The sequence below is a fragment of the Streptomyces sp. NPDC037301 genome, from assembly GCF_055602785.1.
In genome coordinates this window covers 142,135-226,881 of record NZ_JBVJWD010000010.1, presented here as the reverse complement: position 1 = coordinate 226,881, position 84,747 = coordinate 142,135, and the positions used below count along the sequence as shown (strand labels likewise).

75 protein-coding genes and 3 pseudogenes (1 of these 78 only partly in view) are annotated in these 84,747 nt (G+C 69.7%); 46 read left to right on the top strand and 32 right to left on the bottom strand.

Annotated features, from left to right (window positions below; translation table 11 throughout):
* Positions 1-147: 147 nt before the first annotated feature.
* The 3 genes from ACZ7IB_RS19005 to ACZ7IB_RS18995 form a co-directional block, all read right to left on the bottom strand.
* The gene (locus ACZ7IB_RS19005; RefSeq protein WP_470913753.1) at positions 148-1,356 is read right to left on the bottom strand and encodes a branched-chain amino acid ABC transporter substrate-binding protein; all 1,209 of its coding nucleotides are present in this window, start codon (positions 1,354-1,356) and stop codon (positions 148-150) included.
* A gap of 670 nt (positions 1,357-2,026) precedes the next feature.
* Entirely contained in the window at positions 2,027-2,497 is a 471-nt protein-coding gene (locus ACZ7IB_RS19000) for a PaaI family thioesterase (RefSeq protein ID WP_470913719.1), read from the bottom strand.
* A gap of 100 nt (positions 2,498-2,597) precedes the next feature.
* Positions 2,598-4,889 (bottom strand): FdhF/YdeP family oxidoreductase, encoded by a 2,292-nt coding sequence (locus tag ACZ7IB_RS18995; RefSeq protein WP_470913717.1) that lies wholly within the window; start codon positions 4,887-4,889, stop codon positions 2,598-2,600.
* Between the two features lie 158 nt (positions 4,890-5,047).
* Here ACZ7IB_RS18995 and polA point away from each other — a divergent pair, with 158 nt between their 5' ends.
* Positions 5,048-7,759, top strand: a complete 2,712-nt coding sequence (gene polA, locus ACZ7IB_RS18990) for a DNA polymerase I (protein WP_470913715.1) — start codon at positions 5,048-5,050, stop codon at positions 7,757-7,759.
* A 52-nt stretch (positions 7,760-7,811) separates the two neighbouring features.
* On the opposite strand, the gene ACZ7IB_RS18985 is transcribed toward polA, so the two are convergent.
* Complete coding sequence (locus ACZ7IB_RS18985; protein ID WP_470913713.1) at positions 7,812-8,651, bottom strand: DUF4184 family protein; 840 nt, start codon at positions 8,649-8,651, stop codon at positions 7,812-7,814.
* 186 nt (positions 8,652-8,837) lie between these two features.
* On the opposite strand from ACZ7IB_RS18985, the gene ACZ7IB_RS18980 reads away from it, so the two are divergent.
* The 3 genes from ACZ7IB_RS18980 (at position 8,838) to pgfA (ending at position 11,837) form a co-directional block, all read left to right on the top strand.
* Positions 8,838-10,502, top strand: coding sequence for a lytic transglycosylase domain-containing protein (locus ACZ7IB_RS18980; protein WP_470913711.1), 1,665 nt, complete (start codon positions 8,838-8,840; stop codon positions 10,500-10,502).
* 146 nt (positions 10,503-10,648) lie between these two features.
* Positions 10,649-10,786, top strand: a complete 138-nt coding sequence (locus ACZ7IB_RS18975; protein ID WP_107451335.1) for an SPW_0924 family protein — start codon at positions 10,649-10,651, stop codon at positions 10,784-10,786.
* A 40-nt stretch (positions 10,787-10,826) separates the two neighbouring features.
* A complete protein-coding gene (gene pgfA / locus ACZ7IB_RS18970) occupies positions 10,827-11,837 on the top strand; it encodes a cell envelope lipid trafficking protein PgfA (RefSeq protein WP_470913709.1) in 1,011 nt (336 codons plus the stop codon).
* On the opposite strand, the gene hrpB is transcribed toward pgfA, so the two are convergent.
* Together hrpB and ACZ7IB_RS18960 are read right to left on the bottom strand one after the other, a co-directional pair.
* Positions 11,824-14,322, bottom strand: a complete 2,499-nt coding sequence (gene hrpB, locus ACZ7IB_RS18965; protein WP_470913705.1) for an ATP-dependent helicase HrpB — start codon at positions 14,320-14,322, stop codon at positions 11,824-11,826. The two genes, pgfA and hrpB, sit on opposite strands and share 14 nt — an antisense overlap.
* Before the next feature lie 64 nt (positions 14,323-14,386).
* The gene (locus ACZ7IB_RS18960) at positions 14,387-15,199 is read right to left on the bottom strand and encodes a class I SAM-dependent methyltransferase (protein ID WP_470913703.1); all 813 of its coding nucleotides are present in this window, start codon (positions 15,197-15,199) and stop codon (positions 14,387-14,389) included.
* 397 nt (positions 15,200-15,596) lie between these two features.
* Here ACZ7IB_RS18960 and rpsA point away from each other — a divergent pair, with 397 nt between their 5' ends.
* Complete coding sequence (gene rpsA, locus ACZ7IB_RS18955; protein WP_114243973.1) at positions 15,597-17,108, top strand: 30S ribosomal protein S1; 1,512 nt, start codon at positions 15,597-15,599, stop codon at positions 17,106-17,108.
* A gap of 93 nt (positions 17,109-17,201) precedes the next feature.
* On the opposite strand, the gene ACZ7IB_RS18950 is transcribed toward rpsA, so the two are convergent.
* Positions 17,202-18,170 (bottom strand): right-handed parallel beta-helix repeat-containing protein, encoded by a 969-nt coding sequence (locus ACZ7IB_RS18950; RefSeq protein ID WP_470913701.1) that lies wholly within the window; start codon positions 18,168-18,170, stop codon positions 17,202-17,204.
* Positions 18,171-18,414: 244 nt separating this feature from the next.
* Between ACZ7IB_RS18950 and ACZ7IB_RS18945 the strand changes: the two genes are divergently transcribed.
* The 5 genes from ACZ7IB_RS18945 to ACZ7IB_RS18925 all read left to right on the top strand — a co-directional run bounded on the left by ACZ7IB_RS18945 (position 18,415) and on the right by ACZ7IB_RS18925 (position 22,004).
* Positions 18,415-19,179 (top strand): FAD-dependent oxidoreductase, encoded by a 765-nt coding sequence (locus tag ACZ7IB_RS18945; RefSeq protein ID WP_470913699.1) that lies wholly within the window; start codon positions 18,415-18,417, stop codon positions 19,177-19,179.
* Positions 19,180-19,192: 13 nt separating this feature from the next.
* Positions 19,193-19,984 (top strand): flavin monoamine oxidase family protein, encoded by a 792-nt coding sequence (locus ACZ7IB_RS18940; RefSeq protein WP_470913697.1) that lies wholly within the window; start codon positions 19,193-19,195, stop codon positions 19,982-19,984.
* Positions 19,985-19,986: 2 nt separating this feature from the next.
* Positions 19,987-20,925, top strand: a complete 939-nt coding sequence (locus ACZ7IB_RS18935) for a PAC2 family protein (RefSeq protein ID WP_177327992.1) — start codon at positions 19,987-19,989, stop codon at positions 20,923-20,925.
* Positions 20,926-20,964: 39 nt separating this feature from the next.
* Positions 20,965-21,567, top strand: a complete 603-nt coding sequence (coaE, locus tag ACZ7IB_RS18930; RefSeq protein WP_470913693.1) for a dephospho-CoA kinase — start codon at positions 20,965-20,967, stop codon at positions 21,565-21,567.
* A gap of 68 nt (positions 21,568-21,635) precedes the next feature.
* Positions 21,636-22,004 (top strand): tetratricopeptide repeat protein, encoded by a 369-nt coding sequence (locus tag ACZ7IB_RS18925; protein ID WP_470913691.1) that lies wholly within the window; start codon positions 21,636-21,638, stop codon positions 22,002-22,004.
* A gap of 100 nt (positions 22,005-22,104) precedes the next feature.
* On the opposite strand, the gene ACZ7IB_RS18920 is transcribed toward ACZ7IB_RS18925, so the two are convergent.
* Positions 22,105-22,383, bottom strand: coding sequence for a DUF6343 family protein (locus ACZ7IB_RS18920; protein ID WP_470913689.1), 279 nt, complete (start codon positions 22,381-22,383; stop codon positions 22,105-22,107).
* Between the two features lie 82 nt (positions 22,384-22,465).
* On the opposite strand from ACZ7IB_RS18920, the gene ACZ7IB_RS18915 reads away from it, so the two are divergent.
* The 4 genes from ACZ7IB_RS18915 (at position 22,466) to ACZ7IB_RS18900 (ending at position 25,568) form a co-directional block, all read left to right on the top strand.
* Positions 22,466-23,584, top strand: a complete 1,119-nt coding sequence (locus tag ACZ7IB_RS18915) for an ADP-ribosylglycohydrolase family protein (protein ID WP_470913687.1) — start codon at positions 22,466-22,468, stop codon at positions 23,582-23,584.
* 129 nt (positions 23,585-23,713) lie between these two features.
* Positions 23,714-24,409, top strand: coding sequence for a class I SAM-dependent methyltransferase (locus tag ACZ7IB_RS18910; RefSeq protein WP_470913685.1), 696 nt, complete (start codon positions 23,714-23,716; stop codon positions 24,407-24,409).
* Between the two features lie 110 nt (positions 24,410-24,519).
* On the top strand, positions 24,520-24,975 hold the full coding sequence (locus ACZ7IB_RS18905; protein ID WP_470913683.1) for a DoxX family protein: 456 nt from the start codon (positions 24,520-24,522) through the stop codon (positions 24,973-24,975).
* Positions 24,976-25,130: 155 nt separating this feature from the next.
* The gene (locus ACZ7IB_RS18900; protein ID WP_470913681.1) at positions 25,131-25,568 is read left to right on the top strand and encodes a hypothetical protein; all 438 of its coding nucleotides are present in this window, start codon (positions 25,131-25,133) and stop codon (positions 25,566-25,568) included.
* Here ACZ7IB_RS18900 and ACZ7IB_RS18895 read toward each other — a convergent pair.
* Positions 25,552-25,899: a hypothetical protein gene (locus tag ACZ7IB_RS18895; protein WP_470913679.1), complete on the bottom strand. Its 348-nt coding sequence runs from the start codon at positions 25,897-25,899 to the stop codon at positions 25,552-25,554. The two genes, ACZ7IB_RS18900 and ACZ7IB_RS18895, sit on opposite strands and share 17 nt — an antisense overlap.
* 258 nt (positions 25,900-26,157) lie before the next feature.
* On the opposite strand from ACZ7IB_RS18895, the gene ACZ7IB_RS18890 reads away from it, so the two are divergent.
* From ACZ7IB_RS18890 to ACZ7IB_RS18880, 3 genes are all read left to right on the top strand, one after another.
* Positions 26,158-27,084 (top strand): slipin family protein, encoded by a 927-nt coding sequence (locus ACZ7IB_RS18890; RefSeq protein WP_470913677.1) that lies wholly within the window; start codon positions 26,158-26,160, stop codon positions 27,082-27,084.
* Positions 27,085-27,274: 190 nt separating this feature from the next.
* Positions 27,275-30,223 carry a DEAD/DEAH box helicase gene (locus ACZ7IB_RS18885; protein WP_470913675.1) on the top strand — a complete coding sequence of 983 codons (2,949 nt, stop codon included), beginning with the start codon at positions 27,275-27,277 and terminating at the stop codon, positions 30,221-30,223.
* Positions 30,220-31,536 carry an SWIM zinc finger family protein gene (locus ACZ7IB_RS18880; RefSeq protein ID WP_470913673.1) on the top strand — a complete coding sequence of 439 codons (1,317 nt, stop codon included), beginning with the start codon at positions 30,220-30,222 and terminating at the stop codon, positions 31,534-31,536. The genes ACZ7IB_RS18885 and ACZ7IB_RS18880 overlap by 4 nt, the downstream gene beginning before the upstream one ends.
* A gap of 57 nt (positions 31,537-31,593) precedes the next feature.
* Here the strand turns inward: ACZ7IB_RS18880 and ACZ7IB_RS18875 are convergent, their stop codons facing one another.
* Positions 31,594-31,902 (bottom strand): hypothetical protein, encoded by a 309-nt coding sequence (locus ACZ7IB_RS18875; RefSeq protein WP_470913672.1) that lies wholly within the window; start codon positions 31,900-31,902, stop codon positions 31,594-31,596.
* Positions 31,903-31,983: 81 nt separating this feature from the next.
* Positions 31,984-32,562 carry a TetR/AcrR family transcriptional regulator gene (locus ACZ7IB_RS18870; protein ID WP_470913670.1) on the bottom strand — a complete coding sequence of 193 codons (579 nt, stop codon included), beginning with the start codon at positions 32,560-32,562 and terminating at the stop codon, positions 31,984-31,986.
* Between the two features lie 81 nt (positions 32,563-32,643).
* Between ACZ7IB_RS18870 and ACZ7IB_RS18865 the strand changes: the two genes are divergently transcribed.
* Both ACZ7IB_RS18865 and ACZ7IB_RS18860 read left to right on the top strand, forming a co-directional pair.
* Positions 32,644-33,156 carry an HXXEE domain-containing protein gene (locus ACZ7IB_RS18865; RefSeq protein WP_470913668.1) on the top strand — a complete coding sequence of 171 codons (513 nt, stop codon included), beginning with the start codon at positions 32,644-32,646 and terminating at the stop codon, positions 33,154-33,156.
* 10 nt (positions 33,157-33,166) lie between these two features.
* A complete protein-coding gene (locus tag ACZ7IB_RS18860; RefSeq protein WP_470913665.1) occupies positions 33,167-33,898 on the top strand; it encodes a DUF7873 family protein in 732 nt (243 codons plus the stop codon).
* 436 nt (positions 33,899-34,334) lie between these two features.
* Here ACZ7IB_RS18860 and ACZ7IB_RS18855 read toward each other — a convergent pair whose 3' ends face one another.
* The gene (locus ACZ7IB_RS18855) at positions 34,335-34,952 is read right to left on the bottom strand and encodes a cysteine peptidase family C39 domain-containing protein (protein WP_470913662.1); all 618 of its coding nucleotides are present in this window, start codon (positions 34,950-34,952) and stop codon (positions 34,335-34,337) included.
* A 13-nt stretch (positions 34,953-34,965) separates the two neighbouring features.
* Positions 34,966-36,177 (bottom strand): pyridoxal phosphate-dependent aminotransferase, encoded by a 1,212-nt coding sequence (locus ACZ7IB_RS18850; RefSeq protein WP_470913661.1) that lies wholly within the window; start codon positions 36,175-36,177, stop codon positions 34,966-34,968.
* Positions 36,178-36,263: 86 nt separating this feature from the next.
* On the opposite strand from ACZ7IB_RS18850, the gene ACZ7IB_RS18845 reads away from it, so the two are divergent.
* Positions 36,264-36,932, top strand: coding sequence for a winged helix-turn-helix transcriptional regulator (locus tag ACZ7IB_RS18845; protein WP_470913658.1), 669 nt, complete (start codon positions 36,264-36,266; stop codon positions 36,930-36,932).
* Positions 36,933-37,045: 113 nt separating this feature from the next.
* Positions 37,046-37,552 (top strand): cupin domain-containing protein, encoded by a 507-nt coding sequence (locus ACZ7IB_RS18840; protein WP_470913656.1) that lies wholly within the window; start codon positions 37,046-37,048, stop codon positions 37,550-37,552.
* A gap of 115 nt (positions 37,553-37,667) precedes the next feature.
* Here the strand turns inward: ACZ7IB_RS18840 and ACZ7IB_RS18835 are convergent, their stop codons facing one another.
* Complete coding sequence (locus tag ACZ7IB_RS18835; protein WP_470913655.1) at positions 37,668-38,033, bottom strand: nuclear transport factor 2 family protein; 366 nt, start codon at positions 38,031-38,033, stop codon at positions 37,668-37,670.
* A gap of 65 nt (positions 38,034-38,098) precedes the next feature.
* On the opposite strand from ACZ7IB_RS18835, the gene ACZ7IB_RS18830 reads away from it, so the two are divergent.
* Together ACZ7IB_RS18830 and ACZ7IB_RS18825 are read left to right on the top strand one after the other, a co-directional pair.
* Positions 38,099-38,833 carry a nucleotidyltransferase domain-containing protein gene (locus tag ACZ7IB_RS18830; protein WP_470913653.1) on the top strand — a complete coding sequence of 245 codons (735 nt, stop codon included), beginning with the start codon at positions 38,099-38,101 and terminating at the stop codon, positions 38,831-38,833.
* 7 nt (positions 38,834-38,840) lie between these two features.
* A complete protein-coding gene (locus tag ACZ7IB_RS18825) occupies positions 38,841-39,488 on the top strand; it encodes a nucleoside/nucleotide kinase family protein (protein ID WP_470913652.1) in 648 nt (215 codons plus the stop codon).
* 27 nt (positions 39,489-39,515) lie between these two features.
* Here ACZ7IB_RS18825 and ACZ7IB_RS18820 read toward each other — a convergent pair whose 3' ends face one another.
* Positions 39,516-40,412: a carbohydrate kinase family protein gene (locus ACZ7IB_RS18820; protein WP_470913650.1), complete on the bottom strand. Its 897-nt coding sequence runs from the start codon at positions 40,410-40,412 to the stop codon at positions 39,516-39,518.
* The gene (locus ACZ7IB_RS18815; protein WP_470913648.1) at positions 40,409-41,446 is read right to left on the bottom strand and encodes a pseudouridine-5'-phosphate glycosidase; all 1,038 of its coding nucleotides are present in this window, start codon (positions 41,444-41,446) and stop codon (positions 40,409-40,411) included. Before ACZ7IB_RS18815 ends, ACZ7IB_RS18820 begins: the two co-directional genes overlap by 4 nt.
* A 142-nt stretch (positions 41,447-41,588) precedes the next feature.
* Here ACZ7IB_RS18815 and ACZ7IB_RS18810 point away from each other — a divergent pair, with 142 nt between their 5' ends.
* Positions 41,589-41,966 (top strand): cupin domain-containing protein, encoded by a 378-nt coding sequence (locus ACZ7IB_RS18810; protein WP_470913646.1) that lies wholly within the window; start codon positions 41,589-41,591, stop codon positions 41,964-41,966.
* A gap of 61 nt (positions 41,967-42,027) precedes the next feature.
* On the opposite strand, the gene ACZ7IB_RS18805 is transcribed toward ACZ7IB_RS18810, so the two are convergent.
* The 5 genes and pseudogenes from ACZ7IB_RS18805 to ACZ7IB_RS18785 all read right to left on the bottom strand — a co-directional run bounded on the left by ACZ7IB_RS18805 (position 42,028) and on the right by ACZ7IB_RS18785 (position 46,517).
* The gene (locus ACZ7IB_RS18805) at positions 42,028-42,339 is read right to left on the bottom strand and encodes a zinc ribbon domain-containing protein (RefSeq protein WP_470913644.1); all 312 of its coding nucleotides are present in this window, start codon (positions 42,337-42,339) and stop codon (positions 42,028-42,030) included.
* A gap of 148 nt (positions 42,340-42,487) precedes the next feature.
* Positions 42,488-42,799 (bottom strand): annotated as a pseudogene (locus ACZ7IB_RS18800) (transposase); the annotation flags it as partial.
* 687 nt (positions 42,800-43,486) lie between these two features.
* The gene (locus ACZ7IB_RS18795; RefSeq protein WP_470913642.1) at positions 43,487-44,854 is read right to left on the bottom strand and encodes an MFS transporter; all 1,368 of its coding nucleotides are present in this window, start codon (positions 44,852-44,854) and stop codon (positions 43,487-43,489) included.
* 110 nt (positions 44,855-44,964) lie between these two features.
* Positions 44,965-45,507 carry a methylated-DNA--[protein]-cysteine S-methyltransferase gene (locus ACZ7IB_RS18790; RefSeq protein WP_470913640.1) on the bottom strand — a complete coding sequence of 181 codons (543 nt, stop codon included), beginning with the start codon at positions 45,505-45,507 and terminating at the stop codon, positions 44,965-44,967.
* Positions 45,508-45,566: 59 nt separating this feature from the next.
* Positions 45,567-46,517, bottom strand: a complete 951-nt coding sequence (locus tag ACZ7IB_RS18785; protein ID WP_470913637.1) for a glycerophosphodiester phosphodiesterase — start codon at positions 46,515-46,517, stop codon at positions 45,567-45,569.
* 215 nt (positions 46,518-46,732) lie between these two features.
* Between ACZ7IB_RS18785 and ACZ7IB_RS18780 the strand changes: the two genes are divergently transcribed.
* The 5 genes from ACZ7IB_RS18780 to ACZ7IB_RS18760 all read left to right on the top strand — a co-directional run bounded on the left by ACZ7IB_RS18780 (position 46,733) and on the right by ACZ7IB_RS18760 (position 53,870).
* Complete coding sequence (locus tag ACZ7IB_RS18780; protein ID WP_470913635.1) at positions 46,733-47,620, top strand: MHYT domain-containing protein; 888 nt, start codon at positions 46,733-46,735, stop codon at positions 47,618-47,620.
* A gap of 62 nt (positions 47,621-47,682) precedes the next feature.
* On the top strand, positions 47,683-49,803 hold the full coding sequence (gene uvrB / locus ACZ7IB_RS18775; protein WP_470913634.1) for an excinuclease ABC subunit UvrB: 2,121 nt from the start codon (positions 47,683-47,685) through the stop codon (positions 49,801-49,803).
* Between the two features lie 133 nt (positions 49,804-49,936).
* Positions 49,937-50,515, top strand: a complete 579-nt coding sequence (locus ACZ7IB_RS18770; RefSeq protein ID WP_470913631.1) for a TerD family protein — start codon at positions 49,937-49,939, stop codon at positions 50,513-50,515.
* 133 nt (positions 50,516-50,648) lie between these two features.
* Positions 50,649-52,601 (top strand): TerD family protein, encoded by a 1,953-nt coding sequence (locus ACZ7IB_RS18765; protein ID WP_470913628.1) that lies wholly within the window; start codon positions 50,649-50,651, stop codon positions 52,599-52,601.
* A 264-nt stretch (positions 52,602-52,865) separates the two neighbouring features.
* Positions 52,866-53,870 (top strand): TerC family protein, encoded by a 1,005-nt coding sequence (locus ACZ7IB_RS18760; RefSeq protein ID WP_470913626.1) that lies wholly within the window; start codon positions 52,866-52,868, stop codon positions 53,868-53,870.
* Positions 53,871-53,993: 123 nt separating this feature from the next.
* On the opposite strand, the gene ACZ7IB_RS18755 is transcribed toward ACZ7IB_RS18760, so the two are convergent.
* Both ACZ7IB_RS18755 and ACZ7IB_RS18750 read right to left on the bottom strand, forming a co-directional pair.
* A complete protein-coding gene (locus ACZ7IB_RS18755; protein ID WP_382898691.1) occupies positions 53,994-54,650 on the bottom strand; it encodes an MBL fold metallo-hydrolase in 657 nt (218 codons plus the stop codon).
* A 10-nt stretch (positions 54,651-54,660) separates the two neighbouring features.
* Positions 54,661-55,350 carry a maleylpyruvate isomerase family mycothiol-dependent enzyme gene (locus ACZ7IB_RS18750; protein WP_470913623.1) on the bottom strand — a complete coding sequence of 230 codons (690 nt, stop codon included), beginning with the start codon at positions 55,348-55,350 and terminating at the stop codon, positions 54,661-54,663.
* Positions 55,351-55,525: 175 nt separating this feature from the next.
* Between ACZ7IB_RS18750 and uvrA the strand changes: the two genes are divergently transcribed.
* From uvrA to ACZ7IB_RS18675, 15 genes and pseudogenes are all read left to right on the top strand, one after another.
* The gene (gene uvrA / locus ACZ7IB_RS18745; protein WP_470913622.1) at positions 55,526-58,588 is read left to right on the top strand and encodes an excinuclease ABC subunit UvrA; all 3,063 of its coding nucleotides are present in this window, start codon (positions 55,526-55,528) and stop codon (positions 58,586-58,588) included.
* A 432-nt stretch (positions 58,589-59,020) separates the two neighbouring features.
* Positions 59,021-59,449, top strand: a complete 429-nt coding sequence (locus ACZ7IB_RS18740) for a Rieske (2Fe-2S) protein (protein WP_327275843.1) — start codon at positions 59,021-59,023, stop codon at positions 59,447-59,449.
* A gap of 83 nt (positions 59,450-59,532) precedes the next feature.
* Positions 59,533-60,146 (top strand): annotated as a pseudogene (locus tag ACZ7IB_RS18735) (hypothetical protein); the annotation flags it as partial.
* Between the two features lie 118 nt (positions 60,147-60,264).
* A complete protein-coding gene (gene uvrC, locus ACZ7IB_RS18730; protein ID WP_470913620.1) occupies positions 60,265-62,391 on the top strand; it encodes an excinuclease ABC subunit UvrC in 2,127 nt (708 codons plus the stop codon).
* The gene (rapZ, locus tag ACZ7IB_RS18725; RefSeq protein WP_093899529.1) at positions 62,388-63,359 is read left to right on the top strand and encodes an RNase adapter RapZ; all 972 of its coding nucleotides are present in this window, start codon (positions 62,388-62,390) and stop codon (positions 63,357-63,359) included. Before uvrC ends, rapZ begins: the two co-directional genes overlap by 4 nt.
* Positions 63,356-64,390 carry a gluconeogenesis factor YvcK family protein gene (locus tag ACZ7IB_RS18720; protein WP_470913617.1) on the top strand — a complete coding sequence of 345 codons (1,035 nt, stop codon included), beginning with the start codon at positions 63,356-63,358 and terminating at the stop codon, positions 64,388-64,390. The genes rapZ and ACZ7IB_RS18720 overlap by 4 nt, the downstream gene beginning before the upstream one ends.
* Positions 64,381-65,370, top strand: coding sequence for a DNA-binding protein WhiA (gene whiA / locus ACZ7IB_RS18715; RefSeq protein ID WP_030919772.1), 990 nt, complete (start codon positions 64,381-64,383; stop codon positions 65,368-65,370). Before ACZ7IB_RS18720 ends, whiA begins: the two co-directional genes overlap by 10 nt.
* A gap of 258 nt (positions 65,371-65,628) precedes the next feature.
* Positions 65,629-66,636: a type I glyceraldehyde-3-phosphate dehydrogenase gene (gene gap, locus ACZ7IB_RS18710; protein ID WP_114243932.1), complete on the top strand. Its 1,008-nt coding sequence runs from the start codon at positions 65,629-65,631 to the stop codon at positions 66,634-66,636.
* A gap of 108 nt (positions 66,637-66,744) precedes the next feature.
* Positions 66,745-67,956, top strand: a complete 1,212-nt coding sequence (locus ACZ7IB_RS18705) for a phosphoglycerate kinase (protein ID WP_470913614.1) — start codon at positions 66,745-66,747, stop codon at positions 67,954-67,956.
* A gap of 6 nt (positions 67,957-67,962) precedes the next feature.
* Positions 67,963-68,739 (top strand): triose-phosphate isomerase, encoded by a 777-nt coding sequence (tpiA, locus tag ACZ7IB_RS18700; RefSeq protein ID WP_470913611.1) that lies wholly within the window; start codon positions 67,963-67,965, stop codon positions 68,737-68,739.
* Positions 68,740-68,853: 114 nt separating this feature from the next.
* The gene (secG, locus tag ACZ7IB_RS18695; protein WP_114243929.1) at positions 68,854-69,090 is read left to right on the top strand and encodes a preprotein translocase subunit SecG; all 237 of its coding nucleotides are present in this window, start codon (positions 68,854-68,856) and stop codon (positions 69,088-69,090) included.
* A gap of 109 nt (positions 69,091-69,199) precedes the next feature.
* Complete coding sequence (locus tag ACZ7IB_RS18690; protein WP_072483070.1) at positions 69,200-69,535, top strand: RNA polymerase-binding protein RbpA; 336 nt, start codon at positions 69,200-69,202, stop codon at positions 69,533-69,535.
* A 155-nt stretch (positions 69,536-69,690) separates the two neighbouring features.
* The gene (gene pgi / locus ACZ7IB_RS18685; RefSeq protein WP_470913607.1) at positions 69,691-71,367 is read left to right on the top strand and encodes a glucose-6-phosphate isomerase; all 1,677 of its coding nucleotides are present in this window, start codon (positions 69,691-69,693) and stop codon (positions 71,365-71,367) included.
* Between the two features lie 4 nt (positions 71,368-71,371).
* Entirely contained in the window at positions 71,372-71,875 is a 504-nt protein-coding gene (locus ACZ7IB_RS18680) for a PH domain-containing protein (RefSeq protein WP_470913605.1), read from the top strand.
* Positions 71,872-73,443, top strand: coding sequence for a PH domain-containing protein (locus ACZ7IB_RS18675; RefSeq protein ID WP_470913603.1), 1,572 nt, complete (start codon positions 71,872-71,874; stop codon positions 73,441-73,443). Before ACZ7IB_RS18680 ends, ACZ7IB_RS18675 begins: the two co-directional genes overlap by 4 nt.
* Before the next feature lie 9 nt (positions 73,444-73,452).
* Here the strand turns inward: ACZ7IB_RS18675 and ACZ7IB_RS18670 are convergent, their stop codons facing one another.
* The 6 genes from ACZ7IB_RS18670 to tkt all read right to left on the bottom strand — a co-directional run bounded on the left by ACZ7IB_RS18670 (position 73,453) and on the right by tkt (position 80,533).
* Positions 73,453-73,812: a VOC family protein gene (locus tag ACZ7IB_RS18670; protein WP_470913601.1), complete on the bottom strand. Its 360-nt coding sequence runs from the start codon at positions 73,810-73,812 to the stop codon at positions 73,453-73,455.
* A 78-nt stretch (positions 73,813-73,890) separates the two neighbouring features.
* The gene (pgl, locus tag ACZ7IB_RS18665; RefSeq protein ID WP_470913599.1) at positions 73,891-74,673 is read right to left on the bottom strand and encodes a 6-phosphogluconolactonase; all 783 of its coding nucleotides are present in this window, start codon (positions 74,671-74,673) and stop codon (positions 73,891-73,893) included.
* Positions 74,670-75,683 (bottom strand): glucose-6-phosphate dehydrogenase assembly protein OpcA, encoded by a 1,014-nt coding sequence (gene opcA / locus ACZ7IB_RS18660; RefSeq protein WP_470913597.1) that lies wholly within the window; start codon positions 75,681-75,683, stop codon positions 74,670-74,672. Before opcA ends, pgl begins: the two co-directional genes overlap by 4 nt.
* Positions 75,680-77,212: a glucose-6-phosphate dehydrogenase gene (gene zwf, locus ACZ7IB_RS18655; protein ID WP_470913594.1), complete on the bottom strand. Its 1,533-nt coding sequence runs from the start codon at positions 77,210-77,212 to the stop codon at positions 75,680-75,682. Before zwf ends, opcA begins: the two co-directional genes overlap by 4 nt.
* Before the next feature lie 5 nt (positions 77,213-77,217).
* On the bottom strand, positions 77,218-78,396 hold the full coding sequence (gene tal, locus ACZ7IB_RS18650) for a transaldolase (RefSeq protein WP_470913592.1): 1,179 nt from the start codon (positions 78,394-78,396) through the stop codon (positions 77,218-77,220).
* A gap of 34 nt (positions 78,397-78,430) precedes the next feature.
* A complete protein-coding gene (gene tkt / locus ACZ7IB_RS18645; RefSeq protein WP_470913591.1) occupies positions 78,431-80,533 on the bottom strand; it encodes a transketolase in 2,103 nt (700 codons plus the stop codon).
* Between the two features lie 444 nt (positions 80,534-80,977).
* Here tkt and ACZ7IB_RS18640 point away from each other — a divergent pair, with 444 nt between their 5' ends.
* Both ACZ7IB_RS18640 and ACZ7IB_RS18635 read left to right on the top strand, forming a co-directional pair.
* Complete coding sequence (locus tag ACZ7IB_RS18640; protein WP_470913589.1) at positions 80,978-81,931, top strand: heme o synthase; 954 nt, start codon at positions 80,978-80,980, stop codon at positions 81,929-81,931.
* A gap of 98 nt (positions 81,932-82,029) precedes the next feature.
* Positions 82,030-82,380: pseudogene (locus tag ACZ7IB_RS18635) on the top strand (hypothetical protein); the annotation flags it as partial.
* A gap of 112 nt (positions 82,381-82,492) precedes the next feature.
* Here ACZ7IB_RS18635 and ACZ7IB_RS18630 read toward each other — a convergent pair.
* The 3 genes from ACZ7IB_RS18630 to ACZ7IB_RS18620 form a co-directional block, all read right to left on the bottom strand.
* Entirely contained in the window at positions 82,493-83,506 is a 1,014-nt protein-coding gene (locus tag ACZ7IB_RS18630) for a COX15/CtaA family protein (RefSeq protein ID WP_470913586.1), read from the bottom strand.
* 76 nt (positions 83,507-83,582) lie between these two features.
* Entirely contained in the window at positions 83,583-84,350 is a 768-nt protein-coding gene (locus tag ACZ7IB_RS18625; RefSeq protein WP_470913583.1) for an ABC transporter permease, read from the bottom strand.
* Positions 84,347-84,747 carry the 3' end of an ABC transporter ATP-binding protein gene (locus ACZ7IB_RS18620; protein WP_470913581.1) on the bottom strand. Its footprint extends 526 nt past the window's final position, so 401 of the gene's 927 nt are visible here — the last part of the coding sequence; its start codon lies off the right edge, out of view; it ends in the stop codon at positions 84,347-84,349. Before ACZ7IB_RS18620 ends, ACZ7IB_RS18625 begins: the two co-directional genes overlap by 4 nt.

The window sequence follows — 84,747 nt, the reverse complement described above, 5'->3', positions numbered from 1 at the left end:
GAGGATGGGTCCGTTGGCCAGTTGTTGCGGCACTTCTTTCACCACAGGTCCTCCGGGGGTGGGTTCGGGCATGGCACCGCGCGGGAGCGCTGGTAGCCCCCCCCCGCGGTCTGGTGTCAGTCAGTGCGTTGCCCGGGAGGGCGCGGGTCAGGGCTTGTAGACCTCGCTGATCTTGGAGGTCCACTTGCCGCCGTCGACCTGGTAGGCGGTCATCATGGTGTTGGTGGTGTCGCCGTACTCGTCGAAGGAGACGGGGCCGGTGACGCCGTCGAACTTGACCTTGCTCATGGCGTCGAGGACCTTGGCGCGGGCGTCGTCGGGGAGCTTGCCGTCGTTGTCGGCGACGGCGAGTTTGACGGCCTCGATGATTGCCCAGGTGGCGTCGTAGGTGCCGCCGCCGTACGCCTCGTAGGCGTCCTTGTATCCGGCCGTCTTGTAGTCCGCGATGAACTTCTTGGCGGAGTCGAGCTCCTCGACGGGCTTGCCGACGGAGGTGGCGATGTCGCCCTGGGCCTTCTTGTTGAGCTTGATGAAGTCGGCGCTGTACATGCCGTCGCCGCCCATGAGGGGGATCTGGACGCTGTCCTTGAGCTGCTGGCTCAGGGGGGCGCCGGCGGGGTATTCGCCGCCGTAGTAGACGGCCTTGGCGCCGGACTTCTTGACCTTGGTGACGACGGCGTTGAAGTCGCGGTCGTCGGGGTTGACGTGGTCGGAGCCGACGATCTTGCCGCCGAGGGTGGTGAAGGTCGCCTTGAAGGAGGCGGCGAGACCGGCGCCGTACGGCTTCTGGTCGTCGATGAGGTAGACCTGCTTGATCTTCGCGTTGTTGAAGAGGTACTTCGCCGCGAAGGCGCCCTGGATCTGGTCCGTGGTGGCGGTGCGGAAGTAGGTCTTGAAGGGGCGCTTCTTGTCGCCGGTCTTCCAGTTTTCGCCCTGGGTGAGCTCGGTGCCCGTGTTGGCGGGGGAGACCTGGGTGAGGCTGGCGTCGTTGAGCGGTTTCTGCATCGACTGGGAGACGCCGGAGTTCAGCGGGCCGACGACGCCGACGACGGTGTCGTCGTCGATGAACTTCTGGGCGTTCTGCTGGCCGACGGAGGGCTGTGCCTGGTCGTCGAGCGGCTTGACCTCGAACTTGATGCCGGGGACGGTCTTGTCCTTGTTCGCCGTCTTGACGGCGAGGTCAGCGGAGTTCTTGATGCCGAGGCCGAGGGCGGACAGGTCGCCGGTGATGGGTGCGTCGACGCCGATGACGACGGTCTGGGTGTCGCCGCTGCTGTTCTTCTTGCCGTCGTCGCGCGACCCGCAGGCGGTGAGTGTCAGTGCTCCTGTGGTGAGCACTGTGGTGAGGATGAGCAAAGAACGGTGTCGCACGAAAGGTCCTTTCCCTGGCGCGGCCTCCTCTGCTTGAGGTGCCGTGTCGTTCGCCGGGCCGTACTGGTTGGTACAGGGCCGTGCTGCAGACGCGCCCGGCGGCGCGGTGACTGGCGGTGACTCTAGGCGCAGGTGTGGGGGTCCGGGATGGGTCCGCCGCAGGATGTGACTGTCTTGTTATGCCCTTGAGCAAGGCTTGAGGTGGCTGTGCGGACATGTACGGCTTTTTGCCGGTCGGTGAAATGACCGCATCGTGAGAACGCGCAGCTCTGCTAAGGGGCTTGAGCCGATCTTGCTGCTGTCACGCTTCGAGGGGCGAAGAGGGCGATATGAGGGCACGGCGAGCCGCCCGGCGCCTGCGGGGCCGGGTTCGGAGTGCTGTGCGCAGACGTTTGTTCATTGCGCACTTGTTACGCAGTGTTACATCTGGGCCGATGTGGTCGACGCGGTGTTGTGTGCGCGGGGTGTGCGCCGGGTGTGGCCGGGGTGCCGAGTTGGCCATACAACCAGCCGTAAGGTCAAGGGTGTTGGCCGGTTCGGTTGCTCAACAATGTCTTGCGTATGGGTTGTTGTGAGCGGGAACGGCGCTGCCCGGCCGGAATGCGGTCCGGCCGGGCAGTGGTGTCAGGGGTGTCGCGCAATGTGTTTCGGTCGGTCAGGCGGCGTCGTTCTGCGGTGCGTTGCGGAGCATGCAGGTGAGGCGGGCGGTGCAGACCCGCTTGTCGCGCTCATCGGTGATGACGATCTCGTAGGTGGCGGTGGAGCGGCCGCGGTGTACGGGGGTGGCGACGCCCGTGACGAGTCCGCTCCGTACCCCTCGGTGATGGGTGCAGTTCAGGTCGACACCGACAGCGAGCTTGGTGACGCCGCCGTGGAGCATGGAGCCGACCGAGCCGAGGGTCTCGGCGAGGACGGCGGAGGCGCCGCCGTGGAGCAGTCCGTACGGCTGGGTGTTGCCTTCGACGGGCATGGTGCCGACGACGCGGTCCGCGGAGGCTTCGACGATCGTGACGCCCATCCGCTCGCCGAGGTGGCCGGCGGAGAAGAGTGCGGGCAGATCGATGCCGAGTGCGGCGTACTCGTCGATGATCTCCTGGGGGAACTTGGGTGCGGTGTGCTCGCCCATGGGGTCCGGCTCCGATCGTCTGCGTGGTTCATAGCTTTATTGCTGTGTGCATCGTTCTTATCAGACGCCTGAGCGAACGCTTAGTGGGTTGTGGTGCGGATTACCTCTGGGTGGTCTGCCCCTGGATGTTCTCGAAGCGCACGACGACGGACTTGCTGGCGGGGGTGTTGCTGGTGTCGGCGGTGGAGCCGAGGGGGACCAGCACATTGGTCTCCGGGTAGTAGGCGGCGGCGCAGCCCCGGGCGGTCGGGTAGTGGACGATGCGGAAGCCGGGGGCGCGGCGCTCCACCCCGTCCTTCCATTCGCTGACGAGGTCGGTGTAGGCGCCGTCGGCCAGGCCGAGGGTGCGGGCGTCGTCAGGGTTGACCAGGACGACGCGGCGGCCGCCCTTGATACCGCGGTAGCGGTCGTCGAGGCCGTAGATCGTGGTGTTGTACTGGTCGTGCGAGCGCAGGGTCTGCAGCAGCAGCCTGCCTTCGGGGAGTTCGGGGTACTCGACGGGTGCGGCGGTGAAGTTGGCCCTGCCGGTCGCGGTGGGGAAGCGGCGCTCGTCGCGCGGGGCGTGCGGGAGGGTGAAACCGCCGGGGTGTGCGACGCGGGCGTTGAAGTTCTCGAAGCCGGGGACGACGCGGGAGATGCGGTCGCGGATCGTCGCGTAGTCCTTCTCGAACTCCTCCCAGGGGGTGGCCGATCCGGGGCCGAGGACGGCGCGGGCGAGGCGGGCGACGATGGCGGGCTCGGAGAGCAGATGCGGGCTCGCCGGGGTGAGGTTGCCGCGCGAGGCGTGGACCATGCTCATGGAGTCCTCCACCGTGACGAACTGCTTGCCGCTCGCCTGGACGTCCTTGTCGGTACGGCCCAGCGTCGGCAGGATCAGCGCGCGGGTGCCGGTCACGGCGTGCGAGCGGTTGAGCTTGGTGGAGACATGGACGGTGAGGCGGGCGCGGCGCATCGCGGCCTCGGTGACCTCCGTGTCGGGAGTGGCCGCGACGAAGTTGCCGCCCATGGCGAAGAAGACCTTGGCATCGCCGTCGCGCAGGGCCTGGATGGAGCGGACGACGTCGTAGCCGTGGTGGCGCGGTGAGGTGATCGAGAATTCCTTGTCGAGCGCGTCGAGGAATTCGGTTGCGGGCCGTTCGAAGATGCCCATGGTGCGGTCGCCCTGGACGTTGGAGTGGCCGCGGACGGGGCAGACTCCGGCGCCGGGGCGGCCGATGTTGCCGCGCAGCAGAAGGAAGTTGACGACTTCGCGGATGGTCGGCACGGAGTGCTTGTGCTGGGTGAGGCCCATCGCCCAGCACACGATGGTGCGCTTCGAGGCGAGGACCATCGCGAGGGCCTCTTCGATGGCGCGGCGGTCGAGGCCGGTGGCGGCGAGGGTCTGCTCCCAGCCGGCTTCGCGGGCCGCGGCCACGAACTCCTCGTAACCATGGGTGTGGTCCCGTACGAAGGCTTCGTCGACGGCGCCCTCGGTCTGAAGGATCATCTTGTTGAGGAGCCGGAAGAGGGCCTGGTCGCCGCCGATACGGATCTGCAGGAAGAGCTCGTTGAGCGCGGCGCCCTTGATCATGCCCAGCGGGGTCTGCGGGTTCTTGAACCGCTTCAGGCCGGCCTCGGGCAGCGGATTCACCGAAATGATCTTCGCGCCCGCGGACTTGGCCTTCTCCAGGGCGGAGAGCATCCGGGGATGGTTCGTGCCGGGATTCTGCCCGGCGACGATGATCAGATCCGCCTGGTGGAGGTCCTCCAGCGAGACGCTGCCCTTGCCGATGCCGATGGTCTCCGTCAGCGCCGAGCCGGAGGATTCGTGGCACATGTTGGAGCAGTCGGGGAGGTTGTTCGTGCCGAACTCGCGGGCGAACAGCTGGAGCAGGAACGCCGCCTCGTTGCTGGTGCGCCCCGAGGTGTAGAAGAGGGCCTCATCGGGGGAGGCGAGCGCGCCCAGCTCCTCGGCGATGATGCCGAAGGCGCGCTCCCAGGTCACCGCCTCGTACCGCTCGGCGCCCTCGGGGAGGTACATCGGCTGGGTGATCCGCCCCTGCTGGCCCAGCCAGTACCCGCTGCGCGAGGCGAGATCGGCGACCGGGTGCGCGGCGAAGAAGTCGGGGGTGACACGGCGCAGCGTCGCCTCCTCGGCGACGGCCTTGGCGCCGTTCTCGCAGAACTCCGCCGTGTGCCGCTTGTCGCCCTCGGGCCAGGCGCAGCCGGGGCAGTCGAAGCCGTTCTTCTGGTTGACCTTGAGGAGGGTCTGCGCGGTGCGCCGCACGCCCATCTGCTGCTGGGCGATGAGCAGGCTGTGCGCGACGGCCGGCAGTCCGGCGGCGGCGTGCTGCGCCGGCTCGACCCGCGGCGCATCCTGGACCGGGTCACCTGCGGGCGGCTTCGTGGCCATTTCGTGCTCCCCTTTGAGCAACTGCGGACCTGCGCGGTGCGCTGTACGCAGTGATGCGGTACGTGTTCCTCCCTCGATCCTGTCACGAGGCACCGACAGAGCGTCCGGCGAGCCATGCCCGGTCGGGATTGTCAGTGGTCCGTGGCAGGATCGGGGGCGTGGCTGAGACGGCATCGAAGAAGACGGCAGACAACCGACCGCGCCTGCTCCTGATGGACGGGCACTCCCTGGCGTACCGGGCGTTCTTTGCGCTGCCTGCGGAGAATTTCACGACAGGGTCGGGGCAGCCGACGAACGCGGTGTACGGCTTCGCGTCGATGCTGGCGAACACGCTGCGTGACGAGGCGCCGACGCATTTCGCGGTGGCGTTCGACGTCTCCCGCAAGACCTGGCGCTCGGAGGAGTTCCCCGAGTACAAGGCGAACCGCTCGAAGACCCCGGACGAGTTCAGGGGCCAGGTCGAGCTGATCGGCGAGCTGCTCGACGCGATGCACGCCGACCGTTTCGCGGTCGACGGCTTCGAGGCGGACGACGTCATCGCCACACTGGCCACGCAGGCCGAGGCGGCCGGCTTCGAGGTGCTGATCGTCACCGGTGACCGGGATTCGTTCCAGCTGATCACGGACAACGTCACGGTGCTGTACCCGACGAAGGGCGTCTCGGAGCTGACGCGCTTCACCCCGGCCAAGGTCGAGGAGAAGTACGGGCTCACGCCGCAGCAGTACCCGGACTTCGCGGCGCTGCGCGGTGACCCGTCGGACAACCTTCCGGGCATCCCCGGTGTGGGTGAGAAGACCGCCGCGAAGTGGATCAACCAGTTCGGTTCGTTCGACGAGCTGGTGGAGCGCGCCGAGGAGGTCAAGGGCAAGGCCGGGCAGAATTTCCGGGACCACCTGGACGCGGTGCGGCTCAATCGCAGGCTGACCGAGATGGTCCGCGACGTGGAGCTGACGAAGACCCCGCAGGAGCTGGAGCGCGCACCATACGACCGCACCGCGGTGACGGGCGTGCTGGACGTCCTGGAGATCCGTAACCCGAGCCTGCGCGAGCGGCTGCTGGCCGTCGACCCGGGCGCGGCCGAGGACGAGACCCCGGCGCCCGCCGCGGGCATCGAGCTGGACGGCGCGGTGCTGGGCGCGGGCGAACTGGCGCCCTGGCTCGCCGAGCACGGCGGGCAGCCGCTCGGCGTCGCCACCGTCGACACCTGGGCGGTGGGCAGCGGCACGGTCACCGAGATCGCGCTCGCCGCGGCCGACGGGGCGGCGGCCTGGTTCGATCCCGCAGAGCTCGACGAGGGCGACGAGCAGGCGTTCGCCGCCTGGATCGCCGACGCGCGGCGGCCGAAGGTCATGCACAACGCGAAGAGCGCCATGCGGGTCTTCCCCGAGCACGGCTGGCAGGTCGACGGCGTCGCGATGGACACCGCGCTGGCCGCCTATCTGGTCAAGCCCGGCCGCCGCTCCTTCGCGCTGGACGCGCTGGCGGTGGAGTATCTGGGCCGGGAGCTGGCCCCCGAGGCGGCGTCCGACGGCCAGCTGGCCTTCGGCGCGGACGACCGGGCCGAGGCCGACGCCCTGATGGCGCAGGCCCGCGCGGTCCTGGATCTGGGCGATGCGTTCACCACCCGGCTGGCAGAGGTCGGTGCGACCGATCTGCTGCACGGCATGGAGCTGCCGACGTCCGCTCTGCTGGCCCGTCTGGAGCGGCACGGCATCGCCGCCGACCGGGCCCATCTGGAAGGCATGGAGCAGCAGTTCGCCGGTGCGGTGCAGCAGGCGGTGAAGGAGGCGCACGCCGCGGTCGGCCGCGAGTTCAACCTCGGTTCGCCCAAGCAGCTCCAGGAAGTCCTCTTCGGCGAGCTGGGCCTGCCCAAGACGAAGAAGACGAAGACCGGGTACACGACGGACGCCGACGCCCTGGCCTGGCTCGCCGCACAGACCGAGCACGAGCTGCCGGTCATCATGCTGCGCCACCGCGAGCAGGCGAAGCTGCGGGTCACCGTCGAGGGCCTGATCAAGACGATCGCGGCGGACGGCCGTATCCACACCACGTTCAACCAGACGGTGGCGGCGACCGGCCGGCTTTCCTCCACCGACCCGAACCTGCAGAACATCCCGGTCCGTACGGACGAGGGCCGGGCCATCCGCCGGGGCTTCGTCGTCGGCGGGGGCTTCGAAACGCTGATGACGGCCGACTACAGCCAGATCGAACTGCGCGTGATGGCCCACCTCTCCGAGGACGCGGGCCTGATCGAGGCGTTCACCTCCGGCGAGGATCTGCACACGACGGTCGCCTCGCAGGTCTTCGGCGTCGGCAAGTCGGCCGTCGACCCGGAGATGCGCCGCAAGATCAAGGCCATGAGTTACGGACTCGCGTACGGGCTCTCCGCGTTCGGCCTCTCCCAGCAGCTGAACATCGAGGCGGGCGAGGCGCGCGGCCTGATGGACACCTACTTCGAGCGGTTCGGCGGAGTGCGTGACTATCTGCACCGTGTGGTGGAGGAGGCCAGGGCCACCGGCTACACGGAGACGGTCTTCGGCCGTCGCCGCTATCTCCCCGACCTCAACAGCGACAACCGCCAGCGCCGTGAGATGGCCGAGCGCATGGCGCTCAACGCGCCGATTCAGGGCACCGCCGCGGACATCGTCAAGGTCGCCATGCTCCAGGTCGACCGGGCGCTGACCGAAGCGAAGCTGAAGTCCCGGATGCTGCTCCAGGTCCACGACGAAATCGTCCTGGAGATCGCCGAGGGCGAGCGGGCACAGGTGGAGGAGATCCTCCGCCACGAGATGTCCACGGCCGTGCAGTTGCGCGCCCCGCTGGATGTATCGGTGGGTGTCGGTACGGACTGGGAGTCCGCAGCGCACTGACGCGGCGGCGCCGGACGGGCCCCGGGGGTTTGTTCAGACACCCCCGGAGGGATCAGGCCCGTCCGGCGCCCGAGGGTACGGAAGCGTGCGACCGCCGCAGCCGCATCCACGCCCCGTACAGCACCAGGCCCACCGCCAGTCCCGCCCCGGCGCCGAAGCAGGCGGTCGGGATGATGTCCAGCGGGGTGTCGATGTGCCCGAAGTACGCATACCAGCGTGCGCACCGGTGCACGACGCCGAGCAGGACGCAGACGCTCAGCAGCGCCCCCGCCGACCATCGCCCCCGACGGCCCAGCACCGGTACGGACGGCGGGACCGGGCGCGCCCCGGTCCGCCGCAGCCCCGAAGCCGTGAACCGGGCGAGCACGGCCAGTGCCACCGCCGAACTGCCGTACTGCACCATCTGGAACACGGGAAACCCGCCGACGCTCCGGTCGAGCACCGGCACCAACCGCACACCCCACCGGTCGTGATGGGTGAAGGCGTCCCAGACGACATGAGTGGCGGCCCCGATGACCGCCGACAGTACGAACCACGCACCGTCCCGGACACCCCACGCCCCCTGGTCGGATCCGCGCCGCTGCCCTCGCACGAACGCATGCACCCGTCCCTGCCAGGTCCTCGGCAGCAGCGCCACCGATGGTTCGCGCAGCAGTAGCCACAGCGCCACCACGGCCGCGGTGATCAGCACATCGACCGTGAACACGCCCCACACCGAGTGGGTGACCCGCCCGAATTCCATGGCGCCCGGGATTGTGGTGTCCGCGTAGTACGTCATGTCGGGGGCGAACGAACCCGCGACGAGGGCAGAGGCGAGGAGCGGCCCGCGCGCCGTTCCGTCCCGCCGCATCCCCGGCAGCACGGCCGCGGCATGACTGAGTGTGAACGGCATGGCGGCAAGTATGCGTGAGCCGCCGTCACCTGCCCGACGACCGCCGTACAACTTGCTGTCCGGAACGTGAAAAACAGGTAAGAACCGGTCGGTGCACGGTGTTCCGGCGGCACAAGTTGCCGTAGGGTCGCCTGAGTCCTGGCGCTGGGGAGCGCGGACAGTCGTCGAAGGGGAGGGGCCAGAGGTATGGCAGCGCAATTCGGTCGCCGACTTCGCAAGGGGGCGACCACGACCGCTGTGGCCGCAGTCGCCGTGGCGGCGCTCTCGGCCTCAGGGGCCCCTGGCGCAACGCTGGCCACCGGGAGTGGCGATCAGCAGTCCGCCGGGACGACACCTTCGCCCGACGACGCCGCGGCCACCGGCAACTCGCCGTACTACACGGACCTGCCGCCGCTGAACACGCCCAACAAGCCGGGAACCGCCACCGATCTGCCCATCACCGGCAGTGCGGAATCCGGCATACCGGCTTCGATCCTGGCCGCGTACAAGAAGGCCGAACAGACCGTCGCCGGCAGCGACGCCGCCTGTCGGCTGCCGTGGCAACTGCTCGCCGCGATCGGCAAGGTCGAGTCCGGCCAGGCCCGCGGCGGCAGGGTCGACGCGAACGGCACCACGTTCTCCCCGATCCTCGGCCCGGTCCTCGACGGCCGGGGCTTCGCCATGATCAAGGACACCGACAACGGGGCGTACGACGGGGACGCGACGCACGACCGTGCCGTCGGCCCGATGCAGTTCATCCCGTCCACCTGGGCGACCTGGGGCCAGGACGGCAACGGAGACGGCCGCAAGGACCCCAACAACATCTACGACGCGGCGCTCGCCGCCGGACGCTATCTCTGCGCCGGCTCCCGCGATCTGTCCATGGCCACGGATCTCGACCGGGCGGTCCTGAGCTACAACCACTCGGACGCCTACCTCCGTACGGTCCGCTCCTGGTTCGACTACTACAAGCGCGGCACCCGCGAGATCCCCGACGGCACCGGTGCGGTCCCGCCCGGCCTCGGCGGTGGTACGGACCCGAGCCCGCACCCCAGCACCCCCGGCGGCTCGCCGTCCCCGACCCCGCCTCCGAGCTCGAAGCCGAAGCCGCCGAAGCCGGGCGGCTCCACTCCGACCAGTCCGAAGCCCATCCCGCCAACGCCCCCGCCGTCCCAGACCATTGCACGTGTGGAGAACGCCGGCACCGGCACGCTCACCGCGACTGCGGGCGACGCGTTCGCCGAGCGGATCAAGGTACGGGCCACGAACAAGCTCGGCGGTTCGCTCGCCAAGGCGTCCGTGACCTTCACCATCGCCGGTGACACGGACGCCACCTTCGCCGGCGGGAAGAACACGGTCACTCTCCTCACCGGAGCCGACGGCACGGTCACCGCCCCGGTGCTGCAGGCGGGCGAGAAGACGGGGCAGTTCAGGGTGCGGGCCGTTGCCACCGGCCGCTCGCTGCCTGCCGTCACCTACACCGCGACCGTCACCGCCCGGCAGGCCGACGCGATCGCCAGGACCGATGAGAAGGCACTGACCGCCGCGCCCGGCGCCGAGTTCGCCGACACCGTCGAGGTCAAGGCCACCTACAAGGGCGCGGTCGCCGCCGGTGTCGCCGTCACCGCAACCATGATCACCGACGCCGCGGAGCCGGTGGAGAACGACAAGGGCCCGTACTTCAAGGACGCGGACGGCAAGACGGTCCGTACCCTCACGGACCTCAGGACCGACGCCGACGGCATCCTGAAGCTCCCGAAGATCTACGCCGACGACACCACGGGCACGTACAAGCTGCGTCTCACCACCGAGGGCGGCGCCACGGTCGTCATCGAGCTCGAGGTCGAGGCCCCGCAGACCCCCGCAGCCTGACCCGCCCGGCCGCACGTCACTCACGACAGCCCCTCCGCCACCACCCGGCAGAGGGGCTGTTCTACGTGTTCTCATCTCGCGCCCGCATTGCTACGGTGCCCCAGACCTGACGAACCATCAGATCCGTGTTCTCCGGGAGGACCGGCATGCGTGCCCTTGTCGCCGCCGCCATCGGGCTGGCCGCAGCCCTCGCGCTCGTCTTCACCATCACCACGATCGGCGCCCCGCCCGGAGAGACCTCGCCCAAACCCCTGCTGACCACCGTCCCGGGCCCCAAGAACTAGCCACCGGAAGAAGCAACAGAAGCTGAGGGAGGGCACCACCATGCGCCGCAGAGCCAGCCTCGTACTCCTGGCCTTCGCCGTCTTCTTCGCCGCCATGTCGCCACTGCTGCGCTGGTACGCCTTCCCCAGGCTCGCGAAGATCCCGCCCAGCCAGTACCAGGAGACGGTGCTGGAGGCGAAGCCTGCCACCCTCCTCGACTACAACGACAACATGAAGGTCAAGCAGGTCCCCAAGGTCACCATCGTGCAGACCCTCAAAGGCAACGTGGAGGAGTCCGAGAAGATCGAGCGCAGCGCCGGCCGCGACGTCGTCGTCTGGGACGCCCTCAGCTACGTGGCCGGCCCGGACGGCAAGATGGTCTCCGAGATCCCCGAGCGCTACATCTTCGACGCCCACAGCCAGGCCCCCGTCCACGCCACCGGGGAATCCGTCGACGGCGACCCGGTCAGGCGCGAGGGCATCGAGTTCAAGTGGCCCTTCCTCACCGAGAAGCGCGACTACGAGTACTTCGACGCGCAGGCCCGCACCAGCTCGCCCATCCACTACAAGGGCACCCGCACCTTCCACGGCATGGACGTCTACTACTTCGAGCAGACCATCCCGTGGACCAAGGTCCCGATGCCGAAGAAGATGCCCATCAAGGGCGTCACCCCGGAACAGATCGCCAAGACGGGCATGACCCGCTGGTACACCACCAAGCGGATGTTCTGGGTGGATCCGGTCACGGGAGCGCCCGTCAACGGCGAGGAGATCCACAAGGAGGAGCTGCGCAACGCCAAGGCGATGGGCCTTCCCCAGGACACCCTCACCGTGTTCGCCGGGCACGTGAAGATGCGCGCGGACTACGTCGATTCGATCGTCGCCCTGGTCAAGTCCCAGCGCCTGCTGGTCCTGCTGCTCACCTCGTACCTGCCCTGGGGCTTCCTCGCCCTCGGCACGGTCCTGCTCGCGCTCGCCCTGTGGCTGGAGGCGCGCTCCCGGCGCCCGGACGGCGAACTGCCCGACGGGGCACCGGCACCCGCCCCGGACCCGGAACCTACTCCCGCCTGAGCCGCGCCTTCGTGAACCGGGTCGCCTCCACCGTCGTGGGGTCCTGTGGCCACGGATGCTTCGGATAGCGGCCGCGCAGCTCCGCCCGCACGGCCCGGTAGCCGTCCCGCCAGAACGACGCCAGATCCGCGGTGACGGCCGCGGGACGGCCGGCGGGGGAGAGCAGATGGACCAGCACCGGCACCCCGGCCACCCTCGGGGTGTCCTGCAGGCCGAACAGTTCCTGGAGCTTCACCGCGAGTACGGGCTGCGCCCCGCCGTACTCCACCCTGATACGGGAGCCGCTCGGCACCTCGATCCGCTCCGGCGCCAGCTCGTCCAGCCGGGCCGCCTCACCGGTCGCCCACGGCAGCAGCCGCCGCAACGCCTGCCCCGCGTCGATCCGCGCGAGACCGGAGCGCCGCCGGGCCCGTGACAATTCGGGCTCCAGCCACTGATCGGTACGGTCCAGCAGCGCACTGTCCGACACGTCCGGCCAGGGCGCGCCCAACGTCCGCTGCAGAAAGGCGAGCCGCTCCCGCAGCTGCTCGGTCTCACGCGTCCAGCGCAGCAGCCCGAAGCCTTCGCGCCGCAGACCCTCGATCAGCGCCTCGCGCACCAGCTCGGGCGCCGGCTCCTTCAGCGGGCGCACCGACAGCTCGACGGCACCCAGCCGCTCCACCCTGCGGGCCACCACATCGCCGCCGGCCCAGCGGACCTCCTCGCCCGCGAACCGCAGATGCCCGGCGGCCGTCCGGGCCGTGTCCTCGTCGATGACGGCGGCGAGCCGCACCCGCGCGGACATCGCGTGCGCGGGCCGGTCGGCGACCGCGACCGCCAGCCACGGCGCGCTGCGCAGCCCCGACCCGTCCCGCAGCTGCGCACCCGTACCCGACACCATCAGGAACGCCCCCTCGCCCCGGGCCCGCGCCACCCGCTCCGGGAACGCCAGCGCGGCCACCAGACCGACGGCTCCGTCGTCAGGACCGGAACCCCCACCCGCGTCCTTGACCGACGAGGACAGCCGCCGGACCTCCTGCCGCCAACGCGCCGCATAGCCGTCCCCGCCCCGCCGGGCGGTACGCAGCGCGGCCGCCAGATCATCCCCGTATTCGCGCGGCGGCTCCTCGCTCAGCAGCGCCACCACCTCGGCCGCCCGGCGGCCGCCCACCTCGGCGGCGCCGTCCAGCAGGGCCCGCGCCAGCCGCGGATGCAGGCCGAGCCGGGACATCCGTACGCCCCGGTCGGTCACCCGCCCGTCAGCGTCCACCGCACCGACGGCCGTCAGCACCTCGCGTGCCGCGCCCATCGCACCCGCGGGCGGCGGATCGAGCAGCGCCAGCCCCGACGCGTCCGGATCGCCCCAGCACGCCGCCTGCAACGCGAACGCCGCCAGATCGGCGACCTTGATCTCCGGGGACGGGAAGCGGGCGAGCCGCGCGTCCTCCGCCTGCGCCCAGCACCGGTACACCGCCCCGGGCGCCTCTCGCCCGGCCCGGCCCGCCCGCTGCCTCCCCGCCGCCTGCGAGGCCCGCACCGTCGTCAGCGCGCTCAGCCCCCGTGCGTGATCGGTACGCGGCTCCCTGGCCAGCCCCGAGTCCACCACGACCCGCACACCGGGCACCGTGAGGGACGACTCCGCCACCGAGGTCGCCAGCACCACCCGTCGGCCCTCCGACGAGCCGGCCAGCACCGCGTCCTGAACCGCTGCCGGAGCCCGCCCGTGCACCTGGAGCACCTCGGCGGCCACCCCGGCCAGCTGCCCCGCCACCCGGCCGATCTCACCGACACCCGGCAGAAAACACAGCACGTCGCCGTCCCGCTCGGCGAGCGCCCGGCGCACCGTCGCGGCGACATGCGTCAGCAGCGCCGGATCGACCCTCATCCCGTGCGGCGGCCGCACCGGAGCGGCCGGCGGCGCCCAGACCACCTCCACCGGATGCGAGACGCCCTGCGCCTCTACCACCGGGGCATCGCCCAGCAGCCGTGCCCAGCCCTGCGCGTCCGTCGTCGCGGACGCGGCGACCAGCCGCAGATCGGGCCGGATCGCCTCCCGCACATCGAGCAGGAACGCGGCGACCGTGTCGGCGTCCAAGTGCCGCTCATGGCACTCGTCGATGATCACCGCATCGACCCCGGCCAGTTCCTGGTCGCGCTGGAGCCGCTGGAGCAGCACCCCGGTGGTCACGACCTCCACCACCGTGTCGCGCCCCGCCGCCCGCTCCCCGCGGACCGTGAAACCCACCCGGCCGCCGGCCTGCTCCCCGATGAGCCACGCCATCCGCCGCGCCGCCGCCCGCGCGGCGATCCGCCGCGGCTCGGCCACCACCACCCTGCGCACCGGGCCGCCCCCGGCCAGACCGGCCAGGACCAGCGGTACGAGTGTCGTCTTGCCGGTGCCGGGCGGCGCGCACAGCACCGCCACACCGCGGTCGTCGAGCGCCCGCTCCAGGGCGGGCACAGCGGTGCGTACGGGCAACTGGTCCAGGGCGTCGGTACGGATCACGCCCCCAGTCTCGTACGAGGCACCGGGGCTCCCGTACCCCGAGACCGGTCCCAGGACCTCCGTATCAGTCCCGTACGCAGACGAAGATCGCCGTCCCCGGGATCAGGCTGCCGCGCAACGGGGACCAGCCGCCCCACTCCTGGTTGTTCCAGGCGGGCCACTCCGGTTCGACGAGATCGGTCAGCCGGAATCCGCCGGCCACCACGTCCCGCACCCGGTCGCCCAGCGTCCGGTGGTGCTCGACGTACACGGCATTGCCCTGCTCGTCCTGCTCGACATAGGGAGTGCGGTCGAAGTACGAGGACGCGACGGAGAGCCCCTCTGGACCCGGCTCGTCCGGGAACGCCCAGCGGACCGGATGCGTCACAGAGAAGACCCAGCGGCCCCCGGGGCGCAGCACCCGGTGCACCTCGCGGAACACCTGCACGGGATCGGCGACGAACGGCACCGCGCCGTAGGCGGAGCACACCAGGTCGAAGGAGCCGTCCCGGAACGGCAGCGCCCCGGCGTCCGCCTCCACCAGGGGAACCTCGTCGCCGATCCGCAGCGCGTGCTGCAGCTGCCGGTGCGAGAGGTCCAGGGCCACCGGGCGGGCGCCCTTGGAGGCCAGCCAGCGCGAGCACTGCGCCGCGCCCGCACCGATCTCCAGGGTGTCGAGGCCCTTCAGCGACTCGGCGGGGCCGAGCAGACCGGCCTCGGCCTCGTCGAGCCCCTCCGGACCCCAGACGAAACGGTCGTCGCCGAGGAAGGCGCCGTGGTCGCTCTGGTACTCGTCGGCGTTCCGGTCCCACCAGCCGCGACTTGCCCGGCTGCTCTCGGCCTCCGACGCGCTGCGGCGAGTCGCTTCGGGTTCGGCCGCGTAGATCTCTTGGCTCATCGTGTCCGTCGTTGTAGTTTGCCTTCACCCCGCCGCACGCGGTAGGCCCCCAGGGGCACCCGTGAGTACGGCTCCGTACCCACGATTATCTCCCCGGGCCGATGTGGCCTCGGAGAACACAAATTGTGCCGGATATGGGGCGTTGTGCCCCCGGTGTGCGCCTTCGCGCATTGACCGTGCCCGGCTGCCCCCGTATGCTACAAGTTGCGCTGCGAGCCTGCGCGCCTCAGACCTAGCAGGCCGCGCTCGCATCTGTTGCATGTCCCCTCGGTTCACGAGGCGCTTCCCGTTCGGCGGGTCCGGTGCTTCCCGAGCTGTCCGGCTTCTGCAGAGGTGATACGGGCTCCCGGCGTAGCAGTACCTACGACTCACTGTCCGTACCGGAGCCCTTTCCCACATGACGAGCAGCACCGAGACCACCGCCACCACTCCGCAGGTTGCGGTCAACGACATCGGCGACGCGGACGCGTTCCTCGCGGCGATCGACGAGACGATCAAGTACTTCAACGACGGCGACATCGTTGACGGTGTCATCGTCAAGGTTGACCGGGACGAGGTTCTCCTCGACATCGGTTACAAGACCGAAGGCGTCATCCCGAGCCGCGAGCTCTCGATCAAGCACGACGTCGACCCGAACGAGGTCGTCAAGGTCGGTGACGAGATCGAGGCCCTGGTTCTCCAGAAGGAGGACAAGGAAGGCCGCCTGATCCTCTCGAAGAAGCGCGCTCAGTACGAGCGTGCCTGGGGCACCATCGAGAAGATCAAGGAAGAAGACGGCATCGTCACCGGTACCGTCATCGAGGTCGTCAAGGGTGGTCTCATCCTCGACATCGGCCTCCGCGGCTTCCTGCCGGCGTCGCTCGTCGAGATGCGTCGTGTCCGCGACCTTCAGCCCTACGTGGGCAAGGAGCTCGAGGCGAAGATCATCGAGCTGGACAAGAACCGCAACAACGTGGTCCTGTCCCGCCGTGCCTGGCTGGAGCAGACCCAGAGCGAGGTCCGTCAGACCTTCCTCACGACCCTGCAGAAGGGCCAGGTCCGCTCCGGCGTCGTCTCCTCGATCGTCAACTTCGGTGCGTTCGTGGACCTCGGTGGCGTCGACGGTCTCGTGCACGTCTCCGAGCTCTCCTGGAAGCACATCGACCACCCCTCCGAGGTTGTCGAGGTCGGCCAGGAAGTCACCGTCGAGGTCCTCGACGTCGACATGGACCGCGAGCGCGTCTCGCTGTCGCTCAAGGCGACGCAGGAAGACCCGTGGCAGCAGTTCGCCCGTACACACCAGATCGGGCAGGTCGTTCCCGGTAAGGTCACCAAGCTCGTTCCGTTCGGTGCGTTCGTGCGTGTCGACGAGGGCATCGAGGGTCTGGTCCACATCTCCGAGCTGGCCGAGCGCCACGTGGAGATCCCGGAGCAGGTCGTCCAGGTCAACGACGAGATCTTCGTCAAGGTCATCGACATCGACCTCGAGCGTCGTCGCATCAGCCTCTCGCTGAAGCAGGCCAACGAGGCCTTCGGCGCCGACCCGGCTTCGGTCGAGTTCGACCCGACCCTGTACGGCATGGCCGCGTCCTACGACGACCAGGGCAACTACATCTACCCCGAGGGCTTCGACCCCGAGACCAACGACTGGCTCGAGGGCTTCGAGGCTCAGCGCGAGGTGTGGGAGACGCAGTACGCCGAGGCGCAGGCGCGCTTCGAGCAGCACCAGGCCCAGGTCATCAAGTCCCGCGAGGCCGACGAGGCCGCTGCTGCCGAGGGCGCTGCTGCCCCGGCCGGTGGCGCCCCGGCTGCCTCCGGCGGCAGCGGTGGCGGCTCGTACTCCTCGGAGTCCGCGGACAACTCCGGCGCCCTGGCGTCGGACGAGGCCCTGGCTGCCCTGCGCGAGAAGCTGGCGGGCGGCCAGAGCTGACGCTCTGCCCCTCCGGCCGGTGATCGGCTGCAGTAGCTGAAAGTGAGGCCCGCTCCCTTCGGGGAGCGGGCCTCACTCGTATCCGCGGCGCGGTTATGGAGTAACGGTGATGTTGGTCAGGCCCTTGCCGCCGGTCACCGTGTTGCTGCTGTAGACGGTGGTCGGGCAGCTCGCGCTGTAGTTGGTCACGTTGAACGCGATCTGTTTGTCGCCCGTGGAGCCGGTCAGGTCCGAGGTGTTGTTGCGGAAAACGGTGCCGCAGCCCCAGCCGCTCTGCTGGGTGTGGGTCTCGTAGCCGTTGTTGGTCGTACGGGAGCCCTTGTTGCCCTCGACCAGGACGTCGTTGCCCTTCACGTCGACCCAGGAGTCGTCGTAGTTGGCGCCGGTCAGCCCGCTGCCGTCGAAGGTGTTGCCGATGATCTGCGCCCCGGTGGTGCCCTCCTTGATGTCGACGTTCTCGCCGCCGACCCCCGGTCCGATCGTGTTGTTCAGGATCCGGACCTGGTCGCTCCTGTCGGAGAGATCGCCCGCCGTGCCGACGTAGACGCCCTCGCCCATGCCGCTGCCGTCGTGCCCGGTGTCGTAGATCCGCGAGTTCTTGATGACGCCGTTCTTGCTGGACCTGCGGAAGTGGACGCCCTCCATGTCCAGATCGTGCACGGTCACCGAATCGATCACGACCCCGGTGGCGGTGTCGGCCATGATGCCCTTCTGGCCGCCGGTGACGGTGACGCCCCGGACGGTCCAGTAGGAGGCGCCGTTGAGGTGGAGTCCGTAGCCGCCGCCGGCCGTGAGGGCTGCCTTGACGGAGCCGGTGAGGGTGATCCGGGCGGAGGCGGTGCCGGGGACGGTCGCCTTGAAGTTGCCGGTGTAGGTGCCGTCGGCAAGGTGGATCGTGTCGCCGGGGGCTGCGGCGGTGAGGGCGGACTTGAGCTGGGCGGCGGTGCTCACATCGATGACCGTCGCCGCGTCCGCGTCCGCGGCTGTGGCGGAGGTGAGGGCGAGGCCGCCGGTGGCGAGCGCGGTGGCCAGCAGGGCGGGGAGCAGCGTGCGGGTACGCATGGGGGTGCCTTCCCGTCGAAGGAGTTCGAGAGTTCTCGTACATGAACGTGGGGCGAGTCTCTGAACGTGCTGCCCAGTGACGGTAAGGGTGAGGTGTGGCCATGTCAAGGTCTGGACCATTGTTCGTGGCGGCGTCGAGCGGGGTGAACGGAGAGAAACGTGCGGGATTCACGAGTAACTGACGGCCCGTAACGGACCCTTGCCGGGATCCCGGCAACCTCAAGATCCGAAGGGGAGCCGGGATATGACACACACTTCGCACAACTCGCCGGTGGTGCCGGGCGCGAGCCGCCGCGCGTTTCTGCGCAGCGTAGGGATCACGGGGGCGCGGGCGCGATGTTCGCGACCAGGGGCCCTCGGCCTCGCCCCGGCAGTCCAGGCGGCAAGCCGCGAACCCGCCTTTCACGCACCCAGCAGAGGTGACTTCACGCTGAAGGGGAAAGCTGCGGCCGAGGTCGTGATCGGCGGCGGCGGAATCGCCGGACTCACCACCGCGTACGAACCGGGCAAGGCGGGCTACGACTGTACGGTCCTGGAGGCCCGGAGCCGTACGGGCAGCCGCAACTTCACCGTGCGCGGTGGTGATTCCACCATCGACACCTACGGCAACCAGCAGACCGCGCACTTCGGTGACGGGCAGTACATGAACGCGGGACCTGCCCGGATCCCGCAGTGGATGGTCACCCTCGACTACTGTCGCGAACTCGACGTCCCCATCGAGGTGTTCACCAACGTGAACGCCCATGCCTATGTCTTCAACGAGAAGGCCGGCATGAAGGCCCCGGTGCGCTACCGCACCGCCAAGGCCGACGTGTACGGCTATGTTGCCGAACTCCTCTCCAGGGCCAATGACATGGGGGCGCTCGACCGTCAGATCACCGCGGAGGACCAGGGACGACTCCTGGAGTTCCTCCAGGACTTCGGTGACACCGGTGACTCCCTCGCTTGCACGGGCAGTCCCCGGCGCGGCTACCGCATCGACCCCGCGGCCGCCGGCACCCCCCGGTGAGGAGCTCGGCTCCGTGCCCTCCGCTTCCGAGGTGTTCGCGAGCGGCGTCGGCCGGTACTTCGCCTTCGAGTTCGAGTACGACCAGGCGATGCTGATGTTCCAGCCGGTCGGCGGCATGGACCGGATACCCGCCGCGCTCACCCGGGCGACAGGCGAGCGCAGGATCCACACCGGCGCGGCCGTCACCGAGATCACCGACACGGCCCACGGCGTCACCGTCACCTACACCCAGTCGGGCCGCACCCGCAGCATCGAAGCGGACCACTGCATCGCCGCACTGCCGCCCAACATTCTGGCCAAGACCGCCCACAACCTCGGCCCGGCCGTCCACGCCCTGGAGGCCGGCAAGCCGTCCTCGGCCGGCAAGATCGGGCTGGAGTGCAAGAGCCGCTGGTGGGAGGGCGACCACCGGATCTACGGCGGCATCACGGAGACGGACATGGACCTGTCCCACATCCGGTACCCGTCCTACGGCCATCAAGGCAAGCGCGGCACCATCATCGGGTACTGCAACACCGGCTCCAACGCCGACGCGTACGCCGCTCTCACCCGGCGCGACAGGGAGGCACGGGCCATCGCCCAGGGCGTGAAGTTCCACGGTGACAAGTACCGTACGGAGCTCGCCACGTCGTTCTCCCACCACTGGCGGCAGACCCCGTACCTGGAGGCCTCCTGGCACTCCCTGTCGGGACCCCGACGCGCCGGCCTTCGCACCTGGCATGAAACGCCGGGTGAAGGGGCACGGTCCGGGAATGCCCGTGCCCCGCCGGGCGTTCTTCTCCAAGAACACGAGGAGGAGCGGTAACCGTGCCTGATCCGCAGAGTTTGTACGAATGGGAGCCGAAGGGACTGGCCGTCGTCGACATGGCGCTCGCCCAGGAGTCGGCAGGCCTGGTCATGCTCTACCACTTCGACGGATACATCGACGCGGGTGAGACCGGTGAGCAGATCGTCGACGGCCTGCTCGAAACGCTGCCGCACCAGGTCGTTGCCAGCTTCGACCACGACCGGCTCGTCGACTACCGCGCACGGCGCCCGCTGCTGACCTTCCGGCGAGACCGCTGGGCGGCCTACGAGACCCCGACGCTTGACGTACGGGTCGTCCAGGACGCCACCGGAGCACCCTTCCTGCTGCTTTCCGGGCCCGAGCCGGACGTGGAGTGGGAGCGCTTCGCCGCCGCCGTCGAGCAGATCGTCGAACGCCTCGGTGTCCGCCTCGCGGTGAACTTCCACGGCATCCCGATGGGCGTACCGCACACCCGCCCCGTCGGCATCACCCCGCACGGCAACCGCACGGACCTCATGCCCGGCCATCGCAGCCCGTTCGACGAGGCGCAGGTGCCCGGCTCCGCCGAGGCGCTGGTGGAGTACCGGTTGATGGAGGCCGGACACGACGTCCTCGGCGTCGCCGCCCATGTGCCGCACTACGTCGCCCGCTCCGCCTACCCGGATGCGGCGCTCACCGCCCTGGAGTCGATCACGGCCGCGACCGGCCTGGTCCTGCCGACCGTCGCCCATGCACTGCGCACGGAGGCTCACCGCACCCAGACGGAGATCGACCGGCAGATCGACCAGGGCGACGAAGAGCTCGTCTCGCTCGTGGAGGGCCTTGAGCACCAGTACGACGCGGTCGCGGGCTCCGAGACCCGGGGCAACCTGGTCGCCGAGCCGGTCGATCTGCCGTCCGCCGACGAGATCGGTCTCGAATTCGAGCGATTCCTCGCCGAGCGCGAGGGGGACGCCTGACCGGCCGCGCCCGTCACTCCTCGTACTAGGCTGCCCGGCATGCTGAAAGTGGGCCTGACCGGTGGGATCGGCGCCGGCAAGAGTGAAGTGTCACGGCTGCTCGTCGGATACGGAGCCGTGCTGATCGACGCGGACCGGATCGCCCGGGAGGTCGTAGAGCCGGGGACCCCCGGTCTCGCGGCCGTCGTCGACGCGTTCGGTGCCGGCATCCTCACCGCCGAAGGCACCCTGGACCGGCCGAAGCTCGGCTCGATCGTCTTCTCCGACGCCGACCGGCTCGCCACCCTCAACGCGATTGTCCACCCGCTGGTAGGCGCCCGCTCCGCCGAGCTGGAGCAGGCAGCGGGCCCCGACTCGGTCGTCGTCCATGACGTCCCCCTCCTCACGGAGAACGGCCTCGCCCCGCTCTACGACCTGGTCGTCGTCGTGGACGCCAGTCCCGAGACCCAGCTCGACCGGCTCGTACGGCTGCGCGGCATGACCGAGTCCGAGGCCCGCGCCCGCATGGCCGCTCAGGCCACCCGGGACCAGCGGCGTGCCGTGGCCGATCTGATCGTCGACAACGACGGACCGCTGGAGGAACTGGAACCGCAGGTCCGCAAGGTCTGGTCGGAGCTGACCCAGCGGGCCGCGGCCGGCTGATTTCCGTATCGGAATACCGGACAGCGGCCGGACGTTGAGAACCCGGTAGCGAAGGGAAGGATGCGATCGTGCCCGAGAGGACTCCGGAAACCAACGTCATCGACTTCCGCGCGGCCGAACACCTGTTGGCGGCGCGCGACCCCCAGGGCGCGGTCAAGCTCCTGGACTCGGTGATCGCGTCCCATCCGGAGAACACCGCCGCCCGGCTGCTGCGGGCCCGCGCCTTCTTCGCCGCCGCCCAACTCCGCCCTGCCGAGCTCGAATTCGAACTCGTTCTGGAGCGCGAACCGGACAATGCCTTCGCGCACTTCGCGCTCGCCCGCACCTTCGAGCGCTCCGGCCGCTCCGACCGGGCCGCCCGCCACTTCCGGCTGGCCGCCGCACTCGACCCGAACCCGGAGTATCTGAAGGCGGCCCGCTTCCGTACGGAGCGCTGACCGCTCCGCATCGAGGGCTGACCGATCCGTACGGAGGGCTGACGCCCTCCGCCGGGCCCGGGCGTGCACCGCAGCTTGTCCCGGCCCCGGCGCGTCCGCGTCAGTGCCCGTACCTGCCGCGTCCGCCGTGGTCGGGTTCGTACGGCGGGATATTGCGGCCCGGCTGGTAGTGCGGGCCCTGGTGGATGTGGTGGATGATCACCGCGATGTCCACGAGGACCAGCACGAGCAGCACACCACAGGCCGCGGCCCAGCCCGGGCGGTCGGTCAGCGTGAACGCAGCCAGGCCGAAGACGGCCCAGGCCAGCCCCCATAGACTCAGGCAGAGCCGCAGCCGCAGAGGGCTGCGTGCAGTCGTCGGTTCATTACCGGTACGCATGGCGATCGCCTCTCCTACCAGGATGGACCCACGACGGTGTTTTGGGACATGCCGACGTCGGATCGGATTGAGGGGATCGTGCGTGAACGGCACATCGTGGGGGGACCGTACCGGCCGCAGGGCGAGGGTCCGGGGCTGTCTGCTGGGCGGGGCGATCGGGGACGCCCTGGGGAATCCGGTGGAGTTCCTTTCGCTCGCCGGTATCCGCCGCGCGCACGGTGAACACGGTGTGCAAGGACTTCTCGCGGACGAGGAGGGGGTTGTCGGACGTGTCACGGACGATACGCAGATGACCCTGTTCACAGCAGAAGGGCTGATCAGGGCCCATTCCCGGGCGAGGCCGAAGGGCATCGGCGGCGCCGAGATCGGGATCGTGCGGAACGCCTATCTGCGCTGGCTGGACACCCAGAACCACCCCGCTCCGCCGGCCCGCGGTGGCGACAACCCGGTACGGACCGGCTGGCTCAGGCAGCAGCCCTGGCTGTACGCGCGCCGGGCCCCCGGGAACGCCTGTCTGACGGGGCTCGCGACCGGCCATGTCCCCGAACCGACGGGGCGGCTCGGTGAGCCCGGTCCCGTCAACACCGGGTCCAAGGGATGCGGCACGGTGATGCGGTCCGCCCCCTTCGGACTGGTGGGGGAGGACGCCCAGGTGGGCTTCCGGCTCGCCTACTGGTGTGCGCAGATCACCCACGGCCACCCGACCGGTGCGTACGCGGCCGGGGCATTCGCCGCGATCGTCGCCCATCTTCTGGAGGGCGACTCGATGGCGGGTGCGGTGCTGCGGGCCATGGAACTGCTGGGCCGCCACCCGGGGCACGAGGAGACGACGGCGGCGCTGCGCGCGGCCGTCGACCTGGCAGCCGAGGGCGAGCCGAGCGCCGAGAAGGTGGAGAAGCTCGGCGCGGGCTGGGTCGCCGAGGAGGCCCTTGCCATCGCCGTGTACTGCGCCCTCGTGCTGCCGGGCGCCGATCAGGTGGCCCAGTCGCTGCTGCTCTCGGTCAACCACTCGGGCGACAGCGACTCCACCGGTGCGGTCTGCGGCAATCTGCTCGGCGCGCGCCACGGGGACGTACACCTTCCGCCGTCCTGGCTGGTGGCGACCGAAGGGCGAGCGGCGATCACCGAGGTGGCCGACGATCTGTGCGTGGAGTTCGAGCACGCGGTCGTGTGGCCGGCCGACCGCTACCCGGTGTACTGACGGCCGGCCCGTACATCGCGCGCCGACGACCTGTCAGCGCGTCACCGCCGCCCCGGTCGCCTGTCGCTCGGTGTGACGGGAGGACTGCGTGCCAGGAACGACCATCAGCGGCCGTTCGTTCGGCTGTGCATGAGCGGACGACTGGTGCGTGAGGGATATTCAGGAACGGGCCCCGGCGCGATCACGCCGGACGGCTGTGCGGTCGAACTGTACAGACGGCTGTCCGTCGGCGATGAGCCGGAGGTGATCGCGGCGGCCGTACCCGCCGGGGCAAGCATTCTGGAACTGGGCTGCGGAGCGGGCCGGGTGACCCATCCGCTGATCGAGCGAGGCTTCGACGTCACCGCTGTGGACGAGTCGGCACAGATGCTGGAGCGCATCCGCGGCGCCCGTACCGTACAGAGCCCCATCGAGGCGCTGGACCTCGGTGACCAGACGTTCGACGTGGTGATGCTGGCGTCGTTCCTGGTGCACACGAGCGAGCACCGGGTGCGTGACGGGATGCTGCGTGCCTGCCGGAGCCACGTCAAGGACGGTGGGGTCGTACTCATCCAGCGCGAGGGCGCCGACTACCACACCAACCTGCCGCGGGAACGGGTCGATCCGGGCGGCTACACCGTACGGATCGTCTCGGCCGAGCCCGTGGGGGACGGGGTGGACTCGGTGCATGCCGAGTACCTCTTCGACGACGCGCGATGGACCCAGACATTCCTGTCGCGGGAGCTGTCGAAGGAGCAGTTCGAGGGGTACCTGGAGGCGGCGGGTCTGACCGTCGACCGGTATCTCACGGATGACGGGATCTGGGTGCGGGCCCTGCCGAAGTAGCTCCTCGGAGCGAAGGAGATCCGTGGTCCGGGAAGCGATGAGTTCCGGACCGCGGACCGGTCTACCTCTTCGTAGGCAACACCGTGCGAAGCTTTCCCGAGGAGACCCAGATGTCCGAGTGCACACCGGTCCGGAGCACCCCCGCTGCCGCCCTTGCCACCTCTTCCGACACCCGGGCCGGGGGCCGCAGCCGCGGGGTCGTCGCACTGACCGCCGCCCGCGTCGTTCTTGCCCTGTTCTTCGGGTTCAGTGCGTTCGCCAAGCTGATCGCCCATGAGACGGCGATCGAGTCCTTCGACCGGATGGGCTGGAGCCAGGCCGCGATGTACATCATCGGAGGGCTGGAGATGGCGGGGGCCATTGCCCTGTTGATCCCGGTCCTGGCAGGAGTGGCGGCCATGGCCTTCTGCGGACTGATGGCCGGCGCCTCCATCGTCCAACTGACGCTGCTCGACCGGGTGAACGCGATCATGCCGGCGCTGCTCATCGTGCTGCTCGTCCTGATTGCCCGGGAGCGGCGGGGCCGTACGGCGGATCTGGTCGCGCTCGTCCGCAGGCGTGCATAGCGGCCATGGAGCGGTTCTCGTCCACGTCGGTGCCGGGCCGCCGACCGACGTGGACGGTGGTAGCCGATGGCGTGTACGCAACAGTCGAAAGAGGTTCGGTGGAAGCCGGGTTGGTGGCATTGGCGGCATCGGGGGCAACGGCGCTCGTGCAGCACATGGTGGCCGATTCCTGGGGCCAGGTACGCGAACGGCTGGTGGCCTTCTTCGCGTGGGACGGAGCGACGCCCGAGGAGGAGACGGTACTGACCGGCGAGTTGGAGGCCTCGCGCGGTGAGCTGACCGCCGCGCGGGACGAGGGCGACGACGCGCTGGCCGGGGACGTCGAGGCCGAATGGCGCGCACGGCTGCGCCGCAGGCTCGCCGCGGATCCGCAGGGGGCGGACGAACTCCGCGCCATCCTCGCCGAGCCGGCGCCCGCGGGCGATGGCGGGCGCGCGGGCGACGTGCACAACACGATCAGCAAGACGCCCAGCATCGGCGGCCCGGTGATCCAGGCCGCCGAGATCGGCTCCATCGACTTCGGCACCGAGCGCCGGCGGACACCCTTCAGCGGCTTTCCGCTCTGTGTACGGCCGGTCAGTGGACCGTGCTGAAACTGCGCCAGGGCAGGGCGCCGGTCCCGTTGACGTCGCTGAGCGTGGTCGCGAGGTACGTCGTACCCGGACCGGTGCAGTTGGGTGTGCGGTACAGAATGATGTCGATCAGGGTGCCATTGCTCACTTCCTTGGCACCAGCGGGAGAAAGCGGGTGGCAGCCTTTCACCGAAGGGCTGTTCACCATGATCACGGCGTCCCGCTCGGTCGTGTAGATGATCGGTCCGGCCGCGGTCCGGCCGAGGCCGGAGCAGCCTGCGACGGTGAGGGTCAGGAGCGCGGTGCCGGCTGCGATGCCGAGACGGCGGCGCCGGTGATCGATCACGGGCATGGGCGGGTCCTCGTCTGTCTCGTCCGGCTCATCCGTCAGCACGGCGTACGCCACAGCACCGCATGCGCCACGGAGAACGTGCTGACGCTGGTCACCTTGCCTGCTCCCCGGTGGCCCGGCATCCGGTGCGCGGCCGGCCGGGCGACAGTCGTACCGGGTGGGCATCGACCAATGTTCATATCGGTTGATATTGGGCATACCGTTGTAGCAGCGATTAATTTCCGTGTTTCAGTTGTTTCCGGCGTTCAGGGGGCCGTCATGGTCCAGGAGCTCGTAATCGCAATAGTGGGGGCGGCCTCGGCGGGCGCGCTGTACTTGGCGGCGGCGGCCAAGGTCGTCAAGCAGTACGAGCGGGGCGTCGTACTGAGGCTCGGCAGGCTCCGTAACGATGTGCGAGGGCCCGGATTCACCATGGTGATCCCCGGCGTCGAGCGGCTGCGCAAGGTCAATATGCAGATCGTGACGATGCCGGTGCCCGCGCAGGACGGAATCACCCGGGACAACGTGACGGTGCGGGTGGACGCGGTGATCTACTTCAAGGTGGTCGATGCGGCGAGTGCCGTGATCCAGGTGGAGGACTACCGGTTCGCGGTGTCGCAGATGGCACAGACCTCACTGCGGTCGATCATCGGCAAGAGCGATCTGGATGATCTGCTGTCCAACCGCGAGAAGCTGAATCAGGGCCTTGAGCTGATGATCGACAGCCCAGCGGTCGGGTGGGGTGTGCAGATCGACCGCGTGGAGATCAAGGACGTTTCGCTGCCGGAGACGATGAAACGCTCCATGGCCCGTCAGGCCGAGGCCGACCGTGAGCGGCGAGCCCGCGTCATCAACGCGGACGCCGAGCTTCAGGCCTCGAAGAAACTCGCCGAGGCGGCGAAGGAGATGTCCTCCCAGCCGGCCGCGCTCCAGCTGCGCCTGCTGCAGACGGTGGTTGCGGTCGCGGCCGAGAAGAACTCCACGCTGGTGCTCCCGTTCCCGGTGGAACTGCTCCGCTTCCTGGAGCGGGCGCAGCAGCCGGCGCAGCAGCAGGGGATGCAGTCGCAGCAGCCCGCCCCGGCACAGCCGCAGCCGCAGCCGTCCGTGGCGCCCGCGCCTCCTCCCGCTCCCGCTTCCGCGCCCGCTGTTTCCGCGGCCACGGCGCCCGCGCGGCCCCCTCGTCCGAAGCCGCTCGCCAGGCACTGAGCCGAACCGTGCCGTTCCCTGCCCCGGGCGGTTCGCTTCGGCCTGCCGGCCGGGCCGTATCAAGGCCTGTATCGCATCTGACCTGCTGGAATGCGGGTGCGCGACCGGTTGTCAGACCCCCCGCCTAGACTCGCAGGAGTCATAAGGATCCAGACGATCAAGAGGATCAGGGCGGGACGGGAGGGGACCGATGACCACGGCACAACATCAGCTGGACGCGTCCGCTGCCCGCCTCCTGAGCTGTGCCGCTGTCTTCCTGCCCGCGTCGTTGCCGAGGGACGGGCGCGTCGCCTTCTGGGATCCCGATGGCGGCCCCCTCCCGGAGCCGCGTGGCTCCGCGGACTCCGAAGACCGGACACCCGGTCCTATCGCCGCAGAGCTCACCGTCGTCCGTCGGCATGGACAACAGGACGGCGTCCGTCGGCGTACGGTGCCCGCCGTCCTGATGCCCGTGACCGACGCCCTGCCGCTGCTGGCCCGCGCCCGGCACCAGCAGTCCGCCCACCCCGCCACCCGCTGCTGGGGTGCCGCCGCACTCCAGGCGCTCAACCTGGTGGCGCGCGGCAGACTGCTCCCCGGCCTGACGGGCGACGACCACGACGCCTGGCGGGCCGGACCGCGCGACGCCGAGGACATCGCCCATCTCCGGGCGATCGCAGCCGCCATGCCGGTCGAGGGGCACGCGGTGCCGCTCCCGGACCGCACACCGCTTCAAGTCCCCGACCCGGAGTGGCTGCTCGGGGCGTTCCTCGACGCGGTCGCCGATGCCCTGCCCCGTACACCCGCCGCGGCGTACGCGATGGGCGCGGCCTTTGCAGCCCGTGAGGCCCAGCATCTGCCAGGAGCCCGTGACTGGGCCGTCGAGGTCGCGGCCGGTCTCGACGCGGGTGTACGGGTGTCGCTGCGTCTCGACCTGTCGGCGTACGAACTCTTCGACACGGCCGATGCGTACGACAGCCCCGACGACAGCGACGCCTCCGACGACAACAGGGCCTCCGGTACGGCTGCGGACGCCCGTCCCGGCGCCGCGCGGCACGCCGCCGCGGCCATCACCCAGGTGCACAGCCTGGCCGACCCGACCTATGTGGTCGACGCCGCCGCACTGTGGCACGGCGGGGTGGGCGAGCCGTTCGGCCCGCGGGCCAGGATCGACGCCGTGCTCGCACTGCGCCGCGCCGCCCGCGTCTGGGCGCCGCTGGAGCGGTTGCTGGACCAGCCGGTGCCCGATGTGCTCGCACTCGAAGAGGACGAGCTGTACGAGCTGCTGAGCGACGCCGGAGCCCGGCTGGCGGCGGCCGGGGTGAGCGTCCACTGGCCCAGGGAGCTCGTCCGTTCCCTCACCGCCGCCGCCGTCGTACGACCCGCCCCCGGCTCGGCCACCGACGGCACCTCGTTCTTCGACGCCGAGCAGCTCTTCGCCTTCAACTGGCAGTTGTCGCTGGGCGATGAGCAGCTCACCGAGGCGGAGATGGACGTTCTCGCAGAAGCCCACCGGCCGGTGGTGCGCCTGCGGGACCAGTGGGTCGTCGTCGACCCGGCGCTCGTACGCAAGGCGCGCAAGCGGGAGCTCGGCCTGCTCGATCCGGTCGACGCCCTTGCCGTCGCCCTGACCGGTAGCGCCGAGGTCGACGGCGAACAGGTCGAAGCGGTGCCCGTCGGAGCGCTGGCCGCACTCCGTACCCGCATCACCGCCGACGACACCACCGTCGCCCCGCCGCCCGGCCTGGACGCCACGCTCCGCGACTACCAACTGCGCGGCCTCGCCTGGCTGGACCGGATGACCTCACTCGGCCTCGGCGGCTGCCTCGCCGACGACATGGGCCTGGGCAAGACGATCACCCTCATCGCCCTCCATCTGCACCGCGCCCACCCCGCGCCCACCCTGGTGATCTGCCCCGCCTCCCTCCTGGGCAACTGGCACCGGGAGATCAACCGCTTCGCCCCCGGCGTGCCCGTGCGCCGCTTCCACGGCACCGACCGCACACTCGCCGAACCCGACGGCGGCTTCGTCCTGACCACATACGGCACGATGCGTTCGAGCGCGGCGCAACTCGCCGGCCACAGCTGGGGACTGATCGTCGCCGACGAGGCCCAGCACGTGAAGAACCCGCACTCCTCCACGGCGAAGGCGCTGCGCACCATCCCGGCCCCGGCCAGAGTCGCCCTCACCGGCACCCCCGTGGAGAACAACCTCTCCGAGCTGTGGGCCCTGCTCGACTGGACCACCCCCGGACTGCTGGGCCCCCTCAAGGCGTTCCGGGCCCGGCACGCCCGTATCGTCGAGAACACCGGGACGGCTGCCGGGCTCGCCAACGACGAAGCGGTCGAGCGGCTTTCCCGGCTGGTCCGGCCCTTTCTCCTGCGCCGGAAGAAGTCGGACCCGGGCATCGCCCCCGAGCTGCCGCCCAAGACGGAGACCGACCACCCCGTCTTCCTCACCCGCGAGCAGGCCACGCTCTACGAGGCGACGGTCCGCGAGACGATGGCGTTCATCGAAGCCTCGGAAGGCATCGCCCGCCGCGGTCTGATCATGAAGCTGCTGGCCTCGCTCAAGCAGATCTGCAACCACCCCGCGCAGTATCTGAAGGAAGAACCGACCCGTCTCGTCGGCCGTTCGGGAAAGCTCGCCCTGCTCGACGAGCTCCTCGACACGATCCTCGCCGAGGACGGCTCCGTCCTCATCTTCACCCAGTACGTGACGATGGCCCGGCTCCTCTCCGCCCACCTCGCCTCGCGCGCCATCCCCTCTCAACTCCTGCACGGCGGTACGCCGGTGGCCGAGCGGGAACGGATGGTGGACCGCTTCCAGTCCGGCGAGGTCCCGGTCTTCCTGCTCTCCCTCAAGGCAGCGGGCACCGGACTGAATCTCACCAGGGCCGCCCACGTCATCCACTACGACCGCTGGTGGAACCCGGCCGTCGAGGAACAGGCCACGGACCGGGCGTACCGCATCGGCCAGACGCAACCCGTGCAGGTCCACCGGCTGATCGCGGAAGGCACGGTCGAGGACCGGATCGCCGAGCTGCTGCGGGCCAAGCGGGTCCTGGCCGACGCGGTCCTCGGCGCCGGTGAGACCGCGCTGACCGAGCTCAGCGATCGTGACCTGGCCGATCTCGTCTCGCTCCGGAGGCCGTCATGAGCCCCCGTCCCCGGCCCCATGCGTACGCCCGCCCCGAGCCCCGTCCCGTCGCACGCTCGCGCCCCGGCCCCGACGATCTGCGGCGCACCTTCGAGGCCGTGCCGCCCCGCCCGTCCGACGGCGACGAACCCTTCGCGGACAGCTGGTGGGGCCGCGCCTGGGTGGCCGCCCTGGAGTCCCTGTCGATGGACGAGGGACGGCTCTCCCGCGGCCGTACGTACGCCGACAGCGGCAAGGTCGCAGCTATCACCGTCACCCCCGGACGGGTCGTCGCCTACGTTCACGGCAGCCGCCCCCGCCCCTACCGCGCCGAGCTGCGTCTGCGGTCGCTCACCGACGCCGACTGGGACCTGTTCCTGGACGCGGTCGCCGCCCGCCCCGGTCACCTTGCCGCGCTGCTCACCAAGGAGATGCCGCACTCGCTGGTCGACACGGCGACCGAGGCCGGTGTCGGACTGCTGCCCGCCGCGGGCGATCTCGACCCCGGCTGCTCCTGTCCCGACCACGGCTGGCCGTGCAAACATGTGGCCGCCCTCTGCTACCAGATGGCCCGTCTCCTGGACGCCGACCCGTTCGTCCTTCTGCTGCTGCGCGGCAGGGGCGAGCGCGAACTCCTCGAAGAACTGGGCCGTCGCAACGCCGCACACTCCGCCCGGGAACGCCCCACAGCCCCTGCCACCCCGTCCGTACCGGCCCGAGAAGCCCTCGCCGACCGCTACCTCCCGCCGCTCCCTGCCCCGCTCCCGGTCCTGCCGCATCCCGGGCAGCCACCCTCGTACCCGAGCCTGCCCGGCGCCCGCGACCCGCTCGCCCTCGACCACCTCGCCACGGATGCGGCGGCCCGTGCACACACGCTCCTCACCACCGGCCTCGACCCGCTCGCCGGCCTCACCTCCTGGCAGGACGCGGTACGGCTGGCCGCGTCCCGCCCCACCGCCGGCCTCACCGCAACCACCCGCGCCCTCTACCGCGAACTGGCGTACGCCACCGGCCGCACCCCCACCGACCTGGCCCGAGCCGTCGCGGCCTGGCGCCAGGGCGGCGCCGAAGGACTGGCCGTCCTCGAAACGCCCTGGGATCCTCCGGCCGGCCCCTTCGACCGCGCCCGCCCCGCGCTCGCAGCCGCCGACTTCCCCCGCTTCCACCCCTGGCGCAACCACCTCACGCACCCCAGTGGGACACTCCAGCTCCGCTTCGGCCACGACGGCCGTTGGTACGGCTACGAATCCGAGCCGGGCGAGGACGACTGGTGGCCCCGCGCCACCCCGGACTCCGACCCGGTGGGCGCGCTCATGGAACTCAGCGGAGGCTGACACCCCGGCCGGTCCGGGTCCGGCCCTCAGCCTCTCAACTCCGCAGATATCAGTCTCTCAACTCCGCAGATAGACGAAGAGCCCGATCAGCAGCACGACGACGATCGGCAGCACGATCAGCCGCGCTTTTCGGAACGACTCGTTCTCCTGCTGGGACAGCCCCCGGTCGGCGCCGTGCGCCGACGCCAGATGTTCCCCGGCCATGTCGATGATCTTCTCCATGGTCAGGAGCGACGGCGACCAGCCGCAGTGCGCACAGACCAGGAAGTCACGGTACGGGTCGTACCGGAAGGCCCTCTCGATATTGACCGTGAACACCTCACCGTCCGGCGTCATGGCTGTGTAGTGGCGTATCGGCGCACCCATGTGGATCGCTCCCTGTTCCGCGCATGTGACTGGTCTCGATACCCGGCCGCGGCACAGTACCCGACCGTCCCGGGGCCACCCTCAGCGAGGCAACACGGCATCGACGACATCGCGGGCGAAGTCCGGCGGTACCGGTTCGCGGCGGAGTAGTACCCGCATCCAGACCGCTCCCGCGATCAGGTCCAGCAGCAGCATCGGGTCGGCGCTCTCGGGAAGTTCACCACGGGCGGTGGCGCGAGCGAAGACCGGCTGCTCGCGGGAGAACCGATCGGCGAAGAAGTCGCGGGTGAGGGCGGCGAGTTCGTCGTCCGGCAGGCCGGTACCCGAGGTCATGGCGCGGGCGACCGGTTCCGTACGCCCGTCGGTGAGCAGGCCGGTGATCTGTTCGGTGAGGGCGATCAGATCACCGCGGAGGTTACCCGTATCGGGGATGTCGATGTCGAGGACCCGGGCATGGAGCATGGCCGCGCGCAACAGCGCCGGTTTCGAGGGCCACCAGCGGTAGATCGTCGTCTTGTTGACCCCGGAGTCCTGGGCGACGGCCTCGATGGTGAGACGGGTGTAGCCGCGTTCCGCGAGATGGCGCAGCGTGGTGTCGAAGATCGCTTCGGCGGCACGAGGGCCCTTGCCCGGGCGGCGGTTCACGGTCGGATCGGGCATGAGTGCTCCAGAGAAGAGCAACGCAACGTTGCGTTGTGTTGTATGGTGCGGTCATCGTACTGCGACGTATGGGGGCCAGGTATGGCGGAGGCAACGGTCTCCAAGGCAGTGACCTGGGGGCTGCTCGCCGCCTGGGTGGCCAACGACCTGGAGGAGCTGGCCACCATGGCCGGCTGGGCGCGGTCCGCCCGACCGCGGCTCCAGGAGCGATTCCCGAAAGTGCCCGAGCGGGTCTGGGCGCGGATGGAACTCTCGCAGCGGGATGTCAATGTCGCCATCGGCCTCATGGGCGGGGTCATGGCGGCAGCATCGGCGGACGGGGCGCGCACGGGTGGCCGCAGCCCGTTCTTCCGGACCGTACTGGTCGGATTCGGGCTGCACGGCGCCGTCCACATGGCGCAGTCGCTGGCGTACCGCGGCTACACACCGGGGGTCGCCACGGCGCCGGCCGTTGTCATCCCGTACTCGCTCTGGGCTGTGCGCCGGCTGAAGGCGGCCGGCATCGAGAGCGGCGGCGTCGGCACAGCGGCAGCGACGCTGGCGCTCCTCCCGGTGGCCGTCGCGGTCTGGTTCCGCGCGGCTCGGCGCTGCTAACTTCCTCGACGTGGCGAAACTCAATCAGATCATCGCAGTGGAGAAGGGCGTCAAGTCCAAGGCTCACCAGGACCTGACGGCGGCGCATCACGGCCTTCAGAAGACCGGTCTGCTGGCCGGGATCTCCCGGACGTATCAGCCGAAGGACGAGGAGGGCGAGCAGCTGCCGCCCGAGTCGACCCTGGTGCAGATCAAGGCCGAGGACGTGCTGCGGGAGACCGCGACGACCCTGACCCGGCTCTTCGATGTGACAGCCACGAAGGACTGGGCGAACTGTTCGGCCCGCGCGGATGTGAAGGTCGACGGACGGGTGCTCGTGAGCGAGGTGCCGGTGTCGTATCTGCTTTTCCTGGAGAAGCAGCTGACGGACATCAACACCTTTGTTCGCAGGCTTCCGGTGCTCGACGCCTCCGAGGCCTGGACACAGGACCCGTCGACGGACTCCTGGAAGACCGAGCCGGTGAGGACTCTTCGTACGAAGAAGGTGCCCCGCAACCATGTGAAGGCGGAGGCCACCGATAAGCACCCGGCGCAGGTCGAGGTGTACTACGAGGACATTCCGATCGGGTACTGGACCACCGTGAAGTTCTCCGGAGCCCTTCCCGCGCGACGGGTCAACGAACTGCTGGACCGGGTGGAGAAGCTCCAGCAGGCCGTGAAGTTCGCCCGCGAGGAGGCCAACGGCGTGGACGTCTCCGACCAGCGGGTGGGTGATGCGATATTCGGTTACCTCTTCGGGTGACCGACCATGGATTCCCCGGCCAAAGCACCACGGCCGGGGTGCGCGAGGAGCGCAAGCTGAAACTGAAGCTTGTCGTGACGGCGCGGTTCCAGTGGAGGTTCGAGCCCTCCCCCCGGCATTCGGTGCGTTCCCCGCACACGGACGGGCCGGGGTAGCCCAATCGGCAGAGGCAGACCGCGATCAATCTCAGACTCTTGCTCCAGACTCAGCATTCGCCACCGATCGCCGAATCAATCGGGCCCATGCCCATGGGCGTCGAGATGCCGGTTCGACTCCGGCCCGCAGAGCTTCGATCTGCGGTCGTCTAAAGGCAGGACGCGACGACATAAACCTGACACGGGTCCTTAAAAGTGTCGGCGTGCCGAATGGGTGGCATCTTCAGGGCTCGGGGGCCGGCTACGCCCCCGGGCCCGCTCCCGTTTCCCGGGACGTCCCGTCACACGCCTGCGGGCAGTGACACCCCGCGCCCCGCGAAGAAGCGCTCGAAGCCGGGCAGCGCAAGCTCCGCGGCACGCGTCGTGGCCGTCGTGCCGGACGGGTTGTGGAAGTGGACGCCGGTGCCGTCGGCCGTACGGGACGTCAGCAGCACCAGATGCCCGCCCCGTCCCGGAGCGGGCCGCTGCGGATGGCGGATGCCGTAGTGCACCGAGGCCATGACCGTCCGGCCGCCGTCGAGCAGGCCGAGGATCTCCTGCGGCGAGAGATGGCGGTGGACCGTGGCGTCGAGGCCGTGCGCCTGCTGTACGTACTCTGCGAAGGGGGCGTAGATCAGGCCCCGGATCACCCCCTCCGCATCCTCCGTGTACGCGCCGCACTTGAGCGCACCGTCGCGCAGCGCGAACAGGGACGGGGCCCCGGCGCCGAGCGCCATGCGCAGGCAGGTCATACCGCACAGATGACCTGCCCAGCGCGCATACTCGGCCGGTGATGCCGCGCCCGACTCCGCCCAGGCCGGATCGGTGGCCGGATCGAGTCCGCCCTCCACGATCGGGCCGACAAGCTCGAACGAGGCGAACTGGGTGAGGACGGGAACGCGGCAGGCAGGGCAGGTCACCAGGGGCATCCGATCACTGGCGGTATCCGGTCAGGAAGCGGCCGATGCGGCTGATCGCCGCGTCGAGATCGTCAGCGTACGGGAGTGTCAGGATCCGGAAGTGGTCGGGCCGCGGCCAGTTGAAGCCGGTGCCCTGCACGACCTGGATCTTCTCCCGCAGCAGCAGGTCCAGAACGAACTTCTCGTCGTCGACGATCGGATGCACCTTCGGATCGATGCGGGGGAACGCGTACAGCGCGCCCTTCGGCTTCACGCACGACACGCCGGGAATCTCGTTCAGCTTCTCCCAGGCCCGGTTGCGCTGCTCGTACAGCCTGCCGCCGGGCGCGACCAGTTCCCGGATGGACTGCCGGCCGCCGAGCGCCGCCTGGATGGCGTACTGCGCGGGCGCGTTGGGGCACAGGCGCATCGAGGCGAGAGTGGTCAGCCCCTCCAGATAGCTGCGGGCGTGCTGCTGCGGGCCGGAGACCACCATCCAGCCGGAACGGAACCCCGCCACCCGGTACGTCTTCGACAGGCCGCTGAAGGTGAGGCAGACCAGATCGGGGGCGAGGACCGCCACGCTGTGGTGCTCGGCGTCGTCGTAGAGAATCTGGTCGTAGATCTCGTCGGCGAGGACCATCAGGCCGTGCCTGCGCGCCAGATCGAGGATGCCTTCGAGGACCTCGCGCGGATAGACGGCGCCGGTCGGGTTGTTCGGGTTGATGATCACGACGGCCTTGGTCCGGTCGGTGATCTTCGACGCCATGTCCGCGAGGTCCGGGTTCCAGTCCGAGGCCTCGTCGCAGGTGTAGTGCACGGCCTTGCCGCCCGCGAGGGTCACCACCGCGGTCCACAGCGGATAGTCGGGGGACGGGATCAGCACCTCGTCGCCGTCCTCCAGCAATGCCTGGACGGCCATGGAAATCAGCTCGGAGACGCCGTTGCCGAGGAAGATGTCGTCGACCCCGACATCCGTCAGACCCATGGCCTGGTAGCGCTGCGCCACCGCCCGGCGGGCGGACAGGATGCCGCGTGAATCGCTGTAGCCGTGGGCCTGCGGAAGCATCCGGATCATGTCCTGGACGATCTCCTCCGGCGCCTCGAAGCCGAAGAGCGCGGGATTGCCGGTGTTGAGGCGGAGCACGCTGTGACCCGCCTCCTCCAGGGCGTTGGCGTGCTCGATGACCGGGCCCCGGATCTCGTAACAGACCTTGTCGAGCTTGCTGGACTGCCGGAATTCCATGCGGTGGCCTCCCCGACCTGATTGCGATACTTGGTTTTACCAAGCTCGGGCTTGGAAAGTCCAACAACATGTCTAGACTGCGTCGCATGCCACGTCAGCAACAGTCCGCAACGCGCTCGGCTCGCCGCCGGAGTTACGACCAGTTCTGCGCCACCGCACGCTCCCTCGATTCCGTGGGCGACCGGTGGACCCTGCTGATCGTCCGTGAACTGCTGGCGGGCCCCCGCCGCTACACCGACCTCCACGCCGACCTGCCGGGCGTCAGTACGGATGTCCTCGCCTCCCGGCTCAAGGACATGGAGCAGGGCGGCCTGGTCACCCGCCGCCGGCTTCCGCCACCCGCCGCGGCCTCGGTGTACGAACTGACGGAGCGCGGCCACGGGCTGCTGCCCGTACTTGCCGCGCTCGCCGAGTGGGGTGCGCCCGCGCTCACCGAGCGGCGGCCCACCGATGCGGTGCGGGCACACTGGTTCGCACTTCCGCTGCTGCGCTCGCTGGACGGGGTGACACATGCGGGAGTCGTCGAAGTCCACCTGGACGAGGGTGAGTTCCATGTGTGTGCCGGTGGTGCGATGGCCGGTGCGGCTGTATACGGGGATGGTCCTGCCGCTCACGCCGATGCCCGCATCGCGCTCGACGCCGAGGTCTGTCTGGCGCTCGGGCGGGGTGAGCTGACGTTCGCCGAGGCCGTCAAGGACGGACGTATCGAGGTGTCGGGCGACGGGCCGCTCGCCGCCGAACTTCGCGGCGAGTGACCGCCGGACCGGGAGGGGTTCCGCGGCTCAACTCACGGGTAGCGTGGTGGCGTTCGGGATGTCCTCGGGGATGTCCAGGACGCTTCCGGGACGCCGAGGCAGAGGAGTCGCACGTGAAGGTCGGCAGACAGCAGGGGAGCCGGGGGCGGCTGGTACGGCAGGGGCGACTCGCCAGGGCCCTGGTCATAAGCGGCTGCGTGGCCGCGCTCGGCTTCGTACCGTCGGCGGCCGTCGCCACACCCGGCAGCGGTGTGAGCGGCACGGTGGTCGCGAAGGGCACATCGGTGGGAAAGCTGAAGGTGAAGACCCCGAACGGCCGCACCGATGTGACCTTCCGGACCATCACCGTCGAGCCGGGCGGCTCCACCGGCTGGCACACCCATAGCGGCCAGCTGATCGCCGTCGTCAAGTCCGGGACGCTGACGCGCACTCTGGACGACTGCTCGGTCGAGGTGACGCCCGCGGGCTCGTCCTTCATCGAGCCGTCCGGATCCGCTCACCGCCACATCGGACGCAACCTGGGGACCGAGCCCGTCGTGCTCTGGGTGACCTATCTGCTGCCGGAGGGCAGTGCGCTCTCCGACGACGCCGACGCGGTGGACTGCGACGCGAAGAAGTAGCGAACGACGCCCGCCCACCGCCGGGACCGGCCGTCGGCCGGAGAGCGTCACGGCCGCCATGGGCACCGGCCGGCTGTCATCCGGGGAGAGTCTCGTCCGCCGCCGGCACCGGCCGTCAGTCGGCGAGCGTCTCCCCGTATGCCCCGAAGCCGGAGATCACCAGGCCGTCGCGGAAGATCAGCACCTCGTTCACGCGGCCGCCGATCTGGTTGCGGTAGTCGATCACCAGGGCATGGACGCTCACCCGGACGTCCACCACCTCGAACTTCAGCTCGGGGATGCGCTCCAGGGCCGCCGCCCAGTACGCCCGCAGCGCGTCCTTGCCGTGCACCGTGCCGGATGGATCACCTGTGAACCGCGCCATGACGGGTGAACTGAACGACACATCCTCGTGATAGTGCGTCAGGATTCGTTCCAGATCATGGGAGTTCCAGGCGTCCTGCCACTCGGCGGCGAACGTGCGGGCGAATTCGAGGTCCACGAAGAAGATCGTAGGAGGCGGACTCGCCGGGGACGGAGCGTTTTGAACGACCGGAACGGACGGCCATGAACGGGGAGAACCCGAAGGGCGAGGAGCGCATGGATGATCTCGACCCGGCGCGGCGCGCCGCATTCGCACAGGACCTGCTGCACGTACTCGCTGCCCACTGCCCCGGCTCGCGCGCGGAGCTGAAGGGCTCGCTCGCCCGTGGAACAGCGGATGCGTACAGCGACATCGACATTGCCTGGACGGTGCCCGACGACCGCTTCGCGGTGTGTGTCGTCGGCGCCCGGGGCGTGCTCGAAGCGGTCCGGCCCCTCGACTCCCTGCGTACGGACCCCGAGCTGCAGAACTCCCGCAAGCGGCGTCTGCTCTTCGCCGCGTTCCAGGGGCTTCCGCTCTTCTGGCGCGTGGACCTGGAGATCAGGGCGTCATCGGTCGCCCACCTGGCCGACCACGACCAGGACGACCCTGCGGCGCGCGGTGACGACTGGTCGCGGCCGGCGAGCGCCCTGGCCAATGCGGTCGCCGCCACAAAGGCCGTACTGCGCGGGCAGCCGCAGGCCGCCCAGAGGCTGCTGGAGCGCGGCTTTCGGCGCATCGACGCGCCGGACGGTGTCACCGGACAGTGGCTTGCCGACATCGGCCACCTTGCCCACACGGCCGCAGACCGAGAACCGGGATTGCGTCCGCTCGCCGACCGCGTGGTGCGCCTGGCCGAGAACCACCTGGCGGGGACCGACGAGGAAGAACCTCGGCGGCGGGACGGCCGACGCCGACGCACGAGGCCGGGGCGATGATGGATGCGTGCGATGTGAAGCGATCACCTGGGAGCGGCTGGCCGAGGCCTTCGCCGGGCACGCCGACGGTCTGAAGCCTGCCGACGCCGGCCCCTGGCTGAAGGTCGCCGTCGACGGTGCGCCGGCGGCCCGTACCGGGGAGCTGGCGGGGCTGGTCGCACAGGCGCTGCGGGTCCGGGGGCGTGCGGTGTTCGTCGTGTCCACCCAGGGATTCCTGCGGCCGGCGAGTCTTCGGTACGAGTACGGCAAGGAGGACCCCGACTCGTACTACGACAGCTGGTTCGATACGGGCGCGCTGTGGCGCGAGGTGTTCGGGCCGCTGGAGGCGGGCGGGAGCGGGCGGGTGCTACCCGATCTCTGGGATCCCGAGACGGACCGGGCCACTCGAAGTCCGTATCAACTCCTTCCCGAGGGCGGTGTGCTGGTGGTGCACGGCCCGTTGTTGCTGCGGCACTGGTTCCCGTTCGACCTGAGTGTCCATCTGCGGTTGTCGCCGGGCGCACTGCGGCGGCGTACCGAGGAGAGCGAGCGTTGGACCCTGCCCGCTTTCGCGCGGTACGAGGACGAGGTGGCGCCCGGCGACCGCGCGGATGCGGTCGTACGGGCCGACGATCCGCTGCACCCCGCCTGGACCGGGTGGGGGCAGGGCGGGTAGCAGGCCGGGTTCACCGAGCCGGGTGTGTCATGGACCGGGTCGGCCCCCCACGGTGGTGACCGCTTTCGCCGCCGACCGGCAGCCCGCTTCCACGGCCGAGGCGTCGTCCGCTCCCGACAGGAGCGCCGCGAGAAAGCCGCCGGTGAACGCATCGCCTGCGCCGGTCGAGTCCACGGCGCCCCGTACCTGGACCGCCGGGATGTGCCGGGTCACCGCGCCCGTGACGGCCAGCAGAGCTCCGCCCTCGCCGAGCGTGACGACCACCCGGGGCACCTGAAGGCTCAACTTGGCTGCGGCGTCCGCTGGTTCGGGGAGTCCGGTGAGCAGCCGGGCCTCGTCCGCATTGGGCAGCAGCAGATCCGTGCCCTCCACGGCTGTCAGGAACCGGTCGACGCCCAGCTCGGCGAGAAAGCCGGCCGAAGCAGGGTCGACGCTCACCGGGATCTGCCGTCGCCGGGCCTCCCGCAGAGCGAGCAGGGCCGTTGCCCGGCTCGTCGCGGCGAAGAGAAGGTACCCGGAGAGATGGAGATGGGCGACGTCGTCGAGCATCGACGGTGACCAGTCGTCGGAGGAGAGGCGGAGCACGGCACCGCTGTCGGTGAGGAAGGTGCGCTCGGCGGCGGAATCGACGAGGGCGACGACGGTGGCGGTCGGTACGTCGTCGTCCACGGCCAGCAGGCAACGTACCCCTGCCCGCTGCAGCGCGTCCCGGTGCCAGGCCGCACTGTCGGCGCCGACCCGGGCCAGCAGCCGTACGTCGCGACAGCCCGAACGTGCCGCCCAGCAGGCGACGTTGGCGCCCGCGCCGCCGGGGACGGTGCGGATCCGGGCCGAGGTGTCCGTGCCGTGGATCAGCGCCGTTGCGTGCCGGGCCACGACATCCGTGACCACGTCACCGACGACGAGAAGGCCGCCGTCGGTCATCGGCCGGCCGCCGGGTTCCGGTGCGATGTCGTGTCCTGCGCATTCGGCTGCGCTGCTGTGTCCGGTGCGCTCCGGTGCGCTGCTGTGTCCTGTGCGGCGGCGGCCCATGCGCCGGAGATCCGCGCGGCAAGCGATACGTTTGCGCGTACGGCCGCCAGATTGGCCTCCAGCGAAGCGCCCCCGGTTCCCCGCATCAGCCGGTCCAGCAGGAACGGAGTGACGGCCTGGCCCACGATGCCGTGCTCCCGGCATGCGGAAAGGGCCTCGGTCAGCACGCGGTCGTGGAGTGCGGGATCCAACTGGTCCTCCACGGATACGGGGTTGGCGACGATCAGCGCGGAACCGGGGCCGCCGAGCGCGTCCTGGGCCCGCATCACCTCCGCGACCTCCTCGGGCGTCCGCACCGTCCAGTCGACCGGTTCACCCGAGCTGTTCAGGTAGAAGCCGGGGAAGCGGTCGGTGCCGTACCCGAGCACTCCGACGCCGAGCGTCTCCAGGCGCTGCAGCGTGGCGGGGACGTCCAGGATCGACTTCACCCCCGCGCACACCACGGTGATGCCGGTCCGCGCGAGGAGCCGCAGGTCCGCGGACTCGTCCTGGGTCCGGGTCCACTCCCGGTGTACGCCGCCGAGGCCGCCGGTCGCGAAGACGCGCAGGTCCGCGTGTGCGGCCAGGAACGCCGTCGCGGACACGGTCGTCGCCCCGCTCGCGCCCGCCGCCAGCGCCGGTGCGAGGTCCCGGTGTCCCAGCTTCCGCATCGCCGGGTCCGCGGCGACCCGCTCCAACTGGGCTTTGTCCAGGCCGATGCGGGCCCGTCCGTCCAGTACGGCGATCGTGGCGGGCACGGCGCCCGCGGAACGTACGAGCCCTTCGAGTTCCTCGGCGACCTGCAGATTGCGGGGGCGTGGCAGACCGTGGGCGATGATCGTCGACTCCAGAGCCACGACGGGGCGGTGCGTGGCGAGGGCCGCCTGTACCTCGGTGGAGAAGGCGGGGGTGTAGGAGTGTGCGCTGTGCGATGCATTCAGTGACATGTCCACATCCCTGTCGCGGGCGCATCGGCCTCAAACGTGCGGCCCGGGCACCGGCCGCATCACCCGTCCCCTCCGCTCCCTCCACATGCTCTCCGGGTCCTGGTGCCGAGTCGCCCCGAAGCGGTCGCTAAGGTGACCGGCCATGACCACATTTGATCAAGCTCCTGCCTCGTTCGCCGTGCACATTCCGGACGCCGAACTCGAACCGGAACCGCTCGACCCCGCACAGATCGTCTCGGGCGAGCCCGTGGTGACCGGCAAGGTGCTCTGGGAGTCACCCGACGGCAAGCAGGTGCGCGGAATCTGGCAGATCACGCCCGGCGTGGTCACGGACACGGAGGCCAACGAACTGTTCGTGGTCGTCAGCGGGCGCGCGACCGTGGCGATCGAGGGCGGGGCGGCGTTGGAGATCGGGCCGGGGGACGCCTGCGTACTGCGCGAGGGCGACCGTACGACGTGGACCGTGCACGAGACGCTGCGCAAGGCGTACCACATCAGCCTGTCAACGACCCGGGACTGAGGCCCTCGGGCTTGCTGCTCGGGTCATCGATGGCTTCGATGGGTCCGGCTGCGTCCAGCTCTCACGCGATCAGCGTGAGAGCAGGGGCCGTTGACTCGACCCCGCAGACCCACCCGTACCACCCTCTGTGGGCGATGTTGTGGGACGAGTTGTGGTCCCCGTGCTCAACGAAGCCGCAGGACCGGCAGGCGAAAACGGCCTGGGAGGGCCGGTTGCCGCGTTCGACGTGATGACACTGCGAGCATTCCTGGCTGGTGTAGGCCGGATCGACATACACCACCGGCACGCCGGCCCGCTTGGCCTTGTAGCCGATGAAGGCGCCGAGCTGGGCGAACGGCCAGGAATGGAGCGTGGTGCTCCCCCAAGCTCTCAACTTCGTTCGAGCAGGGAGGTACCCCCTCGGGCTTTCTCAGCCGGGCCCGCCGGATACCGCCCAGGTCCTCCAGGGCGATCCCGCGACCGGTGCGTGCAGCCTCCGCCACGATCCGCTTCGCAATTTTGTGGTTGATGTCCTTGTTACGGCGGGCTTCCCTTCCCGCGTACTTCTTCGCCCTCCGCTTCGCGGACTTCGCGCCCTTCTTCTGCAGCTTGGAACGCAGAGCCCGGTCCTTGGCCCGCCTGCGGTTGATTCGGCGTCCGGAGTATTTGGCCCCGTCACTGGTGGCGGCGATGTTCACGATCCCGAGATCCACGCCGATAAAGGCGACCGGGTGCGCGTTCGGTTCAGCCTCGGGGATCTCGCAGGTCGCGATCAGATACCACTGCCCGCCCTCACACAGCAGGTCGGACTCACCCTGCCGGTGCCGGGCCAAGACCTCCAACTGTTCTGCCATTCCGGTGAAGGCCACGTTCTTCATCCGCCCGCCGATGGTCCAGATCGACACCGTACGCGCCTCGTGCTGCCAGGACAGCATCCGGTCGTCGTACGGCTGGGCTGCCCGGGGCCGGAAGACGACCGGCTTGCCCGAAGCCCGGGTATGACGCCTCGAGCCGGGGTTGCCGTAACGGCCGTTACGAAGGTTCCCGGCCAGGGTGGTGTAGGCGTCGCAGGTCTTCTTGATCGCATGCTGCGCGGCCTGCGCCCCAAGCCCCCACCTGGACTTGATCTCCTGGTAGGTCAGCTTGCGCAGGGGCAGGTTCTTGCGGACGCGCTCGTCGAAGGCCACCTGCGCGGCCCAGGTCGCAGCCTCGTTGTACGCGCTCAGGGTCGCCTCAAGCACCGACGCCTGCGCGGGCGTCGGCAGCAGCTTGACCCGCATCACCAGCTTCACAACCATGGACTCTAGTGCGCCAATCGCACAAACCAGCCGGGCCGGCACACCTACCGCCCGAACCGGCGATCTATCGCCCACGTGTTCGCTTCCGGTGTCCACCGCCTTTCTTGTCCGACTCCGCCGAGCGGCTATGTGGGCACTCCACGCCCGGTAGCGCGACGCTGCGGCGCTCCGCGCCACCCACCAAGGACGCGATTCCTCCCAGGACTGAAGCCCCGGGGTTCCTCGCGAGAATCCGCTGAAGCCTCAGACACCGGGGGTGGGTGCGGCGGGTGCAGTCGCTGCTGGCGCCGTATCCGGGGCTGCTGTTTCGGCGTGTGCCGCGGGTCGGGTGAGCGCTCTGCGCAGTGCCAGCGCCGCCATCGGCAGCAGCAGACATGCTCCGACCGCGTTCAGCCAGCCGTAGCTGGCCCGGGCGACGATCACTCCGGCGATCGCACCGCCGATGCCCGCCGCCGTGTTCATGGTCAGGTCCGACAGACCCTGCACGGCGGCGCGGGCGGGCTGCGGTACGGAGTCGGTGAGCAGCGCCGAACCGGCGACCAGCCCGGCCGACCAGCCGAGCCCGAGCAGGAACAGGCCTGCCGCCGTCTGACCGTGGCTGGGACCCGCGGTGCCGGCCAGCAGAGCGGCGCAGGAGAGCAGCCCGACCGCCAGACCGATCACGGCGAGCCGGCCGAACCGGTCGGACAGCCAGCCCATTACCGGGGAGAACGCGTACATACCCGCGATGTGCCCGCTGATGACCAGGCCGATCAGCTGGAGTCCCGCGCCGTGATGGCCCAGATCGACCGGGGTCATCACCATGATCGAGACCATCGCGGTGTGCGAGACGGCCACCGCCACCAGCGCCAGCCGCGCCATCGGGGACGCCCGGACCGCTGCGACACCGGCACGCAGCGAACGGCCTGCGGAGGACTCGTTGTCCTGCGGCGCCAGCGCCCGCGCGGTGAGCAGCGGGTCCGGCCGCAGCAGCACCCCGACGACCACGGCGGCCAGCAGGAAGATCCCGGCCGCGAAGAAGAACGGGCCCGCCTTCTCCGATATCGCGGTACCGCGGAAGACCTGCCCCACCGGGCCCGCGATGTTCGGCCCAAGAACCGAACCGATCGTCGTGGCCCAGATGACAGTGGAGATCGCCCGGCCGCGCCGGTCGGGCTCGACCAGATCCGCGGCGGCGAACCGGGCCTGCAGATTGGCCGAGGAACCGGCACCGAACCCGGCCATGCCGAGCAGCAGCAGCGGGAAGCTCTCCACGACGGTGGCCAGCACCACGAGCCCCGCGCCGAGTGCACCGATCAGATACGCCAGAACGAGACCGGGGCGTCGGCCGCGCGAGGTCATCAGCGCGGCCAGCGGCAGCGAGAGCAGCGCGGTACCCGTCACCGACGCGGTCGGGGCCAGACCGGACAGCGCCTCGGAGCCGCTCACCTCCGTGGCCAGGACCGGGGCCAGAGCGATACCGATGGGCACACCGAGGCCGCCGAGTATCTGGCTGGCTATGAGCACCGCGGACGTTCTGCGCCGCAATCCGGGCAGCTCGGCCGCAGTCACCCGGCCGGCGGGGTGGCCGGGCCCGGCGGGGGTGTCAGGTGCATCGGGGGTGTTGGTCACTGGCGCAGTGTGCCAGCCCGTACACAAGGTACGAAACCGGGTTCCGTCAGGACACGGACCGCACACGGACCCGGTGCCCCGGTGCGGGGAGTCGGGTCTCCACGACGGACTCAGAACAGTGGCTGGGGCAGTACGCCCTCCAGAGCCAGCAGCTTCCGCTTGGTTTCGAGGCCACCGCCGAACCCGCCGAGTCCGCCGTCGCTCTCCACCACCCGATGGCACGGCACCACCACCGGCAGCGGATTGGACCCCATGGCAGCCCCGACCGCCTGAGCCGCCCCCGGCTGCTCCACGCGCTCGGCGAGGTCCCCGTATCCGACGACCGCCCCGTACGGCACCCCGGCCGCCAGCTCGCGGAGCACCTGGCGGTTGAAGCCGGAGGTCAGCGACCAGTCCAGGTCGAGCGAGAACTCCCGCAACGAGCCCGCGAAATACGCCGCGAGCTGGCGTATCGGCTCGGCGAGCCGTGCGGAGCCGGGACTCTCCACCGGCTCCGTACCGAGTCGCGACCGCAACTGCCCGACCGCCTTCTCCCGCACCTCGGGACGGGCGTGGAAGACCACGCTCACCAGTCCCGCGTCGGTCGCGGCAAGCAGCAGCGGGCCGATGCCGCTCTCGACGACGGCCCACTCGACAACCCCGTTGCTGTTCATGGGAACCACCGTACGACCGGCCACTGACAACGGGCCGCGGCGACGGGGCGCCCGAGCTGTCAGCCCGTGGCCTCGCGCACCACATCGGGGGTGTTGGTGATGATCCCGTCGACGCCGAAGCCCGCCACCTTCGCCGCGGTCGCCGCGTCGTTGACCGTCCAGGCGTTGACCCGGAGCTTCTTGCCGTGTGCGCCCTTCAGCGCATGCACCGCCGTCACGTAGTCGGCGGAGATCGACGTGTACGAGGGGTTGATCTGGTCGGTGAACGCTGCGTACGAGGGCAGATCGGCCACTGCGGGGGTGCCGAGGAAGCCGGTCGTGACGTCCGGACGCTGCTGGTGCACCTTCTTCACACTGTCCGCGCCGAAGCTCTGGATGACGAGTCTGTTCTTGACGTGGTTGCCGTCGAGCCACCCCTTCTGGCTCAGCACCCGCAGGGTCTCCTTCTCGATGCCCGGGTAGATCTCCGGGCTCTTGATCTCCAGCAGCAGCTTCTGGTGGTTTCGCTCGATCCGGTCCAGGTACTGCTTGAGGGTCGGCACCCGGGTTCCGGCGAACTGCGGACCGAACCAGCTGCCCGCATCCAGCCGGGCGATCTCGGCGGCCGTGAAGTCCTTGACCGCCCACGGGGCACGGTCCGGGAAGACCTCCTCGACGTCGGTGGTCCGCTTCAGGTCGGTGTCGTGCACGACCACCAGCACACCGTCCTTGGTGAACTGGACGTCGTTCTCCACCCAGTCGAAGCCAAGTGCGTCGGCCTTGTCGACGGCGGCCAGGGTGTTCTCCGGCGCATAGGCCGAAGCGCCCCGGTGGGCGAAGACGACCGGGGCGCCCGGCTTCGCGTCCGCGGTCCGCGCGCTCACGGTCCGGATGCTCGTGCTTGTGCTCGTGTGCCCGACCGTGGCCGTGCCCCTGCCCGTGGTCTGTGTATCGGCGGTCGACATCAGCAATGCGCCGGCACCCATGAAGGCGGCGGCAGCGACGGCGGCGGTTGCGGTGCGTGCGTACACGTGTACTCCTTGCGTCAGAGTTACGGACGGGCCGAGAGTGGCAGCCGCCCTCCAACGAGGGACAGGCGAAGGATGGCCACAACGTGAACGCCGCTCTTGAGACCGGGTCACGGGCCGATTTCCATCTCGATAAAATGCAGCCCTTCTGTTTGTCTGCCGAGCCTCGCGTCTTAGGGTCACCCCCGAACCCGGGCTTCCGCGAAGGGCGTACGAGCATGCAGGGCACGATCGACGGTTTCAGCTACGGAGCGGTGACGCCAGTCGCGGCCTTCCTCATGGCCTGCCTCGGTGCGGCCCTCGGGCTGCGCTGTACGACCCGTTCGCTGCGCACCGAGCGTTCCTTCAAAGCCGGCTGGCTGGCCCTCGGCGCGACCTCCATAGGGTCCGGGATCTGGACGATGCACTTCATCGCGATGATCGGCTTCTCCGTCGAAGGGGTGACCATCAGCTACGACAAGCCGATCACCTTCGCCAGCCTCGCCGTCGCGATCGGCATGGTCGCCATCGGCATCTTCATCGTCGGGTACCGGGGCGCCACCCGTATGGCAATGGTGACGGGCGGCACCATCACCGGGCTGGGTGTGGCCACCATGCACTACTTGGGCATGGCCGGAATGCGTCTTGAGGGACAGTTCGAGTACGAAACGTTCACCGTGGCCCTCTCCGTCGTCATAGCCGTGGTGGCCGCCACGACCGCACTCTGGGCGGCCGTCTCCATCCATGGTTTCCTGCCCAGCCTCGGCGCCAGCGTCGTGATGGGCGTCGCGGTGAGCGGCATGCACTACACGGGCATGGCCGCGCTGAACGTCCATCTGCACCCCGGCGCCCTCGCCGACCCGGCTTCGGCTGACGGGTGGACCGCCCCTCTCCTGCCACTGTTGATCGGCCCCGGCTGCTTCCTGCTCCTTGCCGCGGTGGTCGTGATGTTCGACCCCCTGATGGTGATGGGCACTCCGGACTGGGACGATCCCAGGTCCATGAACGGGGCCGGACGGCCCCCCGGAATCCCGGCCCAGCGGCAGGTCCCGCGGTTCGGAACACATGCCGACCCGGCGTCGTTCCACTCCCGGCCGCGCGATCCCGCGCCGCCGGGAGAATGGTGACCTCGGCCCGGCACTGCGGCTGACCCGGCCCGGTTGTCAGCGGTGGGTCGTACGGTGGTTGCATGCGGCCCGTTTCGAAGATCGAACGTTCGGTGGCGCCTTTCGAGGTCGTCAGTCCCTACCAGCCCAGCGGCGACCAGCCCGCGGCCATCGCCGAGCTGGAGCGGCGCATCCGTGCGGATGAGAAGGATGTCGTCCTGCTCGGCGCGACCGGCACCGGCAAGTCGGCGACCACCGCCTGGATGATCGAGAAACTGCAGCGCCCCACCCTCGTGATGGCGCCGAACAAAACGCTCGCGGCCCAGCTGGCGAACGAGTTCCGCGAGCTGCTGCCCAACAACGCCGTCGAGTACTTCGTCTCGTACTACGACTACTACCAGCCCGAGGCGTACGTCCCGCAGTCGGACACCTACATCGAGAAGGACTCCTCGATCAACGAGGAGGTCGAGCGACTGCGCCACTCCGCGACGAATTCGCTGCTCACCCGGCGCGATGTCGTCGTGGTCGCCTCCGTCTCCTGCATCTACGGCCTCGGTACGCCCCAGGAGTACGTGGACCGGATGGTCCAGCTCAAGGTCGGCGACGAGATCGACCGCGACCAGCTGCTGCGCCGCTTCGTCGAGATCCAGTACAGCCGCAACGACCTGGCGTTCACCCGCGGCACCTTCCGCGTCCGCGGCGACACCATCGAGATCTTCCCGGTCTACGAGGAGCTCGCCGTCCGAATCGAGATGTTCGGCGACGAGATCGAGGCGCTCTCCACCCTCCACCCGCTCACCGGCGAGGTCATCAGCGAGGACCAGTCCCTCCACGTCTTTCCGGCCAGCCACTACGTCGCAGGCCCCGAGCGCATGGAGAAGGCGGTCAACGGCATCGAGCAGGAGCTGGAACAGCGCCTCGCCGAGCTGGAGAAGCAGGGCAAGATGCTGGAGGCCCAGCGGCTGCGGATGCGCACCACGTACGACATCGAGATGCTCCGGCAGATCGGCACCTGCTCCGGCGTCGAGAACTACTCGATGCACTTCGACGGCCGCTCACCCGGCACCGCCCCCAACACCCTCCTCGACTACTTCCCCGAGGACTTCCTTCTCGTCCTCGACGAGTCGCATGTCACCGTGCCGCAGATCGGTGCCATGTACGAGGGCGACGCCTCCCGCAAGCGGACCCTCGTCGACCACGGATTCCGGCTCCCCTCCGCGCTCGACAACCGCCCGCTGAAGTGGGAGGAGTTCCTGAGCCGGATCAACCAGACCGTCTATCTCTCCGCCACACCCGGGAAGTACGAGCTCTCCAGGGGCGACGGCTTCGTGGAGCAGATCATCCGCCCCACCGGCCTCGTCGACCCGGAGGTCGTCGTCAAGCCCACCGAGGGCCAGATCGACGACCTGGTGCACGAGATCCGCACGCGCGCCGAGAAGGACGAGCGGGTCCTGGTCACCACCCTCACCAAGAAGATGGCCGAGGACCTCACCGACTACTTCCTGGAGCTCGGCATCCAGGTCCGCTATCTGCACAGCGACGTCGACACCCTGCGCCGCATCGAGCTGCTGCGCGAGCTGCGCTCCGGTGAGTACGACGTCCTGGTCGGCATCAACCTCCTGCGCGAAGGCCTCGACCTGCCCGAGGTGTCACTGGTCGCCATCCTCGACGCGGACAAGCAGGGCTTCCTGCGCTCGGGGACGTCCCTGATCCAGACCATCGGGCGCGCCGCCCGTAACGTGTCGGGGCAGGTCCATATGTACGCGGACAAGATCACCCCGGCGATGGCGCAGGCCATCGACGAGACCAATCGCCGTCGCGAGAAGCAGATCGCCTACAACACCGAGCGCGGCCTCGACCCGCAGCCGCTGCGCAAGAAGATCAACGACATCGTTGCGACGATCGCCCGCGAGGAGGTCGACACCGAGCAGCTGCTCGGCACCGGCTACCGCCAGACGAAGGGTGCCAAGGCTCCCGTTCCCGCGCTGGGCGTCAAGACGGCAGGCTCCAAGAGGGCCGGGGGCACCGGCGCGGTGGTCACCGACCGGCCCGCCACCGAACTGGCCGGAATCATCGAGGAGATGACCGACCGGATGCGGGCAGCCGCCGCCGACCTGCAGTTCGAGGTGGCGGCCCGACTGCGCGACGAGGTCGGTGAGTTGAAGAAGGAGTTGCGTCAGATGCGGGAGGCGGGCCTCGCCTGACCCCGTCGCACCTGGTGTGTGTTGCAGGACCGACACAAAAACGCCCCACGCGGCCACGCGCTCGGTGTGACTGCGTAGGGTGCTGGAAAACCGCGCACGGACGGTTGCGGGGCAAGCGGAGAGGGGACAGCGCGTGACGGTCAATATGACCAAGGGGCAGGCCATCAGCCTGCAGAAGAGCGACGGGGGGACCCTGACCGCGGTACGGATGGGGCTCGGCTGGCAGGCGGCGCCGCGCCGCGGTCTGTTCGGTTCACGTACGAGGGAGATCGACCTCGACGCTTCGGCGGTGCTGTTCGCCGACAAGCAGCCGGTCGATGTGGTCTTCTTCCGTCACCTCGTCAGTGACGACGGCTCGGTCAAGCACACCGGGGACAACCTGGTCGGCGGCGCCGGTTCGGGCGGCGACGACGAGGCGGTCCTCGTCGATCTGCAGCGGGTGCCGGTCCACATCGACCAGATCGTCTTCACGGTGAACTCCTTCACCGGCCAGACGTTCCAGGAGGTGCGACACGCCTTCTGCCGCATCGTCGACGAGACCAACGGCCAGGAACTCGCCCGCTACACGCTGGACGGAGGCGGGCAGTACACGGCCCAGATCATGGCGAAGGTGCACCGTTCGGGGAACGGGTGGCAGATGACCGCCCTCGGCAACCCGGCCAACGGCCGCACCTTCCAGGACCTGATGCCGGCGATCCTGCCGCACCTGTAGGCACGGCCGGACCAGCCGGTCGACATCGGTACGCGCAGCTCCCGGAGGCATCGGCCGCCGGGAGCTGCACCACATCGCGCCGCACCGCACGACACCGCACCACGCAGCGGCAACTCATCGAGGGGACAGGGCAATGACGGCCGAGCTGGTCCGGGGGCAGAACCACACCTTGCCCCAGACCCGTCTGGAGATCCGGGTATCGGCCGGCACGCCCGTCGTGGCCGGTGCCACGCTCGGCGACGAGGACGGCACCGTGCACGGCACCGAGTGGGTCGCCCACCCGGGATCGCCACAGCTGCCCGGGCTCGAGGTGTCCGGACAGGCCGCCGCCGAACACCGGCTCGCCGTGGACCTCGACGCCCTGCCGCTTTCGGTGCACCGGCTCACCGTGCTGCTGGCCCTGCCCACGGGCGTCGGCGGACCGGTCCGGTTCGGCGCGGTCGCCTCACCGTTCGTCGCCGTCACCGGGCTCGAAGGCAGCGAGATCGCCACCTTCACCCTCACCGGCCTGGACACCGAGTCCGCCGTCACCGCCCTGGAGCTCTACCGCCGCCAGGGTGCCTGGAAGGTCCGCGCCGTCGGTCAGGGCTACGCGGGCGGCCTCGCCGCCATGCTCGCCGACCAGGGCCTGACGCAGGCGGCCGAGCTGGCCCACTCGATCCAGGACGCCGTCGCGCGCGCGATGGCCCGCTCGGTCGCACCGCCCCCGCCGCGCACCCCGGACGGTGACCGGGTCGGTCACGGCACGGGCCCCGTACCGCCCTCGGACGGCCGACGGCCTCCCGTCGCACCGCCGACGGCCACCCAGCCCCCCGAGCCGCTCGCCGAGCCCACCACCCCGCCGTCCGCGGCCACGACCGGCGGCCCCATCAACTACGCGCACCCGCGCCGCCAGGCATCCGCACCCCCGCCGCCCCCTCCCACCGCCCCGCCCGCCGAGCCGGGCCACGCCGCCCGGCCCGTCGCCGGGGACGCGACCGGCTGGTCCATGGAGGAGCGCCTCTACAACCAGATATGGGGCATGTTCGAGGACCTGACCCGCACCACCGCCGCGTACCGCAGCGCCGTCGAGTTCGCGGAGTCCCGCATGGACCAGGAGCTCGACCGGACCCTGTCCGACCCGCGCAACCGGATCGGCGGCGCCGGCGACCGGGCCCGCGAACAGGCCCGTGCCAAGCGCGACGAGCTGACCGCCCGGGCCCGCGAGGTCCTCGATCGCGACCTCGCCCAGCTCGCCGCCGAGTCCGCCGTCGTGGAACCCGCGCTCCCCGCCGCGTACGCGGGATGGGACAACCCCGTCTGGCACGCCTACCGCGTCCCGATGGAGATCCCGATGGCGCTGCGCATCGGCGACCTCCATCTGCCCGAGAGCCCCGACCTGCGAATCCCGCTACTGGTCCGGCTCCCTCTGGAGCGCGGGATATGGGTCGACAGCGGCCGTACGGCCTCCGAGGCCGCAGCCCTGATGGACACCGCCCAACTGCGCCGCCTGGCCATGGAGAACGCGGTCGCGCACGCGGCCCGGCTGCTGGCCGTCTATCCGGCCGACGAGTTCTCCGTCCATGTCATCGACCCCGCGGGCTCGGCGGCCGAAGCGCTCGCCCCCCTGGTCGATTCCGGGGCCCTCGCCGGGCCGCCCGCCGCCGGAGCCGGGGGAGTGGCCTCGGTCCTCGCGCAGCTCACCCGGCGCGTCGACCTGGTGCAGATGGCGATCCGGGCCGGCGCCGCCGATTCGCTTCCGCCGGACCTCGACACAGGCGAACAGTTGCTGATCGTCAACGACTTCCCGCACGGCTTCGACGATCGGGCCGTCACCCAGCTGCGCTACCTCGCAGACGAGGGGCCCTCGGTCGGCGTCCATCTGCTGATGGTCGCGGACCGCGAGGACGCCGGCGCGTACGGGCCGGTGCTCGACCCGCTGTGGCGCTCGCTGCTCCGGATCACCCCGGTCGCCGACGACCACCTGGCCGATCCCTGGGTGGGCCACGCCTGGACGTACGAGCCGCTGAGGATGCCGCCCGGCAGCCGGGTCCTTGAGCAGGTGCTCGCCAGGGTGGCCGCGGCCCGCCACCCCCGGCGCCCCTGAGACCTGGAGCGGAAGCGACTACGTATTAGCACCCCTGACCTGCTCTTTTGAAAGATTTTTACCCTTCCCTTTACCTTTCCTTGGTGTTCCCTGTATTGTTCTTTGGGCGGAGGGGAGTACTCCCATACGCGGCGTGCCCGTCAGTACGGACTGTGACCGGTCCCGGGGCGCCGGCCCGTGGTGCGCAGCCCGTGCGCCAGGGTGGAAGAGACCTCCGGCAGCGACGACGCTGATCAGTAGCCGTAGCGAACTGCCGGAGGCGCAGTGGACGTTTCATGGACCCTCTGGGTGCTGACCATTCTTGGTCTGTCAGCCCTTATTGCCGTCGACTTCTTCATCGGGCGCAAACCCCATGACGTGACGACCAAGGAAGCCGGAATCTGGACGATCATCTGGATCGCGCTGGCCGCGCTCTTCGGACTCGGCCTGCTGGTCTTCGGTGAGAGCCAGGCGTCGGGCGAGTTCTTCGCCGGCTTCATCACCGAGAAGTCGCTCAGTGTCGACAACCTCTTCGTCTTCGTCCTGATCATGGCGAAGTTCTCGGTTCCCTCCCATCTCCAGCAACGGGTGCTGCTCGTCGGTGTGCTGATCGCACTGGTGCTGCGAGCGATCTTCATCGCTGCCGGTGCCGCCGTCATCGCCAACTTCTCCTGGGTCTTCTACATCTTCGGCGCGTTCCTGATCTACACCGCCTGGAAGCTCATCCAGGAGGCGCGGGCCGACGAGGAAGAGGAGGAGTTCGAGGAGAACCGACTCCTCAAGACGATCGAGCGCCGCTTCGGGGTCGCCGACCGGTACCACGGCACCAAGCTCTTCATCCGTAACAACGGCAAGCGCGTCCTGACGCCGCTGATGGTCGTCATGCTCGCCATCGGCACCACCGATGTGCTGTTCGCCCTGGATTCCATCCCCGCGATCTTCGGCCTGACCCAGGACCCGTACATCGTCTTCACCGCCAACGCCTTCGCCCTGATGGGGCTGCGGCAGCTGTACTTCCTGATCGGCGGGCTGCTGAAGAAGCTGGTCCACCTCAGCTACGGCCTCTCGGTCATCCTCGGCTTCATCGGCGTGAAGCTGGTGCTGCACGCACTGCACGAGTCCGGAGTGCACGTCCCCGAGATCTCCATCCCGGTCTCACTCGGCGTCATCTGCGGCGTGCTGGTGATCACCACGATCACCAGTCTCATCGCCAACAAGAAGCAGGAGCAGGCCGAGGCGGCCGCGGAAGCGGACAGGGCCACGGACAAGGGCTCCAGCATCGACGCCTGACCGCGGCGGACGGCCCGGCGGCCGTCCGGCCGGGCAGGAGCCGGCACCGGCCGGGGCGAGCAACTGTCCGTTGCCCGCCCCGGCCGGTGTCTGTACGGGTGGAGAGCGCCCCTGCGGCTGCCGTCACCAGCCGCGGGCGCGCCACTGCGGCAGCTGCGGACGCTCGTCGCCGAGGGTGGTGTCGTGACCGTGGCCCGGATAGACCCAGGTCTCGTCGGGCAACTGGTCGAAGAGCTTGGTCTCCACATCGTGGAGCAGGCTCGCGAAGGCCTCGGGATCCTTGTGCGTATTGCCGACCCCGCCCGGGAAGAGGCAGTCCCCGGTGAACAGATGCGGGGCGCCGTGCGGGTCGTCGTAGATCAGTGCGATGGAGCCCGGGGTGTGACCGACGAGGTGGCGGGCGGTCAGGGCGACCCGGCCCACCTGGATCGTGCCGTTGTCGTCGACCAGGACATCGGTCGGGACCGGGATTCCCTCGGCGTCGTACCGCCCGGCGTACGTACGCGCGCCGGTGGCCGCCACCACCTCGCCGAGCGCCTGCCAGTGGTCGCCGTGCCGATGGGTGGTGACGACGGAGGTGATGCCGTCGTCACCGATCAGCTGCAGCAGGGTCCCGGCCTCGTTGGCCGCGTCGATCAGGAGCTGCTCGCCGGTGGCCCGGCAGCGCAGCAGATAGGCGTTGTTGTTCATCGGGCCGACGGCGACCTTGGAGATCATCAGATCCGTCAACTCGTGTACATCCGCACGCCCGCCGACCTTGACCGTTCCGCTGTACGTCATACGTCTCAGCCTATAGCGGGGGCAGCGCGGGAAGGGGGCCGCCTTCGACGGTCAGTGCCGAGCCGTCACGGCGTCCGCAGAGCCAGCCGAGCAGCTCGGGGGCCGTACCGCGGACCGTGACAGGACCGCCTTCCGCGCCGCCGCCCGTCGTCCAGGTCCGGCCCTTGTCGTCGGCCGCGCCCGTGGACACGACATCGGGGTGCCCGCCGAACCGCTCGGCGAGGAAGTCGATCTCCCGTGTGACGAACTCGTCCGGGAGATCCTCCAGCTCGTAGCCGATGCCCAGGTCGACATGGTGCAGCTCGACCTCGACGCGGCGGCGGAAGGGGATCCGGGAGGCCGAGTCGGTCACGCCGTTGCGCATCGTGACCGTGCGGGACCAGTCAGCCGGAGCCGAGGCGGCGGCCACGAAACGGGCCGCGCTCTCGGCCAGGTCGGCCAGCTGCTCGGCCTTCGGCCGGGTTGCGTCGCGCTCGATGTCGCGGTCGCGGGTTTCGCTGTCTGCGTACATCGGCCGGCCCTGGAGAACATTTACGAGCGCGTCGGCGTTACGAGAGAGGTGCGCAACGACATGGCCGCGGCTCCAGCCCGGCAATCGCGACGGCTCGGCGAGTGCGGAGTCGTCCAATTTCCTGGTGGCGCTGAGCAGCCGATCAGTCGCTTCACGTACGGCGTCCAGGTCGTGAGCATGATCAATCATGAGGCTGAGCCTAGCCCCGCCACTCATTCGGGTGAAGGAGTCTGCGGCCGTCCGTAAATCGAATGCGCGTGCTATACGCTCGGAGTCGAAAGCTTCGTACATCGCTGTGGCGCCCCCCATACCCTGGGACAGGGGCTCAGTTCCCCCACTTCTCTCCAGAAAGGTGCGGACCGGCGTGGCCGACCGTCTCATCGTCCGTGGCGCTCGCGAGCACAACCTCAAGAACGTCTCGCTCGACCTCCCCCGCGACTCCCTCATCGTCTTCACCGGGCTTTCCGGGTCGGGCAAGTCGTCTCTCGCGTTCGACACGATTTTCGCCGAGGGGCAGCGACGCTACGTGGAGTCCCTCTCCTCATACGCCCGCCAGTTCCTCGGCCAGATGGACAAGCCGGACGTCGACTTCATCGAGGGCCTCTCGCCCGCCGTCTCCATCGACCAGAAGTCGACCTCGCGCAATCCGCGCTCGACGGTCGGCACCATCACGGAGGTCTACGACTACCTCAGGCTGCTCTTCGCCCGGATCGGCAAGCCGCACTGCCCCGAGTGCGGCCGTCCCATCTCGCGCCAGTCGCCGCAGGCCATCGTCGACAAGGTGCTCGGTCTTCCCGAGGGCAGCCGTTTCCAGGTGCTCTCGCCGCTGGTGCGTGAGCGCAAGGGCGAGTTCGTCGACCTCTTCGCCGATCTGCAGACCAAGGGCTACAGCAGGGCCCGGGTCGACGGCGAGACCATCCAGCTCTCCGAGCCGCCCAAGCTGAAGAAGCAGGAGAAGCACACCATCGAGGTGGTCATCGACCGCCTCACGGTGAAGGACAGCGCCAAGCGCCGGCTGACCGACTCGGTCGAGACCGCGCTCGGACTCTCCGGCGGCATGGTCGTGCTCGACTTCGTCGACCTCCCCGAGGACGACCCCGAGCGTGAGCGGATGTACTCCGAGCACCTCTACTGCCCGTACGACGACCTCTCTTTCGAGGAGCTGGAGCCGCGCTCCTTCTCCTTCAACTCGCCCTTCGGTGCCTGCCCCGACTGCACGGGTATCGGTACGCGGATGGAGGTCGACCCCGAGCTGATCGTCCCCGACGAGGAGAAGTCGCTCGACGAGGGCGCGATCCACCCCTGGTCGCACGGCCACACCAAGGAGTACTTCGGGCGGCTGATCGGTGCGCTCGCCACGGCCCTCGGATTCCGTACGGACATCCCGTGGGCCGGGCTGCCGCAGCGCGCCAAGAAGGCCCTGCTCCACGGCCACAAGATCCAGACCGAGGTCCGCTACCGCAACCGCTACGGCCGCGAGCGCGCCTACACCACCCCCGCCTTCGAGGGCGCGGTGCAGTTCGTCAAGCGGCGGCACTCGGAGGCCGAGAGCGACTCCAGCCGGGAGCGCTTCGAGGGCTATATGCGAGAGGTGCCCTGCCCGACCTGTGAGGGCACCAGGCTCAAGCCGATCGTCCTCGCGGTCACGGTGATGGAGAAGTCCATTGCCGAGGTCTCCGCGATGTCGATCAGCGAGTGCGCCGAATTCCTCGGCCGGATGAAGCTGAACGCCCGCGACAAGAAGATCGCCGAACGGGTGCTGAAGGAGGTCAACGAGCGGCTGAGGTTCCTGGTCGACGTCGGCCTCGACTACCTCTCGCTGAACCGCGCGGCAGGCACTCTGTCCGGCGGCGAGGCCCAGCGCATCCGGCTCGCCACACAGATCGGCTCCGGCCTGGTCGGCGTGCTGTACGTGCTGGACGAGCCGTCCATCGGTCTGCACCAGCGGGACAACCACCGGCTGATCGAGACCCTGGTCCGGCTTCGCGACATGGGCAACACGCTCATCGTCGTCGAGCACGACGAGGACACCATCAAGGTGGCCGACTGGGTCGTCGACATCGGCCCCGGCGCCGGTGAGCACGGCGGCAAGGTGGTCCACTCCGGATCGCTCAAGGAGCTGCTGGGCAACGGCGAGTCGATCACCGGGCAGTATCTGACCGGCAAGAAGTCGATCGCGATGCCCGACATCCGGCGCCCCGTCGACCCGTCACGCAGGCTCACGGTGCACGGTGCCCGGGAGAACAACCTCCAGGACATCGACGTCTCCTTCCCGCTCGGCGTGCTCACGGCCGTCACGGGTGTCTCGGGTTCCGGAAAGTCGACGCTGGTCAACGACATCCTCTACACCCACCTGGCACGCGAGCTGAACGGCGCCAAGTCGGTGCCCGGCCGCCACACCCGGGTCGACGGGGACGACCAGGTCGACAAGGTGGTGCACGTCGACCAGTCACCCATCGGCCGTACGCCCCGGTCCAACCCGGCCACGTACACCGGCGTCTTCGACCATGTCCGCAAGCTGTTCGCGGAGACGATGGAGGCGAAGGTGCGCGGCTATCTGCCGGGCCGCTTCTCCTTCAACGTCAAGGGCGGCCGCTGCGAGAACTGCTCCGGCGACGGCACCATCAAGATCGAGATGAACTTCCTGCCGGATGTGTACGTCCCGTGCGAGGTCTGCCACGGAGCGCGCTACAACCGGGAGACCCTGGAGGTTCACTACAAGGGCAAGTCCATCGCCGAGGTGCTGGACATGCCGATCGAGGAGGGCCTGGAGTTCTTCGAGGCCGTTCCGACGATCGCCCGTCACCTCCGCACGCTCCACGAGGTCGGCCTCGGATACGTCAGGCTCGGCCAGTCCGCGCCGACGCTCTCCGGCGGCGAGGCGCAGCGTGTGAAGCTTGCGAGCGAGCTGCAGAAGCGCTCCACCGGCCGCACGGTCTACGTCCTGGACGAGCCGACCACGGGTCTGCACTTCGAGGACATCAGCAAGCTCATCAAGGTGCTCTCCGGGCTGGTCGACAAGGGCAACTCGGTGATCGTCATCGAGCACAACCTCGATGTGGTCAAGACCGCGGACTGGGTCATCGACATGGGCCCCGAAGGGGGCAACGGGGGCGGTCTGGTCGTCGCCGAGGGAACCCCGGAGCAGGTCGCCGGGGTTCCGGCCAGCCACACCGGCAAGTTCCTCCAGGGCATCCTGGACCCGGACCGGGTGAGCGAAGCCTCGGTGCCCGCGGCACGTAAGCCCGTGCGGAAGGTGACCGCCACGAAGAAGGCGGTCGCCGCGAAGTCGGCCCCGGTCAGGAAGACGGCCACGGCCAGGACGAGTGCGGGCCAGGTCGCCAAGTCCGCTACGGCCAAGGGCACCAAGACGGCTGAGGCGAAGAAGCCCGCGGCGAAGAAGGCGACCCGCGCGCGCAAGGCCTGAGCGCCGAAGCGGCGGCCCCCGGAAACCGGAGGCCGCCGCTTCTGTCGGTACGGCGCGCCTCTCGCCACAGGCCCCCGGTACGGCAGCGCGCCCACCCGAGCTCGGTGAGGCCTGCGCCGCCCCCACCCCCCACCCCCACCCCCGCGCCCGCACGTCCCCAGGTACCCCGGTCCGACCGCTCGTCCCAGGAGCGGCCCGGTCCGCCCGTGCGCCCCTGCTCCTACGCCCACGTGCCTCCTGTCCAACCGGCACTGGCCCCCTGACCAGGGACAACCGGACTTGGGTGGCCCGGCCACCGACCCCCCGATCTCCGCCGGTATCGTCGGTTCTGTCACCGATGGCTCTGATGCCCCCGGGTACCCCTGGTGCTTCCGGGGCCTCAGCTGCCCCGGTAACCCCTCTGCACCCTTACCTCTGACCAGTGGAGACCGCATGCCCGGCCAGCCCGCCGCCCGCCGTACCGTGCTGAAGGGTGCCGCTCTCGCCGGCGCTGCCGGGCTGGGAGTGGCCGCCTGCTCGACCGAATCGAAGCTCGGTCATGCCGAGACGCCGACGCCGACCGCCCCCGTCCAGCTCGGCGCGGCGGAAGAGATTCCGGTCGGCGGATCCAAGCTCTACCGCGACCAGCGGGTCATCGTCACGTGCCCGGCCAAGGGCCAGTACAAGGCGTTCAGCGCCCAGTGCACCCACGCGGGCTGCCTGCTGGACAAGGTCGAGGACAACGTGGGGAACTGCCCCTGCCACGGCAGCCGCTTCGATACGACGACCGGCAAGGCCATGCACGGCCCGGCGACCGCGCCGCTGCCCTCGGTCCCGGTCAGGATCGAGGGCGGAAAGCTCGTCGCGGGCCCCGAGGCCTGACGCCCTGCCGGGGACGGACTCACTCCCAGTCCCAGTCGATGCCGACCAGGCCGGGCCGTACCCCCTGCTCCACCAGGTGAACGGTCCGGTGCCGGCCGGTGAGCGTGAGATCCGCACGGGCGCCGTGCGGCGCGCCCGTCGCCGGGCTGGACTGCCTCGCCACCACGGCCGTCTCCTCGGACGGCCAGAAGGCGTCCCTGTGGACCCTTCCGAAGGAAGGGAAGGACGGCGGCTGGCAGGTGGTGAACATCGCCACCGGCGACGACGAGACACGGTACGCCGCCGGGGGCGCCCACAAGCTCCCCGGCGGGACGGTCTTCCGCGAGCCGCAGATCGACGCCTGGTACGTCCCGAAGGGGGCCGAGGTGCTCCCGCTGGACCAGGACGCGGTCCGTGCGGTCGGCGTCCGCGGCACCACACTCGTCGCCTACCGCGCCCGGGTACGGGAGACCTACGGCAACAAGCTCCCCGGCTCCGGTTACGACCGCTCCGGCAAGGCGGGGGCTACGCACCGTCCGCCACTGCTTCCGGCCCCCGGGAAGGCGCCGACGCACCCCACCGGGTGGCTGCCGCGGGCACGGCTTCCGACACGGCCCTGATCGCCACGTCGGCCGCCGCCGGAGCGGGTGCCCTCGCCGTGCTCGCCCTCGGTGGCATCACGGCACTGCGCAACCGCCGCCACCGGGAAACCCCGTGACCGGAAACGGCACCCGCTGACCCCGTGCTCCGGGCGTGCTCCCTCAACCCGCGCCCCGGAGCACGGCACCACTGCAGAGCAGGCCGCACTGTCACTGCCCGCAAGTAGGGTGGGACGCATGGCAGACCCCTCCAGCTACCGCCCCAAGCCGGGACAGATCCCCGACTCCCCGGGGGTCTACAAATTCCGCGACGAACACCGCCGGGTGATCTACGTCGGAAAGGCCAAGAACCTGCGCCAGCGCCTGGCCAATTACTTCCAGGACCTGGCCGCGCTCCACCCGCGTACGCGCACGATGGTCACCACGGCCGCCTCGGTGGAGTGGACCGTCGTCTCCACGGAGGTCGAGGCGCTCCAGCTGGAGTACTCCTGGATCAAGGAGTTCGACCCCCGGTTCAACGTCAAGTACCGCGACGACAAGAGCTATCCGTATCTCGCGGTCACGCTCAACGAGGAATTCCCGCGCGTCCAGGTCATGCGCGGAGCCAAGAAGAAGGGCGTGCGCTACTTCGGTCCGTACGGGCATGCCTGGGCGATCCGCGAGACGGTCGACCTGATGCTCCGGGTCTTTCCGGTGCGTACGTGTTCCGCCGGAGTCTTCAAGAACGCCGCCAGGACCGGCCGCCCGTGCCTCCTCGGCTACATCGGCAAGTGCTCGGCCCCCTGCGTCGGCCGGGTCACCCCCGGGGAACACCGCGAACTGGCGGGCGACTTCTGCGACTTCATGGCCGGCCGCACCGGCACGTACATCCGCCGCATGGAGAAGGACATGATGGCGGCGGCCGAAGAGATGGAGTACGAGCGGGCGGCCCGGCTCCGCGACGATGTGGAGGCCCTCAAACGGGCCATGGAGAAGAGCGCCGTCGTCCTCGCCGACGCCACCGACGCCGACCTGATCGCGGTCGCCGAGGACGAGCTCGAAGCCGCCGTCCAGATCTTCCATGTGCGCGGCGGCCGGGTGCGCGGCCAGCGCGGCTGGGTCACCGACAAGGTCGAGAACGTCGACACCTCGGGCCTGGTCGAGCACGCCCTGCAGCAGCTGTACGGCGAGGAGACGGGCGACTCCGTTCCCAAGGAGGTCCTCGTCCCGGCCCTCCCCGAGGACCCCGACGCGGTCTCCCAGTGGCTCGCCGACCGCAGGGGCTCCCACGTCAGCCTGCGGATCCCGCAGCGCGGTGACAAGAAGGACCTGATGGCGACGGTCCAGCGCAACGCCCAGCAGGCCCTGGGGCTGCACAAGACCAAGCGCGCCTCCGACCTGACGACCCGCTCCCGCGCCCTGGAGGAGATCGCCGAGGCGCTCGGCCTCGACACGGCTCCGCTGCGCATCGAGTGCTTCGACATCTCGCATCTCCAGGGTGACGACGTGGTCGCCTCCATGGTCGTCTTCGAGGACGGTCTTGCCCGCAAGAGCGAGTACCGCCGCTTCCAGATCAAGGGCTTCGAGGGCCAGGACGACGTCCGGTCGATGCACGAGGTGATCGGCCGCCGCTTCAAGCGGTATCTCCAGGAGAAGGAGCGGACGGGGGAGTGGGAGGAGACCCCCGCGCCGACCGGCCCCGTCCCGGTCTCGCAAACCGCCCCGGCGGCCCTGACCGGCCCGGACGCCCCGGCCGTCGGCGTGGACACCGTCGGCGTGGACACCATCCCCGGCGCAGCCACCACCTCCGTCCCGGGCACCACCCCCGATCCGGACGCCGAGCCCCGTGAGGACGACGGCCGTCCCAAGCGGTTCGCCTATCCGCCGCAGCTCGTCGTGGTCGACGGCGGCCAGCCGCAGGTCGCCGCCGCCAAGCGCGCCCTCGACGAGCTCGGGATCGACGACATCGCCGTCTGCGGCCTCGCCAAGCGCCTCGAAGAGGTCTGGCTGCCCGAGGACGACGACCCCGTCGTCCTGCCCCGCTCCAGCGAGGGCCTCTACCTCCTCCAGCGTGTCCGTGACGAGGCCCACCGCTTCGCGATCACGTATCAGCGCGCCAAGCGGGCCAAGCGCATCCGTTCCAGCCCCCTGGATGCCGTCGCCGGCCTCGGCGAGACCCGGAAACAGGCGCTGATCAAGCATTTCGGCTCCGTGAAGAAGCTGAAGCAGGCGACAATCGACGAGATCTGCGAGGTTCCGGGGATAGGCCGCAGGACTGCGGAATCGGTGGCCGTCGCCCTGGCCTCGGCTGTCCCGGCCACGCCCGCCGTGAACACGGCGACAGGAGAGATCATTGAAGATGACGACGGGGGCAGCACGACATGACTGAGCACGAACACGAACACGAAGTCGAGCACAACAGCACCGACCGAGCAGACGGAGCAGGACACGTGAGTACGGGCACCACGATCGAGACGGGTGACGGGAATGCGGCCATCCCCGAGCTGGTGATCATCTCGGGGATGTCGGGCGCCGGGCGCAGCACCGCGGCCAAGTGTCTGGAGGACCTCGGCTGGTTCGTCGTCGACAACCTGCCACCCGCCCTGATCCCCACCATGGTCGAGCTCGGAGCCCGCTCTCAGGGCAACGTGGCCCGGATCGCCGTCGTCGTCGACGTGCGGGGCCGCCGCTTCTTCGACAACCTCCGCGAATCCCTCGCGGACCTGGAGGCGAAGCACGTCACCCGGCGCATCGTCTTCCTGGAGTCCTCCGACGACGCGCTCGTCCGGCGCTTCGAGTCGGTCCGCCGCCCGCACCCCCTCCAGGGCGACGGCCGGATCGTCGACGGCATCGCCGCCGAGCGCGACCTGCTGCGCGAACTGCGCGGCGACGCCGACCTGGTGATCGACACCTCCAGCCTCAATGTGCACGAACTGCGCGCCAAGATGGACGCCCAGTTCGCCGGCGACGAGGAGCCGGAGCTGCGCGCCACGGTGATGTCGTTCGGCTTCAAGTACGGCCTGCCGGTCGACGCCGACCTGGTGGTCGACTGCCGCTTCCTGCCCAACCCGCACTGGGTCCCCGAGCTGCGCCCGTTCACCGGGCTCAACGAAGAGGTCTCCGCCTACGTCTTCGACCAACCAGGCGCCAAGGAATTCCTCAACCAGTACACGGAGCTGCTCCAGCTCATCGCCGCCGGGTACCGCCGCGAGGGCAAGCGCTATGTGACGATCGCCGTCGGCTGCACGGGCGGCAAGCACCGTTCGGTCGCCATGTCCGAGAAGCTCGCGGCCAGGCTCGCGACCGAAGGCATCGAGACCGTCCTCGTCCACCGGGACATGGGGCGCGAATGACCAGCCGTAATCTGCGCCTGCGGCGTCTGCGCAGAGCCACCTCTGCGATCTCCGGCCGCAAGCGCGGCGCGCAGCCCAAGGTCGTCGCCCTCGGCGGCGGCATGGGCCTGTCCGCGTCGCTCGCGGCGCTCCGCCGGATCACCGGCGATCTCACGGCCGTGGTCACCGTCGCCGACGACGGCGGCTCCAGCGGCCGGCTCCGCGAGGAGCTCGGCGTCCTGCCGCCCGGCGATCTGCGCAAGGCGCTCGCCGCCCTGTGCGGTGACGACGACTGGGGCCAGACCTGGGCCCAGGTCATCCAGCACCGCTTCCAGTCCAAGGGTGATCTGCACGAGCACGCGGTCGGCAATCTGCTGATCGTCGCCCTGTGGGAGCAGCTCGGCGACCATGTCCAGGCCCTGGACCTGGTCGGCAAGCTCCTCGGGGCGCACGGCCGGGTGCTGCCCATGTCCGCCGTGCCGCTGGAGCTCCAGGCCCTCGTTCGGGGACACGACCCGGCCCGCCCGGACGACGTGGACACGGTGCGCGGCCAGGCCACCGTGGCGCTCACCCCGGGCGAGGTGCAGTCCGTCCACCTCGTTCCGAACGACCCGCCGGCCGTTCCCCAGGCCGTCGCGGCGGTCCTCGACGCGGACTGGGTGGTGCTCGGCCCGGGGTCCTGGTTCTCCTCCGTGATCCCGCATCTGCTCGTCCCGGAACTGCTCGACGCGCTCATCGAGACCAAGGCCCGCAAGGTCCTCTCGCTCAACCTCGCACCGCAACCCGGCGAAACTGATGGCTTCTCTCCGCAGCGTCATTTGGAGGTTTTGGGACGACACGCCCCTAAACTCGCCATGGACGTGGTGCTGGCCGACGAAGCCGCCGTGCCCGATCGCGAGTCCCTCGCCGACGCCGCCAAGCGGCTCGGCGCCGCGGTCGAGCTGGCGCCGGTGGCCTCACCCGACGGCGTTCCGATCCATGATCCGGAGCTGTTGGCCGCCGCGTACGACCGTATTTTTCGGATGCATGGAAGGATCGGCCCATGGCGATGACGCCGGCGGTGAAGGACGAAATCTCTCGGCTTCCCGTGACCCGGACCTGCTGCAGGAAGGCAGAAGTCTCGGCGATTCTTCGGTTCGCAGGTGGGCTGCACCTGGTGAGCGGCCGGATTGTGATCGAGGCGGAGCTGGACACCGCAATGGCGGCGCGCCGGCTGAAGCGGGACATTCTCGAGATCTTCGGGCACAGCTCGGAACTGATCGTGATGGCTCCCGGCGGGCTGCGGCGCGGCTCCCGCTATGTCGTACGGGTGGTGGCGGGCGGCGATCAGCTGGCCCGCCAGACCGGCCTGGTGGACGGCCGCGGCCGTCCCATCCGCGGCCTGCCCCCGCAGGTGGTCTCGGGGGCCACCTGCGATGCCGAGGCCGCCTGGCGCGGGGCCTTCCTGGCCCACGGCTCGCTCACCGAGCCGGGCCGCTCCTCCTCGCTGGAGGTGACCTGCCCGGGCCCGGAGGCAGCGCTCGCACTGGTCGGCGCGGCCCGCAGGCTCTCCATCGCGGCGAAGGCCCGCGAGGTGCGCGGGGTGGACCGGGTCGTCGTCCGTGACGGCGACGCGATCGGCGCCCTGCTCACCCGGCTCGGCGCCCATGAGTCGGTGCTGGCCTGGGAGGAGCGGCGGATGCGCCGCGAGGTCCGCGCCACCGCCAACCGGCTCGCCAACTTCGACGACGCCAACCTGCGCCGTTCCGCGCGGGCCGCGGTCGCCGCGGGCGCCCGGGTGGGGCGCGCGCTGGAGATCCTGGGCGAGGAGGTGCCCGAGCACCTCGCGGCGGCCGGACGGCTGCGCATGGAGCACAAGCAGGCCTCCCTGGAGGAGCTGGGCGCGCTCGCCGATCCGCCGCTGACCAAGGACGCGGTCGCCGGCCGGATCCGACGGCTGCTGGCGATGGCCGACAAGCGGGCCCAGGATCTGGGTATCCCGGGCACGGAATCCACCCTCAGCGAGGAGCTCGCCGACGGCCTGGTGGGCTGACCCGCGACGGCCATGAAGCCGGCCGAAAACAGAACGCGCGGCATTCCCAGGAGTTGACGCTCCGTAACCATCGCTGCAAGTACGGCCGAGTGTCCAAAGGCCCGTACTCCAACCGTGGAGTACGGGCTTCGGCGATTCTTGCGGCCCCGCTCGATGTCACCCCGGGGCCGTCGGAGAGGTAGGGTCGGAGGCGGTCGGGGACATCTCATACAACTCGCCGGGGTGGAAACCCCGCGTACCTAACGAGGAGATCGGTTCGTGACGATCCGCGTAGGCATCAACGGCTTTGGCCGCATCGGTCGTAACTACTTCCGCGCGCTGCTGGAGCAGGGTGCGGACATCGAGATCGTGGCTGTCAACGACCTGGGTGACACCGCGACCACGGCACACCTGCTGAAGTACGACACGATCCTGGGCCGTCTCAAGGCCGAGGTCAGCCACACCGCCGACAGCATCACCGTCGATGGCCACACCATCAAGGTGCTCTCCGAGCGCAACCCGGCCGACATCCCCTGGGGTGAGCTGGGCGTCGACATCGTCATCGAGTCGACCGGCATCTTCACCAAGAAGGCCGACGCCGAGAAGCACATCGCGGGTGGCGCCAAGAAGGTCCTCATCTCGGCCCCGGCCAAGAACGAGGACATCACCATCGTGATGGGTGTCAACGAGGAGAAGTACGACGCGGCCAACCACCACGTCATCTCCAACGCCTCCTGCACCACCAACTGTGTCGCGCCGATGGCCAAGGTGCTGGACGAGAACTTCGGCATCGTCAAGGGCCTCATGACGACGGTCCACGCGTACACGAACGACCAGCGCATCCTGGACTTCCCGCACTCCGACCTGCGTCGCGCCCGCGCCGCCGCGGAGAACATCATCCCGACCACGACCGGTGCCGCCAAGGCCACCGCTCTGGTGCTCCCGCAGCTCAAGGGCAAGCTCGACGGCATGGCCATGCGCGTTCCGGTCCCGACCGGTTCGGTCACCGACCTGGTCATCACGCTGGAGCGCGAGGTCACCCGCGACGAGGTCAACGCCGCCTTCCAGAAGGCCGCCGAGGAAGGCCCGCTCAAGGGCAAGCTGTTCTACACCGAGGACCCGATCGTGTCCTCGGACATCGTCTCGGACCCGGCCTCCTGCACCTTCGACTCCCTGCTGACCATGGCGGAGGGCTCGCAGGTCAAGGTCATCGGCTGGTACGACAACGAGTGGGGCTACTCCAACCGCCTCGTCGACCTGACCGTGTTCGTCGGCAGCCAGCTCTGACCGTCGAATCGGCAGGCACCTCGATGTGAGCACGGGGCTCGAACAGCGCAACGCAGCGCCGTTCGAGCCCCGTTGCATGCTTCCTCGTCCTCCAAGGAGTCCAGCAAGATGAAGACCATCGACGAACTTCTCGCCGAAGGGGTCACCGGCAAGCGCGTATTCGTCCGCGCCGACCTCAACGTGCCGCTGAGCGGCACCACCATCACCGACGACGGCCGCATCCGAGCCGTCCAGCCGACCGTGGAGAAGCTCGCCGCGGCCGGGGCGCGGGTCATCGTCGCCTCGCACCTGGGCCGCCCCAAGGGCGCCCCGGACCCCGCCTTCTCCCTGGCGCCCGCCGCGGCCCGTCTCGGTGAGCTGATCGGCGCCGACGTGGCCTTCGCGACCGACACGGTCGGCGAGTCCGCCCGCGCCACGGTCGCCGCGCTCACCGACGGCCGGGTCGCCGTCATCGAGAACCTCCGCTTCAACCCCGGTGAGACGTCGAAGGACGACGCCGAGCGCGGCGCGTTCGCCGACCAGCTCGCCGAGCTCGCCGATGTGTACGTGGGCGACGGCTTCGGCGCCGTCCACCGCAAGCACGCCTCGGTCTTCGACCTCCCGGCCCGGCTGCCGCACGCCGCCGGCGACCTGATCGCCACCGAGGTCGGCGTCCTGAAGAAGCTCACCGAGAACGTCGAGCGCCCGTACGCCGTCGTGCTCGGCGGCTCCAAGGTCTCCGACAAGCTCGGCGTCATCGACCACCTGCTGGAGCGCGCCGACCGCATCCTCATCGGCGGCGGCATGGCGTACACCTTCCTCAAGGCCCAGGGCCACGAGGTCGGCAGCTCCCTCCTCCAGGAGGACCAGATCCCGGCGGTGCTGGAGTACCTCAAGCGTGCCGAGGACAAGGGCGTGGAGTTCGTGCTCCCCGTCGACGTCGTGGTCTCCGAGCAGTTCCCGGACCTCGAGGCCAAGGCTCCGACCGAGCACCGCACCGTGCCCGCGGACGCCATCCCGGCCGGATTCATGGGCCTGGACAACGGCCCCGAGACCAACAAGCTGTACGCCTCGAAGCTCGCCGACGCCGTCACCGTCTTCTGGAACGGCCCGATGGGCGTCTTCGAGCACCCCGATTACGCCGAGGGCACCCGGGCCGTCGCCCGGGCCCTCGTCGACTCCGAGGGCTTCAGTGTCGTCGGCGGTGGCGACTCCGCCGCGGCCGTCCGCATCCTGGGCTTCGACGAGAACGCATTCGGACACATCTCGACCGGTGGCGGTGCCAGCCTCGAATACCTCGAGGGCAAGACGCTTCCCGGCCTCGCCGCACTGGAGGACTGACTTTTCATGAGCACCCGTACCCCGCTGATGGCGGGCAACTGGAAGATGAACCTCAACCACCTCGAGGCCATCGCACACGTCCAGAAGCTCGCCTTCGCCCTGGCCGACAAGGACTACGACGCCGTCGAGGTCGCCGTCCTGCCGCCCTTCACCGACCTGCGCTCCGTGCAGACGCTGGTGGACGGCGACAAGCTGAAGATCAAGTACGGCGCCCAGGACATCTCGGCGCACGACTCCGGCGCGTACACCGGTGAGATCTCCGGCCCGATGCTCGCCAAGCTGAAGTGCACCTATGTCACCGTCGGCCACAGCGAGCGCCGCCAGTACCACGGCGAGACCGACGAGATCTGCAACACCAAGGTGAAGGCCGCTTTCAAGCACGGCCTGACCCCGATCCTCTGCGTCGGCGAGGAGCTGGAGGTCCGTGAGGCGGGCAACCACGTCGCGCACACGCTCGCGCAGGTCGACGGTGGTCTCAAGGACATCCCCGCTGAGCTGGCCGAGTCGATCGTGATCGCGTACGAGCCGGTCTGGGCGATCGGGACCGGCAAGGTCTGCGGCGCCGACGACGCCCAGGAGGTCTGCGGGGCGATCCGTAGCCGCCTCGCCGAGCTGTACTCGCAGGAACTGGCCGACACGGTCCGTATCCAGTACGGCGGCTCGGTGAAGTCCGGGAACGTCGCCGAGATCATGTCGAAGCCCGATGTGGACGGCGCGCTGGTCGGCGGGGCCGCGCTGGACGCCGACGAGTTCGTCAAGATCGTCCGCTTCCGCGACCAGTGAGTATGCGGTAGCGCGGATCCGTCGTACCCTTGCGGGGGCCGAGGAGGGTGTAGCCTCCCGGCCCCCGCTGTTCGCACATGCAGTCCAGAGAATTCCGGAAAGTAGGGACCAGCCGTGATTTTGGCGTTCGAGATCGCCCTGATCGTCTTCAGCCTGCTGCTGATGCTGCTGGTGCTGATGCACAAGGGCAAGGGCGGCGGCCTCTCCGACATGTTCGGTGGCGGTATGCAGTCGTCCGTGGGCGGCTCCTCGGTCGCCGAGCGGAACCTCGACCGGATCACCGTGTTCATCGGTCTGGCCTGGTTCGCGTGCATTGTTGTGCTTGGTCTGCTGATCAAGCTGGACAACTGACCCGTCGTACGCGATTCCCGGTGAGGGTGTAACTCCTTTCACTGGACGCGCGTTGGGCCTTACGTAGACTGGGGCATCTTCGAGCACCATCACGCAGGGAGTTACGACCGTGGCAAGTGGCAACGCGATCCGGGGAAGCCGGGTCGGAGCGGGGCCGATGGGGGAGGCCGAGCGGGGCGAGTCCGCGCCGCGCCTCCGCATCTCCTTCTGGTGCTCGAACGGGCACGAGACGCAGCCGAGCTTCGCCAGTGACGCGCAGGTACCGGAGACTTGGGACTGCCCGCGCTGTGGTTTCCCGGCCGGCCAGGACCGGGACAGCCCGCCGGACCCGCCGCGCACCGAACCGTACAAGACGCACCTCGCGTACGTACGTGAGCGGCGCAGCGATGCGGACGGCGAGGCCATCCTCGCCGAGGCCCTGGCAAAACTCCGGGGCGAGATCTAGGTGTTGTTCACCGGCCGGGCACCTCACGGGGTGTCCGGCCGGACTGCTTTCGCCGTGCCGCAGCTCGCCATTGCCTCGTCAACCCCTCTGATCAATTAAGTTGGAAGGGCAGCGGGGCATCTGCAGGCACGAGAAGAAGTGGGCTGATATCCGGGATGAATACACCAAGCCGAACCAGGCTCAACCAGTCGCCCGAGTGGACCGCTCTGGGCAAGCACCGCGAGCAGCTCGGGGCGACACATCTGCGGCAGCTCTTCGCGGACGACCCGGAGCGCGGCACCGGATACACCCTCCGGGTCGGCGATCTGTATGTCGACTACTCCAAGCACCTGGTCACCGACGAGACGCTCCGGCTGCTGCGCGAGCTCGCCACGGCCACCGGCGTGGCTGAGCTGCGGGACGCGATGTTCCGCGGCGAGAAGATCAACACCACCGAGGACCGCGCCGTCCTGCATACCGCCCTGCGTGCCCCGCGCGATGCGGTGATCGAGGTCGACGGCGAGAACGTGGTGCCCGCCGTGCACGCCGTACTCGACAAGATGGCGGCCTTCTCCGACCGCATCAGGTCGGGGGAGTGGACCGGTCACACCGGCAAGCGCATCAAGAACATCGTCAACATCGGCATCGGCGGCTCCGACCTCGGCCCCGCCATGGCGTACGAGGTGCTGCGCTCCTTCACGGACCGCTCGCTCACCGTCCGCTTCGTGTCGAACGTCGACGGCGCCGACCTCCACGAGGCCGTGCGCGATCTCGATCCGGCCGAGACGCTCTTCATCATCGCGTCGAAGACCTTCACCACGATCGAGACCATCACCAACGCCACCTCGGCCCGCAACTGGCTGCTGACCGGTCTGAAGGCCGATCAGGACGCCGTCGCCAAGCACTTCGTGGCGCTGTCCACGAACGCCGAGAAGGTCGCGGACTTCGGCATCGACACCGCCAACATGTTCGAGTTCTGGGACTGGGTCGGCGGCCGCTACTCGTACGACTCCGCCATCGGACTCTCGCTGATGATCGCCATCGGCCCGGACCGGTTCCGCGAGATGCTCGACGGCTTCCACCTCGTCGACGAGCACTTCCGCACCGCCCCCGCCGAGGACAACGTCCCGCTGCTGCTGGGCCTGTTGGGCGTCTGGTACGGCGCGTTCTTCGACGCGCAGTCGCATGCCGTACTGCCCTACAGCCACTATCTGTCCAAGTTCACCGCGTACTTGCAGCAGCTGGACATGGAGTCCAACGGCAAGTCCGTGGACCGGGACGGCAATCCGGTCGACTGGCAGACCGGACCGGTCGTGTGGGGCACCCCCGGCACCAATGGGCAGCACGCCTATTACCAGCTGATCCACCAGGGCACCAAGGTCATCCCGGCCGACTTCATCGGCTTCGCCGAGCCGGTCGCCGACCTGCTGCCCGGTCTGGTCGCCCAGCACGACCTGCTGATGGCCAACTTCTTCGCCCAGACCCAGGCGCTGGCCTTCGGCAAGACGCCGGACGAGGTCCGCGCCGAGGGCGTCGCCGAGGAGCTGGTGCCGCACAAGACCTTCCGGGGCAACCACCCGACGACGACGATTCTGGCCGACAGGCTGACGCCGTCCGTCCTCGGCCAGCTGATCGCGCTGTACGAGCACAAGGTCTTCGTCCAGGGAGCCATCTGGAACATCGACTCCTTCGACCAGTGGGGCGTCGAACTCGGCAAGGTCCTCGCCAAGAAGATCGAGCCTGTGCTGACCGAGACGTCGACATCGGCCGCTGCCGCGGCGGAGGGGGGCGAGCAGCTGGACAGCTCGACCGCCGCGCTCGTCCAGGCGTACCGCGCCCGCAGGGGGCGCTGAGCCGATGACCACGGGGGAGCGGACGGTGCGGCTGAGGCCGCCGAACAACACCCTGGACCCGAGGGCCGTCGGTTGGTGGCGGGCCCAGTGGCTGCTGCTGACCGCGGTGCCGGTCGTCGTGCTGGCCGTGCTGGGCGCGTTCATCGAGCCCGCCCGGTTCTGGCTGCTGCTGCCCGCCGCGATCCTCGCGGTCCTCGGCGTCGGCTGCGCCGTCCTCTTCCCCCTCTGGTGGTTCCGCACCCATCGCTGGGAGGTCACCGACGAAGCGGTGTACGTCAGAACCGGCGTCCTGAGGCAGGAGTGGCGGATCGCCCCGATGTCCCGGATCCAGACCGTGGACACCGTGCGCGGCCCGCTCGAACAGCTCTACCGGCTAGCCACGGTCACCGTGACCACGGCATCGTCGAAGGGCGCGGTGCGGATCGAGGGACTGGGCCACGAACTGGCGGCCGAGCTGGCCGAGCGGCTGACCCGGATCACCCAGGAAACCCCCGGGGACGCCACATGAGCTCCGAGGCGGCCGTTGCCCCGGACGCCGAGGGCGAGGGCGGCGTCACCGGCCCCGAGGCGGCCACCGCTGCCGGCTGGCGGCGGCTGGACCGGCGTACGGTCCTCGTCAGCGCACTCGTCACGGCCGGGGTGGCGGCCGGTGCGGCCGTGCCCACCACGCTCGGCCTCTCCGGACGGTTCGGGTTCGGGCACGCGGTCGCCTGGGTGCTGGCCGGTGCGATCGTGCTGATCGGCTGCGCTGCGGCCGGCGACTACGTACGGTGGCGCCGCACCCGCTACCGCATCGGCGCCGAACGGGTCGAGCTCCACACCGGGCTGCTGCTGGTCAAGAAGCGCTCACTGGCCCGGGAACGCATCCGCAGCGTCGACCTCACCGCCCATCTGCTGCAACGGGTCCTCGGCCTGGTCACCGTCCGCATCGGCACCGGCGAGCACTCCGGCAACGAATCCACCCTGGAGCTCGACCCGGTCCCCAGGCCCGAGGGCGAACGGCTCCGCCTCGAGCTGTTGGAACGTGCAGCCACCGGCGCCCCGGGCACTCATCGCGAGGGCGAGCTCGCCGCCCTCGACCCGCGCTGGATCCGCTACGCACCGGTCTCCTTCGTCGCCCCCGCGCTCGGTGGTGCGGCGGCCGGTGCGGTGATGCAGGTCAGCGACTGGTTCGGGGCCCAGGGGCAGGTGATCGACTGGATCGGCGACCGGTTCCGGGACACCTCGCTGCTCGCCATGATCGTGATCCTCGCCGTCGCCGCGGTGGCCGCCGGTGTCGTCGGCGCGCTCGGCCTGTGGGTCGAGATGTGGTGGAGCTACCGGCTGGAGCGCGAACCCGGCGGCACGCTGCGCATCCGGCGCGGCCTGCTGACCTCCCGGTCCATCTCCATCGAGGAGCGGCGGCTGCGCGGCGTCGACCTCGTCGAACCGCTCGGCATCCGGCTGTTCGGCGCAGCCCGGGTCGACGCGATCACCACCGGACTGGCCAAGGACGACGAGGAGCAGCACGGCGACCACAACACCCTGCTGCCCGCCGCGCCCCGGCCCGTCGCCGACACGGTCGCCGCCGACGTCCTGCGCGAGACCACGTCCCCGACCGGCGCTCCGCTGACCGGGCACCCCCTCGCGGCCCGCGGCCGCCGGCTGCGCCGGGCGTTCTGGGCCACCGCCGCGCCCGTACTCGTCCTGGTCCTCCTGGGTGTGCTGCTGACACCCGTCCTTCTCTGGATCGCGTTCGCCTGCGCCGTCGTGGGGCTGCCCGTCGGGGTGTTCCTCGCCCGGGACGCGTACCGCGGCCTGGGACACGCCATCAGCGGCGACTACCTGGTGGTCCGGTCCGGCACGGTCCGGCGCTCGACCGCCGCGCTGGAACGGGCCGGTGTCATCGGCTGGACGGTCAGGCAGACGTACTTCCAGCGGCGGTCAGGGGTGCTGAGCCTCACCGCGACGACGGCCGCCGGAGCGGGCGCGTACACGGCGTACGACGCGGATGCGAGCGAGGGCCTCGACTTCGCGTCCGAGGCCGTCCCCGGCCTGCTGGAGCCCTTCCTGGAGCGCACCCCGCCGGCCCGGTGACCGCGACGGTCAGCCGTGCGTCGTGTCGATGACGCAGAACCTGTTGCCCTCGGTGTCGGCGAGCACCACGAAATCCGGGTCGTCCGGGTACATTTCCCCGTCGACCCGCGCCGCGCCGAGTGCGACCAGCCGGTCCACCTCGGCGTCCTGCTCCTCGGTGTACAGGTCGAGATGGACCCGGGGGATCTCCTGCACCGGCGTATCGCTTCGCCCCAGGGACAGCCCGACGCCGTGTCCATCGGCCGGGACCAGCACGACCCAGTCGTCCTGGAAGGGCTCGCGCGCCACATGGCCGAGCGCCGCCTTCCAGAAGGCCGCGGCGCGCCGTACGTCCGACGCACCCATCGCCACGGTTCCGATACGCACCATGGGCCGAGCCTTTCATGCCGCAGGCCCGGCCGCTCCGAAGGGCGAACCGGGCCTGCGTACAACGGTACTGACGACCGCTCAGGGAGAGGCCGGCGGATACAGCGCGCGCGGCAGCCGCGAGGCCGCCGCCGCGTCCAGCAGCCACAGGGTGCGGCTGCGTCCGTACGCACCGGCTGCCGGGGCCTGGATCTCCCCGGCGCCCGAGAGTGCGATCTCCGCGGCCTCCGCCTTGTCCTCGCCCGCGGCGAGCAGCCACACCTCGCGCGCCGCCCGGATCGCGGGCAGCGTGAGCGAGATGCGGGTGGGCGGCGGCTTGGGGGCGCCGTGCACGCCGACGACGGTGCGCTCGGTCTCCCGTACCGCGGGCAGCTCCGGGAAGAGCGACGCGACATGTGTGTCCGGGCCGACGCCCAGCATCAGCACATCGAACGTCGGCACCGGACCGTGGTCCTCCGGACCGGCCGCCGCGGCCAGTTCACCGGCGTACGCGGCTGCTGCCGCGTCGGCGTCGTTGCCGCAGGGGCCGTTGGAAGCGGGCATCGCGTGCACCCGGGACGGGGTCAGCGGCACCGAGGCCAGCAGGGCCTCGCGGGCCTGCGTGACATTGCGCTCCGGATCGCCCTCCGGCAGGAACCGCTCGTCGCCCCACCACAGGTCGAGCCGCGACCAGTCGATCGCGTCCCTGGCGGGCGCGTCGGCGAGTGCGGCCAGCAGGCCGTTGCCGTTGCGCCCACCGGTGAGCACCACCGAGGCGTGACCGCGCGCGGCCTGGGCGTCCACGATCTTCGTGATCAGCCGGGCCGCGGCGGCCTGCGCCATCAGCTCCTTGTCGCGGTGCACGACAAGCTGAGGGGCACTCACTTCGCCGCCGTCTTCTTGGCCGCGGTCTTCTTCGCGGTGGCAGGGGCGGCAGCGGGGGCGGGCTCGGCCGGCTTGGGCTCCGCCGGTCCGCCGAGCTTCTCCACACCGAACTTCACCGTCGCCTCGTAGGTGTTGTCCGGGTCCAGGCGCCGCAGCTCCTCGGCGAGGAGCTCGGCGGTGTCCCGCCGCTTGAGCGCCACCGCACGGTCCGGCTGGCCTTGCATCGAGAGCGTGGCCAGCGAACCGTCCGGCCGGTCCAGGACGATGACGCCGTTCTTGGTCTGCATCCGCACGGCCGTCAGACCGGGGCCGCCGGACTGGGTGCGCTCCACCGGAACCTTGAGCCGGTCCGCGAGCCACATGGCGAGCAGCTCGCAGCTCGGGTTCTCCGACTCGCCCTCGACCGCCGCCGAGACGACCTCGACCTGCTGCTGGTCGAGCGCGGCCGCCAGCATCGAGCGCCACGGGGTGATGCGGGTCCAGGACAGATCGGTGTCGCCCGGGGTGTACGACCGGGCGCGCACCGCGAGTTCGTCACCCGGGTTCTCCGCCGAGTACGCATCCGTGATCCGGCGCTGGGCGAGCGCGCCCAGCGGGTCCTTCGCCGGATCCTCGGGGGCGCCCTCGGGCCACCAGACCACTACCGGGGCGTCCGGCAGGAGCAGCGGCAGGACCACCGACTGGGCGTGGTTGGCCAGTTCGCCGTGGAGACGCAGGACGACGGTCTCGCCGGTTCCCGCGTCGGAGCCGACCCGTACCTCGGCGTCGAGCCGGGCGTCCCGGCGGCTGCGCGGCGAGCGGCTGACCCGCTTGATCACCGCGATGATCCGCGAGGGGTGTTCGCGCGAGGCGTCGCCGGCCGACTTGAGGGCGTCGTACGCGTTCTCCTCGTCGGTGACGATGACCAGGGTCAGCACCATGCCGATGGCCGGGGTGCCGATGGCACGGCGGGCCGACACCAGCGCCTGGTTGATCTTGCTGGAAGTGGTTTCCGTGAGATCGATCTTCATGGCCGGCGCCAGCTCCGTCCGTCTCGTGCAAGCATCTCGTCCGCCTCGGCCGGGCCCCAGGTGCCCGCCGGGTACTGCGCGGGCTTGCCGTGCTTGTCCCAGTACTCCTCGATCGGGTCGAGGATGTTCCAGGAGAGTTCGACCTCCTGGTGCCGCGGGAAGAGGTTGGCGTCACCGAGCAGTACATCGAGGATGAGCCGCTCGTACGCCTCCGGGCTGGACTCCGTGAAGGACTCGCCGTACGCGAAGTCCATCGTGACGTCCCGGACCTCCATCGAGGTGCCCGGCACCTTGGAGCCGAACCGCACGGTCACGCCCTCGTCCGGCTGGACCCGGATGACCAGGGCGTTGCCGCCCAGCTCCTTGGTGGCGCCGGACTCGAAGGGGAGATACGGGGCGCGCTTGAACACGACCGCGATCTCCGTGACCCGGCGGCCGAGCCGTTTGCCGGTACGGAGGTAGAACGGCACGCCCGCCCAGCGGCGGTTGTTGATCGTCAGCTTGATCGCGGCGTAGGTGTCGGTCTTCGACTTGGGGTCGATGCCGTCCTCTTCGAGGTAGCCGGGGACTTCCTCGCCGCCCTGCCAGGCGTGCGCGTACTGACCGCGCACGGTGTGCCTGCCGAGGTCCTCCGGCAGTTCCACCGCCGTGAGTACCTTGAGCTTCTCGGCGACCAGGGCCTTCGGGTGGAAGGAGCCGGGCTCCTCCATCGCGGTCAGTGCCAGCAGCTGGAGCAGGTGGTTCTGGATGACGTCACGAGCGGCGCCGATGCCGTCGTAGTAGCCGGCCCGGCCGCCGATGCCGATGTCCTCGGCCATCGTGATCTGGACGTGGTCGACGTAACTCCGGTTCCAGATCGGTTCGAACATCGTGTTGGCGAACCGCAGCGCCAGGATGTTCTGGACCGTCTCCTTGCCCAGGTAGTGGTCGATCCGGAAGACCTCGTTGGGCGGGAAGACGTCGTGCACGATCTGGTTGAGCTCCTGCGCGCTCTTCAGGTCGTGGCCGAAGGGCTTCTCGATGACGGCACGCCGCCAGGAGCCCTCCTTCTGGTCGGCGAGCCCGTGCTTCTTGAGCTGCTGGACGACCTTGGGGAAGAACTTCGGCGGCACGGACAGGTAGAAGGCGAAGTTGCCTCCCGTGCCCTGTTCCTTGTCGAGTTCCTGGATCGTGGCCTTCAGTGTCTCGAAGGCCTCGTCGTCGTCGAAGTTGCCCTGGACGAAGCGCATCCCCTGGATGAGCTGCTGCCAGACCTCTTCGCGGAACGGCGTACGGGCGTGCTGCTTGACGGCGTCGTGGACCTCTTGTGCGAAGTCCTCGTCGTGCCACTCGCGGCGCGCGAAACCGATGAGGGAGAAGCCCGGCGGCAGCAGGCCGCGGTTGGCCAGGTCGTAGACGGCGGGCATCAGCTTTTTACGGGACAAATCGCCCGTGACGCCAAAGATCACCAGGCCCGACGGTCCCGCGATGCGCGGGAGCCGTCGGTCCTGGGGGTCACGAAGCGGGTTGGCTCCGGGAACACCAGACAAGGTGGTCAGCCCTCCGAAGGGGCGAGGCGCTTGAGCTCCGCCTCGGTCGAGTTGAGCAGGTCGATCCAGGACGCCTCGAACTTCTCGACGCCCTCGTCCTCAAGGAGCTGGACGACATCGTCGTAGGAGATCCCGAGCTTCGCGACGGCGTCGAGCTCGGCACGGGCCTGTTCGTAGGTGCCGGCGATGGTGTTGCCCGTGATCTGCCCGTGGTCCGCGGTGGCGTCCAAGGTGGCCTCGGGCATGGTGTTCACCGTGCCGGGGGCGACCAGGTCGTCGACGTACAGGGTGTCCTTGTACGCGGGGTCCTTGACACCGGTCGAGGCCCACAGCGGGCGCTGCTTGTTGGCCTGCGCCTTGTCCAGGGCCGCCCAGCGGTCCGACGACGGCGTCGATTCGTCGGCAGAGCCGAACACCTCCTCGAACGCCTGGTAGGCGAGCCGGGCGTTGGCGAGAGCTGCCTTGCCCTTGAGCGCCTTGGCCTCCGGGGTGCCGACCGCGTCGAGCCGCTTGTCGATCTCGGAGTCCACGCGGGACACGAAGAACGAAGCCACCGAGTAGATCTTGGAGAGGTCCAGACCCGCGGCCTTCGCCTTCTCCAGGCCCGCCAGGTAGGCGTCCATGACCTCGCGGTAGCGCTCCAGCGAGAAGATCAGCGTGACATTGACGCTGATGCCCTTGCCGATGACCTCGGTGATCGCCGGGAGACCGGCCTTCGTCGCCGGGATCTTGATGAGCGTGTTGGGCCGGTCCACCAGCCAGGCCAGCTGCTTGGCCTCGGCGACGGTGGCATCGGTGTGGTGGGCCAGGCGCGGGTCGACCTCGATGGAGACCCGGCCGTCCTGGCCGTCCGTGGCGTCGAAGACAGGACGCAGGATGTCCGCGGCGTCCCGTACATCGGCCGTCGTGATCATGCGGATGGCCTCGTCGACGGTGACCTTGCGGGTGGCGAGGTCGGTGAGCTGCTGCTCGTAACCATCCCCGCTCTCGCCTTCGCCCGAGCGGGGAGACCCCACTCCGTGCGAGATCGCCTTCTGGAAGATCGACGGGTTGGTGGTGACGCCCACGATGTGCTGCTGGTCGATCAGCTCGGCAAGGTTGCCCGAGGTGATCCGCTTGCGCGACAGGTCATCGAGCCAGATCGCCACGCCCTCGTCGGAGAGGCGCTTGAGTGCGTCTGTCATGAGAATTGCATCTCCTACTAGTCGTATAACGGCATCAGCGTGCGGCGGCGGCGAGAGATTCCCGCGCGGCGGCGGCGACGTGCTCGCCCGTGAAACCGAACTCGCGGAAGAGGACCTTGGCGTCGGCCGAGGAACCGAAGTGCTCCAGCGAGACGATCCGGCCGGCGTCTCCGACGTACCGGTGCCAGGTCAGACCGATACCGGCCTCGACCGCGACCCGGGCCTTCACGGACGGCGGCAGAACACTGTCCTTGTAAGCCTGGTCCTGTTCCTCGAACCACTCGACCGACGGCATCGAGACCACGCGGGTCGGGATACCGGCGGCCTGCAGCTCCTCGCGCGCCTCGACGGCGAGGTGCACCTCGGAGCCCGTACCGATCAGGAGGACCTGGGGCGGCGTGTTCTGCCCTTCGGGCCCTTCGGCCTCGAAGAGCACGTAGCCGCCCTTGGCCGCGTCCTCGTTCGCCTCGTAGGTCGGCACGCCCTGGCGGGTCAGCGCCAGACCGTGCGGGGCTCCCTTGCCGAACACCTTGGTGTAGCGGCGCAGGATCTCGCGCCAGGCGATGGAGGTCTCGTTGGCGTCGGCCGGGCGGACGATGTTCAGACCCGGGATGGCGCGCAGCGAGGCCAGGTGCTCCACCGGCTGGTGGGTCGGGCCGTCCTCGCCGAGACCGATCGAGTCGTGCGTCCACACGTACGTCACCGGCAGGTGCATCAGCGCGGACAGGCGCACGGCGTTGCGCATGTAGTCGGAGAAGACCAGGAAGGTGCCGCCGTAGATGCGGGTGTTGCCGTGCAGCGCGATGCCGTTCATGGCCGCGGCCATGGCGTGCTCGCGGATACCGAAGTGGATCGTGCGGCCGTACGGGTCCGCGCCGGGCAGCGGGTTGCCCGTCGGGAGGAACGACGACGTCTTGTCGATCGTGGTGTTGTTCGAGCCCGCGAGGTCGGCGGAGCCGCCCCAGAGCTCGGGGATGACCTCGCCGAGCTGCTGGAGCACCTTGCCGGAGGCGGCGCGGGTGGCGACGTTCTTGCCCGGCTCGAAGACCGGAAGCCTGTCCTCCCAATCCGTGGGCAGCTCGCCCGCGGAGATCCGGTCGAACTCGGCGGCGCGCTCCGGGTTGGCGGTGCGCCAGGCGGCGAACACCTTCTCCCACTCGGCCTTGGCCTCGCGGCCGCGGTCCAGCGCCTCACGGGTGTGGGAGATGACCTCGTCGGAGACCTCGAAGGACTTCTCCGGGTCGAAGCCGAGGACCTTCTTCGTCGCGGCGACCTCTTCGTCACCGAGCGCAGATCCGTGCGAGGCCTCGGTGTTCTGGGCGTTCGGGGCGGGCCAGGCGATGATCGAGCGGGCTGCGATGAACGACGGGCGCTCGGTCTCGGCCTTGGCAGCCTGCAGCGCCTTGTACAGGCCCGCCGGGTCCAGGTCGCCGCTGGGCAGCTGGTCGACGCGCTGGACGTGCCAGCCGTACGCCTCGTACCGCTTCAGGGTGTCCTCGGAGACCGCGGTCTCCGTGTCGCCCTCGATGGAGATGTGGTTGTCGTCCCACAGCAGGACCAGGTTGCCGAGCTTCTGGTGCCCGGCCAGCGAGGACGCCTCCGCGGAGATGCCCTCCTGGAGGCAGCCGTCGCCGGCGACGACCCAGACCATGTGGTCGAACGGGGAGGTGCCGGGGGCTGCCTCCGGGTCGAACAGGCCACGCTCGTAGCGGGCGGCCATTGCCATGCCCACCGCGTTGGCGACGCCCTGGCCCAGCGGGCCCGTGGTCGTCTCGACGCCGGTGGTGTGGCCGTACTCCGGGTGACCGGGGGTCTTCGAGCCCCAGGTGCGGAAAGCCTTGAGGTCATCGAGCTCCAGGCCGTAGCCGGCCAGGTAGAGCTGGATGTAGAGGGTCAGGCTGCTGTGACCCGCGGAGAGCACGAACCGGTCGCGACCGGTCCACTCCGCGTCGGCGGGGTCGTGCCGCATCACCTTCTGGAAGAGGGTGTACGCGGCGGGAGCCAGGCTCATCGCCGTGCCCGGGTGGCCGTTTCCGACCTTCTGTACGGCGTCGGCGGCAAGGACGCGGACAGTGTCCACGGCCCGCTGGTCCAATTCGGTCCACTGGAGGTCTGTGGTGGTCGGCTTGGTGCTCACCCTGAGTCAGGGCTCCTCTCCACTGTTGTAAACCGGTGACTGTGACCGCACCGGGCGTTGTCGAGCCTACCCCCGTCGGAACGAGCATTTTCCGGCTGCTTTCCAGGGTGCAGGCGGCCTGCGGAGTTCGCCTCCCGTATGAGCGCAACGGCTCACTTATGCGCTACTCCGATGAGCGCGTGCCCCTACTTCTGGGCCCTTTGATGAGCGTGTTCGGCTGCGTCCGGGCCCTCCGGCGGGCGCGTCCCCCCACCTCTGTGCCACCCCGGTGGGCGAGGCCCCTCATATGCCACTCCAATGAACGTGTCCCCTTACTTCTGCGCCGCTTCAACACGACCCACCCCCGCGAAGGGCGGCCTGTCCCCAACGTCTACAGTGGTCTGGTTCGCGCAAGTCTTTACCGGGCCTTCACGCCCGGAGCTTGCTGGGATTTCTCTGTCAGGGGTGTGCGTGACGGCCGTCGAGTCCCGACCCGCAGGGGTCGCCTTGACTCCCAGCCCAGGGGGCCATCGCCCGTTCGGGGCCCGTGTCAAGGCATTCGTGGCGTTGACCAAGCCCCGGATCATCGAGCTGTTGCTGATCACCACTGTTCCGGTGATGTTCCTGGCCGCTCAGGGTGTACCCGATCTGTGGCTCGTTCTCACCACCACCATCGGGGGATATCTCTCCGCGGGCGGTGCCAATGCACTGAACATGTACATCGACCGCGACATCGACGCGTTGATGGACCGTACGTCGCAGCGTCCGCTGGTCACCGGAATGGTGAGCCCGCGTGAGTGCCTGGCCTTCGGTATCGCCCTCGCGGTGATCTCCACGGTCTGGTTCGGACTGCTGGTCAACTGGCTGTCGGCGGCGCTGTCGCTCGGTGCGCTGCTCTTCTACGTCGTCGTCTACACGATGCTGCTGAAGCGCCGCACCTCGCAGAACATCGTCTGGGGCGGCATCGCGGGCTGCATGCCGGTCCTCATCGGCTGGTCCGCCGTGACCGACTCGATGTCCTGGGCCGCGGTCATCCTCTTCGCCGTCATCTTCTTCTGGACGCCGCCGCACTACTGGCCGCTGTCGATGAAGGTGAAGGACGACTACGCCCGGGTCGGTGTCCCGATGCTTCCGGTCATTGCCTCCAACCGGGTGGTGGCCCGCCAGATCGTCGTCTACAGCTGGGTGATGGTGGCGGTCTCGCTGTTGCTCACCCCGCTCGGCTACACCGGCTGGTTCTACACGGCGGTGGCGCTGCTGACCGGCGGGTTCTGGCTCTGGGAGGCGCACGGCCTGCTCAGCCGGGCCAAGGCCGGGGTGACCGGCGGGAAGCTCAAGGAGATGCGGCTGTTCCACTGGTCGATCACCTATGTCTCGCTGCTCTTCGTCGCCGTGGCGGTCGACCCCTTCCTGAGGTAGTCACGCTTCATCGATTCCTGCCGACGGGCGGGGTGCGTGGTCCATGCCACGTGCCCCGCCCGTCGCACGTTGATCTACCCGTCGGTAGCATCTTGAGCATGGCAGAGACGGCAGAGACCCAGGTGGAGAGCGGCAAGCAGGCGGCCCGCGCGGAGCGCAGGGCGGCGAGGCTCGCCAAGCAGATCGGCGCCTTCTCCAAGGCACACGGCGGTGTGGAGGGACAGCTCGCCTACATCGGGCAGATGGGCACTCGCATCGTTCTCGTGGGCGAGGACGGCGGCTGGGGCGATCTGGTCGCCCCGTCGTACGCGATCGCCGAGAGCGCCACTCAGAAGGCCGGGATCACGATGCACGATTCCTTCGACGGGGAGTTCGCCGCGAAGGTCCACACCGGCCCGTACGAGTGGACGCGGATGGCCGGCATTCATTTGGCCGCCCCCCCCAAAGATACCCAACAAAACGCCCCCGAATCCGTCGCGCGCCGGGCGGCCCTTTTCCCCCCCCCCCCCCCGGCGATCGACGTATCAGGGCGGCCATCGGGCGCCCGGGGCTCTCCCGCGCTCAGCCCGCCGCGGCGGGCTCCGGCTGCTCGGCAGCAGCACCGGGCACCGCGGCGACGGCCACCGGGCGCTCACGCAGCGACAGCAGCACCCGCACGACCGCGATCCACACCAGGCACGAGCCGAACATGTGCAGGCCGACGAGGATTTCCGGGGTGTCCGTGAAGTACTGGACGTAACCGATCACGCCCTGCCCCAGCAGCACCAGGAAGAGATCACGGGCACGGTGCAGCGGACCGATCGGCGCGTCCACTGCCTTCAGCACGAACCAGAGAGCGACGGTCAGCGCCACCACGGCCCAGGCCAGATCGGCGTGCAGCTGCGTGATCATCTTCCAGTCGATCGGAATGCGGTGGACGTCGCTGGAGTCACCCGCGTGCCGTCCGGCGCCCGTGACGACCGTGCCGACCGCGATCAGCAGCCCCGCCACGACCACGAGCAGCCAGGTCAGCTGGGACACCGCCTTGCCCACCAGTGGACGGGGCGCCGCGTCGCCCTCACGGACCCGCTGCCAGGTCACCATCGCGACGGTGAGCAGCGCCGTGGAGAGCAGGAAGTGCGCGGCGACGGTGTAAGGGTTGAGGCCGACCAGCACCACGATGCCGCCGAGCACCGCGTTGCCCATGACCACCCAGAACTGCGCCCAGCCGAGCCGGGTGAGGCTGAGCCGCCAGGGCTTCGCGGACCGGGCGGCGATGATCGCCCATCCGACGGCCGCGCACAGGACGTACGTCAGCATCCGGTTGCCGAACTCGATGGCGCCGTGGAGGCCCATCTCGCTCGTCGCCGTCAGGCTCTCGTCGGTGCACTTGGGCCAGGTCGGGCAGCCGAGGCCGGAGCCGGTCAGCCGTACCGCGCCGCCGGTCACGACGATGAGCACGGCCATGACGACGGCCGACATGGCCGCACGGCGGACCGTGCGGGGGGACGGAGTCCATCGCTCGGCGATGTAGAGGAGCGGGTTCCGCGCGGCTTGAGCGACTTCGGCTCGGGTCAGCTTGGGCACGCGCACCATCGTAGGCGGCGGCTTGTGCAAGCTTTCACGAGGGGGACGAGTTACCCCGAAACGTCGACGGAGCGCGTCCGCCGGCTCACTCCCAGCGGAAGAACTTCGCCGCCGTGACCAGCCCGAGCACCGCCCACACCACGAGGATGCCGAGGTCGCTCCACGGCATCGACGCGCCGTGCTGGAGCACATCCCGCAGTCCGTCCGACAGCGCCGCGATCGGCAGCAGCTCCAGCACCGACTGCACCGCGTCCGGGAACTTGTCCAGCGGCACGATCACCCCGCCGCCGACCAGCAGCAGCAGAAAGACCAGATTGGCCGCGGCGAGCGTCGCCTCCGCCTTCAGCGTCCCGGCCATCAGCAGCCCGAGTCCGGAGAAGGCCGCGGTGCCGAGCACGAGGAGCATCAGGACGGCGAAGGGGTTGCCGTGCGGCGACCAGCCGAGCGCGAACGCGATCACCGTGAGCAGGACCACCTGCAGTACCTCGGTGACCAGTACCGCAAGCGTCTTGGCGGTCATCAGCGCCCAGCGGGGCAGCGGCGAGGCACCGAGCCGCTTGAGCACCCCGTACCGCCGCTCGAAACCGGTGGCGATGGCCTGGCCCGTGAAGGCCGTGGACATCACGGCGAGCGCGAGAATGCCCGGCGTCAGGAAGTCGACGGACCTGCCCGCCCCCGTGTCCACGATGTCGACCGCGCTGAACAGCACCAGCAGCAGCGTCGGGATGATCACGGTCAGCAGCAGCTGCTCGCCGTTGCGCAGCAGCATCCGCGTCTCCAGCGCGGTCTGCGCGGTGATCATGCGGGACAGCGGGGCGGCGCCCGCCTGCGGGGTGTACGTACCGGCGCTCATGCGCGCAGCTCCTTGCCGGTCAGTTCCAGGAAGACGTCCTCCAGGGTGTGCCGCTCCACGGAGATGCCGGACGGCATCACTCCGTGCTGCGCGCACCAGGAGGTGACGGTGGCCAGCAGCTGCGGGCCGACGTCGCCGGTGATGCGGTACGTGCCGGAAGTGAGCTCGGTCGCTTCCGTGCCGTCGGGCAGTGCCTTCAGGAGGGAGCCGAGGTCGAGACCGGGGCGGCCGGTGAAGCGCAGGGTGTTCTCGGCGCCGCCGCGGCAGAGCGCCTCGGGGCTGCCCTGGGCGATGACCTTGCCCGCGTCGATGACGGCGACGTCGTCGGCGAGCTCCTCGGCCTCGTCCATGAAGTGCGTGGTGAGGACGACCGACACGCCGTCGGCCCGCAGTTCCC

Coding starts and splice junctions, on each gene's coding strand:
- ACZ7IB_RS18960 (WP_470913703.1), bottom strand. CDS start 15,199: ATGAGCCAAGAGATCTACGCGGCCGAACCCGAAGCGACTCGCCGCAGC.
- rapZ (WP_093899529.1), top strand. CDS start 62,388: ATGACTGAGCACGAACACGAACACGAAGTCGAGCACAACAGCACCGAC.
- ACZ7IB_RS18630 (WP_470913586.1), bottom strand. CDS start 83,506: ATGGTGCGCGTGCCCAAGCTGACCCGAGCCGAAGTCGCTCAAGCCGCG.
- ACZ7IB_RS18755 (WP_382898691.1), bottom strand. CDS start 54,650: ATGACGTACAGCGGAACGGTCAAGGTCGGCGGGCGTGCGGATGTACAC.
- ACZ7IB_RS18625 (WP_470913583.1), bottom strand. CDS start 84,350: ATGAGCGCCGGTACGTACACCCCGCAGGCGGGCGCCGCCCCGCTGTCC.
- ACZ7IB_RS18680 (WP_470913605.1), top strand. CDS start 71,372: ATGACCACGGGGGAGCGGACGGTGCGGCTGAGGCCGCCGAACAACACC.
- coaE (WP_470913693.1), top strand. CDS start 20,965: ATGCTGAAAGTGGGCCTGACCGGTGGGATCGGCGCCGGCAAGAGTGAA.
- whiA (WP_030919772.1), top strand. CDS start 64,381: ATGGCGATGACGCCGGCGGTGAAGGACGAAATCTCTCGGCTTCCCGTG.
- ACZ7IB_RS19000 (WP_470913719.1), bottom strand. CDS start 2,497: ATGGGCGAGCACACCGCACCCAAGTTCCCCCAGGAGATCATCGACGAG.
- ACZ7IB_RS18985 (WP_470913713.1), bottom strand. CDS start 8,651: ATGCCGTTCACACTCAGTCATGCCGCGGCCGTGCTGCCGGGGATGCGG.
- ACZ7IB_RS18895 (WP_470913679.1), bottom strand. CDS start 25,899: ATGCCCGTGATCGATCACCGGCGCCGCCGTCTCGGCATCGCAGCCGGC.
- ACZ7IB_RS18875 (WP_470913672.1), bottom strand. CDS start 31,902: ATGGGTGCGCCGATACGCCACTACACAGCCATGACGCCGGACGGTGAG.
- ACZ7IB_RS18975 (WP_107451335.1), top strand. CDS start 10,649: ATGCGTGCCCTTGTCGCCGCCGCCATCGGGCTGGCCGCAGCCCTCGCG.
- ACZ7IB_RS18880 (WP_470913673.1), top strand. CDS start 30,220: ATGAGCCCCCGTCCCCGGCCCCATGCGTACGCCCGCCCCGAGCCCCGT.
- ACZ7IB_RS18995 (WP_470913717.1), bottom strand. CDS start 4,889: ATGGCCACGAAGCCGCCCGCAGGTGACCCGGTCCAGGATGCGCCGCGG.
- ACZ7IB_RS18750 (WP_470913623.1), bottom strand. CDS start 55,350: ATGATTGATCATGCTCACGACCTGGACGCCGTACGTGAAGCGACTGAT.
- ACZ7IB_RS18765 (WP_470913628.1), top strand. CDS start 50,649: ATGACGGCCGAGCTGGTCCGGGGGCAGAACCACACCTTGCCCCAGACC.
- tal (WP_470913592.1), bottom strand. CDS start 78,396: ATGACAGACGCACTCAAGCGCCTCTCCGACGAGGGCGTGGCGATCTGG.
- ACZ7IB_RS18920 (WP_470913689.1), bottom strand. CDS start 22,383: ATGCGTACCGGTAATGAACCGACGACTGCACGCAGCCCTCTGCGGCTG.
- ACZ7IB_RS18980 (WP_470913711.1), top strand. CDS start 8,838: ATGGCAGCGCAATTCGGTCGCCGACTTCGCAAGGGGGCGACCACGACC.
- ACZ7IB_RS18810 (WP_470913646.1), top strand. CDS start 41,589: ATGACCACATTTGATCAAGCTCCTGCCTCGTTCGCCGTGCACATTCCG.
- ACZ7IB_RS18815 (WP_470913648.1), bottom strand. CDS start 41,446: ATGTCACTGAATGCATCGCACAGCGCACACTCCTACACCCCCGCCTTC.
- ACZ7IB_RS18830 (WP_470913653.1), top strand. CDS start 38,099: ATGAACGGGGAGAACCCGAAGGGCGAGGAGCGCATGGATGATCTCGAC.
- opcA (WP_470913597.1), bottom strand. CDS start 75,683: ATGAAGATCGATCTCACGGAAACCACTTCCAGCAAGATCAACCAGGCG.
- uvrC (WP_470913620.1), top strand. CDS start 60,265: ATGGCAGACCCCTCCAGCTACCGCCCCAAGCCGGGACAGATCCCCGAC.
- ACZ7IB_RS18675 (WP_470913603.1), top strand. CDS start 71,872: ATGAGCTCCGAGGCGGCCGTTGCCCCGGACGCCGAGGGCGAGGGCGGC.
- ACZ7IB_RS18670 (WP_470913601.1), bottom strand. CDS start 73,812: ATGGTGCGTATCGGAACCGTGGCGATGGGTGCGTCGGACGTACGGCGC.
- rpsA (WP_114243973.1), top strand. CDS start 15,597: ATGACGAGCAGCACCGAGACCACCGCCACCACTCCGCAGGTTGCGGTC.
- ACZ7IB_RS18865 (WP_470913668.1), top strand. CDS start 32,644: ATGGCGGAGGCAACGGTCTCCAAGGCAGTGACCTGGGGGCTGCTCGCC.
- ACZ7IB_RS18820 (WP_470913650.1), bottom strand. CDS start 40,412: ATGACCGACGGCGGCCTTCTCGTCGTCGGTGACGTGGTCACGGATGTC.
- ACZ7IB_RS18910 (WP_470913685.1), top strand. CDS start 23,714: ATGAGCGGACGACTGGTGCGTGAGGGATATTCAGGAACGGGCCCCGGC.
- ACZ7IB_RS18780 (WP_470913635.1), top strand. CDS start 46,733: ATGCAGGGCACGATCGACGGTTTCAGCTACGGAGCGGTGACGCCAGTC.
- pgi (WP_470913607.1), top strand. CDS start 69,691: ATGAATACACCAAGCCGAACCAGGCTCAACCAGTCGCCCGAGTGGACC.
- ACZ7IB_RS18720 (WP_470913617.1), top strand. CDS start 63,356: ATGACCAGCCGTAATCTGCGCCTGCGGCGTCTGCGCAGAGCCACCTCT.
- ACZ7IB_RS18945 (WP_470913699.1), top strand. CDS start 18,415: ATGACACACACTTCGCACAACTCGCCGGTGGTGCCGGGCGCGAGCCGC.
- ACZ7IB_RS18905 (WP_470913683.1), top strand. CDS start 24,520: ATGTCCGAGTGCACACCGGTCCGGAGCACCCCCGCTGCCGCCCTTGCC.
- pgfA (WP_470913709.1), top strand. CDS start 10,827: ATGCGCCGCAGAGCCAGCCTCGTACTCCTGGCCTTCGCCGTCTTCTTC.
- ACZ7IB_RS18885 (WP_470913675.1), top strand. CDS start 27,275: ATGACCACGGCACAACATCAGCTGGACGCGTCCGCTGCCCGCCTCCTG.
- ACZ7IB_RS18850 (WP_470913661.1), bottom strand. CDS start 36,177: ATGGAATTCCGGCAGTCCAGCAAGCTCGACAAGGTCTGTTACGAGATC.
- uvrB (WP_470913634.1), top strand. CDS start 47,683: ATGCGGCCCGTTTCGAAGATCGAACGTTCGGTGGCGCCTTTCGAGGTC.
- ACZ7IB_RS18890 (WP_470913677.1), top strand. CDS start 26,158: ATGGTCCAGGAGCTCGTAATCGCAATAGTGGGGGCGGCCTCGGCGGGC.
- ACZ7IB_RS18870 (WP_470913670.1), bottom strand. CDS start 32,562: ATGCCCGATCCGACCGTGAACCGCCGCCCGGGCAAGGGCCCTCGTGCC.
- ACZ7IB_RS18845 (WP_470913658.1), top strand. CDS start 36,264: ATGCCACGTCAGCAACAGTCCGCAACGCGCTCGGCTCGCCGCCGGAGT.
- ACZ7IB_RS18705 (WP_470913614.1), top strand. CDS start 66,745: ATGAAGACCATCGACGAACTTCTCGCCGAAGGGGTCACCGGCAAGCGC.
- ACZ7IB_RS18900 (WP_470913681.1), top strand. CDS start 25,131: ATGGTGGCCGATTCCTGGGGCCAGGTACGCGAACGGCTGGTGGCCTTC.
- ACZ7IB_RS18740 (WP_327275843.1), top strand. CDS start 59,021: ATGCCCGGCCAGCCCGCCGCCCGCCGTACCGTGCTGAAGGGTGCCGCT.
- ACZ7IB_RS18790 (WP_470913640.1), bottom strand. CDS start 45,507: ATGAACAGCAACGGGGTTGTCGAGTGGGCCGTCGTCGAGAGCGGCATC.
- ACZ7IB_RS18950 (WP_470913701.1), bottom strand. CDS start 18,170: ATGCGTACCCGCACGCTGCTCCCCGCCCTGCTGGCCACCGCGCTCGCC.
- tpiA (WP_470913611.1), top strand. CDS start 67,963: ATGAGCACCCGTACCCCGCTGATGGCGGGCAACTGGAAGATGAACCTC.